The sequence below is a fragment of the Nocardioides nitrophenolicus genome (assembly GCF_016907515.1).
In the GTDB taxonomy this organism is placed as follows: Bacteria; Actinomycetota; Actinomycetes; order Propionibacteriales; family Nocardioidaceae; genus Nocardioides; species Nocardioides nitrophenolicus.
In genome coordinates this window covers 5570116-5679456 of sequence record NZ_JAFBBY010000001.1, presented here as the reverse complement: position 1 = coordinate 5679456, position 109341 = coordinate 5570116, and the positions used below count along the sequence as shown (strand labels likewise).

Here is a 109341-nt window from a genome sequence, read left to right as displayed (position 1 = left end):
TCACCCAGAGCCTGCCGCTGCACGCCGACGACCTCGCCGAGTTCCACGGCGACCGCAAGGCCACGGTGGGCGGCATGATCCGGGCGACGGTCGAGCGGATGTACTCCGAGACCGAGGAGAACCGCTTCCTCGAGGTGACCTACGCCAACGGCGACAAGGAGGTCCTGTACTTCAAGGACTTCAACTCCGGCGCGATGATCCAGAACATCGTCGACCGGGCGAAGAAGATGGCGATCAAGGACTTCCTCGACCACGACCAGAAGGGCCTGCGGGTGTCCCACCTGCTCCAGGCGTGCGTCGACGAGTTCAAGGAGAACGAGGACCTGCCCAACACGACCAACCCCGACGACTGGGCGCGGATCTCGGGCAAGAAGGGCGAGCGGATCGTGTTCATCCGCACCCTCATCACCGGCAAGCAGGGCACCGAGCCGGGCCGGTCCATCGACACCGTCAACGACACCGGCCAGTACCTCTAGACGGCGAGACCGGACGCGATCCGGTCGAGCAGCAGCGCCTCGGCGAGGCACGCCTTGCGGAACTCGCCGAGGTGCAGGCTCTCGTCGATCCCGTGCGCCCGGGTGTCCGGGTCCTCGACGGCGGTGACCAGCACCGTCGCGTCGGAGAAGGTCTCGGCGAGCAGGTGGATCAGCGGGATCGAGCCGCCGACACCGATCTCGACCGGCTCGGCGTCCCAGGCGTCGCGCAGGGCGCCGGTCATCACCGCGTGGGCTGCGCTGTCGTCGCCGAGGTCGACCGGGTGCGCGCTGGCGCGCAGGGTGGTCTCCACGACCGCGCCGTGCGGGACGTGCGCGCGCAGGTGCGCGGTGACGGCGTCCACCGCCGCCTCGGGTACGACGCCGGGAGGGATCCGCACCGAGAGCCGGGCGGTGGCGCGGGCCCGGAGCACGTGCGCGGCCTCGCCGACGGGCGGCAGGTCGGTGCCGATGAGGGTGATCGACGGCTGCCGCCACAGCCGGGAGGTGAGCGAGCCGCGACCGGGGAGGCGGCTGGTGGCGGGGACGCCGGCGTCGGCGCGGAGCACCTGCTCGTCGTACTCCACCGCGGGGGTGCGGGCCGGGCCGTCGAGACCCCGCACGGCGACCGCCCCGTCGGCGTCGTAGAGGGTGGCGAGGGCGCGGACCAGCGCGCCGGCGGCGTCCGGCACCGCGCCGCCCCAGGCGCCGGAGTGCAGGTCGTGGTCCAGGACGCCGACGGCGACCTCGAGGTCGAGGATCCCGCGCAGCGAGGTGGTGAGCGAGGGCGTGCCGACCGCCCAGTTCACCGAGTCGGCGACGACGACCACGTCGGCGGCGAGCGCCTCGCGGTGCTCGACCAGGAGCTTGGGCAGGCTCGGGGAGCCGATCTCCTCCTCGCCCTCGACCAGGATCCGGACGTTGCAGCCGAGGTCGGGACCGAGGACCGCGAGCGCGGCCAGGTGGACGCCGATGCCGGCCTTGTCGTCGGCGGAGCCCCGTCCGAAGAGCCGCTCGCCGCGCCGGGTCGCCGTGAAGGGTGGACTGGTCCACGCGTCGAGGTCGCCGGTGGGCTGGACGTCGTGGTGGGCGTAGAGCAGCACGGTCGGGCCGTCGACCGGTGCGGAGCGGCCGAGCACGGCCGGCTGGCCGCCGTCGACCGACACCACCGAGACGTCGACGCCGAGGTCGCTGAACGCCTCGGCGGTCTGCCGGGCGCTGCGCAGCACGTCGGCGCGGTGCGCCGGGTCCACGCTGATCGACGGTACGGCGACCAGCTCGTCCAGCCGCGCCAGCACGTCCGGCAGCAGCGCGTCGAGACGGGCCGCGAGCTCCGCGGTGCGGGCGCTCATCGGACCACCCGCGTCCAGCCGTAGCGGTCGGGGCTGCGGCCCTCCTGGATGCCGAGCAGGTCATCGCGCAGCGCCGTGGTCCACCGGCCCGGGCGGCCGTCGCCGACCTGGACCGAGCCGTCGGACCAGCACAGCTCGGCCACCGGAGTGACCACCGCGGCGGTGCCGCACGCGAACACCTCGGCGACCCGGCCGGAGCGGGCACCGGCCTGGACCTCGCTGAAGGCGACCTGGCGCTCCTCGACGCGGGCACCGAGGTCGCGGGCCAGGGTGAGGATCGAGTCGCGGGTGACGCCGGCCAGGATGGTGTCGCTGGTCGGCGGCGTGACCAGGGTGGTGCCGGAGGGCTCCTCGAGGACCACCACGACGTTCATCCCGCCGAGCTCCTCGAGGTGCCGGCCCTCGCGGGCGTCGAGGTAGAGCACCTGCTGGCAGCCGCGGTCGGCGGCCGCCTGCTGCATCAGCATCCCGCCGGCGTAGTTGCCGGCGCACTTCGCGGCGCCGGTGCCGCCGGGGAAGGCCCGCGGCTGGTGCTCCTCGACCCAGACCCGGATGCCGTCGTACCCGGAGGCGAAGTAGGAGCCGGCCGGGGAGCCGATCACGTGGAAGGCGTACTCCCGCGCGGGCCGGGTGCCGAGCGCCGCCTCGGTGGCGATCATGAACGGCCGCAGGTAGAGGCTGCGCCCCGAGCCCGCCGGTACGACGTCCGCACAGGCCGCGGTGAACAGCTCGAGGGCCGTCACGAAGTCGGCGACCGGGAGCTCGGGCATCGCCATCCGCCGGGCGGAGGCCTGCAGCCGGGCGGCGTTCACCTCCGGGCGGAACAGCCGGATCGCGTCGTCGTCCCCGCGGTAGGCCTTCATCCCCTCGAAGATGGCCTGGCCGTAGTGGAGCACCATCGCGGCCGGGGACAGCCGTAGGTCGGCCAGCGGCCCGACGCGGGCGGGGGACCAGCCGCCGTCGGCGGTCCACCGCAGGGTGACCATGTGGTCGGCCAGCGAGGCGCCGAAGGTGGTGCTCGGGTCGGCCGCGAGGGAGGTGTCGGTCATGGTGGCGACCCTAGGGACGCGGCACGGCCGGGGCAGTGGGCGAGCTGCACACCTGGTCGGCGCGCTTCGGGCGGCCCGCCCCCAGGGCCGCTGCGACGAGCGCGACGACCCGGTCGACGTCCGCGGGGTCGGTGTCCCAGGCCGTCATCAGCCGCAGCAGCCGCCGCTCTCCGGACGCCCGCCAGGTGGTGAGCGCGACGTCCTGGGTGAGCCGGTCGGCGACGGGGGCGGCGAGGTCGACGAAGACCGCGTTCGCCTCCGTCGGCACCGGGAGGCCGACGTCAGGGAGCGCGCCGAGCCCGGCGGCCAGGCGCGACGCCTGCCGGTTGGCGTGCTCGGCGTTGCGGTGCCACAGGTCGTCCTCGAGCAGCGCGAGCAGCTGCGCGGACACGAACCTGGTCTTGGCGGGCAGCTGTCCCACCGCCTTCTGCAGGAACTCGATGCCGGGCACGGTGCCGGGATCGAGCACGACCAGGCCGTCGCCGAGCAGGCCGCCGTTCTTGCTCGATCCCAGCGACACCACGTCGACGCCGACGGCGGTGGTCAGCTCGGCCCACGAGACGCCCAGCGTGGCGGCGGCATTGGCCAGCCGGGCGCCGTCGAGGTGCACCGCGAGCCCGAGGTCGTGCGCCTCGGCGCACAGCGCGCGCAGGTCGGCGACGTCGTAGCAGGTGCCGAGCTCGGTGCTCTGGGTGAGCGAGAGCACCGACACCTGGGCCCGGTGCCGGTTGCCCGGGGCGAGATGCGGAGCGAGCCCGCCGGGCCGGATCCGCCCCGCGGGTGAGGGCGCCAGCACCAGCTTGAGCCCGGCCCGCTCCGGCGCGGCCGTCTCGTCGGTGTGGACGTGCGCGTCCTCGGCGCACAGCACCGACTCCCAGCGCCGGGTCATCGCGGACAGGGCGAGCACGTTGGCCCCGGTGCCGTTGAAGACCGGGACGTACGACGCCGTCGGGCCGAACACCTGCCGCAGCCGGCGCTCGGCCTCCCGGGTCCACGGGTCGGCGCCGTACGACGGCGTCCGGCCCCGGTTGGCCTCGGCCACCGCCGCGAGCACCGCGGGATGGGCGGGGGCGGCGTGGTCGCTGGTGAAGTCAAGGGTCATCGGGCCTCTCCGAAGGTGTGGGACACCGCCGTGCCGAGCAGGCCGAGGTCGGTGCCGAGGGCGACGAGGTCGAGCGGCGGCAGCGTGGCCGCGTGCTCGGCGGACAGGGCGAACATCGCCAGCCGCCGCTCGTGGTCCCGGCTGAGCGCGGACAGGTCGGCGACGGCGGCCAGCAGCTCGGGTCCGTCGGGGCGCCAGCCGGCCGAGCGGGCCAGGTCGATCGGCCCGACGAAGACGCCGCTCACGCCGTCGACGCCGAGGATGTCCCCGGCCGCGGCGAGGCCGGCGGCGGTCTCGACCATCGGCAGCACCAGCGGGTCGGAGAAGCCGGGCAGCCCGGTCGAGCGGGCCCGGGGACGTCGGTAGCCGTCGCTGCGGACGCCGTCGGGGGCGAACCGGGTCGCCGCGACGATGGACGCCGCCTGACCCGCCCTCTCGACGGCCGGCACCACCACCCCGCGCGCGCCGAGGTCGAGGGCGCGACCGATCGCGGCGGCGGAGTGGTCGGCGGTGCGGACCAGCACCGGGGTGTCGTGCAGCTCGGCGCAGCGCAGCAGGTCGGGGAGGTCGGCGGCCGCGATCTCGCCGTGCTGGAGGTCGATCCCGAGCCACCGGGGCCGGGCGGCCTCGTCGGCGAGTACGGCGGCCAGCGCGGCGGGACCGAGGACGGTGAGCCAGAGCCCCGGCACGGGAACCGTGCCGGGGCTCTGCAGGGGGAGCTGACTCACGCGTTGCGGGCCTTGTCGGGCGGCACCATGTAGGTCGTGCGGCTCGGGAACAGCCCGAGGCGGACGCTGCTCTCCAGCCACGAGATCGCCGCGCCGGTCGGGTCGACGACAGGCACCCGGTGGCCGGCGGCGGCCAGCGCCTCGCGGATCCGGTCGACCACGCCGAGCATCCCGGTGCAGCCGAGCACGACGACGTCGGCCTCGCCGGACTCCACCAGGTCGACGGCCTGCTCGGAGAGGCGCTCGATCATCAGCTCGTGGTCGTCGAGGCCGAGGACCGGCAGGTCGATGACCCGGATCGCCGAGATCCGGTCCTCGACGCCGTAGCGGCGGGCGAGGGAGCGCAGCATCGGGAGCACGTTGGGGAGCACGGTGATGATCGCGATCCGCTCGCCGTGGGCCATCGCGGTGAAGATGGCCGGCTCGTAGCCGCCGACCACCGGTACGTCGATCACCTCGCGGGCCGCGTGCACGCCCGGGTCGCCGAAGCAGGTGATGAAGACGCCGTCGACGCCGTCGGCCTTCGCCTCGGCGATCCGGTCCAGGATGCCGGGCGCGGCGAGCGCCTCGTCGTACTCCGACTCGATGCTGGCGGTGCCGCGCAGCAGCGGGACCGCGTCGATCTTGGTGTCGGGCAGCGCCCAGGACGTGGCGTCGTCGAGGGCGGCCTGCAGGAAGGTGTCGCCGATCGCGGGCAGGATGACGCGGATGTGCATGAGGTGCTCCTCTGGTCGGGGAGCTCCGACGCTAGGTCCGGGGCCGCGCGGCCGGGCATGGGCGAGATGCACAGGCCCGGCGGGCCGGCTGGGCCGGTAGCCGCATCCGCCGGGGCCACCGGCGGGTCAGCGGGCTCAGGCCCGCACCGACCGGCAGGCGACCTGGAGGGCGAGCCGCTGGCTGGGGTCGTTGAGGTCGACACCGAGCCGGTCGCGGATCTGCTGGAGCCGGGTGGTGATCGTGTTGCGGTGCACCCCGGTGGCGGCGGCGGTCTCGACGACGGAGCCACCGCACTCCAGGTAGGCGCGCAGGGTCGCGAGCAGGCCCTGGGAGGCGGGATCCAGCAGCGGCGCGAGGGCGGTCTCCGCGAAGGAGCGGGTCACCTCCGACTCCTGCCAGGTGGCCAGCAGCCGCGCGACGCCGAGCTCGTCGGAGTGCTCGACCACCGGCCGGTAGTCGTGGCTGAGCGCGAGCAGCGCGGCGTTGCGGGCCTCGTCGAGGGTCTCGACCAGGCCGCCGGGACCGCGGTGCGGGCGGCCGATGCCGACCGCGATCCCGAGGTCGCGGGGCATCGCGGCGGCGGCGCGGCGGACCCGCTGCAGGACGGCGCGCGCGTCGGCCGTCGGGGGCTCGGCCTCCGCCGAGGACCAGGCCAGCCAGCGGTCGCCGTCGTCCTGGCAGGCGACCACGGCGATGCCCTGCGCGGCGAGCTCCGCGGCCCAGCGGGCGCGGGCCCGCTCGCGCTCGCTGTCGTCGAGGCCGGGGCTGGGCACGGCGTGCACGCCGACATGCCAGTGCTGCAGCTGCCAGCCGAGCGAGACGGCGCTCTCGACGACCCCGCGGCTGACCCCGTCGCGGTGCGCGACGATCTCGGCGAGCGTCTGCCGCTCGACCAGCGCGTCGTGCCGGCTCTGCGCCCGCTGGGTGGTGAGCCAGCTGCGGACGTGGGGCTCGGCGACGGCCAGCGCGCTCGCGACCTGGTTCATCCGGCCGTGGGAGGGCCGCGGCAGCCGGCAGGCCAGCCAGGCGGTGACCCGGGGACTGTCGGGGTCGTGCACCGGGTGGACCAGGCAGCCGTCGTCGCGCTGCGGGATGGCCCGGTCCAGGTGGATGTCGGGCGGCAGCTCCACCTCGGGACCGACCAGGCTGCGGCCGTCGGCGGTCAGCATCGACACCGGCACGCCCAGCTCGTCGGCGACGGCGCCCAGGATCTCGGGCGCGGTGTGGCGCCCGTGGATGCGCCGGACGACCCGGTTGACGACCCGGGCCTCGGCCAGCTCGGGAGCCCGGACCCGCACGGTCAGCTCCTGCAGCACCTGGACCGGCCGCCCGCGCGGCAGCCACACCAGGGGTACGGCGAGCCGGTCGGCCAGCCGGCTCGTGGCCAGCAGCGGCAGCTCGGTCTGGGCGACCACGAGCAGGCCCGCGACCCCGGAGTCGTGCGCCCGGCGGACGAGCGCGTCGAGCCGGTACGCCGGCGTGACCGCCTCGGGCCGGCACAGCAGCAGGCTGTCGGCCACCGCCTCGGGGTCGTCGGCGTCGTACCAGCCGACGTCGAGGACCAGTCGCTCCAGGCCGGCCGCGCCGGCCACGACCCGCGCGTCGCGCAGCTCCGGCTCGCCCAGCAGGTCGGCGACGCGCAGCGTCTCGCTCATCGTTCCTCCATCTCCACGAGGCCGAAGGCGCTCGGGCCGACCAGGTGGCGCGCGCTCGCGGGCCAGGTGTGCAGCGCGGGCAGGGAGCAGACGACGACCGCCTGCCCGACCCGGACCTCCTCGACCTGGAGCGGTCGCCGGCTGCGGTTGTCGAGGACGGCGACCACGTCGGGCGTGCTGGCGCCCGGGACGCCGTCGACGGTGGTGGCGAGGAACTCCTCCTGGTGGTCGACCCGCACCACGGCGCCGTCGCCGCCGTCGATGACGGTGAGCGTGCCGGGCGCGGTGCTGCTGCGGGGCACGATCTCCTCGACCCGCCCGACGCCGTGCAGCCGGGCGCCGAGGTCGCCGATCAGCACCGGCAGCGCCGCCGACCGGGCGGCCAGGAACCGGCGGCCCAGCTCGATGCAGGCGCTCACGCTGCCGCGCACGCCCATCCGGTCCAGGTCGCCCGCGGCGATCGGATAGCCCGCCACCGACGCCGCGCCGCCCATGCCGGCGGTGATGCCGGCGAGGATCGGCTCGACGGCGCGCGGCCCCATCAGCGGCACGACGACCACGTCGCCGGCCGGGCTCGCCACGGCCAGCGGCACCGGCGCGACGCCGTTGAGCGCGAGCGTGTTCTGGGTGAGCTTCGGGAAGGCACGCCCCATCAGGTCGCCGTCGACGAACGGCAGGCCGAGCTCGATGGCGCCGATCGCGCCGACCAGCGCGTTCAGGCCGCCGATCTCGAACGCGGCGGCCGCCCGGATCGGGCCCATCACCTGCTCGGCCACCGCGGCGGCCGCGCGGGCCAGGTCGACCGGGCTGAGCAGCCGCTCGGAGATCACGTCGGGGGAGCCGACCGCGCCGGTGTGGACCACGATCCCGTCGGGCGGGAGGTCGGCCGCCGGGACCAGGCGCAGCGAGCGCTCGGCGAGCAGGTGCCGCAGCAGGTGGGCACCGACCCGCACGTCGCCCCCGCCGCCCGCGCCGAGGATGGCCGCCCCGGCGGCGAAGGCGTCGACGTCCTCGCGCTCGATGCGCCGCTCAGCCACGGCGCACCTCCGGCAGCGGGTCCTGGAGGGCCAGCTCGCCGACCGCCTTCACCCGCACCCGGTAGGCCTCGCCCGGCAGGTAGTTGAGCGGCAGCCGGACCGTGTCGACGACCTGGACCGTGCTCGGCCGGGCGCCGGCGGCGATGGCCCGGTCCACCGCCTCCTGGGCGGCGGCGTCGACCGCGTCCCGCGCGCCGGCTCCGGTCGCGGTCACCACCCGGTCGACCTCGCCGCTCACCCGGGCGACGGCGGCGCCCACGGCGTTGGCGACCTCGTGGTGCTCGGGGCGGATCACCTCGGCGACGTCGGGCAGGTCGTCGGCGACGATCGCGCCCCCGCCGCCCACGACGACCGCGGTCACCGGATCCACCGAGAGCCGCATCCGGTCGACGGCGTCGCCGAGGGAGCGGCGTACCTGGGCCAGGACGGCGTCGACGAGGGAGCGCGGCACGCCGCGGGTGAGACCGCGCTCGCCGAGGTCGCTGCGGCCGGCGGCGACCGCGATGTCCGTCGCGGTCAGCACGTCGCCGCCGAAGACCAGCGCGTCCTGGCGCAGCCGGAGCCCGACGCTGCGCGGGCCGAGGGTGGGCCGGTCGGCGCTGCCGCCCACGACGCTGCCGCCCCCGAAGCTCAGCGAGATGACGTCGGGCATCCGGACATTGGTCGGCACCAGCGCGACGCTGACGTCGTCGGGCGCCTCGCGCGGGTAGCCCTGCTCCAGCACGCCGACGTCGACGGTGGTGCCGCCGACGTCGATGACGGTGCAGGAGGTCCGGCCGGCGAGGACGGCGGCGCCCCGCATCGAGTTCGCCGGACCCGAGGCGAGGGTGGTCACCGGGAAGCGGCGGGCGTACTCCACGCCCATCAGCGCGCCGTCGTTGCTGCTGAGGAAGATCGGCGCCGCGACGCCCGCCGCGCGGACCGCGCCGACCAGGCCGTCGGTCACGACCTCGGCCAGCTCCCGCAGTGCCGCGTTGAGCGCGGTCGCGTTCTCCCGCTCGAGCAGGCCGAGGGTGCCGATCTCGTGGGACAGGCTGACCGGCGCGTCGGGCAGCTCCTCGGCGAGCAGCTGGGCGGCCGCGAGCTCCAGGTCCGGTGCCACGGGCGAGAACACCGACGAGATCGCGTACGAGCGGGCGCCGGCGTGATGGGCCGCGTCCACGGCCGCCCGGAACTCGGCGGCGTCGAAGGGGGAGATCAGCCGGCCGTCGTACTCGTGACCGCCGTGGCACATGAATACATGGCCGCCGACCGAGGCGCGCAGCCGGTCCGGCCAGCCGGACAGCGGGGGCACGGCCGCCGCCGCGGGCAGCCCCAGCCGGATCACGGCGGTGGGCGCGAGGTGGGAGCCGTCGACGAGCGCGTTGAGGAAGTGGGTGGTGCCGATCATCACGGCGGCGACCTCGCGGGCCAGGCCGGGCCGGGCGGCGACGACGGCACCGACGGCCCGGGCGATGCCGCTGGTGACGTCGGCCGTGGACGCCTCCTTCGCGGTCGCGACCACGGTGTCGCCGGAGAGCAGCACCGCGTCGGTGTTGGTCCCACCGACGTCGATGCCGAGGCGCAGCACGCGGTCCACGCCGGCAGCCTAGTGACAGCGGCGGACCGCCTGCCAGGCGTCCTGCACAGTCACTGGCGCGGACCCTGGGCAGATCGCCCAGTGGTGTGACGCCGGTCGCGATCGGCTGCCGGCGCTGGTCCGGGCCGCGACCCGCGCGGATCGGGCGATGTGCTCAGTGCGGACCGGCGAGCAGTGCTCAATGCCTCCTGCGCCGAGGGCTCCCGTCGCACTTGACTGCCGCCACACCGACAGCCCCTCCACCGGGAGACATCATGAACCGTCCACTCCTCCTCGCCCTCGCCACCTCGGCGACGCTGGCCATCACGGCGTGCAGCAGCGGCACCACCGGCAGCGGCGGCTCCGGCCCCGCCGCCCCCGAGGTCAAGGCCGCGACCATCGACGCCTCGGGTCCGCTCGCCGGCAAGACCGTCACCTACATCGACGGCATGCCCGGCAACGCCCTCATGGAGGGCATCGCCCAGGGCCTGGCCACCGAGCTCAACGCCCAGGGCGCGAAGCTGGTCGACGTCTACCAGACCAACGCGCAGAACCAGCTCGACCTCGCGGTCGCCAACCAGCGCATCCAGGAGGCGATCGCCCAGGACGTCGACGCGATCGTCGCCTTCCCGCTCGACGTGAACTCGATCAGCCCCGGTGTCGCCGCGGCCGAGAAGGCCGGCATCCCGCTGTTCATCTTCCAGGATCTCGGTGGCCTGGACGTGACCGGCAAGCTCGCCTTCCCCGACGAGCAGCGCGGCCGGGACACCGGGGAGGCGCTCGCGAAGATCGTCGGCGGCGAGGGCGAGGCGACGGTGCTGTCCGGCATCCCGACCGACAACATCGAGAACGCCGTGGCCGGCGCGGTCGAGGGGCTCGAGGCCGGCGGCCTGAAGATCGTCGGCGACCCGGCCAACCAGCGCAACCTCAAGGACGACGCCCCGGGGGCCCAGCAGATCGCGCAGGGCATCTTCGCCCAGCACCCCGACCTCGACGCGCTGGTCGTCTACAACTCCGCCTCCGCGACCGGAGCGATCGCCGCGGCCCGCCAGGCCGGCGTGCTGGACCACGTCAAGATCGCCACGATGGCCGGCGAGGACGCCAACATCGAGCAGCTGCGGACCGGTGACCTGGCACTGTCGTACGACTTCGACGGCACCAACTACGGCAAGAAGATGGCCGAGCTGGTGGCCCGCTCGCTCGAGGGCGAGCAGCTCGACAACGAGGTGGTCGAGGCACCGCTCGGCACGATCTTCACGCAGGACAACGTGGCCGACTTCGTGCCGTGGCCCGAGCGCATCCAGTACGTCGAGCTCCCGCACACCTACTGAGGCACCGGCCGTGAACGCCCACCGTCTCGAGACGACACCCGCGCTGTCGGTCGTGTCCGTGTCCCGCCGGTTCGGTCCGACCCTCGCCCTAGACGAGGTCGAGCTGAGCTTCGCCCCGGGACGGGTCACCGCCGTGGTCGGCGCGAACGGGTCCGGCAAGAGCACGCTGCTGCGCATCCTCGCGGGGCTGCTGGCTCCCTCGGCCGGCCGGGTGCTCGCCTTCGGCTCGCACGAGGTCCGCTCGGTCCACTCCGCGCTCGACGCCGGGGTGGTCCTGGTTCCGCAGGAGCCGACCCTGGCCGGGCACCTCACCGTGTGGCAGAACGTCAGCCTGGTCAGTCCGGCGCGTCGCACCGGGTTCTTGCTTAACGACCGCAAGGCCCGGCGGTTCGCGGCCCGGCACGTCGCGGGACTGCTTCCCGCCGACGTGCTGGACCGGCCGACCGGCTCGCTGAACAAGTCCACGCGTCAGCTCGTGCAGCTCGCGGCGGCGATGGCCCGCGATCCCCAGGTGCTGCTGCTGGACGAGCCGACGGCGGTGCTCGACGAGGACGGCGTGGTCGCGCTGCACGCACTGGTGCGCTCCTTCCGGGAGCGCGGCGGCACCGTCCTGATCGTGTCGCACCGCCTCAAGGACGTGCTCGAGCTCGCCGACGACGTGGTCGCCCTGCGCAACGGCCGGGTCCAGCTCGACTGCGCGGTCACCCCGCAGACCGAGCGCGAGATCGTCGCGCTGCTGTCCGCCGAGTCGCGCGTGGACCGCGACCACCGCGCGCCGGCCGACGCCCCGGCGGTGCTCCGGGCCACCGGCCTGAAGGGCTGGCGGGGGCTGGACGTGCCCGAGCTGGTCGTCCGCGCCGGCGAGATCGTCGGCGTGGCCGGGCAGAGCGGCAGCGGCCGCTCGCGCCTGGCCGCCGCGCTCGCCGGGTCGCATCCGGCGCACGGCACGGTGACGGTCGCCGGGACGAGCGTGCGGACCGGGAGCATCCGGTCCGCACGCGCCGCGGGCATCGCCTACGTCCCCGAGGACCGGCACGCGGCCGCGATCATGGGCAACCAGAGCGTCGAGGCCAACCTGCTGCTCGGCCAGGGCGACAGCACGCTGCGCACCGGGCCGTTCCGGTCGCGGCGCGGCGAGCGCCGAGTGGGGCGGAGCCTGGTGGCGTCGTACGACATCCGGCCGCCGCTGCCCGACAAGCAGGCCGGGCTGCTCTCCGGCGGCAACCAGCAGAAGGTCGCGGTGGCCCGCGCCCTCGCCGGACGGCCCAGGGTCGTGATCGCCGACGAGCCCACCCAGGGCGTCGACGCGGCGGCCCGCAGCGCGATCCACGACGCCCTGGTCGCCAGCGCCGAGGAGGGCACCGCGGTGCTCGTGGTCTGCAGCGAGTTCGAGGAGCTGTTCGCGCTCGCCGACCGCATCGTCGTGCTCTACGACGGCCGGGTGGTGCTCGACCGGCACTGCTCGGCCACCACGCCCGACGAGGTGCTCGCGGCGTCGCTCGGCGCGACCGCGCCGGCCGCCGTGCCTCCGACCGATCCCACCGACAACCTGGAAGAGGTGCTCGCATGACCGCCGTGACCGCTCCCGTGGAGCCCTCCGGCTCGGGCAACCCGGTGCTCGACCGGGTCCGGGCGCTGCCGCCGACGCTGCGCCAGCAGACGCTGTTCGGCCTGATCCTGCTCGCGATGTTCCTCGGCTCGATGCCCTTCGTCGCCCAGATGCGGGACACCGAGTACCTGATGCTGCAGCTGGCGACCTACTCGGCCGTGCTGATCATGGCGCTCGGGCAGACCTTCGTCGTCCTGCAGGTCGGCTTCGACCTGTCGACCGGCGCGGTCCAGGGCTTCACCGGGGGCCTGGTCTACCTGCTGGTCGGCCATGTCTTCACCGACGGGCTGATGATCGTGGTCTGCCTGCTCGCGGCCACCGCGATCGGCGCCGTCGTCCACGGACTGCTGATCACCCGGGCCCGGATGAACTACTTCATCGTCACCCTGGCGACGTACACGATCCTGCCGAGCCTGCTTCGGGTGATCCTCGACGGCGCGAGCAAGCCGGTCCACAGCCCCGCGCTCGACACCCTCGCCAACGGCGAGGTGCTCGGCATCCGCACCCCGATCGTGGTCGCGGCGGTCGTGTTCGCGCTGCTGTGGGTGGTGCTCAACCGCACCGTCTTCGGCCGCAACGTGTACGCCGTGGGCAGCAACCGCGAGGCCGCCCGCCTCGCGGGTCTCCCGGTCACCGCGATCACCATGGCCTGCTACGGCATCTGCTCCCTGTGCGCGGGCGTCGCCGGCCTGCTGCTGCTCGGCAACCTCGGCGCGGCGGATCCCTCGGCCGGGCTCGGCAACGAGTTCTTCGCGCTGACCGCGGTGCTGCTCGGCGGCACCCGGTTCTCCGGCGGCCAGGGCAGCCTGTTCGGCACCCTGCTCGGGATCCTGTTCCTCGTCGTGCTCGCCAACATCCTGCTGCTCAGCGGGATGCCCCAGTTCTGGATCGGCGCCGTGCAGGGCGTCGTCCTCCTCGTGGCCGTCGGCATCGACCGCGCCCGCCGCGACTGACCTGCGCACCCCCGCGCCTCCACCCCTCTCGAGAGGAAGTTCCCCATGTCCCTGCGCATCGGAGTCGATGTCGGTGGCACGAACACCGACGCCGCCGTCCTCGACGGCTCCCGGGTCGTGGCCTCGACCAAGAGCCCGACCACCCCCGACGTCACGTCCGGCATCCTCGTCGCCCTCACCGAGGTGCTCCACGACGTCGACGCCGCGGACGTCTCGTCGGTCTTCATCGGCACGACCCACTTCATCAACGCCATCGCCCAGGCCCGCGGCCTCGAGCCGGTCGCCTTCGTGCGGCTGGCCACCCCGCCGCAGAGCATGTTCCCGCACAGCGGCTGGCCCGAGCACCTGCGCGCGGTCGTCGGCGAGCACATCTTCGTGTGCGCCGGCGGCTCCCAGTTCGACGGCCGGCTGCTCTCCGAGCTCGACGAGCCCGGACTGCGCGCCATCGCCGCGGAGATCCGCGCCGCGGGCCTGCGCCGGGTCGCGCTCAGCTCGGTGTTCTCCTCGGTCAACCCGGAGCCCGAGGACCGGGCCGCCGCGATCCTCGCCGAGGAGCTGCCGGACGCGACCATCACCAAGTCGGCCGACGTCGGCCGGGTCGGGCTCCTCGAGCGGGAGAACGCGACCATCCTCAACGCCGCGCTGCTCGGCCTCGCCGAGAACGTCGTGGACGGCCTCGAGAAGGTCGTCGCCGGGGTCGGCATCGCCGCGCCCGTGCTGCTCTCGCAGAACGACGGCACCGTGATGTCCCTCGACCGGGCCCGGGCCTACCCGATCTTCACCATCGCCTCGGGACCGACCAACTCGATGCGCGGCGCGGCGCTGCTGACCGGCCTGCAGGACGGCGTGGTCGTCGACGTGGGCGGTACGACGAGCGACATCGGCCTGCTGCAGAACGGCTTCCCTCGGGAGTCCACGGTCGCGATGAGCCTCGCCGGGGTCCGCAGCAACTTCCGGATCCCCGACGTCTTCTCGCTGGCCCTCGGCGGCGGCACCATCGTCGCCGACGGTGGCGCGGTCGTCGGTCCGGAGAGCGTGGGCTACCGGATCACCGAGGAGGCGCTGGTGTTCGGCGGATCCACGGTGACCTTCACCGACGTCGCGGTCGCGGCCGGCGCGCCCGAGGTGGGCGAGGCCGCCCGCGCCGCCGGGATCGACGCCGCCACGACCGAGCGCGCGCTGGGCGTCGTACGCGACCGGCTGGTGCACGCCGTGGAGCGGACCAAGCTCAGTGAGGACGCCGTACCGGTGATCGTGGTCGGCGGGGGTGCCCCGCTGCTCAAGGCGGTGCCCGGGCTCGAGGACCTGGTCATCCCCGACCAGGCCGGGGTGGCCAACGCCGTCGGCGCGGCGTTCGCCGAGGCCGGGGGAGAGGTGGACCGCACCTACTCGCTGGCCACCCGGACCCGGGCCGAGGTGCTGGCCGAGGCCGAGGAGGAGGCCTGCCGGCTCGCCGTCGAGGCCGGCGCGGACCCGGAGCTGGTCCGGGTCATCGACGTGGAGGACGTGCCGCTCACCCACCTGCCCGGTGGCGGCGCGGTCCACGTCCGGATCAAGGCAGTCGGGCCGTTCACGGCCACCAAGAGCGAGCTGGAAGGTGCACTGGCATGAAGCTGATCGACGAGCAGGCACTGCTCGACATGACCCTCGGATCGACGATCCTCGGCTCCGGCGGCGGCGGCGACCCCCACGTCGGGATGCTGCTGGCCCGCGACGCGATCCGCAAGCACGGCCCGGTGCCGCTGGTGGATCTCGAGGAGGTGCCGGACGACGCCAACATCGTGTTCATCGCCGGCATCGGCGCCCCCGGCGTGCTGATCGAGAAGCTGCCGCGCGCCGCGGAGTACGAGCGCGTGCTGCAGGAGCTGGAGCGGTTCACCGGCCAGAAGTACGACTACGTGTGCCCGGCCGAGGCCGGCGGCCTCAACGCCGTGACCCCCTTCGCCTGTGCCGGTCCGTCCGGCGTACCGGTCATCGACGCCGACGGCATGGGCCGGGCCTTCCCGAAGCTGGAGATGGTCACCCCGACCCTCTACGGCGGCAAGGCGACGCCCTTCGTGATGCTCGACGAGCACGGCAACACCATGTTCGCCGAGACCGCGACCAACGCCTGGGCCGAGGACTACGCCCGGGCCGGCGTCCTGGCGAGCGGTGCGAACGCCGCGATGGCGCTCTACCCGATGACCGGCGCCGAGGCGAAGCAGCGGCTGGTCCGCGGCGCGCTCACGACGGCCTCCGACATCGGCCGCGCCATCCGCGAGGCCCGCGAGCAGCACGTCAACCCGGTGCAGGCGGTGCTCGACCAGCAGGACGGCGTGCTGCTGTTCACCGGCAAGGTGCAGTCCGTGCAGCGCCAGAACAAGGACGGCTGGACCATCGGCGAGGCGACCATGGTGGGCCTGGACGCCTTCGAGGGCCAGGAGTTCGTCATGTACTTCCAGAACGAGAACCTGGCGGCCACCCGCAACGGCGAGTTCGTGGCGACCACCCCGGACCTGATCATGGCGATGGAGCTGGACTCCGGCGAGCCGATCCCGTCCGAGGTGATCCGCTACGGCTACCGGGTCGCGGTGATCGGCCTGCCGGCCGACGCGCACTGGCGCACCCCGGCCGGCGTCGAGATCAGCGGTCCCCGCCGGTTCGGCTACGACACCGACTTCCGGGCGGTCGAGGAGATCGCTGGATGACCAGCACCCTGCTGCGGGGTGGTCACGTCCTCGTCGGGGACGGAACCGCCCCGGTGCGGGCCGACGTACTCGTCGCCGAGGGCCGGGTCGCGGCGGTCGGGCTCGACCTGCCTGCCCCGGCGCCGGCCGGCGGGGTGGACGTCCTCGACGTCAGCGGTGCGGTCGTCGCGCCGGGCCTGGTCGACTGCCACGTCCACCTGGTGTTCGACGGGATGGACTCCCAGCGGCTCCAGGCCGAGCCGTTCTCACTGCAGTACTTCCAGGCCGCCCGGGCGATGGCCGCGACGCTCGCGGCCGGCGTCACGACGGTGCGCGACGCGGGTGGCGCCGACCTCGGGATGAAGGTCGCCCAGGAGCGCGGGCTGCTGCCCGGGCCGAGGCTGCGGACGGCGGTTTCGGTGCTGAGCCCGACCGGGGGCCACGCCGACGGGTGGACCGTCCACGGGGACGACGTCCGGCTCCTCGTCCCGCACCCGGGGCGTCCGGCCTGCGTCGTGGACGGGGTCGAGGGGATGCGGCTGCGGGTGCGCGAGCTGGCCCGGGCCGGGGCCGACGTGATCAAGGTGTGCGCCTCGGGTGGCGTGATGTCGACCCGCGACGACCCGCACCACCCGCAGTTCTCCGCCGACGAGCTGGCCGTCTGCGTCGCCGAGGCCGCGGACCACGGGCTCGGCGTGATGGCCCATGCGCACAGCGCGGAGGGGATCCACCGGGCGCTGCGCGCGGGCGTGCGCTCGATCGAGCACGGGGTGTACCTCGACGACGAGGGGATCGAGCTGCTCCTGGACCGCGGCGCCTGGCTGGTCCCGACCCTGCTCGCCCCGGTCGCCCTCGTCGAGTCGATCGACGCGGGCATGCGGGTCCCCCCGGAGGTCGAGGACAAGGCGCGCCGGATCGCGGACGGTCACCTCGCCGCCGTCGCCCGCGCCTACGATGCGGGGGTGCGGATCGCGTTGGGCACCGACAGCGGTGTGTTCGCCCACGGCCAGAACCACCGCGAGCTGGGCCTGCTCGCCGAGGCGGGGATGCGACCCGCGGAGGTGCTCGCGACCAGCCGGTCGGGCGCCGAGCTGCTCGGTCTCGACGACGTCGGCACCGTCACCGCCGGCGCCCGGGCCGATCTCGTCGTCCTCGACGGCGACTGGGCCGACCTGGGCCGCTTCGCCGAGAATCTCCGGCTGGTGCTGCAGGACGGGGTGGTCCGATGACGTACGACGTGGCGCGGCTGCGCTCGCTGGTCCCGGCCCTCGACGGCGGCACCGTCTTCCTCGACGGTCCCGGCGGCACCCAGACCCCGCGCCCGGTCGCCGACGCGATGCGGGCGGTCCTGCTCGCGCCGCTGTCGAACCGGGGCTCGGTGACCGCGTCCTCCCGCAACGCCGAGGCGGTCGTCCAGGGCTTCCGCACGGCCGTCGGCGACCTGCTCGGGGCCGACGACGACCACGCCGTGGTCGCCGGCCGCAGCGCCACCCAGCTCGCCTTCGACCTGGCCCGCACCATCGCCGCCGACTGGGCGCCCGGCGACGAGGTCGTCGTCTCCACCCTCGACCACGACTCCAACATCCGGCCCTGGGTGCTCGCCGCGGCGGCCGCCGGCGCCGTCGTCCGCCGGGTGGACCCGGACCCGGAGACCGCGGAGATCCCGGTCGAGCGGGTCGCCGCCCAGCTCTCGGAGCGGACCCGGCTGGTCGCCATCACCGGCGCCTCGAACCTGGTCGGCACCCGCCCCGACCTGCCGGCCGTCGCGGCGCTCGCGCGCTCCCACGGCGCCGAGGTCTGGGTCGACGGCGTGCACCTGGTCGCCCACGCCCCGGTCGACCTCGGGGCGCTCGACGTCGACTACCTGGTCTGCTCGCCGTACAAGTTCCTGGGACCGCACTGTGGTGTCCTCGTCGCTCGCCGCGCGGCCCTGGAGCGGCTGCGGCCGGCCAAGCTGGCGCCGTCGACCGACGCCGTGCCCGAGCGCTTCGAGCTCGGCACCCTGCCGTACGAGCTGCTCGCCGGCACCAGCGCGGCCATCGACGTGCTGGCGTCGCTGGTCGCGGAGCGGGCCGGCGAGGACCGCCGGGGCCGGCTGACCCGCGCGATGAGCGCGGTCGAGGCCCACGAGGACGGCCTCCGCGCCGTCCTGGAGCAGGGCCTGGCCGAGCTGTCGGGGGTGCGGGTCCTGTCCCGGGCGGCCCGGCGTACGCCGACCCTGCTGCTCACCGTCGAGGGCCGCGACCCGCAGGAGCTGGTCGCCGCGCTCGCGGACCACGACATCTGCGCCTCGGCCGGCACCTTCTACGCCGCCGAGGGCGCCCGGGCGCTGGGACTCCCCGCGGGCGGCGGGCTCCGGCTCGGCCTGGCGCCGTACACCGACCGCGGCGACGTCGACCGGACCCTGGCCGCGCTGCGCGGGGTTCTCGGGGGCTGACCCGCTGCGTGCCGCGCGTCGCCGGGCGCGGATTCCCACCGGCTTGTCATGATGGGGCCGACCACCCCCTCGACTCCCGAAGGAGCCATCCCATGAAGAAGCTCATCATCGTCGCCCTCGTCGCGCTCGGCGTCACCGCCGCCGTCAAGGTCGCGAAGAGCCGCTGACTCCCGCACGTGCCGGGCCTTCGGGCCCGGCACGTCGCGTCGGTCCTCGCGGATCAGTCCTCGCGGAGGAAGGCCGCCCGCAGGACGTGGAACAGGCCGTAGCAGCCGAGGCCGAGCGCCACGACGACCATCGCCGCCGGCCCGTAGGGCTCGTCGCGGAAGCGGACGATCGCCTGGTCCAGGCCCCCCGACTTCGACGGGTCGTGGGTGACGCCGCTCCACGCGAACATCCCGGCCAGCACCAGGAACGCCACGCCGCGGGTCGCGAAGCCGATCCGCGCGAGCGCCGTCACCACGCTGCCCAGCGTCCCGGCGCGTGCCTGCGGCTCGACGCCCCGGCGCCAGCGGTCCGACATGGCGTGGACGATGCTGAAGACGCCGACGCCGGCGATCCCGAGTCCGACCAGGACCACCATCGCCGGCCCGACCGGCAGCGCGAGCAGGCGCCCCGTGAGGCCACCGCCGCCAGAGCCGCCGCCTGAAGCACCACCGCCACTCGCGGTGCGCACCGCGAGCACGGCCAGCACGGCGAAGACGACGCCGCGACCCGCCGACACGGCTCGGGCCAGCCACCGCCGGGCACCCTCCTGGTCGCGGTGGCCGCCCACGGCCTGACACAGCTCCCACACCACGAGACCGGCCAGGCCCACCGCGACCAACCACAGCACGACCGCGCCCAGCGGCTGGTCCCGCAGCTGCTCCAGGGCACCCTGACCGGACGCCGAGCCGTCGGGGTGGCCGAGCGCCAGCTGTGCCGCCAGCCACCCCACGATCACGTAGACCACGCCGTACGCCGCCATCCCGGCCCGGGCCACCCCGGTGACCGCCGGGTGGTCGCGCGTCTCGCGCGCCGCTCGCTCCGTACCCTGCTCCACCTTCGTCACCGTGGACCACCCCCCTCCAGGTCCGCTACCCGAACCGGGCGTCGGCATCCCGCCGTTCCGTCGTACCGACGCCGTAGGCTGGACGCATGAGCGTGCGCCGCGTGATGGGCACCGAGGTGGAGTACGGCATCTCGGTCCAGGGTCAACCGACCGCCAACCCGATGGTGGCCTCCTCCCAGGTCGTCAACGCCTACGCCACGGCCACCGTGCGGGCCCGGCGCGCGCGCTGGGACTTCGAGGAGGAGTCGCCGCTGCGCGACGCCCGCGGCTTCGACATGTCGCGCCAGATCGCCGACCCGACCCAGCTCACCGACGAGGACCTCGGCCTCGCCAACGTGATCCTGACCAACGGCGCGCGGCTCTACGTCGACCACGCCCACCCGGAGTACTCCACCCCCGAGGTCGTCACCCCGCTCGACGTGGTCCGGTGGGACAAGGCGGGGGAGCAGGTGATGCTCGACGCCGCCCGGCGCGCCCAGCAGCTCCCCGGCAACCCGACGATCCTGCTCTACAAGAACAACACCGACAACAAGGGTGCCTCCTACGGCGCGCACGAGAACTACCTGATGCGCCGCTCCACCCCCTTCGCCGACATCGTCCGACACCTCACGCCCTTCTTCGTCAGCCGCCAGGTCTTTTGCGGCGCCGGCCGGGTCGGTCGCGGCCAGGACGGGCGCGACCACGGCTACCAGATCAGCCAGCGCGCCGACTTCTTCGAGGTCGAGGTCGGGCTCGAGACCACCCTCAAGCGGCCGATCATCAACACCCGCGACGAGCCCCACGCCGATCCCGAGAAGTACCGCCGGCTGCACGTCATCATCGGCGACGCGAACCTCTCCGAGATCGCGACCTACCTCAAGGTCGGCACCACCTCGCTCGTCCTCGCCATGATCGAGGACCGGTTCATCACTCGTGACCTCGCCGTCGACACGCCCGTCGCCGCGCTGCGCGCCGTGTCCCACGACCCCACGCTGCGCCAGACCGTGACCCTGGCCGACGGCCGGCGGCTGACCGGCGTCCAGCTGCAGCTGGAGTTCCTCGACCTCGCCAAGAAGTACGTCGAGGACCGCTTCGGCGCCGACGCGGATCCCCAGACGGTCGACGTACTGCACCGCTGGGAGGACGTCCTGGGTCGGCTCGAGTCCGACCCGATGTCGCTGGCCGACCAGCTCGACTGGGTCGCCAAGCTCAAGCTGATCGAGCAGTACCGCTCCCGCGACGGGCTGGCCTGGGACGACGCCAAGCTCCAGCTCATCGACTACCAGTACTCCGACATCCGGCCCGAGAAGGGCCTCTACCACCGCCTGGTCGGCGCGGGCCGCATCCAGCGGCTCCTCGGAGACGCCGAGGTCGAGTCGGCGATGACCAACCCGCCGGCCGAGACCCGCGCGTACTTCCGCGGCCGCTGCCTCGAGAAGTACGCCCCCGACATCGCCGCCGCGTCCTGGGACTCGGTGATCTTCGACCTCCCCGGCCGCGAGTCGCTGCAGCGGGTCCCGACCATCGACCCGCTGCGCGGCAGCAAGGCCCACGTCGGTGAGCTGATCGACCGGTGCGCGACCGCGGAGGAGTTGGTCCGCGCGCTCAGTCGGTGAGTGGCTAGGCTGGCGTCATGGCTCAGGAGCAGAAGCAGCCGCGCAGGTCCGACGAGGCGGAGGAGACGACCGAGGTCGCTCCCGAGTCCGACGTGGCCGAGCGCAAGGAGGCCCTCGACGACGACGTCGACGCGATCCTCGACGAGATCGACGACGTCCTCGAGACCAACGCCGAGGACTTCGTGAAGTCGTTCATCCAGAAGGGCGGCGAGTAGTCCCCGATGAGCGACGCGCGCATCCCGGGCGCTTTCCTGCGCCCGGGCACCTCCTCCTTCAGCGACTTCCTCGCCGAGAACGCCCCTGACCTGCTGCCGGCGCGCCGGTCGCTGCCCGCCGGTGCGACCGGCGCCGGCGACCTCGCGCCCCACGGCACGACCATCGTCGCGGTGACCTTCCCCGGCGGCCTGGTGATGGCCGGCGACCGCCGCGCCACCATGGGCAACGTGATCGCCCAGCGCGACATCCAGAAGGTCTTCCCGGCCGACGAGTACTCCGTGGTCGGCATCGCCGGCACCGCCGGGCTCGCCGTCGAGATGGTGCGTCTGTTCCAGGTCGAGCTCGAGCACTACGAGAAGATCGAAGGCTCGATCCTCTCCCTCGACGGCAAGGCCAACCGGCTCTCCGCGCTGATCCGCGCCAACCTCGGCATGGCCATGCAGGGCCTCGCCGTCGTCCCCATGTTCGCCGGCTTCGACCTCGACAGCGGCACCGGCCGGATCTTCGGCTACGACGTCACCGGCGGCCGCCACGAGGAGGCGTCCTTCTTCACCGTCGGCTCGGGCTCGCTGTTCGCCCGCGGCGCGCTGAAGAAGCTCTGGCGCGACGACCTGTCGTCCGACGACGCCGTCCGGGTCTGCCTGCAGGCGCTCTACGACGCCGCCGACGACGACTCCGCCACCGGCGGCCCCGACCTGACCCGCCGGATCTTCCCGATCGTGTGGGTCGTCACCGCCGACGGCGCGGTCGCCCTCGACGAGGCCACCATCGGCGCCCTCGCCGACCAGGTGGTGGGCGCCCGGATGGGCCGCCCCGACGGTCCACTGGCACCCCTGCCCGGCGCGGGGGAGGAGGCCTGAGATGAGCACCCCCTTCTACGTCTCGCCCGAGCAGCTGATGAAGGACCGGGCCGACTTCGCCCGCAAGGGCATCGCCCGCGGCCGGTCCCTCGCGGCGGTGCAGTACGCCGACGGCGTCCTGCTCGTCACCGAGAACCCCTCCCAGGCCCTCCACAAGGTCTCCGAGCTCTACGACCGCCTCGCCTTCGCCGCCGTCGGCCGCTACAACGAGTTCGAGAACCTCCGCATCGCCGGCGTCCGGCTCGCCGACATGCGCGGCTACGCGTACGACCGCCGCGACGTCACCGGCCGCGGCCTCGCCAACGCCTACGCCCAGACCCTCGGCACCATCTTCTCCTCCGGCGGCGAGAAGCCCTACGAGGTCGAGATCTTCGTCGCCGAGGTCGGCTCGCGCGCGGACGAGGACCAGATCTACCGCCTCACCTACGAGGGCCGGGTCGCCGACGAGCACGGCTTCGCCGTCATGGGCGGCGACAGCGAGACGGTCTCGACGTACCTGTCCGCCCACTACGCCGCCGGCGCCTCCCTGGCCTCGGCCCTCGCAGTCGCCGTGGCCGCACTCGGTCACACCGGCGACGGCGACCGGGTGATCCCCGTCGAGGACCTCGAGGTAGCGGTCCTCGACCGGACCCGGGTGCAGCCGCGGAAGTTCTCCCGCCTCCGCCCCGCCCGCGTCGCCGAGCTCCTCGGCCCCCGCGGCACCCCCGAGCACGCCGCGCCGCTGCCCGACGACGGGGTGCAGGCTGGCGGGGTGTCCGGAGGGTCGGGGTCGTCTGGGGGTGGCGAGTCGTCCGGGGGTGCCGGGTCGGACGATCCTGGCGACCCGACCGACCAGGTCTCCGGCGACGTACCGCCGCTGGAGAACCCCACTAGTGGTGAGCCGCCCTCTGGGGAGCCGCCTGTCGCGCCCCCGCTCTAGCGGTTGGCGGCTCGGGTTGTTGCGGTTTGGTCCCAAACCGCAACAATTCCGGCCCGCTGGCTGCGGTTTCTGCCCAATGGCGTCAGCTGGCAACCGGCCGTCAGAGCGGTATCCACAGGCCAGCAACTGCCGCTTGAGTGAGGCGTCCTCCTCACCGACGCTGTCGACATGCAGATGGGCGCAGACGGCGCGATCCGCGGCGAGGTACGCGCCGCGGGCCATCAGCGTGTCGCGCACGGCCTGTATCGCATCGAGACACCAGAGATCGGCGACTGGGAGAACCTCCTCCGCGACCTGGGCGCTCTCCTCCTCGTCCTGCCGCCCGGCGCCGTCTTCACCCACGTCACTGCGGCGCGGCTGCTCGGATGGAAGCTGCCCGCCCTGCCGGAGCAGGTTCCCCACTTCGCCGCCGTACGTGGCCAGTGTCGACCTCGGCGCCCCGGTCTCATCTGCTCGCGGTTGACCCATGACTCGACGCCATCGACGGCGCACGGACTTCCTGTCGACGCGCCCGCCGAGATTCTGCTCAGAGCAGCCCGTGACCTTGGCGATCTCGACCTCACGATCATGGTCGACTCGGCCGCCCGTCTCGGCCACATCGACGACGACGCCATCCAGGAGATCCTCGAGACAAAGCGACCTGGCACTCGTCGCCTGAGCCGGGTCTGGGAGGTGCATGATCGTCGCGCCGAATCCGCCGGAGAGACGATCCTGCGGCTGTTCCACGATGTGCTGGAGATCCCCACGGCCTCACAGATCGACGTACACGACGATCACGGACGCTGGGTCTGTCGGGCGGATCTGCAGGTACTGGGCACGCTCGACCTGCACGAGTACGACGGCGCGGTCCACCGCGAGTCGGCCGTTCACAAGCGCGACCTACGCCGTGAGCGCGCGATCGCCAGTACTCGCTACAGGCGCCGCGGGTTCACGCTCGACGACCTGCTCAACCACGCCGCGACGGTGATGCACGAGCTCGACCGCGCACTCAACCGTCCTCATCAGGCGGAACGTCTGCGAAGGTGGCGAGCGCTCATTGACGACTCGTTCTACTCGGCGAAGGGACGCGACCGGGTGATGAACCGGTGGTACCGCTCGACCGACCCCGTCGTTTGGGCACGATCTGCATGACACCGGCCTGAATTCGTGCGGTTTGGGACCAAACCGCAGAGCCGTGCAGTTACTCCAGCGCCCGAGTCGCCGGCCCCTCGAGAACAGCCCCGTCAGACCCGAACCGGGACCCGTGCAGCGGGCAGTCCCACGACTCCTCGGCGCCATTCCACACCAGCACCCCACCGAGGTGCGGGCACAACGGCGCCTTGTCGGCCCGGAGCACCCGACGGGCGTGCCCGCACGCCATCCGCCAGCCCACTTCGGCGTTGACGACGGCGGCCCGACCCGCGGCGAGCACCTCCCGGGGCGCCCAGGTCCGCAACGCCCGCCCCCACGCTGGCTCGCTGCCGCCGAGGAGGGACGCGGCGAGGAGCAGCGCCGCGGCGGGGGCGGTGCTGAGGCCCCACTTGTCGAGGCCGGTAACGACCTGGATCCGGTGGTCGCCCGGGACGACGGGCCCGACGTACGGCAGCCCGTCGACCGGTGACTGGTCCTGCGCCGACCAGACGTGCCGCACCTGCGCTCCGGGGAAGGTGGTGGCGGCCCACCCGAGCAGCCGGTCCAGCCGCTCGGTCGCCGACCCGCGTCCGGTGACGTGGCCGGAGCCGCCGATCATCAGCAGCTCCTCGCCGACCCCGGCCCGCACCGAGCGGAGGGAGCGGGTCTGGAGGTCGGCGGAGAGGTGCATGCCGCGGGGCGTCCAGTCGGCGGCGAGGGTGGCGGCGTACGAACGCTGCGGCTGCAGCCGTGCGAAGAAGGCCCCGCGCAGCAGGGTGGGCTGGTTGGTCGCCACGACGGCCGTGCCCGCGGTGACCTCCCCGGCATCGGTACGCACCACGACACCGTCCCCTCTGTGCTCGACCCCGACCATCCGGGTGTCCTCGTGGACCACCACGCCTTCGGCGAGCGCGGCGTCGCGTACGGCGTCGAGCAGCTGCAGCGGGTCGAGCTGGTACTGCCCGTCGAGGCGCACCGCTCCGAGCACGCGGAACGGCAGCTCGCTCGACCGCTTCCACCGCACCCCGAGCCCGGTGGTGCGCGCGGCCGCCAGCTCGCCCTCGGCGCGCAGGAGCCCGACCCGGGTCGTCGCGTACGTCGTCGCGTGCCGCGTCTCCACGGCGACGTCGTGCTCGTGACAGAACCGGCGCAGCCAGGCCTGGCCCTCGCGGCCCGCCTCGACGTAGGCCCGGGCCACGGACGGCGGATTGCGCCGCAGCACCCGGCTCAGCTTGGTGCCCTGCAGCAGGCTGACCTTGCCGGTGGTGTGCCCCGACGTGCCGGCGCCGATCCGCCGTGCCTCCAGTACCACCACCGACCGCCCGCCCCGCGCCAGGAGCAGCGCGACGAGGAGTCCGCACAGCCCGCCGCCCACCACCACGACGTCGTACGACGCCCGCCCGGCCAACGGCGGGAAGGGCTCAAGACGGGGCCGGTCGAACCACACCGGGGCGCTGGCGGAGGGGCGGGGAGCGAACTCGTTCGGCGCGTCCATGCGAGTCCGGTACCCGATGTGCACCACCGCAGTAATGTGCGTACATGGACCGTCGGATCTTCGGGATCGAGAACGAGTACGGCGTCACGTGCACGTTTCGCGGACAGCGACGGCTCAGCCCCGACGAGGTCGCGCGCTACCTGTTCCGCAAGGTGGTGAGCTGGGGACGCTCCAGCAACGTCTTCCTCCGCAACGGCGCCCGGCTCTACCTCGACGTCGGCAGCCACCCGGAGTACGCCACGCCCGAGTGCGACGACGTGACCGAGCTCGTCACCCACGACAAGGCGGGGGAGCGGGTCCTCGAGGGCCTGCTGCTGGACGCCGAGCAGCGCCTCCACGACGAGGGGATCGCCGGTGAGATCTACCTGTTCAAGAACAACACCGACTCGGCCGGCAACTCCTACGGCTGCCACGAGAACTACCTGGTGTCCCGCGCCGGCGAGTTCTCCCGGCTCGCCGACGTACTGATCCCGTTCCTGGTGACCCGGCAGATCATCGTCGGGGCCGGCAAGGTCACCCAGACCCCGCGCGGCACGAGCTACTCCGTGAGCCAGCGCGCCGAGCACATCTGGGAGGGCGTGAGCAGCGCCACCACCCGGAGCCGGCCGATCATCAACACCCGCGACGAGCCGCACGCCGACGCCGAGAAGTACCGCCGGCTGCACGTCATCGTCGGCGACTCGAACATGAGCGAGACGACGACGATGCTCAAGGTCGCGAGCTGCGACCTGGTGCTGCGGATGATCGAGGAGGACGTGGTGATGCGCGACCTCACGATGGAGAACCCGATCCGCGCGATCCGCGAGATCTCCCACGACGTCACCGGCCGCCGCAAGATCCGCCTCGCCAACGGCCGGGAGGCCAGCGCGCTGGACATCCAGGGGGAGTACCTCGCCAAGGCCCGCGACTTCGTGGACCGGCGCGGCATCTCCACGCCGATCATCGAGCGGGCCCTCGACCTGTGGGAGCGCGGGCTGAAGGCCGTGGAGTCCGACGACCTCAGCCTGGTCGACCGCGAGATCGACTGGGTGATCAAGTGGAAGCTGATCGACCGCTACCGCGCCAAGCACGGCATCCCGCTCAGCCACCCGCGCGTGGCCCAGCTCGACCTGGCGTACCACGACATCCACCGCGGCCGTGGCCTCTACTACCTGCTCGAGAAGCGCGGGGCCGTCGCCCGGGTGAGCAGCGACCTGAAGATCTTCGAGGCCAAGTCCGTGCCGCCACAGAACACCCGGGCCCGGCTCCGGGGGGAGTTCATCCGCCGGGCGCAGGAGCGGCGGCGCGACTTCACCGTCGACTGGGTGCACCTCAAGCTCAACGACCAGGCTCAGCGCACGGTGCTGTGCAAGGACCCGTTCCGGGCGTACGACGAGCGGGTGCAGCGCCTGATCGACGGCATGTGACACAAGCCTTCGGGCACTCGGTAGGGTTTGCGCGTGCTGATGCGCCTGCGACGTCCCTCGATGCTCCTCCTGACGACCCTGCTCCCGGCGAGCCTCGCGCTCGCGGCGTGCGGCGGGTCGGACTCCGACCAGGCCAAGGGCCTCGACGCCGTCACGGTCAGTGGTCCCGTCGGCGAGTCCCCGAAGCTGGACTGGAAGTCGGTGATGACGGCGAAGAAGCCGGTCACGAAGGTGCTCACCGAGGGTGACGGCGCGACGCTGAAGAAGGGCGACGTCGTCCGGGTCGAGTTCACCCTCGCCGACGGCTGGACCCACAAGGTTCCCTTCGACAGCTACGCCGCCGAGTCGCTCAGCACCCTGGTCAAGGTCGGCACCGAGAAGGAGCCGCAGACCCTCACCGACCTGCTCTCCCTCGGCTTCGCCGACCAGATCGAGGCCGGCCAGAAGGTCGGCAGCCGGATCGCGGTCACCGTCGGCAGCGACGTGGCGTTCGGTGGCTACCTCGGCAGCCAGGCCGCGAGCCTGCTCGCGGGACTCGACATCGGCAACGAGGACGGTCTGCTCTTCGTCGCGGACATCGCCCAGATCGCCGGCCCCGAAGGCACCGAGGAGTCCGCTCCGGCCTGGGCGCCGACGATCGTCGAGGACGCCGGGCTGCCCGCCGGCCTCGACTTCAAGGGCGTGCCGAAGCCGAGCGGCGACCTCGAGGTCGCCACCCTGACCAAGGGCACCGGCCCCGTCGTCGCCAAGGGCCAGACCATCCTGGTCAACTACCTCGGCCAGCTTCCGGGCGCCGACAAGCCGTTCGACGAGAACTACTCGAAGGGCACCGGTCTCGAGGCCGTCGTCGGCGGCAAGTCCGCGAGCGTCGTCAAGGGCTGGTCGAAAGCGCTGGTCGGCCTTCCGGTCGGCAGCCGGGTGATGATCGAGATCCCGCCGAAGCTGGGCTACGGCGACAAGGCCCAGGGCGAGGACATCCCGGCGAACTCGACGCTCTACTTCGTCGTCGACATCCTCGACGCCGCCGACACGCCGCCGACCCCGGAACCGGAGCCCAGTGCCGACGCGGCTCCGACCGACGGGGCGGCCCCGACCGATGGCGCGACCGACCCGAGCGCCGAGCCGAGCACGGATGCCAGCACCGAAGAGTGAGCGTCTCCTCAACCTGCTGATCATGCTCCTGGTGCAGCGACGGCCGATCGCCAAGGAGCGGATCCGCGAGCTGCTGTACCCGGACTCGCGCCCGGACGCCTTCGAGAAGATGTTCGAGCGCGACAAGGAGGAGCTGCGCAGCCTCGGCGTACCCATCGAGGTCGCGACGATCGACCCGCTCTTCGAGGACGAGGTCGGGTACCGGATCCCGCCCGAGGCGTTCGCCCTGCCCGACGTCGAGTTGACGCCGGAGGAGGCCGCCGTGGTCGGCATCGCCTCCCGGGTGTGGCAGCACGCCACCATGGCCCAGGCGACCACCGACGCCGTCCGCAAGCTCACCGCGGCCGGCATCGACGTCGACCTCGACGCGCTCCAGATCGCCCGGCCACTCCTCACCGCGGAAGAGCCGGCGTTCGAGAAGTGCTGGATCGCGGTATGCGAGCGCACCGCGATCGAGTTCGTCTACAAGCGCCCCGACGCCGACGCACCGATGCGCCGCCGGGTGCAGCCGTGGGGCGTGGTGCGCTACTCGGGACGGTGGTACCTGGTGGGCTACGACGCCGACCGGGCCGCGGAGCGGGTCTTCCGGCTCTCGCGGGTCCAGGGCGAGGTCGAGCTGGTCGGCCTGCCGGGGGCCTACGACGTACCGCCGGAGACCGACGTCCGTGAGATCGCCCGGCGGATGGCCCCGCCGATCCCGACCACGACGGCGGTGCTGCTCGTCCGCGAGGGTGCCGGGCTCGGACTGCGCCGCGTGGCCGAGCGGGTGGACGTCGGCGTCGACGGCCCCGACGACCGCACGGGGTGGGACCGGGTCGTCCTGGTCCGCCCGCGCCAGGGGCTGGCCGACGAGGTGCTGTCGCACGGGCCGGATGTGGTGCTGGTCGAGCCGGTCGAGGTCCGGGAGCAGGTCGTCGCGCGGCTCACGGAGGTGGTCTCGTGAGCGGGCTGGGCGTTGCGGTTTGGTCCCAAACCGCAACGACACGCCGAGGAATGTTGCGGTTTGGGACCAAACCGCAACGTCAGGGGGCCCTTCGGTGAGGCGAACACCGGCGCCAGGCGCCCGCGACCAGGTGGCCCGCCTGCTCACCCTGGTCCCGTTCCTCCACCACCGCGACGGCGTCCGCCTCGAGGAGGCGGCCCAGCTCCTCGGTACGACGCCCAAGCAGGTCGTGCAGGACCTCCGGGTGCTGTTCATGTGCGGTCTGCCGGGCGGCATGCCGGACGACCTGATCGACGTCGACCTCGATGCGATCGTCACCGAGGAGGGCAGCCCGGTCAGCGAGGGCGTGATCCGGGTGGAGAACGCCGACTACCTGGCCAGGCCGCTGCGGCTGAGCGCGACGGAGGCGTCGGCGATGATCGTGGCGCTGCGGATGCTCCGCGACACCGCGGCCGCGGGAGCCCATCCTGAGCTCGTCGATCGCGTGCTGGCGAAGCTGGAGGCGGCGGCCGGTGCGCCGCACGTCGAGATCACCCCGTCGCCGCGCGACGCCCAGCAGGTCGTGGCCGCCCAGCTCACCGCGCTGGTCGACGAGGCGGTCGCGACCGGACGCCAGCTGCGGCTGCTGTACTTCGTGCCGTCCCGCGACGAGGAGTCGGAGCGGGTGGTGGACCCGTACGGCGTGGTCTCGCACGGCGTGTTCTCCTATCTCGACGCCCACTGCCATCGCGCCGGGGGAGACCGGCTGTTCCGGCTGGACCGGATCACGAAGGCGGAGCTGCTGCCGACGGAGCGCAGTACGCCGGTCCGGGCGCCCCGGGACCTGAGTGACGGGCTGTTCACCGACGACGCGGTCCCCGACGCGACGGTCGTCACGCTGCACCTGGAGCCGGCGGCCCGGTGGGCGACGGACTACTACCCGATGCGCGACATCCGGGTCCACGAGGACGGCTCGGCCGACGTCGACCTGGTGGTGGTGGACCGTCGGTGGTTGACCCGGCTGCTGCTGCGGCTGGCGCCGCACGCGAGCGTGGTCAGTCCTCAGGAGTTCACCGAGACTTTCACCGCTCGCGCACAGGAGACCCTCAGCCTGTATCGCTGAGGGCGGCGTAGGATGGTGGACGACAGCACAACCCGACGATCGAGAGTTGGTCCCCGCCGATGTTTCCCCTGATCGGAATGCCCCAGGGCGCCGAGTGGCTCGTCATCCTGGCGATCGTGGTGCTCGTCTTCGGCGCCGCCAAGCTCCCCGACCTCGCCCGCGGCACGGGCCAGGCGCTGCGGATCTTCAAGGCCGAGACGAAGGGTCTGCGCGACGACGAGGACGACAAGAAGAAGCCCACGACGTCGACCGGTGAGCTGCCCGCCGCCGACGACATCGCCGAGGGCGAGATCGTCGACGAGCGTCGCGAGAACAACGCCTGACCTTGGCGTTCACGGGTCTTCTCAAGCTCTTCATCGGAAAGCCCGTCCATCCCGTCGGTGACGACGGGCGGATGGCGCTGTCCGACCACCTGCGCGAGCTGCGCGCACGCATCCTCAAGGCCGGCTTCGCCGTCCTCGCGGCCTTCATCGTCGGACTGTTCTTCTTCGACCCGCTCTTCGACCTGGTCTGGGAGCCCTACCGCTCGGCCCAGGACAGCCTGCCGGAGGGCACCAGCCTCGGCACTAGCTCGGGTCCGGCCGCCGGCTTCCTGCTCCACCTCAAGCTGTGTGGGCTCGCCGGGCTGATCGCGGCGAGCCCGGTGTGGCTCTACCAGATCTGGGCGTTCATCGTCCCCGGCCTGCACCCCAGCGAGAAGCGCTGGACCGGCATCTTCGCCATCATCGCGGGCCCGCTGTTCCTCGTCGGCGTGCTCCTGGGCTACGTCACCCTGCCGAAGGGCCTGGAGATCCTGATCGGGCTCAACCCGGACGGGCTCACCAACCTGGTCGACTTCGACGACTACCTCACCTTCTTCAGCCGCACCCTGCTCGGCTTCGGCATCGCCTTCGAGATCCCGGTCTTCGTGGTGCTGCTCAACATGGCCGGCATCCTCAAGGGCAAGACCCTCGGCGCCCACCGGCCGTGGATGATCGTCGGCACCTTCATCTTCGCCGCCGTCATGACGCCGTCGGGCGACCCGTTCACGATGACCTTCATGGCCGCGCCGATGGTCGTGCTCTTCCTCGTCTCCGAGGTGATCGCGCGCCTCAACGACCGCCGCCGAGCCGGCAGGGCGATCAATGCGGGGCTCTCGCCCGACGAGGCCAGCCCCCTCGATCTGTAGCCTTCACCCCGTGCCCCGCGCGATCATCCTGACCAACCCCACCTCGGGGAAGGGGCGGGGCGCCCGCATGCGCGACGAGGCGCTGCCCCGGTTCCACGGCGCCGGGTGGCGTACGACGGCCCTCACCGGACGCGACGCCGACGAGGCGCTCGACCTGGCCCGGGTCGCGGCGGCCGAGGAGCCGGACGCGCTGGTGGTCTGCGGGGGCGACGGGATGGTCAACCTCGGGATCCAGGCGGTCGCCGGCACCGACGTGCCGCTCGGCATCCTCCCGGCCGGCACCGGCAACGACTTCGCCCGCTACTTCGACCTGCCGCGCGGCGACGGCGCCGCGGCCGCCGTCCGGATCCTGCACGGCACCCGGCGTACGGTCGACCTGGCCCGGATCGGCGAGCGCTACTTCGGCGGCGTGCTCGCCGCGGGCTTCGACGCGGTCGTCAACGAGCGGGCCAACCGGATGCGCTGGCCGAAGGGGCAGCTGCGCTACAACCTCGCGACGCTCGCCGAGCTGCGCACCTTTCGGCCGTTGCGCTACCTGCTCGACCTCGACGGCGCCGAGCGCCAGGTGGAGGCGATGCTGGTCGCCGTCGGCAACGGCCCGTCCTTCGGCGGCGGGCTCCGGATCACCCACGGTGCCGAGCTCGACGACGGCCTGCTCGACGTCGTCCTGATCAAGCCGCTCAGCCGGGTCGAGCTGCTGCGGACCTTCCCCAAGCTCTTCGACGGGAGTCACGTGACCCATCCGCAGTACGAGCGTCACCGGGTGCGCCGGGTGACCGTCGCCAGCGCCGGCATCGTCGGGTACGCCGACGGCGAGCGGTTCGGCCCGCTGCCGTTGACCGTCGAGTGCGTGCCCGGGTCGCTGCAGGTGATCGCATGAGCGACCACGACCACGACCTCAGCCCGGCGCAGCGCTACGCGTCGTACCGCAAGCACAAGGAGCACCCCGTCTTCCGCGACTTCGCGGCCGGCTTCGCGTTCGACCTGGACGACTTCCAGGTCGAGGGCTGCAAGGCGGTCGAGGACGGCGACGGGGTGCTGGTCGCGGCCCCGACCGGCGCGGGCAAGACCGTGGTGGGGGAGTTCGCGGTCCACCTCGCGCTGGAGACCGAGCGCAAGTGCTTCTACACGACGCCGATCAAGGCGCTGTCGAACCAGAAGTACCACGACCTGGTCGAGCGGTACGGTGCCGACAGGGTCGGCCTGCTGACCGGCGACACCACGATCAACGGCGAGGCGCCGGTGGTCGTGATGACGACCGAGGTGCTGCGCAACATGCTCTACGCGCGCTCCCGGACCCTGGTCGGCCTCGGCTTCGTGGTGATGGACGAGGTGCACTACCTCGCGGACCGCTCCCGCGGCGCGGTCTGGGAGGAGGTGATCATCCACCTGCCCGAGTCGGTGTCGGTGATCTCGCTCTCGGCGACGGTGTCGAACGCCGAGGAGTTCGGCGAGTGGCTGGAGACGGTGCGCGGCTCGACCCGCACCATCGTCGCCGAGCGCCGCCCGGTGCCCCTGTTCCAGCACGTCATGGTCGGTCGACGGCTGCTCGACCTGTTCGCCTCGACCGACGTGGACGCGGCGGCCGGCTTCGTCCGCGAGGGCGCGCCGGTCAACGACGAGCTGATGAAGCTGGCCCGCGACGACTGGGCGTCGAGCCGGCTCAAGGGCCACCGGCAGCCCCGCGGCTCCCGGCAGGGCGGCCCCGGCAGCCGCAATGTCGGCAACGGCCGCCGGATCTGGATCCCCGGGCGCCTCGACGTGGTGGAACGGCTGCGCCGCGACAACCTGCTCCCGGCGATCGACTTCATCTTCAGCCGCGCCGGCTGTGACGCCGCGGTCCAGCAGTGCCTCGACGCCAACCTCCGGCTCACCTCGCCCGAGGAGCGCGACGAGGTGATCGCGTACGTCGAGAGCACGCTCGGCGCGCTGCCGTCCGCCGACCTCCACGTGCTCGGGTACCACGACTTCCTCGACGCCGCGTCGCGCGGCGTCGCCGCCCACCACGCCGGGATGCTGCCGGCGTTCAAGGAGTGCGTCGAGGAGCTGTACCTGCGCGGGCTGATCAAGATCGTCTTCGCGACCGAGACCCTCGCGCTCGGCATCAACATGCCGGCACGCACCGTCGTGCTGGAGAAGCTGAGCAAGTGGAACGGCGAGACCCACGCCGACATCACGCCGGGCGAGTACACCCAGCTGACCGGTCGGGCCGGGCGGCGGGGCCTCGACGTCGAGGGGCACGCGGTGGTCCTCTGGCAGCCGGGGATGAACCCGCGCGAGCTCGCCGGTCTCGCCTCGACCCGGACCTACCCCCTGCGCTCGAGCTTCCGGCCGTCGTACAACATGGCGGTCAACCTCGTGCACTCCTTCGGCCGGCACCAGGCACGCGAGCTGCTCGAGCAGTCCTTCGCGCAGTTCCAGGCCGACCGGGCGGTCGTCGGGCTCGCCCGCCAGCTGCGCAAGGCCGAGGACGCGCTCGCCGGGTACGCCGAGGCGGCGCAGTGCCACCTCGGCGACTTCATGGAGTACGCCGGCCTGCGCCGGCGGATCTCCGAGCTGGAGAAGGAGTCGAGCAAGGTACGCCGGCAGGACCGCCGCGACGAGGCGCTCGCCTCGCTCGAACGACTTCAGCCGGGCGACGTGATCGTCGTACCCGTGGGGAAGTTCGCCGGGCCTGCCGTCGTGGTCGACCCCGGTCTGTCCGAGCACGGCCACCGCCCGCTCGTCATCACCGCCGAGCGGCAGGGCCGCCGGCTGGCGATGATGGACTTCCCGACCCCGGTCGAGCCGGTCGCCCGGATCAAGCTGCCGAAGCGGGTCGACGCCCGCAACCCGCACCAGCGCAAGGACATCGCCCAGCAGGTCCGCGAGGCCGTCCGCGCGCTGCCGCTGTCGGTCACCCGGCCCAAGGCCGAGCGCGGCCCCGTCGACGAGGGCGTGGCGCGGGAGATCCAGGCGCTGCGGGCCCAGGTCCGCGAGCACCCCTGCCACGGCTGCGCGGAGCGCGAGGACCACGCCCGCTGGGCCGAACGGCACGCCAAGCTGCAGAAGGACTCCGAGCTCCTCGCCGCGCGGATCGAGCGTCGTACCAACACCGTCGCGCGCACCTTCGACCGGGTCTGCGAGGTCCTCGAGGCGCTCGACTACCTGCGTGAGGACGAGGTCACCGAGCGCGGGCGCGGCCTGATGCGCATCTACTCCGAGCTCGACCTCGTCGCCGCCGAGTCGCTGAGGACGGGTCTGTGGGACGACCTGTCCGCGCCGCAGCTCGGCGCGGTGCTGTCGGCCCTGGTCTACGAGGCACGGCGGCCCGAGGACGGCCCGGCCAACGTCCCCGGCGGCGCCATCCAGGTCACCATCGACGCGATGACCCGCCTGTGGGGCGATCTCGAGCGGCTCGAGCGCGAACACCGGCTCGACTTCCTGCGCAAGCCGGACGCCGGGTTCGCCTGGACCGCCTGGCGCTGGGCCGAGGGGCAGGAGCTCGACGAGATCATCACCCGCAACGACCAGACCGCCGGCGACTTCGTGCGCCAGATGAAGCAGCTCATCGACTTCGCCGGCCAGATCGCCGACGCGGCCGCCGGTACGCCGGTCCGAGACACGGCGCGGCAGCTGGTCAAGCTGCTGCGGAGGGGGATCGTGGCGACCGGGTGACCTGGGGCGTTGCCGGCGTGGCGTGGTTCGTCCGGTCCTCCTCGTTGCGGTTTGGTCCCAAACCGCAACTTTTCGGCGCTCTGAGGTGTGGTCTCTGCCCAAACGTGGACTGGTCTGACCACCCGGTTGGGCAGGAGCAGTCGCCCGGGCCGCCGACCCGTCTGCCTGGGCTGCTGGCGACTGGCGCAGCTGACGGGCCCGGTTCGTCAGTTGCGGTTTGGTCCCAAACCGCAGTTCACGAGCCCTCACGCATGCGGTTTGGTCCCAAACCGCAACAATTCAGCCCCTCAACCTGCAGTCTCTGCCCAATCCCGAAACCGACCGAACCCACCCACCACGTCCACCACCGCCCCCTCGACCTCCCGCAGCCTCCCGGCGTACTCCTCCCCCCGGGGCGACAGGGCCACCACCACCCGCCGCTTGTCCGCGGGGTCGATCCGGCGGATCAGCAGGCCGCGCTCGACCAGCTTGTCGACATGCCGGGCGAGACTCGCGGCGGGTACGACGGCCGCCGTGGCGACCGAGGTCATTCCCAGCCCCGGCTGGTGGGCGAGGACGGCGAGGATCCGCCAGTGTTCCAGCGTCAGGTCGTGCTCGTCGAGGATCGGCTGGAGCTCGGCGCGGAGGGCCGCCTCGACCCGGCGTACCTGGACGGCGAGGCTCGACGGGTGGGTCATCGTGGCCTCCTCGGGACGGACGACGGTCCGGGCCCTATCCTAGGTGGCGCACCCCACGTCCCGGTTGATCCGTCGCCAGCAGCGTCGCCGGTCGCAGCAGCCGAAGGCCGCACGGAGGTCCCGTGCCCGTTTCGCGCAGCGACGACGTCCTGTCCGTCGCCTTCGTCGTCCCGCTCCAGGGTCCGACGGGGCTCTACGGCCCCTCCTGCCTTGCCTGTGGCGAGCTCGCGGTCGAGCAGCTGAACGCCGGCACCGGCGTCGCCGGGCGGCGGGTCGAGCTGGTGGTGGTCGACGCCGGCCGGGAGCCTGTGGCGGTGGCCGAGGAGGTCGGTGCGCTGGTCGACTCCGGCCGGGTGCAGGCGATCGCGGGGTGGCACATCTCCGCGGTGCGCCAGGCTATCGCCCGGCGGGTCGGCGGCCGGGTGGTCTATGCGTTCGCCGCGATGCACGAGGGGGGCGATGAGACGCCGGGGCTGTTCCTGATCGGGGAGCGGCCGATCAACCAGCTGCTGCCTGCGGCGCACTGGATGCGTGAGCAGCTCGGCGTCGGGCGCTGGGCGATCGTCGGGAACGACTATGTCTTCCCGCGGGTCACCGGCGCCACGGCCCGGCTCGCCCTGGAGAGTACGCCGTCGCGGATCGTCAGCGAGACCTACCTGCCGCTCGGCACGAGCGACTTCAGCGGCGTGGTCGAGGCGCTGGCGCGGGAGCCGGTCGACGGCGTCATCATGCTGCTGATGGGCCAGGACGCGGTCCACTTCAACCGGCAGTTCGGACGCGCCGGGCTGGCCGGAGCGCTGCCGCGGCTGAGCCCGGCGGTCGAGGAGAACACCCTGCTCGCCGGGGGAGCGGAGGCCAACCGGGGACTGTACGCCGCCGCGGCCTACTTCGACCGGCTCGCCACCGCGGAGGGCTCGGCCCTGGCGCGCGACTACTACGCGCGCTGGGGCCGCTGGGCGCCGGCGCTGAACGCGGTCGGGGAGTCCTGCTACGAGGCGATCCTGTTCCTGGCGCGGGTCGGTGAGGTCGCGGGCGCGCTCACCGTCGAGGCCGCGCGGTCGCTGCCCCGTGGGCACTTCTACGAGAGTCCGCGTGGGCTGGTGCGCCTCGACGGCAACCTCCTCGACCAGGACGTGTACGTCGCCGCGGCCGACGGGCTGGAGTTCCGGGTCGAGGAGCAGATCGCGCGGGTCCACTAGCGGGTCCACTAGCCGGCCTCGGACCCGATCGACTCACGCACGGCGCGCCAGGTCGGGCCCAGGTCGCTCTCGTGCGCCTGGACGCCGAGCCGGCGCCACAGGGTGCCGCCGCCCTCCAGGTCGAAGCGGTCCGGTCCGGCCGGGGCGCTCGGCGGCGCTCCGACGAGCAGGACGGAGCTCATCACCCGGTGCCCACCGAGCAGCGCAGGAGCGGTGAGCGCGTCGAAGGTGAGGTCCTCCACGAGCACCGGCCCGGCGCCGGTGACCACCTCGGTGGCCTGGTGCACCCGCCCCGGCTCCTCGCCGTGCCTGCCGAGGACCAGTGACTCCCGCAGTGCGAGCACGGCGCCGTCGCGCAGCCGCACCCGCAGGCTGCGGGCGACCGCCGCGCCCGCGGCGACGACGAACGGCTCGCCGGCCCAGGTCAGCACCGCCCCGCGGCCCAGCGCGATCCGCACGTCCCACGCGGCCCGTCCGCCGCGCATGTCGAACGCGACGGTGCCGCCCGGCTCGATCACGTCGAGGCGGGCGCCGGCGTCGACGGCGAGATCGACCTCGACCCGGTCGCCGGCGAGCAGCAGCGCGCCCTCGGGTACGAGCGACACCCGCGCGGACGTGGCGTCGTGGTGCACCAGGAGCGGTCGCAGCGAGGACGCGGTCGGGTCGGAGAGGGTGACGGTGCTGCGCACCCGGCACCGTCCGGTGTCGGTGCGACTGACCCGCACTCGCGTGCGGGCGGTGCGCTCAGTGCTCGTGAGCATGCACGTGACGCGCCATCGGGCCCGGATCGACGGGGACCAGTACGCCGGACGCGTGCCCCGCGCGGACGTCGTCCACCCAGGCGACGAGGGCGTCGATGCTGGCCCGGTCGGTGCGGGACAGTCCGATCACCGGCCGGTCGCCACGGGCCGCCGTCGCGTCGGCGAGCATCCGCGGCAGGTCGACCCCGACGTACGGCGCCAGGTCGGTCTTGTTCACCACCAGCAGGTCGGCCCGCTCGATCCCGGGCCCACCCTTGCGGGCGACGTCGCCGCCGCCGGCCACGTCGAGGACGAAGACCTGGGCATCGACGAGGGCGGGGGAGAAGGTCGCGGTGAGGTTGTCGCCGCCGGACTCGAGCAGCACCAGGTCCAGTCCCGGGTACTCCTCCTCCAGCTCCTCCACCGCGGTCAGGTTGGCGCTGATGTCGTCGCGGATCGCGGTGTGGGGGCAGGCGCCGGTCTCGACCGCGCGGATCCGGTCGGGATCGAGGACGCCGGCCGAGCGGAGGAAGCGGGCGTCCTCGTCGGTGTAGATGTCGTTGGTGACGACGGCGAGCTGCAGCCGGCCGGCCAGCTCACGACACAGCAGCGCGATGAGGGAGCTCTTGCCGGTCCCGACCGGTCCGCAGACGCCGAGCCGGAGTGGTCGATGGGGATGGGTGTGCTCAGGCACGGAACAACCTCCTGGTGCTGGCGGCGTGGACCTGTGCCCACGTCTCGATCTGGGGTGCGGAGCAGGCGGGGATGTCGGAGGGCAGCTCGGCCCAGGACACGGCGGTCTCGAGGTCGGCGATGCCGGGGAGCGCCTCGGCGACCCAGCCGGCCACGGTGACCGGGTCGAGCGGCAGCAGCTTGAGGGCGGCGGCGCACACCGTCTGGACGTCGTCGTAGGCAACCAGCCGGGCCAGCGAGCCGGGGCCCAGGCCGAGCCCGGCGGCGAGCGCGCCGAGGACGCAGGCCCGGCTCGGTCGTGGCACCTCGTCCAGCGGCCGCGCCACGTCGGGCCAGGTACGCCGGGCCAGGCGCAGCAGCGCGTGGCCCTGCACCCGCGACGCCTCACGCAGCGCCGGCGAGACCGTGCGCGCCGCCCAGGCCCGCTCGACCGGGACCAGCGACCCGCGGCGTACGACGCTCGCCCGGGCGACGACGGCGGTCCCGGCCTCGACCCGGGTGCTGCTGAGCAGCCGGGTGCGCAGGTAGCTCGGCACGTCGGCGGCGCCGAGCCCTTGGCCGAGCGCTCCCTCGAGCGTGCCGGACTGCGTGTGCCCACCGACGGGCAGCCGCGCGTCTGCGAGCAGCAGCAGGATCAGGTCGGGATGGGTCATGGCCGAGAGCGCCTAGAACATCGAGTAGAGCCGGCCGAGGGGCAGCTCGGTGGCGGGCGCGGGAACCACCCGTTCGCCGTCGACGTCGATCTCGAAGGTCTCGGGGTCGATGTCGATGCGGGGCAGCGCGGCGTTGTTGACCATGTCCGCCTTGGTCAGCTCGCGGGTGGGGCGGACCCCGACCAGGCGGCGTCGGAGGCCGAGCCGGTCGGCCAGCCCGTCCTCCAACGCCGCCGGGGCGACGAAGGTGACCGCGTGCGCGCTCCCGTCGTCGACCAGCGTCGGCCGCAGCACCACCGGCTGGGGTGTCGGGATGGAGGCGTTCGGGTCACCGAGCGCGCCCCACACGAGCGTGCCCGACTTCATCACCACCTCCGGCCGGATCCCGAAGAACCGTGGGTCCCAGAGCACCAGGTCCGCGAGCTTGCCCGGCTCCACGGACCCGACCTCGTGGTCGATGCCGTGCGCGATGGCCGGGTTGATCGTGTACTTGGCGACATAGCGCCGGGCGCGCAGGTTGTCGGCGGGGCCGCCGCCGAGGTCGGCGTGCGCGCCGAAGCGCTGCTTCATCACGTGGGCCACCTGCCAGGTGCGGCACACGACCTCGCCGATCCGGCCCATCGCCTGGGCGTCGGAGGAGGTGATCGACAGCGCGCCGAGGTCGTGCAGCAGGTCCTCGGCGGCGATCGTCGTGGCGCGGATCCGGGACTCGGCGAAGGCGAGGTCCTCGGGCACCTGCGGGTTGAGGTGGTGGCAGACCATCAGCATGTCGAGGTGCTCGGCCACCGTGTTGACCGTGTGGGGCAGCGTCGGGTTGGTCGAGCCGGGGATCACGTGGGGGAGGGTGGCCACCTTGAGGATGTCGGGTGCGTGCCCGCCGCCGGCGCCCTCGGCGTGGAAGGCGTGGATGCCGCGGCCCGCGATCGCGCCGATGGTCGACTCGACGTACCCGGCCTCGTTGAGGCTGTCGGAGTGCAGCGCGACCTGGAGGCCGAACTCGTCGGCGGCCCGCAGCGCCGCGTCGATGGCGGCCGGGGTCGAGCCCCAGTCCTCGTGCACCTTGTACCCGGCCGCGCCGGCCAGGGCCTGCTCGGCGAGCCCCGGCGCGCTCACCGTGTTGCCCTTCCCGAACAGCAGCACGTTGAGGGGCACGGGGTCGAGCGCCCGGTGCACCTGGGTGAGATGCCAGGCGCCCGGTGTCACGGTGGTGGCCTTGGAGCCCGCGGAGGGACCGGTGCCGCCACCACCGATGGTGGTGATGCCGGTCGCGAGCGCCTCGTGCAGCTGGGAGCGCGACAGCAGGTGCACGTGCACGTCGATCGCCCCGGCCGTCAGGATCCGGCCCTCCGCGGAGACCACGTCGGTGCCCGGCCCGATCACCAGGTCGGGATGCACGCCGTCCGCGATGTCGGGGTTCCCGGCCCGGCCGAGGGCGACGATCCGGCCTCCGCGGATCCCGACGTCGGCGCGCACCACGCCCCAGTGGTCGAGCACCAGCGCACCGGTGATCACCGTGTCCAGGGCGCCCTCGGCGGAGGTCCGGGTGGACTGCGCCATCGACTCCCGGATCGACTTGCCGCCCCCGAACACGGCCTCGTCGCCACCGGCGACGAGGTCCCGCTCGACCTCGAGCCACAGGTCGGTGTCGCCGAGCCGGACCTGGTCGCCCGTCGTCGGGCCGTAGAGCGCGGCGTACTCCGCGCGGCTGATCTCAACCATCGAGCCGACCCCCGTCGGCCTTGACCTGGATGCCGGGTACGACGCGGGCGCCGCGGAGGGCGACCAGCGCGACCTGCTGCGAGGTGCCCGGCTCGAAGCGCCGTGAGGTGCCGGCGGGGATGTCCAGCCGGAAGCCGTGCGCGGCCTCCCGGTCGAAGGCGAGGGCGCTGTTGGCGTCGACCAGGTGCAAGTGGGAGCCGACCTGGACCGGCCGGTCGCCGGTGTTGGTCACCACCAGGACCAGCCGCTCGTCGGGCCGCCGGTCGCCGTTCAGCACGATGGTCCCCGGCGCCGCCCGTACGGCGCCCGGTCCCTCGGTCACGATGCCCACTGCTGGCTCCTCATGCGATCGGGTGGTGCAGGGTGACGAGCTTGCGCCCGTCCTGGAAGGTGGCCTCGACCTGGACGTCGACGATCATCTCGGCGACCCCGGGCAGCACCTGGCTGCGGTCGAGGACCTCGCGGCCGCGCTCCATCAGCTCGGCGACGAGGGCGCCGGCGCGGGCCTCCTCGAGCACCCAGCACGACAGCAGCGCCACCGCCTCGGGGTAGTTGAGCAGGACGCCGCGGGCGAGCCGGTCGCGGGCGACCATGCCCGCGACGCTGAGCAGCAGCTTCTCGGTGTCGGACGGTGTCAGGTGCACGTCACACCGCCATCGCCGCGCGGACGGCGTCCAGCGCGCCCGGACCGCCGGTGCCCGAGGAGGTGACTCGCCCGGACTCCAGCACGTAGTAGGCGCCGGTGCTGCGCAGCGCGAAGCCGACGTGCTGCTCGACCAGCAGCACCGACAGGTCGCCCCGCTCGGTGAGCGCGGTGATCACCGACTCGATCTCGGCGACCACATTGGGCTGGATGCCCTCGGTCGGCTCGTCGAGGATGAGCAGCCGCGGGCGGGTCAGCAGGGTGCGGGCGATGGCGAGCTGCTGGCGCTGGCCGCCGGACAGCAGCCCGGCGCGCCGCCCGAGCAGCTCGCGCAGGGCGGGGAAGGTGTCCAGCACGCCGTCGACCGCGGACCGGTCGGTGGTGACCAGGTGGAGGTTCTCCAGCGTGGTCATCTGGGGGAACGACAGCTGGCCCTGGGGCACGTAGCCGAGTCCCCGGGCGACCCGCTTGCTGGGCCGCAGCCGGGTGACGTCCTCGCCGTCGAGGAGGACCTGGCCCGCCATCACCGGCAGCAGCCCGACCGCGACCCGGAGCAGGGTCGTCTTGCCGGCGCCGTTGTGGCCCATGATCGCCACGGCTCCGCCGGCCGGCACCTCGATCGACACGTCCTCCAGCACCCGGGTCCGGCCGTACCCGGCGGTGACTCCGCGCAGCTCAAGCATGGTCCGCCTCCTCGACGGTGCGGCCCAGGTAGACCTCCTGGACGCGGGGATCGGCCTGGATCTCGGCGACGCTGCCCTCGGCCAGCACCTTGCCGCCGTGCATGACGGTCACGACGTCGGCGTAGCTGCGCACGAAGTCCATGTCGTGCTCGATCACGACGATGGTCCGCTCGGCGCCGATCCGGCGCAGCAGCGCACCGGTCTCGTCGCGCTCCTCCGCGCTCATCCCGGCGACCGGCTCGTCGAGCAGCATCACCCGGGCGTCCTGGACCAGCAGCATCCCGATCTCCAGCCACTGCTTCTGGCCGTGCGCGAGCACCCCCGCCGGGCGGTCCCGGAAGTGGCTCAGCCCGATCGTCTCCAGCGCCTCCTCGACGTACGACGGCGTGCCGCGCCGGGCGAGCAGCATCCGCCAGGGGGAGCGGTGCACGCCGCCGGCGATGTCGAGGTTCTGCAGCACCGTGAGGTTCTCGAACACCGTCGCCGTCTGGAAGGTCCGGCCGATCCCGGCCCGGACGATGCGGTGCGAGCGCAGGGCCAGCAGGTCGTGGTGGCGGTAGCGCGCCAGCCCGGTGGCCGGCACCAGGCCGGTGACCGCGTCGACGAGCGTGGTCTTGCCGGCGCCGTTGGGACCGATCAGGAAGTGCAGCTGTCCCTGCAGCAGGGTCAGGTCGACCCCGTCGATGGCCCGGAAGCCGTCGAACTCCACGCTCAGCCCGCGGATCTCGAGATAGTCGTCGTTCACGCCGTGCCCTCCTTGCGCAGCCGGCTGGTGACCTGCGACCACACGCTGCCGAGCCCCGAGGGGAAGAACAGGATGACCACGATGAACAGCAGGCCGAGGAAGTAGGTCCACTGGTCGGGGAAGGACTCCGAGAGGTAGGTGCGCCCGTAGCCGACTGCGAGCGCGCCGAGCGCCGGACCGAGCAGCAGCGCCCGGCCGCCGAGCGCGACGCCGGCGATGAGCAGGATCGAGGCGGTGGCGTCCACGTCGGAGGGGGAGATGATCCCGGTGATAGGCGCGAACAGCGCCCCACCGATGCTGGCCATCACCGCGGCGAGGACGAAGGCCACCAGCTTGATGTTCGCCGGGTCGTGGCCGAGGAAGCGGACCCGCTCCTCGCCGTCGCGGACGGCGACCAGCAGCTCCCCGAAGCGGCTGCGGTAGAGCTGCCACACCACGACCAGGCAGGCGATCAGCACGATCGCCGCGATCGAGTAGATCATCTTCTTGTTGACCGGGTCGTAGAGGTTGTAGCCGAAGAACTGGGTGAACTGGTTGAGCCCGTTGAACCCGCCGGTCTGCTTGATGGTCGCGATGAGCAAGGTCGCGAAGGCGACCGCCAGCGCCTGGGTGAGGATGGCGAAGTAGGCGCCCTTCACCCGCCGCTTGAAGATGGCGTAGCCGAGGATCGCCGCGGCGACCGCGGGCACGGCCACGATGGCGAACAGCGTGAACGCGCCGCTGCGGAAGGGCTCCCACCAGCCCGGCATGGTCGCGTCGCCGTACAGGACCATGAAGTCGGGGATGGCGTCCGGGCCGCCGCTCGCCATCGCCGCCTCGAGCTTGAGGTGCATCGCCATCGCGTAGCCGCCGAGCCCGAAGAAGACGCCCTGGCCCATGACGAGCATGCCGCCGCGTCCCCAGGCCAGGCCGATGCCGACGCCGGCGATCGCCCAGCAGACGTACTTGCCGAGGTTGTTGAGCCGGAACGGGCTGAGCACGGCCGGGGCGACGACCAGCAGCACGACCGCCAGCACGGCGATGGCCAGCAGCGGGCCCCAGCTGCGTGCGTGCTTGAGCAGGACGGTCATGCGAGCCCCCTGGTGCGCACGGTGAACAGGCCCTGCGGGCGGGCCTGCAGGAAGATCACGACGAGTGCGAAGGTGAGCACCTGCGCCATGCTCGAGCTGAGCCAGTCGGTGAGGAAGGCGGTGACGATGCCGACCGCGAAGGCCGCGATCACGGTGCCGCGCAGCTGGCCGAGGCCGCCCGCGACGACGACGAGGAACGCCGAGATGATGTACGTCGTCCCGAGGTTCGGGTTGGTCCCGGAGATCAGTGCGACCGCGACCCCGCCGATGCCGGCCAGTCCCGAGCCGACGAAGAAGGTGACCCGGTCTACCGCCCGGGTGGAGACGCCCATCGTCTCCGCCAGATCCCGGTTCTGGACCGTGGCCCGGATCCGGCGGCCGTAGGCGGTGTACTTGAGCAGCGCGCCCAGCCCGGCGAGGGCGAGCAGCGCCAGCAGGATGGTGAACATCTGCCGGTACGGCCAGTGGTAGCCGAAGACGTCGACATTGCCCTCCAGCCAGCCGGGCGTGCGCACCGGGTCGCCCTGGGCCCCGAAGACGTCCTTGGCGAGCTGCTGGAGGAGCAGGCTGACGCCCACGGTGACCAACAGCGTGTCCAGCGGCCTCCGATACATCCAGGAGATGATCGCGACCTCGAGCAGCAGCCCGAGCAGGCCGGCGACCACGAACGCGACGGGCAGCGCCACCAGGATGGACAGGTCGGCGTTCGTGACGACCTGCTGGGTGAGGTACGCGGTGTACGCGCCGGCCATGAGGAACTCGCCGTGCGCCATGTTGATCACGCCCATCTGGCCGAAGGTGAGGGCCAGGCCGAGGGCGGCGATGAGGAGCAGCGCGCCGGTCGCCGTACCGGCGAGCAGCGGGGTGGTGAAGGCGTCCAAGAGGGATCTCCTGACTGCCCGGGGCGCCGCGTCGCGGACGCGGCACCCCGGGGGATGAGCGGATCGGTCGGGGCCGGCTCAGCTCACTCCTTGCTCGGGTCCCACCAGTCGTAGCCCTTGAGGAAGGGGTCGGGCTCGATCGGGGCGTCGGAGGACCAGACCACGTCGAACTGGTTGTCGGCGTTGATCTGGCCGATCAGCGCCGTCTTCGCGATGTGGTGGTTCTCGCCGTCGATGGTGACCGTGCCCTCGGGCGCGTTGAAGCTGACCCCGTCGGCGGCGGCGTTGATCTTCGCGACGTCGAAGGAGTCGGCCTTCTCGACCAGCGCCTTGTAGAGGTACAGCGAGGTGTACGCCGCCTCCATCGGGTCCGAGGTCGGCCGGTCGGCGCCGTACTTGTCCTGGAATGCCTTGATGAACGCGGCGTTCGTGGGGCTGTCGACCGACTCGAAGTAGTTCCAGGCGGCGAACTGCCCGGTGACGTCCTTGCCCATCGCCGGCGCCTCCTCCTCGGCGATCGACACCGAGATGATGGGAGTGGTCTTCGCGGTCAGGCCCTGCTCGTAGTAGGCCTTGATGAAGCCGACGTTGGACGAGCCGTTGATGGTGTTGAACACGAAGTCCGGCTTGGCGGCGACGATCTTGGCGACCTGGGTGGTCCAGTCGTCGTCGTCGAGCGGCACGTACTCCTCGCCGACGATCTCGATGCCGAGCTCCGCGGCGTACTGCTTGATGATCTTGTTGGCGGTGCGCGGGAAGACGTAGTCGGAGCCCGCGAGGAAGAGCGTCTTGACGCCCTTGGACTTCAAGAAGTCCATCGCCGGGATGATCTGCTGGTTGGTGGTCGCGCCGGTGTAGTAGATGTTCTTAGACGCCTCGAGGCCCTCGTACTGCACGGGGTAGAACAGCAGTCCGTCGTCGGCCTCGACCACGGGCAGCATCGCCTTGCGCGAGGCCGAGGTCCAGCCGCCGAAGACCGCGGCGACGCAGTCGCCGGTGAGCAGCTTCTCGATCTTCTCGGCGAAGACGGCGGGGTCGCTGGCCCCGTCCTCGACGACCGGCTCGATCTTCTTGCCGAGGATGCCGCCGGAGACGTTGATCTCCTCCGCGGCCAGCCCGAGCGAGTCGCGGACGGTCTGCTCGCTGATCGCCATGGCGCCCGAGGTGGAGTTGAGGAACCCGAGCTTGATGGTGTCGCCGGAGGTGTCGACGCAGCTCTCGGCGGCGCTCGACTCCCCGGACTTCGAGCCGCCGCAGGCGCTGAGGCCCAGGGCTGCGGTGAGAGCGAGGACGGTGCCCGTGACAAGGCGGGCGCGGGTGGGGAACACGATGGGAGAACCCTCTCGGTCATCGGCCTGCGGCTCGGGCCGCAGGCTCGGGGCCAGGGGGCACGGCATCGGGCCCCGGTGGCGATGAACCTAGGAAGGGCGCATTTCGGGGTACTACCAAATGGAATGAAATCCGTGTTACGTCGCGTCTCCTAGCGCCAGTGCAGGGCCGGCGACTCGGCGATCGCCGTGAGCGTCTCGAGCGGCGTCGCGAACGCGGCGTCGGGGGCGAGCGATCCCGGCGCGATCACCGACCTCACCACGACGTCGCCGTCCCGGGCGTCCCGTACGTCGCACGCCAGGACGGCGGGCGCCGCGGACGAGCAGAGGGTCCGGGAGCTGCCGTCGCCGTCGGCCATGCCCACGAAGACCTTGACCGACCGCGTCGCCTCGTCGCCGTAGAGGAGGTAGGCGGACCCAGCCCTCGCGACGTCGACCTCGCGGAGGTCCGCGTCGAGCGCCACGAACCGGGGAGTGCCCTGACCGGTGAGGCCCGCTCGCTCCGCGACCTGGGAGATGACCTCGGGGATCTCGGCGCGGTCGGCGGTCAGCAGCGTGGGGTTCGGCTCCGTCCCCCACGCTCCCGCGTTGCGCGCCCTGCCGTCGGATCCGCCGGCGCCGGCCTGCACGGCCACCGCGACCAGCCCCACGAACGCGACGGCGGCGGTCATGCCGAGCACCGAGGCTCGGAACCTTTGGGCCGCTGCCTGCGCGACGCTGCACACGTTCGACCGTGCGACGCTGAGGCCGTCAGGTCGACCAAGCCGGCATGAGGTCTTCGCGAATCGGCAGTCAGACCGCCGACCTCCGCCGACTCAGGCGTCCAGACCGGCCAGCACCCCGGTCAGCCGCTCCACCGGCGACGACAGCGACCACCGCTCCACGAGCTCGGCCAGCCGCTCGGGGTCGGCCGGGGTGCGGGGGAGGGCGAGGTTCTCGCGCGGGAGATCGATGTCGCGGGCGACCGCGACGACCTGCGGGGCCACCGCGAGATAGTCGGCGGCCTCGCGGATCTTGGCCCGCGGTCCGGGGCCGAGGTCGCTGGCCGGGTCCTCGACGGCGGCGATGATGCCGGCGAGGTCGTCGTACTTCTGCAGCATCGAGGCGGCCGTCTTCTCGCCGACTCCCTTGACGCCGGGCAGCCCGTCGGAGGCGTCGCCGCGCAGGGTGGCGAAGTCGGCGTACTGGTCGGCGCGCACGCCGTACTTGTCGAGCACCCAGGCCTCGTCGACCCGCTCGTGGCGCCCGACGCCCTTGCCGACGTACAGGATCCGGACGCCGGCGGCGTCGTCGACGAGCTGGAAGAGGTCGCGGTCGCCGGTCACCACGTCGACCGGCATCCCGGCGCCGGTGGCCAGGGTGCCGATGACGTCGTCGGCCTCGTAGCCGGGGGCGCCGATCACGGGGATGCCGAACGCGGCGAGCACCTCGCGGATGACCGGGACCTGCAGCTCCAGCGGGTCGGGCACCTCCTCGACGTCCGGGGCGCCGGTGACCTCCTCGACCACCCGGTGCGCCTTGTACGTCGGGATCAGGTCCACCCGCCACTGCGGTCGCCAGTCGTCGTCCCAGCAGCAGACCAGGTGGGTGGGCCGGTACTGGTCGCTCAGCTGGGCGATGTAGCCCAGCAGGCCACGCACCGCGTTCACGTTGGTGCCGTCCGGCGCGAGCAGCTCGGGGGAGCCGAAGTAGGCCCGGAAGTACAGGCTGGCCGTATCGAGGAGTAGAAGGCGCTCAGTCATCACCGCGCAGCCTATTAGGGTGAGCCCGTGAGTCAGAGCAGCAATCCAGCGGTCGAGGCGACGGACCGGCAGATCCTGGAGCTCCTGGCCAAGGACGGACGGATGTCCTACACCGACCTCGGGCGGGCCACGGGACTGTCCACCTCGGCGGTGCACCAGCGGGTCAAGCGGCTCGAGCAGCGTGGCCTGATCCTCGGCTACGGCGCGACGGTCAACTACGCCGAGATCGGCGTCCCGCTGACCTCCTTCATCGCGATCCGGCCGATCGACCCCTCCCAGCCCGACGACTGCCCCGAGCGGCTCGTCGACATCCCCGAGATCGAGTCCTGCTGGTCGGTCGCGGGGGAGGAGTCCTACCTCCTCAAGGTCCGCACGACCAGCCCGGTCGAGCTGGAGCTGCTGCTCGGCCGGATCCGCGCGGCGGCCAATGTGTCGACTCGCACCACCATCGTGCTCTCGACCTACTACGAGAACCGGCCCGTCGGTCACTGAGCCGGCTGTCGGCGTGTCGCGTCGCGACACGCCGTGGAAGCGCGGATTTGTCGACGGAACTTGGCCGTCCAGCGGGCCGCGCTGACCTGCGGGAACGCGTATCACCGCAGGTCAGACGACGGTTGACAGGAAGGGTGAGCGTCACCAGAGTACGGAGACGTTCGCTCGTGCAGGTCGTGGCCGGCGGACCGGCGTCCGAGTGGCCGTATGTCGGCGGAGTAGCACCAGCTCCGCACGGGGACGGTTCGCGGAGGTCGGTTCGCTCCTCGAGAGCGAGCCGGAAGGACCCGGGTCTCCCTAGACAACGTCGCGTGCGTCGGCAGCCAGTCGGGAGCCGGGACGGTCCGAAGGTGGCCCGGGTCCTTCCGCCGCCTGCAGAGAGCCGTAGGCTCTCGCCGTGGAGCGGCGTCCCCTCATTCCCGCGGTCGGTCTGGGCGTCGTCGGTGGCGTGCTGCTGACCGCCTCCTACGAACCCGTGGCGCTGCCGTGGCTGCTGCCGCTCGGGGTGGCCTGCTACGCCCTCGCGACCCGGGGCCACGGCGTACGCCGGGCCGGGCTGGTCGGTCTGGTGTTCGGGGTGGTCTTCTACTTCAGCCACATCGTGTGGATGAAGGACTCCGTCGGCCCCGACGCCTGGGTGGCGCTGTCGACGGTGGAGGCGCTGTTCTACGGCCTGCTCGGGCTCGCCGTACCGCTGTTGCGCCGGCTCCCGGCCTGGCCACTGTGGCTGGCGGCCGCGTGGACCACGATGGAGACGGTGCGCAGCGGCTGGCCGTTCAGCGGCATGCCGTGGGGCCGGATCGCCTTCGCGGCGATCGACACCCCGGCCGCCCCCGCGGTCGCGTACGTCGGCATGACCGGCCTGTCCTTCCTGCTCGCCCTCTCCGGGTTCTGCCTGGCCCGCTTCGCCGAGGCCGTCCTGGCCCGCGAGCGGCGCCGGGGCTCGGCCGCGGCGGCGGTGGGCGTGCTGGCGGTGCTGGTGACGCCCGCGGTGCTGCCGTACGACGTCCCCGAGACCGGGTCCACCACGGTCGCCGTCGTCCAGGGCGACGTCCCCGGTCCCGGCAACGACATCTTGTGGGACCACCTCGGCGTGACCCGCAACCACGTCGACGCGACCGTGCGCCTGGCCGCCGACGTGGACGCCGGCCGGGTGCCGCGACCCGACTTCGTGCTGTGGCCCGAGAACTCCACCGCGGTCGACCCCTTCGAGCCGGGCGAGGTCAACACCGGGATCCGCGAGGCCGTCGCGGCCGTCCAGGTGCCGGTGATGGTGGGCGCGATCGTCGACGGCGGCCCGAAGTACGTGCTCAACCAGGGCATCGTCTGGGACCCGCGGACCGGTCCGGGCGACCGCTACACCAAGCACCACCCGGTTCCCTACGGCGAGTACATCCCGTTCCGCGACATCTGGAACCCGACCTTCGGCCAGCTCGCCCTGATCACCCGCGACATGAAGAGCGGCACCCGCACCGAGCCGCTCCGGGTCGCCGGCGTCCGGGTCAGCGACGCGATCTGCTTCGACGTGGCCTACGACGACGTGATGCCCCCGCAGGTGCGCGCGGGCGCCGAGCTACTGACCGTCCAGACCAGCAACGCCAGCTTCATCTTCACCCATCAGATCGAGCAGCAGTTCGCGATCACCCGGCTCCGGGCGATCGAGGCCGGCCGGTGGCTCACGGTCGCGTCGACGAACGGCCAGAGCGGCGTGATCGCTCCCGACGGCAGCGTGGTGGCCTCGGCGAAGCCGCGGACGACCAGCGTGCTGGTCGAGCGGGTCGGGCTGAGCACCGCGCTCACCCCGGCGATGCGGCTGGGTGCCTGGCCGGCCCGGATGTTCACCCTGCTGACGCTCGCTGCTCTCGTGGCTGGTGCCGTGACGTACCGTCGAAGGAGACAGTTCGACGGTCCCGCGCAGGAGACTCCCGCCGCGGAGCCGACTGAGCTCTCCCCGACCCCGAGTGAGGCACCCGTTGTCTGAGCAGCACTCCACCCTGGGCCGCACCGTGATGGTCGTGCCGACCTACAACGAGGCCGCGAACCTGGCGTGGATCATCGACCGCGTCCGCACCGCCCAGCCCCACGTCGACGTCCTCGTCGTCGACGACGGCTCGCCCGACGGCACGGGTGCGATCGCCGACGGCATCGCGCGGGCCGATGCCCAGGTCCACGTCCTGCACCGCACCAGCAAGGGCGGCCTCGGCGCGGCGTACCTCGCCGGCTTCGCGTGGGCTCTCGACGCGGGCTACGACGTGATCGGCGAGATGGACGCCGACGGCTCCCACCAGCCCGAGCAGCTCCAGCGGCTGCTGACCGCACTGCGGGACGCCGACCTGGTGATCGGCTCCCGGTGGATCCCGGGCGGCTCGGTGGTCAACTGGCCCTGGCAGCGCGAGCTGCTCTCGCGCGGCGGCAACCTGTACGTCCGGATGCTCCTCGGCATCCAGGTGCGCGACGCCACCGCCGGCTTCCGGCTGTTCCGGCGCTCGACGCTTGAGCGGATCCGGCTCGAGGAGGTGCGCTCGACCGGCTACGTCTTCCAGACCGACCTGGTCACCCGCACCCTGCGGGCCGGACTGACCGTGCGGGAGGTGCCGATCGAGTTCGTCGAGCGGGTCCGTGGCGAGTCCAAGATGAGCGGCCAGGTCGCGTTGGAGTCGCTCAAGCGGATCACCTGGTGGGGCCTGCGTCAGCGCTGGACGAGCGTCCGCGGCCCCGCCGCTGCGACGAGGGAGCTGCACCGCAGCACCCGATGAGAGGAAGCAGACGATGAGCACGAGGACCGCACGCAGCCGGAGGGCGGCGCTGCTGCTGTTCGTCGTCTTCGTGGTGATGCCGATCCTCGAGATCGTCGTGCTGATCAAGGTCGGCCAGGTGATCGGCCCGTGGTGGACGATCCTGCTGCTCGTCGTCGACAGCATCCTCGGCGCCTGGCTGATGAAGCGCGAGGGCCGACGGGCCTGGCTCGCGCTGCGCGAGCGGATCGAGACCGGCCGGATGCCGCACCGTGAGCTCGCGGACGGTGCGCTGGTCATGCTCGGCGGAGCGTTCCTGCTCAGCCCCGGCTTCATCTCCGACGTCCTCGGCCTGCTGCTGATCCTGCCGGTCACCTGGCCGCTGTTCCGCGGCCTGCTGGTGGCCTACGCCGGACGCCAGGTCGTCCGGCGCGCAAATGTCACTCGCCCCGGACCGACGGTGGTCCGGGGCGAGGTGATCGACGAGCAGTGATCCGGCGGATCAGGCCTTCGCCGGCTTCTTCTTGCGGGCGTTGGCACGGTGCAGGTGCGCCGGGCCGATCTCGCCGCCGCGGAGCAGCTCCAGACGCTCGGTGAGGATCTCCTCCAGCTCCTTCTCGGAGCGGCGCTCCAGCAGCATGTCCCAGTGGGTGCGCTGGGGCTTCTCGGCCTTGACCTCACGCTCGATGCCGGCGGTCGACTCGGCCTCCAGACCGCAGCGCGGGCACTCCCAGACCGCGGGCACCTCGGCCTCGATGGACATGGTGATCTCGAACTCGTGTCCCTGGGGACACTTGTAGCCGACCTGCTGTCGTGCTGCGAACTCGATACCCCGCTCGTCCTCGAAGGACTGGCCCCCCAGTCGGGCACCGCGCAGTGTGCGCTCAGCCATCAGACTTCACCTCCCATGTTTCGTCTATCCACTCAACGCTACCCAGGCCGAAAAGGTTCCAACCCGGATCCGCCCAGGACGGGACCCCGGTCCAGACCAGTCGGGACCCCGCCGCCCCGGATCCGCGCTCAGACCACGGCTGGCCGGGCGTTGCCGGCCTCGCGGATGCCCCGCTCCGTGTCGACCCGGAGCAGCAGCAGCCCGCCGATGACGAAGAACGCGATGAGGGCGAAGATCGCGGGCCGGTAGGAGTCGGTGAGCTGGTAGACCAGCCCGAACGTGAGCGTGCCGAACCAGGACGTGCCGCGGTCCATGGCGTGGTAGAGGCTGAAGTACTCCGCCTCCTTGCCGCGCGGGATGAACAGCGAGAAGTACGACCGCGCGAGCGCCTGGGTGCCGCCCAGCACGATGCCGATCGCCACGCCGAGCAGCAGGAAGGACACCATCTGCTTCTCGGGGACGACGAGCGCCACCGTGACGATCGCCATCCAGCCGACCAGGCCCGCGAGGATGACCTTCTTGGCGCCGTGGCGCCCGGCGACGCGGGCGAACAGCAGGGCGCCGCCGATGCCGACGAGCTGGACCAGCAGGTAGGTGCCGAGGACGAAGCCGTCGCCGAAGCCGAGCTCCTTGGTGCCGAAGGTCGACGCCGAGTTGATGACGGTCTGGATGCCGTCGTTGAAGAACAGGTACGCCGCCAGGAAGGTGAGCGCGACGGGGTAGTTGCGCAGGTCCTTCAGCGTGGCCCAGAGCTGCCCGAACGACCGGGCCAGGGCGCCGCCCTCGACCTCCTCCACGGCGACCGGCTCGTGGCGCCGGATGCCGCGCCACGGGATGACCATGAAGGCCGCCCACCACACGGCCGCGGAGAGCAGCGAGAGCCGGACGGCCATCTCCTTGTCGAGGCCGATCGCGTCGTGGAAGCTGACCATCAGGAAGTTGACGGCGAGCAGCAGCCCGCCCCCGGCGTACCCGTAGGCCCAGCCGGTCGACGACACGCGGTCGCGCTCGCTCTCGGTCGAGATCACCGGCAGGATCGAGTCGCTGACCACGATCGCGGCGCCTCCGGCGAGGTTGGCCACGATGAAGGCGATGCTGCCGTAGAGCCAGTTCTCGCCGCTCATGAAGAACAGCCCGCCGGCCGCGGCCGCGCCGAGCCACGAGAACGCCACCAGGAGGTCGGGCTTGCGCGCGATCCGGTCGGCGTAGGCGCCGATCACCGGGTAGAAGAAGACGCTGAGCACCGTCGAGAGCGTGATGACGTACGACGGCAGGGCCCCCGGCGCGATGGAGAGCCCCAGCACGTGCAGCCGGCCGTGCTCACCGACGGCATTCTCCGCCACCGAGATCAGGTAGGGCGCGAAGAGCACGCCCGCGACCGTGGTCTGGAACGCCGAGGCGGCCCAGTCGGTGAAGTACCAGGCGCGCTGCTCGCGCGCCCGGTTGAGCGGCCCCAGGTCCGCGATGCTCATGTCGTCCCTCCCTGCGCGGACCACCATTGGCCGCGTCCCTGGAGGACATCCTTGAGCAGATCAGTGCGGTCCGTGAAGAGCCCGTCGACGCCACGGTCGAGCAGCGTGGTCATCTCGGCCGGGTCGTCGATGGTCCACACGTGCACCTGGTGGCCCGCGGCGTGGGCCCGGCGGACGAACCCGGCGGTGGTCACGGTGAGCCCGCGCTGCCGGTGGGGGACCTGGAAGGCGGCGAAGCCGTCGCCCGCCAGCAGCCGGGCCAGCCGGGCGCTGGGGGAGAGCCGGAACACCACGATCTGCCACGGGTCGGCGGCGGTCGGGACCCGGCCGTCGGTGAGTGCCCGGAACCGGCGGATCCGGGACCGCGAGAAGGACGCGACGAGCAGCCGGTCCCACAGCTCGCGCTCGCGGACCAGGGTGGCGAGCGCGTCGACCGCGCCGTCGGCCTTGAGGTCGATGTTGAAGCGGGCGCTCGGGAAGGCGTCGAGCAGCTCGACCAGGGTCGGGACCTGCTCGCGCCCGCCGATCCTGGCCCGGCGTACCTCGGCCAGGGTGAGCTCGCGGACGGCGCCGCGCTGGTCGGTGACCCGGTCCAGCACCTCGTCGTGGAAGGCGAGCAGCACGCCGTCCGCGGTGAGGTGGACGTCGGTCTCGAGGTAGTCGTAGCCCAGCTCGGCGGCGTGCCGGAACGCCGCGAGGGTGTTCTCCAGGCCCTCGATCTCGGGGTGGTAGGCGCCACCGCGATGGGCGAAGGCCAGCACCTTGCCCTGCGGGAGGTAGCCCATCAGATGTCGCGGAAGGTCTCGATGTCCGCGCCGAGCGAGCTGAGCCGCTCGGCGAGGTCCTCGTAGCCGCGGTGGATGACGTAGGTGCTGCGCAGCACGGAGGTGCCCTTGCTGGCCAGCATGGCGAGCAGGACGACGACCGCCGGCCGCAATGCCGGCGGGCAGACCAGCTCGGTGCCGGTCCACGACGTCGGGCCGTCGATCTGCACCCGGTGCGGATCGAGGAGGGTCACCCGTCCGCCGAGCTTGCTGAGCTCGGTGAGGTAGATCGCCCGGTTGTCGTAGACCCAGTCGTGGAGGTAGGTGGTGCCGTCGGCCACCGCCGCGATCACCGCGAAGAACGGCAGGTTGTCGATGTTGAGGCCGGGGAAGGGCATCGGGTGGATCTTGTCGCGGGGAGCGACCAGGTCCGAGGGGTGGGTGGTGATGTCGACCAGGCGGGTGCGGCCGTTGGCCGCGAGGTACTCCTCGGACAGGTCGTAGCGGAAGCCCATCTCCTCGAGCACCGCGAGCTCGATCTCGAGGAACTCGATCGGCGCGCGCCGCACGGTGATCTCGGAGCGGGTCACGATCGCGGCGGCGAGCAGCGACATGGCCTCGATCGGGTCCTCGCTGGGGGAGTAGTCGACGTCGACGTCGATCGACTCCCGCCCGGTGACGGTGAGGGTGGTGGTGCCGATGCCCTCGACCTCGACGCCGAGCGCCTGGAGGTAGAAGCACAGGTCCTGGACCATGTAGTTCGACGAGGCGTTGCGGATGACGGTGGTGCCGGGGTGGAGGGCGGCGGCCATGAGGGCGTTCTCGGTCACCGTGTCGCCGCGCTCGGTGAGCACGATCGGGCGCCCGGGGACGATGGCCCGGTTGAGCTGGGCGTGGTACCAGCCGTCGGTCGCCTTCACCTCGAGGCCGAAGGGCCGCAGCGCCGACATGTGCGGCTCGACGGTGCGGGTGCCGAGGTTGCAGCCGCCGGCGTAGGGCAGCTCGAAGGTGTCGGTGCGGTGGAGCAGCGGGCCGAGGAACATGATGACCGAGCGGGTCCGCCGCGCGGCCTCCTCGTCGATCCGGGTCAGGTCGAGGTCCTTGGGCGGAATGATCTCGAGGTCGTTGTCGGCGTTGATCCACCGGGTCTGCACGCCGATGCTGTCGAGCACCTCGAGCAGCCGGTTGACCTCCTCGATCCGCGCGACCTTGCGCAGCGTCGTCCGACCTCGGTTGAGCAGGGACGCGCACAGCAGTGCGACGCCGGCGTTCTTCGAGGTCTTGACGTCGATGCTGCCCGACAGCGTGGTCGGGCCCTTGACCCGCAGGTGGGTCGGGCCGGCGCCCAGCGCCACGATCTCGGAGTCGAGGGCGGCGCCGATCCGGGCCAGCATCTCCAGGGAGAGGTTCTGGTGCCCCTTCTCGATGCGGTTGATCGCGCTCTGGCTCGTGGCGAGCCGCTCGGCGAGCTGGGCCTGGGTGAGGCCCCGGTGCTTGCGGGCGTCGCGGATCAGGTTGCCGATCCGGCCCTTGTAGTCCTCGTGGGACGGGTCCAAGCTCATGCGACGACGGTAACTCACATATGAGATAACGCAAGACGCCACGGCGATCTGAAAGGATCCTCACATGCGTGCGACCACCATCCACGGTACCCGTGACATCCGCGTCGACGAGGTTCCCGACCCCACTCTGCGCCAGCCCACGGACGCGATCGTGCGGATCACGGCGGGCTGCATCTGCGGCTCGGACCTGTGGCCCTACCGCGGCGAGAACCCGATCCGCCCGGGCGCCACGATCGGCCACGAGTGCATCGGCGTCGTGGAGGAGGTCGGCGCCGAGGTGCGCGACGTCCGGGTCGGCGACTTCGTGGTCGTGCCCTTCTGTCACTGCGACAACACCTGTGCCCACTGCCGCAACGGCGCCCAGTCGGTCTGCACCAACCTGGGGTTCACCGCCAGCGGCCAGGCCGAGTACGCCCGGGTCAACCAGGCCGACGGCAGCCTGGTCCGCACGGGCGGCGTCCCCGACGCCGACCTGGTGCCCTCGCTCCTCGCGCTGTCCGACGTGATGCCCACGGGCTGGCACGCCGCCGTGTCCGCCGGTGTGCGGCCCGGCCACACCGTCGTCGTGGTCGGTGACGGCGCGGTCGGGCTCTCGGGCGTCCTGGCCGCCTCGGTCATGGGCGCCGAGCGGATCATCGCGATGTCGCGCCACGAGCCGCGCCAGGCCGTGGCCCGGTCGTTCGGCGCCACCCACGTCGTCGCGGCCCGCGGCGAGGAGGCCGTCGCGGAGGTGCTCGAGCTGACCGACGGGGTCGGTGTCGACGCGGCCCTGGAGTGCGTCGGCACCGACGCCGCGATGACCACCGCGATCGAGGTGACCCGCCCCGGTGGCGGCGTCGGCTTCGTCGGGGCGCCCCACGGCGTCGAGCTCTCCGCGCGCCGGCTCTTCGACAAGAACGTCGGGGTCCGCGGCGGGATGGCGCCGGTGCGCCGCTATCTGCCCGAGCTGCTGCCCATGGTCCTCGACCGCCGGATCGACCCGGGCCAGGTGTTCGACCTGACCCTGCCGCTCGCGGAGTCGCCCGACGGCTACCGCGCGATGGACGAGCGGCGCGCGATCAAGGTGCTGCTGCAGCCGTGACCCGCCTGGCTCCCGCCGCCTACCTCCACCACCTGCGGGTCGAGTCGGCGCGCTTCGCCGAGGTGCTGGGAAGCTGCCCGCCCGATGCGCGGGTGCCGTCGTGCCCCGACTGGGACGTCGCCGACCTTGCTTGGCATCTCACCGAGGTCCAGCACTTCTGGACCCATGTGATCCGCCATCGGCCCGCGCCGCCGGAGGCGTACGTCGAGCCCGAGCGCCCGGCGACCTACGCCGAGATCCTGGCGACCTTCCGCGCCACCCACGACGCCTTCGCGGCGGTCCTGGGGGCGGCCGATCCCGCGGAGCCCGCGTGGTCGTGGTCGGTGCCCGGCGACCAGCGGGTCGGCTTCACCTACCGGCGACAGGCCCACGAGGCGCTGATCCACCGCCTCGACGCCGAGCTCGCCGCCGGCGCCATCACCGGGCTGCCCGCGGACCTGGCGGCCGACGGGATCGACGAGGCCCTCGGCGTGATGTACGGCGGGCTGCCGCCCTGGGGCCGCTTCGACCCGCGCCCTCAGTACGCCGAGTTCCGGGCCACGGACACGGCGACCTCGGTCTGGGTGCAGCTCGGCACCTTCTCCGGAACGACGCCCGAGGGCGTCGAGCGCAGCGACGAGCCGGACCAGCACGTCGTCGCCGCTCCCGGGGTTCCGGCCGACCTGGTGGTCACCGGGACCGCGGCGGACCTCGACGCCTGGCTGTGGCACCGCGTCAGCGACGAGCGGGTCACGATCACCGGCGCCGACGACGTGCGCGCCCACGTGGGCGCGGTCCTGGGTCAGGCGATCGACTGACCCCGGTGCTCGCGGGCCTCGGCGGCCTGGGCCCTGCGCCCGGACCGGCCGGCGACCAGGACCACGCCGAAGAGCGCAGCGACGGCGAGGACGAACAGCAGCACGAGCGCCAGCAGGACGACGATGGCGAGGAGACTCATGCCATCCACCCTCGCATGACCTGCGTCACATCGTCAGAGTGAGATGAGTCACACGGCGCGGCGCCCGATTGCGACTCGGGGAGGACGACATCCTGGCCGGTCGGCGGCGAGGATCGCCGCCATGGGCGACCTCGACGGCAAGACCTTCCTCGTGACCGGGGCCAACACCGGGATCGGCAAGGAGACGGTGCGGGGCCTGGCCGCGCGTGGTGCGCGGGTGGTGATCGCGGGTCGCTCGGAGGAGCGGACCCGGGCCGCGATCCGCGAGCTGACGGCCGCCACCGGCAACCACGACCTGGACTTCCTGCCGCTCGACCTCGGCGACCTGGAGTCGGTGCGCGCCGCGGCGCGGACCTTCCTCGCGTCGGGGGAGCGGCTCGACGTCCTGGTCAACAACGCGGGCCTGGCCGGCAAGCGGGGAATGACCGAGAGCGGCTTCGAGCTGGCCTTCGGCACCAACCACGTGGGCCCGTTCCTGCTCACCGAGCTGCTCCGCGACCGGATCGTCGAGACCGGGCCCGGCCGGATCGTCAACGTCGCGAGCGCCGGCCACTACCGGGCCCGCGGCATCGACTGGGAGGCCGTGCGCCGGCCGTCGGTCACCCGTACCGCGTTCGACGAGTACTGCGTCTCGAAGCTGGCCAACGTGCTGCACGCCCGCGAGCTCGGCCGGCGGCTGGCGGGGACCGGCGTGACGACGTACTCGCTGCATCCGGGGGCGATCGCGTCCGACGTGTGGCGCGAGGTGCCGTTCGGGCTGCGGCAGGCGATGAAGCTGTTCATGAAGTCGCCCGAGCAGGGCGCGCGGACCTCGCTGTACTGCGGCACCTCGCCCGAGGTCGCCGACGCCACCGGCCGCTACTACGACGCCGAGCGTGAGAAGACGCCGTCGAAGGTCGTCACCGACGAGCTGGCCGGCGAGCTCTGGGCGCGCAGCGAGGAGTGGGTCGGGCCGGCCTGACCGGGCTCACACCAGGACCCCGGGGTTGAGGATTCCGGCCGGGTCGAGCGCTGCCTTGGCCGCCCGCAGCGCCGCGGCGAAGGGCTCGGGCCGCTGCGCGTCGTACCAGGGGCGATGGTCGCGTCCGACCGCGTGGTGATGGGTGATGGTGCCGCCGTGGTCGGCGATCGCGGTCGAGACGGCGACCTTGATCTCGTCCCACTGGGCCACGGTGCTGCCCCAGCGGCCGCCGGCGTAGATGCCGTAGTACGGCGCCGGGCCGTCGGGATAGACGTGGGTGAACCGGCAGGTCACGACGCCCTGACCGTCACAGACCTCGTCGATCGCACGCTGGGCGGCGCCGGTGACCGCGGCGTGGAAGGCCGGGAACGCGTCCCAGGTGCACGCCGTCTCGAAGGTCTCGACGACCATCGAGCGCCGCGCGAGGGCGTCGCGCTGGTAGGGCATCCGGAGGAACGCCGAGCGCCAGGCCTGCGCCGCGTCGTCCCGACCGGGGGCATCGGTGCGGTCGCGGGTCGCCAGGACCTCGCCGCCGTGGTCGCCCACCAGCTCCAGGGCGCGCTCCAGCCAGGCGTCGACCGGGTGGTCGGCCGACTCGAACGCGAGGATGAGCAGGCCACCGCCGACGCTCGTGCCGGCGTTGATGAGGGCCTCGGCCGGGTCGAGCAGGCGACAGTTGGCGGGATGCAGCCCGGACTGGGCCACGGCCCGGGTCGCGGCCACCGCGGCGTCGTAGGCGCGGAAGCCGACGGTGGCGGTGCGCTGCCACCGCGGGCGCCGCTGGAGCCGCATCCAGGCCTCGGTGATGACGCCGAGAGTGCCCTCGGAGCCGAGGAACATCCGGTCCGGCGAGGGCCCGGCGCCGGACCCGGGCAGGCGTCGGGACTCGCCGGTGCCGGCGGGAGAGACCACCCGGAGCGACTCGGTGAGGTCGTCGATGTGGGTGGCGAGGGTGGCGAAGTGGCCCCCGGCGCGGGTGGCGAGCCAGCCGCCGAGGGTGGAGAACTCGAAGGACTGCGGGAAGTGCCGCAGGGTCAGGCCGTGGGGGCGCAGCTGGTCCTCGAGCGCCGGGCCGTGGACGCCGGACTGGACCCGCGCGGCGCGGCTGACCTCGTCGACCTCCAGCACCCGGTCCAGGGCGGTCAGGTCGAGGCTGACCGCGGGTGCGTCGAAGCGCGGCTCGACCCCGCCGACGACCGAGCTGCCGCCGCCGTAGGGCACCACGGGGGTAGCGGTCGACGTACACCAGTCGAGGACGTCGACCACGTCCCGCTCGTCGCGCGGCCGGACCACGAGGTCGGGCACGTGGGCGAGGTCGCCGTGGAGGTTGCGGACGACGTCGCGGAACGCCTTGCCGCGGGCGTGCCCGAGCCGGTCGACGACGTCGACCGAGCAGAGCGGGGCGAGGGAGGCGGGCGGCCGCAGCCGGGGCCGGGGGACGTCGAGACCGCGTGGGTCCGGCGGTGCGTGGTCGGTGAGGTCCTGGTGCGGGAGCAGCGCCGAGACCCGGTCGGTCAGCGTCGCGACCTCCGCCGCGCTCAGCTGGGCCGTCTCGGTGCCCCAGCCCCACCAGGACCGGTCACTGCGCTGGCTCATCGGGAGCTCCTGTCGTCGGGGTCGAGGTGGGGTCGATCGGTTCTCCCGTCGTACCGGACGATCTGGTCGCAAATCGGTCGAGACCACGACGATTTCGTCCGGTACGACGGCTCTGGTTGGCGCGAGGACTCTCAGGCGGTCGCGAGGATCAGGGCCACCGGCAGGCCGACGGCGAGGGCGAGCACGGAGACCAGGATCAGCACGAGGGCGAGCAAGCCGGGGGAGCGCTGCTTCTCGAAGCCGATCGCCCCGCGGAGGAAGGTCAGCGCCGGTGCGGCGTAGTAGACGTCGACGACCTGCCCCGGGCCCACCTGGAACTGCTGGTCCGCCTGCCCGTAGGTCCACATCCACTGGGCGTGGCCGGAGACGGTGTGCACCCCGGGCGGCATCGGGTAGACGTTCTCGCCGTAGCGCGCCGGCACCGGCCAGCCGTTGATCTTCACGCTCGGCGTGATCATGCTCAGCATCCGGTTGCCCTGCAGGTGCAGGCGGAGGTGGCCGGGCGGCGGGGGTGGCGGCTGGCTCATGCCCCCGACCCTAGGGTGCGCCGAGCAGCTCGGTGAGTGCGGTCCAGGCAGCGCTGCCGAGCCTGCGGTCGGCCTGCTCGCTGCCGCCGCGCCGCATCCGCCGACCCGCCGTGACGACCTGCTCGCCGGGCAGCACCGCCCGATGACCGGCGTCGGGATCGGCCACGAGTGCGGTCGGTCGGCCGTGGCGGGCTCGGCGCAGCACGATCTCCTCGGCCTGCTCCCGCGCCGGCCACACCTGGTCGTCGTCCCCCGCGACGAGCACGACCTCCGCGATCCGCTCGACCGGGAGGGTCGCGGCCGCCACCTCGTCGGGAGCGGCGGCCCGGGAGCGCGCATAGAGGTCCCGGTACGCCGGCGGGTCCGTCGTCGGCTCCCAGGGCACGAAGCGCACGAACGGCACCGGGGCGCCGTCGAGCGTCCAGTGGGAGGTCTGCCGGCCCTCCTCGGTCACCCCGGCCCACACGACGTCACTGGGCGCGAACGCAGCCACGCCGTCGATCGGGGCGTCGGTGAGGGAGGCCGTCGCGAGCGCCGCCTCGGCACCGAAGGACACCCCCACGAGTACCACCCGGTCGCACTCCCCGGCGAGCGCCACGGCCCGCGCCGCGAAGGTCTCCAGCGGGATCTCCCAGGGGCCGTCGTGCTGCCCGGGACCGCCGAACCAGCGGATCGACTCCGCGAGGACGCCCTGATCGGCCAGCAGCCGAGCGCGCTGGTCGTCGACCCGGCCGCTGGAGCCGCCGAGCACCAGGGCGCCCACCCCGCGCTGCTCGTCCGGCTCCCAGCGGACGCCGACGGGGCTGGACAGCTCGATCCGGCGGGCCATGACTGCGACCCTACTCACACCCGGCATTAATGGCAGATCCTGCCACTTCGGCGTACGGTGGAGCCATGGCCCGACGCCCACCGGACGAGGAGACCCTGCTCGGGGTCGCCCGGGCCTGCGCCGACGTCTTCGTCGCCGCCGGCGACTCCAGCCCCACCGTCGCCACCCTGGTGGCCGCGGCCGGGCTGTCGGAGCGCACCTTCCACCGCTGGTTCCCGACCAAGCCCGACTGCCTGCGCCCCCTCTTCGACGACGGAAACCGCGCCTACGCCGCGGCGCTGGCGACACAACCCGCCGACCTGCCGCTGGGGGAGGCGCTGTGCCGGGCCTTCGTCGCGACCTTCGCGGACGGCTCCGACGACTCCTCGCGGGCGCTGATGCGCACGGTCTTCGGCGACCTCGCCCTGCGCCGGGTCTGGCTGGAGGCGAGCTACGCCACCACCCCGGCCCTCCGCCCCGGCGTCGCCACCCGCCTCGGCACGACCCAGGACGCCGTCGCGACCACCGTCGGCTGCGGCCAGGCGATCGTGCTGGCCATTGCCGCCCTCACCCACATGGTCGAGGACGGGCTCACCGCCCCCGAGGCGGCCGCCGCGGTCGGCGCGGCGCTCTTCGCCGACGTACCTCACCACTGAGAGAAGGCAGAAACCATGGACCTGCAGGACAAGGTCGTCCTCGTCACCGGCGGCGCGCGAGGACTCGGCGCCGCGTTCGCGCGCGGCATCGTCGCGGAGGGTGGGCGCGTCGTGATCGGCGACCTGCTCGACGACGACGGCGCCGCGGTCGCCCAGGAGCTCGGCGCGGCCGCGCGCTACGTCCACCTCGACGTCACCGACGAGGACTCCTGGGCCGCCGCGGTCGCCGCCACCCTCGACACCTTCGGCAGGATCGACGGCCTCGTCAACAACGCCGGCATCTCGGCCACCGGCCAGCCGACCGCCGACGAGAGCACCGAGACCTTCCGCCGGATCATCGAGATCAACCTGGTCGCCGTCCACACCGGCCTGCGCACCGTCGTCCCGGCGATGCGCACCGCCGGGGGCGGCTCGATCGTCAACATCTCCTCGGCCGCCGGACTGATGGGCATGGCCCTCACCAGCGGGTACGGCGCCGCCAAGTGGGGCGTGCGCGGGCTCACCAAGCTCGCGGCCGTCGAGCTGGGCCGCGACCGGATCCGGGTGAACTCCGTGCACCCCGGCATGGTGCTCACCCCGATGACGGCGCCGACCGGGATCGTCGCCGACGAGGGCGGCTTCCCCAACAACCCGTTCCGCCGCGTCGGGCGCCCCGAGGAGCTGGTCGGCGCGGTGCTCTACCTGCTGAGCGACGCGGCGTCGTACACCACCGGCGCGGAGCTCGCCGTCGACGGAGGCTGGACCGCGGGACCGTCGGTGGAGTACATCATGGGTGCGTGAGCACCCTCGATCCCGAACGGTTGCGCACCCTCACGCTGCTGCGTCGGGTGCGCGACCGGATCGACCGCGAGTACGCCCGGCCGCTCGACGTCGAGGCGCTGGCCCGCGACGTGCACATGTCGGCAGGGCACCTCAGCCGGGAGTTCAAGAAGGCGTACGGCGAGCCGCCCTACTCCTACCTGATGACCCGCCGGATCGAGCGCGCGATGGCCCTGCTGCGCCGCGGCGACCTCAGTGTCACCGACATCTGCTTCGAGGTCGGCTTCTCCTCGCTCGGCACCTTCAGCACCCGGTTCACCGAGCTGGTCGGCGTACCGCCGAGCGCCTATCGCGACGACGCCCCGTCGCCCGAGGACGGGCTCGCCGAGCCGCCGTCGTGCGTCACCAAGAAGGTGACCCGGCCCGTGCGGCGGGGCGGTGCACAGACCAGTCCGGACGTCCCCGCGGCCGGTCCCGCATCGGTCAGGAATCGAGAAGCACCCCACTTCGAGACGCCACTAGCGTGAGCGACATGGACATCAGCATTCAGCACAGCTTCCTGCCCCAGACCGACCCCGAGGCCTCGCTGGCCTTCTACCGCGACGTGCTCGGCTTCGAGGTCCTCAACGACGTCGGCTACGGCGAGATGCGCTGGATCACCGTGGCACCCAAGGGCTCCACCGGCCCCTCGATCGTGCTCGCGCCGCCCGCCGCCGACCCCGGCATCACCGACGACGAGAAGCGCGTCGTCGCCGAGATGATGGCCAAGGGCACCTACGCCACGATCGTTCTCCGCACCGACGACCTCGACGCGACCTTCGAGCAGATCCAGGCCACCGGCGCCGAGGTCATCCAGGAGCCGATCGACCAGCCGTATGGCGTGCGCGACTGCGCCTTCCGCGACCCGGCCGGCAACCACGTCCGCATCAACCAGGCCGGCTGAAGTCCCGCGTGGCCGCCCTCGACCCGCCCCCGGCACGCGACCGGGCGACCCGGCAGGCCGACACCCGCGCCCTGCTCGCGACACCCGCGATCGACGTCTGGGTCGCGACCGCGTCGGCCGCCGGCGTCCCCCACCTGGTGCCGGTGTCCCTGGCCTGGGTGGGCGAGCGGGTCGTCGTCGCGGTCGACGGCGGCTCGGTCACGGCGCGCAACCTGCTCGCCTCCGGGCGCGCCCGGCTCGGGCTCGGTCCGACCCGTGACGTCGCCATGATCGACGCGGTCCTGGAGCGCTCGGTCGGCGTCGATGACGACCCCGCCCTCGGGGCGGCGTACGCCGCCCAGGCCGACTGGGATCCCCGCGGCCTGGCCGGCTACGTCTTCCTCGTGCTGCGTCCCGAGCGGGTGCAGGCCTGGCGCGAGTCGAACGAGACCGTGGGCCGCACGATTCTGCGGGCGGGGAGGTGGCTCGAGCCCTAGGCTCTCGGGCGTGATCGAGCTCAAGGGCCTCAACGGCGAGTCGCTGGTCTTCGACGGCGCCACCCTCGCCAAGTTCCGCCACAACGGTCTCGACGAGGCCGCCCGCAATCCGGTCTCGACCTACCGGGAGGTGCAGGTCAAGCACAAGCCCGGCAAGCGCGGCAAGGAGGGCCGGTACGACGTGCTGGTCGCCATGTCGTCCTTCCTGTCGCTCTCGATCGCCGAGGACGCGAAGCCGCTCCTCGACGAGCTGGTCGCTGCCCTGGAGGCCGGCCAGTAGGCCCGACTCAGGTCACGAGCACCAGACGCTGGGTGGCCCGGGTCATCGCGACGTAGCGGTCCACGGCACCCTCGATGCCGGTGCCGAACTGGTCCGGATCGACCAGCACGACCAGGTCGAACTCCAGCCCCTTCGCATGCTCGGGGCTCAGCGAGCGGACCCGCGGGGTGTCGGCGCGATCGGGGTCGCCGATGACGCAGGCGACGCCCTCGGCGTGGGTCCGCTCCCAGTCGGCGAGGATCGCGTCCAGGTCGGCGCGGCCGGCCTGCTGGACCGGTACGCCGGTGCTGCGGACCGAGGTCGGCACGTTGGCGTCGGGAAGCACCGCGCGGATCACCGGCTCCGCGGCCGCCATCACCTCGGTCGGGGTGCGGTAGTTGATGGTCAGGCGGGCGAGCTCGATGTCGTGCAGTCCCGCGCGCCCCAGCCGCTCGGACCACGACTCGGCGAAGCCGTGCCGGGCCTGGGCCCGGTCGCCCACGACGGTGAAGCTGCGCGACGGGCAGCGGCGCAGCAGCATCTGCCATTCCGCGTCACTGAGCTCCTGGGCCTCGTCGACGACCACGTGGGCGAACGGGCCGGCGTACCGGTCCGGGGTGGGCCGCTCCTCGGTCGCGAGCGCGCCGCGCAGGTCCGCGCCGCGCAGCATCGACATGATCATCATGTCCGAGTCGTCGGTCGCGATCAGGTGGTCGACCACGCGGTCCATCTCCTCCCGCTCCCGCGCCGCGGTCGCCTCCTGCCGCCTCCGCTCGCGCGCCGTGTCGGGATCGCCGAGCCGGGCTCGGGCGGCGTCGAGGAGCGGCAGGTCGGCGGTGGTCCAGGCCTGAGGGCCGTTCCGGCGCAGCGCCCGCACCTCCTCGGGGGACAGCCAGGGCGCGCAGTGCCGCAGGTACGCCGGCACCTCCCACAGGTCGCCCACGAGATCGGTCGCCTCGAGCATCGGCCAGGCCCGGGTGAGCGCCGTGGTGAGCTCGCGGTTGCGGCGCAGCGACGCGCGGAGCTGCTCCTCTGTCGCGTCGACCTCGTCGTGCTTGTCGACGAGGATGTCGAGCAACGCCTCCCAGACCTGGTCGCGGGCCTCGTTGTGGGGCGTGCCCGGATCCGGCGCGGCGAACGCCTCGGCCCAGTCGGTCGCGCTCAGCCACACCTCCGACCACGCGGACTCGACGACCATGCCCTCGGTCGGCGGCTCCTCGAAGAGCCGGACGGCGGGCTCGACGGCGCCGACCAGGGCGGCGTCGGCCTTCAGCCGGGCCACCTCGGGATCGCGCTCCTCGACCGCGGTCCGGCCCTCGGTGACGAGGTCGCGCAGGGTGCACGTGCGCACCCCCTCCTCGCCGAGGCTGGGCAGCACGTCGGCGACATAGGCGAGATACGGCTCGTGGGGACCGACGAAGAGCACGCCGCCGCGGCCGTCACCGAGGCGGGGGTCGGCGTACAGGAGATAGGCGGCGCGGTGCAGTGCGACCACCGTCTTGCCGGTCCCGGGGCCGCCGTCGACGACCAGCGTCCCGCGCGAGCCGGCTCGGATGATCGCGTCCTGGTCGGCCTGGATGGTGGCCAGCACGTCCCGCATCCGCTCCGAGCGGCTGCTGCCCAGGCTGGCGACGAAGGCCGACTGGTCGTCGAGCGCGGCGCCGCCGGCCGCGAGCGCCTCGGCGCCGAAGACCTCGTCCCAGTAGTCGCTCACGCGCCCGGCCGTCCAGCGGTAGCGGCGTCGGCTGACCAGGCCCATCGGCTCGGCGTGCGTGGCGCCGAAGAAGGGCTCGGCGGCCGGGGAGCGCCAGTCGACGAGCAGTCGCCGGCCGTCCGCGTCGGTGAGTCCGAACCGGCCCACGTAGACGGTCTCGCCGGTCGTCGTCACCATCCGGCCCAGACACAGGTCGAGCCGGTAGCGGCGCAGGGCGCGCAGCCGCGCGCTGAGCCGATGCACCTCGAGGTCGCGGTCCATCGCCTCCTGGCCGGTGCCACCCGGCTGCCGGCGTACGTCGGCGAGGCGGTCCTCGAGCTCCGCGACCGTGTGCTCGAGGCTGGTCTCGATGGCGGCGAAGCGGGTCCGGTCGGGCCCGATCAACGCGGGGTCGGCTTTCGCGGGGTGATCGTGCAGGTCGAACGCGTCGGTCAAATCCTCAGCTCCCATGGGCGTTTCGTGTGTCCTCCGCTCGGCGGAGACCGGGATTCTGCCCGCTCCAGGGGGCCTTGCCACAAGCCCCCCTGTGCGCTATACGTTGAAGACGGCAAGGGGTTGTGTCGGAGGTCTCCGATAGACCTGGACCATGAGCCGACACCTCCAGATCACCTTCGACTGTCACGATCCGCGCGCCCTCTCGACGTTCTGGCGCGACGCCCTCGACTACGTCATCCCAGGCCCGCCCGGGGTGCCGCTCGGCGAGGGCGACGACCCCTGGGCGGCCTGGGAGGCGTTCCTCGAGCGGATCGGCGTCCCGGAGTCCGAGCGCAACGCCCGCTCGGCGATCGAGGATCCCGACGGCGTGGGGCCGCGGGTGTTCTTCCAGCGGGTCCCGGAGGACAAGGTCGCCAAGAACCGGGTCCACCTCGACGTGCGGGCCGCGCCGGGCCTGGCGGGGGAGGAGCGGATGGCGGCGCTCGAGGCGGAGTGCGAGCGCCTGGTCGCTCTGGGGGCGCGGCGCGTCGAGCGCCATGAGCCGGCGCCGCCGATGGCCGGGGGACACATCGTGATGGCGGACCCGGAGGGCAACGAGTTCTGCCTGGACTAGAAAGGAGTCGATAGCGTCGTCGCATGGAGCGACGACTGGCGGTGGTGACCGGTGGCAGCCGCGGGATCGGTGCGGCCACGGCCCGGATGCTGGCCGGGTCGGGATGGAGCGTGCTGCTGACCTACCGCTCCGAGCGGGCCGCGGCGCAGGCGGTGGTCGCGAACTGCCTTGCGGCCGGCGCGTGGGCCGAGGCGGTCGAGCTCGACGTGAGCGACGAGGGTGCGGTCGAGCGGGTGTTCCGCGCGCTGCCCTCGGAGGCGGGGCCGCTGCGCGGGCTGGTCAACAACGCCGGGATCGTGGCGCCGACCTCCCGGGTGGTGGACCTGTCCGCGGAGCGGGTGCGCCGGGTGCTCGAGGTCAACGTCCTGGGCGCGCTGCTGTGCGCCCGGGAGGCGGTGCGGCTGATGGCGCCCCCGGCCGGATCCGGCGGCGCGATCGTCAACGTCTCCTCGCGGGCCGCGGTGCTCGGCTCGCCGGGGGAGTACGTCGACTATGCCGCCTCCAAGGCCGCCGTCGACACGCTGACCCGTGGGCTGGCGGTCGAGACCGCTGACCAGGGGATCCGGGTCAACAGCGTGCGGCTGGGGCTGATCGACACCGAGATCCATGCCCGCAACGGCGAGCCCGGCCGGCTGGCGCGAGTGGCCCCGTCGGTGCCGATGGGACGCCCCGGCACGCCCACCGAGGCGGCGGCCGCGGTGTGCTGGCTGCTGGACGAGTCGTCGTCGTACACGACCGGCGCGGTGCTGGACGTGTCCGGCGGGCGCTGAGCCTGTCGGGTTCGTTCAAGCGGGGTGTCGGTCGCCGGCCCTACGGTCGGACCCATGAGAGCCGCCGCGACCTTCACCGTGTCCGACTGGACGCCCCTCGACCTCCCGACGTCCGTGGGCGGTGGCGACGTACCACGGACCGCGGCGCCGGCCGACGCTGCCGCGATGGTGAAGACCTTCGCCGGCGATCTGGCCGGCCGCTCGGTCACCTGGTTCGTCGGCGGCCTCAACGCCGACACCGGAGCCGGCACCTATGTCGCCGTCGAAGCGTTCGAGGGCACCCTCGGCGATCGGTCGGGGAGCTTCGGGTTCGTGCACGCCGCCTCGACCCACGGCGACGACCGGTTCGACGAGCACTTCACCGTGGTGCCCGACAGCGGCACCGGCGCGCTGACCGGGATCAGCGGCCGGGGCTCGCTCACCGTCGACGCCGACGGCACCCACCGGGTCGAGCTCGACTACACGCTGCCCGACCAGGGTCGGCCAGGGAGCGTGGTCAGCCCACCGGCGCGACGCTGACCTTGGTGCCGACCACCTGGCCCGCGGCGTCGAGGAAGGTCAGCGTCACCTGCGGTACGCCGACCGCCTCGGGCAGCGCCGCGCCGTAGCCGTGCGAGTCGGCTCGCACGGGCAGCGTCCGGTCCACCCCGGGCGCCTGCACGCGCACCTGGGTCGCGGTGGGCCACGGCGAGATGCCGTAGACGAGCGGCTCGCTGTCGGTGAAGTAGCCACCCAGCTGGTCCGGCGCGGTCACCTCCTGCGGCGGCACGTCGTCGCCGACCCAGATGACGCCGTCGCAGCCGTACTCGAGCTCCTGCTTGGTCGGCGTACCGGTGCCGTCCCAGACGCCGTCGCTCATGGCGTAGCAGACCTTGCCCGTGGAGGAGGTCGCCACCCAGAACGCGAAGACGCCATGGTCGGTGTCGAACTTCGCGACCAGCGCCGGTTCGTCGAGGCGCCCGAGCCCGTTCCCGGTGGTGTTCGGCTGGCGGGCGAAGTCGTGGATCACGCTCGACACCACCTCGGTGGGGCCGCCGATGGCGACAGCGGTCGCGGCGCCGATGATCGGCAGGGCCAGGCCGAGGCCGATGGCGGTGCGTCGCCGGGTGCGCCGACGTCGTACCGCCGCGGGATGGGGGAGTGCCCGGTCCTCTCGGAGGATCCGAGCCAGCGTCGCCTCGGACCAGTCGGGGTCGAGGGGCGGGGGAGTCGGGGCGAGGGCGGTGATGCGGGCGGGGCCGAGGTCGGTGGTCATCGGAGTCCCCCTTCGGTGAGAGGTCGGTGGGGAGTGGCGGCGTAGGACTGCGCCGGTGGGTCGAGCGCGCTCAGTGCCGCGCGGGCGCGGTGCGCCCGGACCCGGAAGGTCCCGGGCCGGATCCCGAGGACCTCGGCCGCCGCATCGGGGGAGAGCCCGTCCCAGGCGACCAGCAGCAGCGCCTCCCGCTGGCTGTCCGGCAGCGACGCGAGCGCCTCCAGCGCCGCCATCCGGTCGGTCGCCAGCATCGCCGCGTCGCCCTCGGGCCGGGCCGCTCCGTCGAGCAGCGCCAGCCGGTCCGCGAGCGCCGTACGTCGGCGTGCGGAGCGCCGGCTGTTGCCGATCACCTTCCGGGCGGTCGCGATCAGCCACCCGATCGGCGGCTCCGGTACGTCGGCCCAGCGCCGCCAGGCCTGGGCGAAGGTCTCGGCGACGACGTCCTGGACGTCGTCGGCGGCCACGTGACGGCGTACGTAGGCGGCCACGCGTGGGCCGTCACGGCGCCACGCCTCGCTGAACTCGACGTCCTCGGGAGTGCTCATGTCCTTGTAGTGTCCGGCTCGTCGCTGGTGTTACCGCAAACCCGCGCGCCGCGCGCCGGGCGACCAGGTTCGTGCCAGCATCCTTTCCGTGCGCAACGAGCAGCGGATCCCCACCCGAACACCCGAGTCCCGCGCGTTCGCCGAGCGTGTGGCCGTCGTGATGGACCTGACCGCCCGCCTCAACGCCCTGCCGTTCCCCGACCTCGACGGGCGCCGCGCCCTGCTCACCCAGATCCTCGGCCCCGACATCCCCGCCGACCTGACCATCCTGCCGCCGTTCCACTGCGACGACGGCCGCATGCAGCCGTGACCAGGTCCAGAGCACGAGGCAGCTGTACCCCGCGATCGTCCTCCAGCTCGTCGTAACGGTAGGGCCAGCACGACAGCAGCTCCGAGCGGACGGACACCGCCCCGGCCGCATCGAGCTGCGCGATCGCTATCTCGATGCGGTGCTCGTCCTCCCAGCGCGGTGCGATCTCCCAACGGTAGATCACCACGGCATCGCGACCGTGCCGACGGACGAGTCGTTCGCGAACCTCGAGTCGCGAACCCCTGGCCCGCACGCGTTCCCACGTGCGGGAGGTCAGCACCAGACGCCCGCCGCGGCACAGGAGTAGCGCCATCGACTCCAGAGCGGCCGCTCTGCCCTGCGCGCCCACGGCATGGTGCAGAGAGTTGCCGACGCAGAAGACCATGTCGAAGGCCTCGCTCTCGCCATGGTGGCGCAGCTCCTCCCAGCTGGCCCGCACCGTGCGGACAGTCGTCCCGTGCTTCTCGGACAACGCCGCGGTCCGGCGAACCATCCCTTCGCTGGCGTCCGTTGCTACCACCTCGATGCCACGCGCGGCGAGGCCGACCGCCAACTGTCCGGTACCGCACGAGCAGTCCAGGACCCGGGGGTTCGGCGGCAGCAGACTGAGGACGTCGTCGAACGCCGCGGCGAACTCGGCCGGATCCAGCTTCGCGTCCGCGATGAGCCATTCGTACACCTCGGACAGCACGTCATAGCTGGTCATCTCCGCTACCTCCGTCACGTGGCAGACGCACGCTGGATGCCAGTACATCAACGGAGCGAGCCGGATCGCCAACCATTTCGCGTGGCCCGACTGGCCACCGGCACCGGCCGGAAGTCGCGCCCGGGCAGCGCGAACACGCCGGCCGCGGCCGCGGCGTAGCAGAGGCCGGCGACGAGCAGGCAGGACGCCGTGAGGCCGGACAGGAACGAGTCTCGGGCGATCTCGAGCAGGGCGGGATCAGCGGCGGCGACCCCGAACGCGAAGGGCACCGAGTCGGCGGCCTCGGTTGCCTTGCCCGTGGCGACGAAGGCGCTGTCGAGCAGCCGGGAGCCGAAGATCGACAAGAAGGTCGAGCCCACGACGGCGACGCCGAGGGTCGAGCCGAGCTCGCGGGTCGCGTCGTTGACGGCCGAGCCGATGCCGGCCCGCGAGGGCGGCAGCACGAGCATGATCGACTCGGTCGCTGGGGTTGAGATCAGCCCCATGCCCAGGCCCATCAGCACCATCTGCGGCACGATCGTCGACCAGTACGGCGTGGCGACGTCGACGCTGCCGGCGATCCACGCCATCGCCGTACCGAACGAGATCAACCCGGTGACGACGACCGAGCGCGTGCCCAGACGCGGGGCGAGCAGCCCGCCGACGATCGAGGCGACCGCGATCGACAGGGCGACCGGGAGGATGCGGGCTCCGGTGGACAGCGGCCCGAACCCGCGCACCACCTGGAAGTACTGCGTGATCAGGAAGATGAATCCGGCCAAGGCGAAGAAGGTGACGGTGACCGCGCCGCTCGCCGCGCTGAACCTCCGGTCCGCGAACAGCCGTACGTCGAGCATCGGGTGGGCCGCGGACCGCTCGGCCGCGACGAAGGCGACCGCCAGCGCGACCGCGATAGCGAAACCGGTCAGGCTCGCGGAGCCGGCCCAGCCGCGCGCGGGGGCCTCGATCACCGTGTAGACGAGGACCCCGAGCAGCGCGGTGGAGAGGGCCAGGCCGCGCAGGTCCAGCGCCGGGACCGAGTCGCCGCGGGACTCCGGCACCAGCCAGAACCCGAGCGCCGCGGCCACCAGGGCGAGGGGGACCAGCGCCCAGAACACGCTGCCCCAGTAGAAGTGCTCGAGCAGCAGCCCGCCGGTGACGGGTCCGGAGGCGACGCCGACGCCGACGACCGCGCCCCACCCGCCCAGCGCGGCCGCACGCTGGCGTCGGTCGGGGAAGCTGTTGGAGATGATCGAGAGCGTCGTGGGGAAGATCAGCGCCGCGAAGACGCCCATCCCGAAGCGGGCCGCGATCAGCGCGCCGGTGCTGTCGACCAGTGCGCCGGCCGCGCTCGTGATCGCGAACCCGAGCAGCCCGACGAGGAGTGCTGGTCGTCGTCCGTAGCGGTCCGAGAGGCTGCCCGCGGCGAGCACCAACGCCGCGAACGACAGGTTGTAGCCGTCGACCACCCACTGCAGGCCCCGGGTGCTCGCGCCGAGCTCGCCGGCGATGCTGGGCAGCGCGACGTTGACGATGGTGACGTCGAGGTTGATCGCGAGGACGGCGGCATAGACCGCTACCAGGATGCCGGCCCGGCGACTCACGCGACGTCCGCGGGATGCCAGGAACGGATCGCGGCCGCGAACTCCTCCGGCGCGTCCGACCCGACGTACAGGCCGGCGTCCTCGACGATCGCGGTCTCGTGGTCGGGGAAGGTGGCCTCCAGGCGCGCGCGCTCCTTGGTGCGGAACACCTTGTCCGCGCCGCCCCACACGATGAGCGTGGGGAGGGGGGAGAGGACGGTGAGGCCGGACTCGAGCTCCTGGAAGAAGGAGCGACTCGCGGTGATCCGGCGGGGGAGCACGGCGGCGGCCTGCCGCCGGCGGGAGCTGTCCTGCGCACGTCGGTAGTGGTCGAGCTCGGCGGGCGTCGGCCTGCGCCGGCGGTGCCCGGCGGGGACGAAGGCGTTGACGACCAGGTTCGACTGTCGGGCGAGCGCGCGGAGGGGTGCGGAGCCGCCGATCCGCGAGAAGAGCTCGAAGTAGGGGTCGCCGTTGGTCGGCCAGGCCCAGGTGTTGGCGAGCACCAGCCGGTCGAAGGTGCCGGGACGACGCCGACCGGCCGCGAGGCCGATGGGACCGCCCCAGTCCTGGCCGACCAGGGTCGCGCCGACGATGCCGAGGGCGTCGGCGAAGGCCGTCACCACCTCGGCGTGCTCCTCCGGCAGGTATCGGTACCCGGCCTTCGCGGTCGACAGGCCGAAGCCGGGGTAGTCGAGGGCGATGCACCGGAAGTCGGTCCGCAGCTCACGGATCACGTCGCGCCAGAGGAAGGACCAGGTCGGGTTGCCGTGCAGCATCACCAGGATGGGCCCTGAGCCCTCGTCGACGTAGTGGACCCGATGGCCGTCCACGTCCACGAAGCGGCTCTCGAACGGGAACAGCGTGTCGTCGACCCATGCGGGCCGGACTCCTGCGGGCATGGCCGGGTTCCTCTCGGTCAGATATTCTTGAGATTCTCAATCGCGCTTTAGAAAGTCAAGCAAAATCCATGAGCCGAAGCTATGGCCACTACTGCGGCCTCGCCCGCGCCCTGGACGTCGTCGGCGACCGCTGGAACCTGCTCGTCGTCCGGCAGCTCCTGATGGGCCCGGCCCGCTATCGCGAGCTGCTCGACGGGCTCCCGGGCGTGGCCACCAACCTGCTCTCGGACCGGCTCCGCGATCTCGAGGCGGCCGGCGTCGTCGAACGCCGGCCCGCCGAGACGGGCAGTGCCGTCGTCTACGCCCTGACGCCCTGGGGGGGCGAGCTGCGTGGCCCGATCCAGGGGCTCATCCGCTGGTCGACCCCGCTCATGGTGAGCGGCCCGGGCGACGACCCGTTCCATCCCGAGTGGCTGGCGGTCGCGCTTCCGGCGCTGCTCGACGTCGTACGGCCACCGGGGGAGTCCCCGACGGTCGGCCTGGCGGTCGACGACCAGGTGTTCCAGGTGCGCGCGACCGAGTCGGGCCTCGAGGTGGCCCGGCATGACGGGCGCCCGCTCGACGCCGTGCTGCGAGCCGACCCGATGGTCGTCCTCGGCCTGGCCGCGGGCGTGCTGGGTCTCGACGACGTCCGCGAGTCGGTCGCGCTGGAGGGCGACGAAGGGGCGGTGCGGGCCATCTTCGCCCGCTGAGGCTCCGCCAGCTGCTCGGACGTGGCTACGGCTCGGTCGAGTCGTCGCGCGGCGCACGACCCCTCGCGCCGAGGTGTGCCACCAGGTCGATCACCTCGCGGCGACTCGCCGCCTCGTCCGGGTGCAGCAGGAGCCCTTCGATCACGAACACGCCGATCCGCGTCGAGGCGCGCAGTGCATCCTCGGGTATGCCGGTGCGGCGGAAGCCATCGGCCAGCATCCGCTCGGCGAGCTCGTGGAAGCCGGTGTGCCAGGCGTCGACGACAGGGGAGATGGCGGTGCGCGCGTGGACCACGGTGACCAGGCGGGCGTATTGCTCGAGGCGCTCGACCGCCCAGAGCAGCTGATCCTCCCAGGGTTCAGCGGTGCGCTGCCCGGCGTCGGCGAGTGCCTCGGCCAGCACATGGTCGAGGACGGCGACCAGGAGGGCGTCCTTGTCCTTGAAGTACCAGTAGATCGTGTTCGCCGCGACGCCGGCCGCCGCGGCGATGGCCGTCATCGGCGTCTCGTCGTAGCCCGCCCGGGTAAAGAGCTCCGTGGCCGCCGTGACGATCTCGCCACGCTTCTCCTCGCGCTCGCGAGGCCGGCGGTTCCGAGGCATGCGTCACCTTATCTTGACCGACATTCAAGAGCCGCCCTACGGTCTCTTGAACGTCGATCAAGAAACGTCGTCCGCAGCCCGCAGCCCGCAGCCCGGAGGTGCATCGTGACCAGCACGCCAGCCCCGTTCACCTGGTCCGAGGAGACCTTCCTCTCCGACGGCGTCGCCTGCGCAGCGCGGGTCTACCGGCCCAGGTCCGTCCCGGAGGCGGGCGCGCCGGCGGTGGTGATGGGCCACGGGTTCGGCGCGGTCCGGGCCCTGCGGCTCTATGCCTACGCCGAGCAGTTCGCCGCGGCCGGCTACCTGGCGGTCGTCTTCGACTACCGCGGCTTCGGCGAGAGCGACGGGACCCCGCGCCAGCTCCTCGACATCGGGATGCAGCACCAGGACTGGCGCGCCGCGCTCGCCTTCGCGCGCGGACTGCCGGAGGCGGACAGCCGGCGCATCGTGGCGTGGGGGACGTCCTTCGGCGGCGGCCATGTCATCAGCCTCGCCGGCCAGGGGGAGTCGTTGGCGGCGATCATCGCGCAGGTGCCCCACGTCAGCGGGCCCGCCGCGGTCCGGGCGACCGGCGTACGCGCGAGCCTGCGGGTCCTCCCGCTCGGCCTCCGCGACCAGCTGCGCGCACTCCGAGGACGAGCGCCCGTCTACCTGGAGTGCGCCGCCGCACCCGGTCAGGCCGGGGCGATGACCACTCCCGATGCCCTGCCCGGCATGGACCGGCTCATGGCCGAGTCGGGCATCACCCGCGACAGCTACCCGACGCACGTCGCGGCGCGGATCGCGCTCAAGATCGGTCTGTACTCACCGAAGCGCAGGGCCGCCGCCGTCACCTGCCCCGCACTGGTCCAGATCGCCGACAGCGACACGGTCACTCCCCGCAGGGTCGCCGAGGCGACGGCGGCCCGGATGGCGCACGCCACGGTGAAGGTCTACTCCTGCGGCCACTTCGATCCGTACGTCGAGCCACTCTTCGGCCAGGTCGTCGCCGACCAGATCGCCTTCCTGCGGGAGCACGTGTGAGGGGTCACGCCAGGTCGGTGGTCACCCGGAAGACCGGCCATCCGATCTCGGTGCGCCACGCGGTGCTGTCATCGGTGTCCCGGGGGCCGACCAGGTAGCGCTCCCGAACCGGCCCGGCGACGGTCAACGCGTTGTCGACGACCCAGGAGCCGAGCTGACCGTAGGTCACGTCGACGCCGTCGTGCTCGCCCTCGTGCGTAGTCACGGCGAGCTCGACGGCGGGCAGCCGGACCGGGCGGACCCGTCCACGCGTGGGCGGCTCCGGGGCGGGTCGATAGAGCAGCAGCCGTCCGCGTCCGCTCTCGAAGAGCTCGTTGTCGTAGAGGCCGCCGGCCGGTCCCGCGTCGGCCGCCGGCCCGAGAGCGGCGTCCAGCTCGGCCATCGCCCCGGCGAACCACGCATCGACGTCGCCGGCGCTCACCTCGTCCTCGACCGCGGCAACCGTGACCGCGGGCTCCGCGCGCAGCTCGACCCGCAGCGGCGCCGGCTCCGGCGCCAGCAGCCTGCGCAACGAGCTGACCGCCACGCGGGTGCGCACCAACTCGGACTCCAGACGCTCGAGGTGCTCGGCGGCCAGTGCCGCCCGCTCGCCGGGATCGGTGGAGCGCAGGATGCGCCGGACGTCGGCGAGGGGGACGTTCAGCTCGCGCAGCCTCTGGATCACCTGCGCCGTCGGGATCTGGTCACCCGAGTAGTAGCGGTAGCCGCTGGACGCGTCGACCAGCTCCGGCTCGAGCAGTCCTGCCTCGTGATAGCGGCGCAGGGTACGGATGCTGAGGTGGGTCAGCCGCGAGAACTCACCGATCGCCAACATGGATGCAGTGTGGACTCTCTCCCTGGGGGAGACTCCAATCCTTGACTCTCGCCGCGCCCGAGTCGCGACGCTCGACCACATGGACACCCACACCCACATCGAGCAGCTGCCCGCCACGATCCGCGCCTACCTCGACGCCCAGGAGGCCCGCGACGCCGACGCCGCCCTGTCCCTGCTGACGCCCACGGCCTTGATCTCCGACGTCGGAGAGTCGTTCAGCGGCGAGGAGTCGCTCCGGCGCTTCGTCACCGAGGCCGGGGCCGAGTTCAACTACACGACCCGGCTCACCGGCGTACGTCGCGACGGGGAGACCTGGGTGGTCGGCCACCACCTCGAGGGCGACTTTCCGGGCGGGACCGCGGACCTGGACTACCGGTTCCTGCTCGACGGCGAACGGATCGAGCGACTCGACATCGTCGTGGGCTGAGCATGCGCTGTGCTGGTTATGTCAGGTGGAGCCGAGTGGGCCGATTCGCCGAGGAATCAGGACGACCTACCGAAGGCGGCCTCTGGGGAGGAAGCGAGCCACGGCGTCCTCGTAGGGGAGACCAAGTCGAGTGAACCTTCGAATCGCAGAACCTCTGCGACGACGATCGTGGTCGCCAAGACAGGACGGCGCTTCTGCGACAACGACTGTTGTCGTCGGCCGGTCCGACGTCGACCGGGTTTGGCACTGCGCGTCCCAGCCACAGGCGCATCCACTGCGACCGGGCCCAGATCAGTCCGTGGGGAAAGCGCCGATAAGTGACATTATGTCATTCCGTAGTCTGCGTATGGGACACGGATCGCACTCCCTACCGGGGAGCCGGACCTCCGCTTGGCGATCAGCCAGTTGCGCCGATGCTCTCTGCCATCACGGCTTTCGCTCCAGTCCGACCGCCGCGACGCCAGCTTCCGTCAGGTACAGGCACAAGCCGCCACTCGCCGGCCTCGTCCACACCTCGTCGTCGGCAACGGATGGGATCGCTGCGTCACCCAGGAGTTCGCCATCTTGGTTGAGTACGTACGTGCCGACCAGGCCGTCAGCGGCCAGGCGACCAAATACCTCCCGGGCGTCCTCAAGCGTCAAAGGTGGGAAGTCCCGTTCCCGGCCGTACTGTGTGATCACGTAGCTCTCGGGCAACAAATCGCAAACGTAGCCCTCCTCCATGGCGTTGATGAGGGCTTTCGCTCGGCCAGCGGGCGTTCGCGCCCGTGCTGGACGTCTTCACCGCGCACCTCATCCACCGTTGCCGCCAAACCACCGCCGTCGTATTGAGCGAGGGGCCGGGGTCAGGTGCGCCAGCCCGAACTCAAGAGCAAGAGCCTTCGTCTCCCCTCCGTCGAAGTCGATCCAGACGCTTGGCACGTCCTTGTAGGTCCCAACCCTGCCGACCGTCCCGTCACCGAAGGTCGAGTGCCGAACCCGAACGCCCGCGGCGAGCCACTCGGGCACCTTCACGTTGAGGTCAGGCTGCCATTCCTGCATGCGACCAAGCATGGCATCGCTCAACATCGGGCGCTCTGGGCTCCAGGCCAATCAGTCGAGATGCCGACGCCACCACCACCGGCCACCAGTCGCCGCGAGCGGGTCGGACGTAGTGGCTTGCATGAACCGATCATCCATCGGAGCGACCAACCGGCGAAGGCGCTCTCCTCTGCGGCCACCGCGAACGATCAGTGCCTCAAGTTGGTCCCGGGCCTCGCGCCCCTCGTCGCCGTCACATTGCGGACAGCCAGTGAGGTGAGAGGCAACGCCAGCCTCGGCCCGCTTCACGAGGTGCTCCCATGAGCTGAGATACGACTGCGCCCATTCGCCGTTCGCAGTCCTGGACGTGCGGGGCCGCAACGGCATTCCGCGAGATTCAGATCGAGTCATCTGTAGCGCCGTGACGTGGCGCGTTCCGGTGAGGTTTCGCCTCAGCGTACGCGATCGACGACCCGACGGCTGTGCCCTGAGTGTGTGACCGAGCCTGCGGCCTCGCAGCACGTCAGATCGGCTCAACAGGTGCGAAGTTGATACGCAGCGCGTCCAGTCGTGAAGGTCGAGCGACCCCTCTCGCGACAGAGTGGCGCTCTCCCCGGCGTCACCTGACTCCCCCGATGCCTGACCGGGGTTGTCGCAGTCCGTGTCCTATCGACACCGCAGACGGCATGGTCGTGGTCCGGAGCCAGCGGCGGCTGGATTGTCAGCAGCCTCGTGATGGCGGTTCCACCACCAACGCAGTCCGAAAGAAGGTCTGCCACGAGATCGGCCACACTGCCGGCATGGCCCACTATGGGAACGGCGATCCGTACTACACGTCCCCCGACCCGCCATCACCTGCATGATCTCGGGCTACCAGGCGGGCGGCGAAGCGTGGACACGCACCTACGGCGCCCATCACCTCGCCCACGTACGGAGCTGGTGGTGAGAGAGCCATGACGATGACTGCGAACGCACGTCGGACCACGTGCAGGCCCGACGACCCAGTGGGCTTCTCGTCGCGCTGCTGGCTGCGGCACTGCTCGCCGGGTGCGCCACGGACGACGCGACCAACGACTCCGGTAGGTCCTCGCCGTCGGGTCGAGCCTCCCACGTCGACCTCTCGGTCCTCACCGCCGCCGGCACGGTCGACGCCGAGATGTTCCGATCACCTCGGGCCCTCCTGACGGTTCCTGGCATCGAGGTCGCCGTCGCCGGGACTATCGACGGGGTAGAGGAAGGCCCGACGGTGCTCGAGTCCGAGTCGGGACTCGGGTACCCGGACATCCGGGAGCGGTTCGCTCTCGTGCGGGTGAAGGTCGTCCACACCTTTCGTCGACCGCCGAGCACCCGTGATGACGAGTACGTCTATGTCGCGCTCAGCCGAGGCATCGAAGAAGTCGACGAGAATGGCCAGTCCACCCGCGAAGCGGGCGCCCCGACGACCATCACCGATCTCGCGGCCTTCGCCAAGGCGCTGCCCACCACGACGCGGGTAGTCGTGATGGGCGAACGCTGGGCCGTCCACCCCGGACCCCAGGTCGCGGTCGAACCAGCACCCGGCATCGCTCAGGACGCGATGGTGGTGAGGGGCACCCTTCCTCGAGCGATCTCGTTCGAGACCGAGCCCGGGGGCGAGATGAGCAGCTGGAAGGGCTACGACTTCAAGAACCTGACCGCAGAAGCCGAGGCCGCAACGAAGGGCTGAGGGCACTCACCCGCACTCACCGCGCATTGTGGAGCCGGCCGGTCCGAGCCAGGCCCCCTCGCGACCGCGGACGACGGCCGCGCAGCAGGAGGCGTAGCGGATCCGCACCTTGCTCATCAGCTCACTGCCCCACCCGTCCGTCGACGCACTCCCGGAGCAGGTCCGCGTGACCACAGTGCCGCGCGTACTCCTCGATCCGATGCACCATCAGGTCCCGTACGACGACCTGCGAGCGTCCGAGCGCCGCGGACGGGTCCGCGCCGGTGTCGAGGAAGGCTGTCAGGATGGCGTCGGTGGCCTCCTGCTCGCGGGCGAGGTCGGCCCAGGCCGCGTCGACGACGGCGGCCTCCCCCACGGCGCCGTCGAAGTCGCCGTCGGGCTCGCCGTAGAGGCCGGGCAGCTCGGGGCCGGTGGTGATCCAGTTGCGCCAGTCGCGCTCGACCTCGGCGAGATGGCGGACCAGGCCGAGGAGCGACATCGTCGACGGGGGTACGGAGCGCCGGGCGAGCTGCCCGGGGTCGAGGCCGTCGCACTTGAGGCGCAGGGTGAGCCGGTAGTCGTGGAGGTACTCCTCGAGGGTGGCGCGCTCCCCTGCGGCCGGGGGTCCCTCGCGCTCGCGGGGGTCCTCGGCGGCGTCGAGCCACATGTCGGGGTGGACGGTGGCGGCGGTCCAGCGCTCGGGGGTGGTCATGGCCGGATCCAGCCGCGGCGCAGTCCTTCGTCGACGAGGAGCGAGGTGACGGCGCCGAGCGTGGTCGAGGCGGCGACGACCCCGGCCTCGCGGGCGCGGACGGTGGCCTCGGAGGCGCCGGGCATCCCCCAGGTGCCGCCGCCGTTGAGCCAGTTGAGCAGCATCGGCTCGAGCCGGTCCATCGCCTTGCCGAAGCGCGCCTCCGGCGTGACGCCGGCCTCGAACTCGTCCCAGAGCGCCCGCATCGACGCGGCCTGGTCCGGTGGCAGCAGCCCGAACAGCCGCTCGGCGGCGGCGATCTCGCGCTCCTGCTGGTCGTCGGCCGCACCCGGGACGAACACCGGGCTGTCGCCCGCGTAGATCTCGACCAGGTCGTGGACGACGACGAGCCGGATCGTGTGACCGACGTCGATCGGCTCCTCGGCGTACTCCGCGAGCAGGACGACCATCAGGGCGAGATGCCAGGAGTGCTCGGCGTCGTTCTCGCGGCGGTCCGCGGCCGCCAGCGGCGAGGCGCGCAGGATCGTCTTCAGCTTGTCGGCCTCGGCGAGGAAGCGCAGCTGTGCCGCCAGACGATCGGGTACGCCGGCCGGGAGCGGCTGGCGGTCGATCAGGAGTGCGTCGTCGTCCATGTCCTCACCCTGTCACGGTCACCGGGGGCCGCACCTCCCGGCCGCCGAGGTCAGACCCGGGGCAGCGCCTGCTCCACCAGGGCCGCGGCCCAGCCCTCCGGATCGTCGGTCGGCGGCATCACCGCCGCGAGCGAGACGCCGAGGCCGGCGTACTCCTCCATCTCACGGGCGAACCGGTCGGGTTCGGCGACCGGATCGCCGAACCACAAGATGGTCTTGCGGATCTCGTCGTAGTCCCGGTCGACGTCGTCGCAGTGGCGGCGGAGCACGTCGAGCTTGGCGGCCACCCCGGCCGGGCCCTCCCCCGTGAACAGATTGCAGGCGTCGGCGTACTCCGCGACCAGCCGCAGCGTGCGGCGCTCCCCCGACCCGCCGACGAGGACCGGCACCCGGCCGTGGACCGGTCGGGGGACGCAGATCGTCTCCGCCAGCCGGTAGTGCTCGCCCTCGAAGGGACCGTCGTCGTCGCTCCACATCTGCGCGCAGATCCGCAGCGTCTCCTCCAGCCGGTCGAACCGCTCCCCCACGGGTGGGTACGGCACGCCCAGCCCGGCATGCTCCCGCTCGTACCAGGCGGCGCCGATCCCGAGCCACGCGCGGCCCCCGGACAGGACGTCCAGCGTCGTCACGATCTTGGCCAGGAGGCCGGGGTGCCGGTACGTCACGCCGGTGACCATCAGGCCCAGGCGGATCCGCTCGGTGCGGCCCGCGAGGTAGCCGAGCGTGGTGTAGCCCTCCAGCATCGGCTCGCCCGGCCCGCCGGACATCTCCATCTGGAAGTAGTGGTCCATCACGGTGAACAGGGAGATGCCGCCCTCGTCGGCGATCCGGACGGTGCCGGCGAGTCGGTCGGCCAGCCGGCGGTCCCACTCGGGGTGGCTGAAGCTCGCGTAGTGGATGCCCAGGTCCATGCCGTCAACGTACGCCCTGGACGCACCCCGGTGTGCTCAGGTCGGCTGCGTACGATGCGCCCCATGCGCTCTCGCCTGCTCGCCGGAGTTCCGGCCCTGCTGCTGCTCGCCTCCCTCTCCGCCTGCGGCGACGACACCGCCAGCGACCCGGAGAAGGCCGACTCGCCGTCCACCCCGACCGCGGCCGAGACCACCACCGCCGGCACGCCGGACGCCGCCGGGCAGTGCGACTGGGTCGAGGAGGGCGACCCCGCCCGTCCGGTCGACCTCCCGCCCACCACGCCGGAGTACACCAGCGACGTCAAGGCCGTGTTCACCACGTCGATCGGCGAGCTCACCGTCACCCTCGACGCCGCGAAGGCGCCGTGCACCGTCGAGTCGTTCGTCTCGCTGGTCAAGCAGGGCTACTACGACAACACCTCGTGCCACCGCCAGGGCAACGACCCGGGCTTCGAGTTCCTGCAGTGCGGCGATCCGTTCTTCGACCCGAAGGCGACCGACGCCGACCCCAAGACCGGAACGGGCGGCCCCGGCTACACCATCCCCGACGAGGTCGACGGCACCGAGACCTACCCGGCCGGCACCCTCGCCATGGCCAACACCGGCCAGCCGCACAGCGGCGGCGGCCAGTTCTTCATCGTGTTCGGCGACTCGCAGTTCCCGCCGAACTACACGGTCTGGGGTCACCTCGACGCCGCCTCGATCGCCACGCTGAAGAAGGCGACCGCCAGCGGCAACGACGGCTACTGGGCGCAGAGCGGCGGTGGCCGCCCGAACACGCCGGTCACCTTCGAGAGCATCAAGATCGGCTGAGCGCCACCGAGCGCTCCCACAGCGCCTGCGCCAGCGCGGTGTCGTCGGCCTTCCGCGACATCCGCGCCGGCGCGGGCCAGCCCCACAGCTCGGTGCGCCCGTGGGGGCCGATGTAGGTCCCGCCCGGCACGTCCATCGTCGCCGCGTAGACCGTGCACAGCGCCCCGCGCCAGGCCGGCATCCCGACGAGCTTCTGCCCGTAGTAGCCGATCGCGGTGATCACGGGATGGCCCGAGCCGCCGGTGATCTTGGTCGCCGAGGCGCCCGGGTGGGCGGCGACAGCGCGCAGCGGCGAGCCCTCCGCTCGAAGCCGGCGGTCCAGCTCGCGCATGAAGAGCAGGTCGGCCAGCTTGGAGTCGCCGTACGCCTGGAAGGGACGGTAGGGCCGCCGCTCCCAGCCGAGGTCGTCGAGGTCGATCGCGCCGGAGCGGTGCTCGCGGGAGCTGACCACGACCACGCGGTCGGTGAGCAGCGGCAGCAGCAGGCGGGTCAGCAGGAAGTGCCCGAGATAGTTGGTGGCGAAGTGCAGCTCGACGCCCTCCGGCGTGACCGAGTGCGGTACGCCGAGCACGCCGGCGTTGTTGACCAGCACGTCGACCGGCCGCCCGTCGGCCTCCAGCTCCTTAGCGAAGGCCCGGACCGACTCCAGTGAGCTCACGTCGACCTGGCGCACCTCGACCCGCCCCTTGTCGTATCCCGGCACGGTCCGCGCGGCCGCCTCGGCCTTCTCGGCGCTGCGGCACGCCATCACGATCTCGGCACCGCGTGAGCCGAGGATCCGCGCGGTCTCGAGGCCGAGGCCGCCGTTGGAGCCGGTGATGACGAACCGCCGGCCCGGCTGGGGCGGCACCTGGGTCCACGGACGCATGGCCCGAACCCTCCCACATCGGACGGCCTGCCGGGACGGGTTCTAGGCTGGCCGGATGAGCCTGACCCGCGCCGAAGCCGAGCACCGCGCGAGCGTGCTCTCCGTGACGTCGTACGACGTCGAGCTGGACCTGTCGTCGAGCGAGGAGACCTTCCGGTCGCTGACCACGATCCGGTTCCGCAGCGAGCGCGCGCAGACCTTCGTCGACGTCAAGCCGCGGGCCCTGCACGCCGTTCGGCTCGACGGACGGCCGCTCGACGTCGAGGGGCTCGGGGACGCCCGGCTCGGCCTCGACCTCGCCGCCGGCGAGCACGAGCTCGTGGTCGAGGCCACCATGGGCTTCCGCAACGACGGGGAGGGCCTGCACCGGTCCGTCGACCCGGTCGACGGGAATGCCTACGTCTACGGGATGTCCTTCATGGACGCCGCCCCCTCGGTGTTCGCCTGCTTCGACCAGCCGGACCTCAAGGCGCCCTACTCCCTGCGGGTCACCGCGCCCGCGGACTGGCTGGTCGTCGGCAACGCCCCGGCCGTCGAGGTGGGCGGCGACGGTGCGGCGAAGCAGTGGGCGCTGGGGCCGACGCAGCCGTTGGCGACGTACTTCGTCACCGTCGTCGCCGGGCCCTACCACCTGATCCGCGACGAGCACGACGGCATCCCGCTCGGCCTGAGCTCGCGCCAGAGCCTCGCCGCGACCCTGGACCGCGAGGCCGAGGAGCTGCTGACCCTGACCCGGCAGTCCTTCGACGAGCTGCACCGGCTCTTCGGCATCCGCTACCCCTTCGGCGACTACCACCAGGCGTTCGTGCCGGAGTTCAACGCCGGGGCCATGGAGAACCCCGGCTGCATCACGCTGCGCGACCCGCTGCTGTTCGAGGGCGCGAGCACCCGGGCCGACCGCAGCTTCCGGGCCAACATCATCGCCCACGAGATGGCGCACCAGTGGTTCGGCAACATCGTGACACCGCAGTGGTGGGACGACCTGTGGCTCAACGAGTCCTTCGCCGAGTACATGGGACTGCGCGTCATCACCGACGCCACGGAGTACGCCGACGGACCGCTCCACGACTCCTACGCCCGGCGTACGTGGGGCATCACCGCCGACCAGCGCCCCACGACGCACCCGGTCGCCGGCAACGCCGCGCCCGACGCGCTGTCGGCGCTCCAGAACTTCGACGGCATCTCCTATGCCCGCGGCTCCAACGTGCTGCGCCAGCTCGCCCGCCGACTCGGCGACGAGGCGTTCCTCGGCGGCGTGCGGGAGCACTTCGAGCTGCACCGGTTCGGCAACGCGACCATGCACGACCTGTTCGCGAGCTGGGAGCGGGCCGCCGGCGGTGCCAGCCTCGACGGCTTCGTCAAGGACTGGCTGCTCACCCCGGGTGCCGACCGGCTCGACCTGGACCGCTCGGCCGGGGTGGTCCGTCGTACGTCGCCGGCGGCGTACCCGGCCGACCGTCGCCACGACCTGGTCGTGGCCATCCACGGACCCGACGGCTGGACCCAGCGTCCCTTCGTCGTCGACGGGCCGGCCACGCCGCTCGACGCCGGCGACGCGCCGGTGCTGCTCGACGCCGTCGAGTCCACCTGGGCGGTCTGCCCGCCCGACGCCGTGACGATGGCGGCGCTGCCCGCCCTCGCGCCCGCGATGGTCGACCCGCAGCTGCGTGCGACCATGTGGAACAGCGTCCGACTGGGGATGTTCGAGGGCGCGATCACCCCCGCCCAGGTGGCCGAGCTGCTCGCCACCGCGCCGCCCGTCGAGGACACGTCCGACGGCGCGCGCAACCTGCTGCCCTGGGTGCTCGAGACGGTGCTGCCGCTCGCTCCGGCCGGGACGACGCAGCGCTACCACGCCGCCGTGCGCCGAGCCGCCGGCGCCGCGGCCCCCGGCTCCGAGCTGCAGCTCTCGGCCTTCCGCGCGACGGTGCTGTCGGCCGAGGACGCGGGCGAGCTGGAGCGCTGGGCCGCGGGCGAGGACCTGCCCGAGGGGATCGTCGCCGACAGCGACCTGCGCTGGAAGGCGCGGCGCCGGCTGGCCGAGATCGGTGCCACCGACCGGGCGGCGCTCGACGCCGCGCTGGCCGCGGAGCGCAGCGGCGCGGCGACGGTCCACCACGCGCGAGCGGTCTCCTCGCTGCCGACCGCCGAGGCCAAGGAGTTCGCCTGGGCCCGGGCCACCGGCGAGGTCTCGGTGCCCAACTACGAGGTCAAGGCCGCCGGCCACGGACTGTGGCAGGCAGGTCAGCTCGACATCACGGCTCCGTTCGCCACCGCCTACTTCGAGCAGCTCGCCACGATCATCGGCGCCCACCAGGGCTGGGTGCAGGGCGACGTCGTCGAGGCGTACTTCCCGATCACGCACCTCGACGACGCCACCGAGGGAGCGGCCGTCGCCGCACTGGAGCAGGACCTCCCGGGCGCCGTACGCCGCCGGCTGACCGACCGGCTCGACGAGCTGCGCCGCCGGCGGGCCGTGAGGTGACCGGTGTGAAGGCGCGACGCCCCGGACCGACGACCCGGCTGCGGGTCGAGGAGCACCGCGGCGACGACGTACGACGCCACGAGGACCGGCTGCTCACCGAGGAGCCGCTGGAGATCCGGCTGGCCTGGCCGGGGGCGCCCGCGCGCCGGGTGTGGACGACGCTGCGCACGCCCGGCAGCGACTTCGAGCTCGCGGCCGGATGGGTCTACCACGAGGGACTCGGCCGACCCGCGGGCGTCGCCTACTGCACCGACGTCGAGCTGCGGCCCGAGCAGGAGTTCAACGTCGTCACGCTCACCCTCGACTCCGTTCCGGACCGGGTGCCGAGCCAGCTCGACGCGCTCAGCGCCGGGTCCGCCGCCTGTGGTGTCTGCGGCACCGACGAGGTCGACGAGGTGCTCGCCCGCCGGCCGTCGCTGCCGTGGTCGGGCCCCCTCCCCTCCCCCGAGCTGGTCCGCCGGCTGCCCGACCTGATGCGGCCGCACCAGCAGCTCTTCGAGCGCACGGGCAGCGCGCACGCGGCGGGGCTGTTCACCGTCGACGGCGTCCTGGTCGCCGTACGCGAGGACGTGGGCCGGCACAACGCCGTCGACAAGGTGGTCGGCGCGCGGATCCTCGCCGGCGAGCCGTCGGCGGAGGCGGTGCTGGTCGTCAGCGGCCGGGCCGGGTTCGAGCTGGTCCAGAAGGCGATCGCCAGCGGCATCGGTGCCCTCGTCGCCGTCGGCGCCCCCACCGGGCTCTCCGTCCGCCTCGCCGAGGCCGGCGGGCTCGCGCTCTACGGCTGGACCAAGGGCGAGCGAACCGTCCGCTACGCCTGAGCTCCGCCTCGGCCCGCTGCCTCGGCGATCAGCTCGGCCAGCTCGGCGGGGCGGACCAGGAACGGCGAGTGGCCCGTCGCGAGGCGGCGCACCGTCCCCGCCGACGCGGACATGGCCTCCTGAGCGACGGGCGGGATCGCCGCGTCGACCTCGCCGACGACGTACGTCGACGGATGCTCCGTCCAGCCGGCCCCGGTCAGCCGGCCCTGGAACGAGGCGAGGGACTGCGGCGAGAGGCGCGCGACCGCGGCGTTCCGGGTCGGCTCGTCGACGTCCTCGAAGAAGACCGCGACCGGGTCGGTGACGCCGACCGTGCCGGCGTTCTCGTCGACGATCCACCAGGGCGGCGCGGTGCCGCCGACGGCGTCGAGGAGCGAGAGGCCCGCGGGCAGCAGGAACGCGGTGACGTAGACGAGGTGGTCGACCGTCGCCGCTCCGGCGGACGCCTCGGAGATCGCCATGCCACCGTACGAGTGACCGACGAGCACGACCTGGTCACCGACCGCTGCGACGGCCGCGCGGACCGCTTCCGCATCGTCGGCGAGGGTGCCTCCCGAGCCGGAGCTCGGCAGGTCGACGGTGTGGACGGTGAGCCCGTGCTGCTCGAGGTGCGGGATCACGGGCTCCCAGCACCAGGCTCCGTGCCAGGCACCGTGGACGAGGACGACATGATCGGTCATGCCCCGACGCTAGGAGGGACGTGACCTGAGCCACAAGATTGGCCTTTCGCTCAGCGGAAGGAGCGGCGCGGCGGCGTGCCCCTCCCCCTTTCCGTCGGACCCTCCTGTTTGACTGACTCCATGGCCATCCTCCTCGCTCTCCTCCTCGGTCTCCTGCTCGGCTCGGGAGTCGGCTGGATGGTGCGCCAGGCCACTCTCCCGGCCGCTCCGGGCGAGGCTCCGGAGGTGGTCGCGGCGCGTCACGAGACCGCCCTCGCCGAGCTGCGCCACGAGATCGAGCGAGTCCGGCTCCAGGGCGAGTCGGCCACCGCCGAGGCCCGCGCCGAGGAGGCCGCCGCCCGCGCCGCGGTCCAGGCCGAGCTGACCGGCGCCCTGGCCACCGTCGACGAGCTCCGCGACGCCGTCGACGACGCCCGCGCCCGCTACCGCACCCTCGTCGAGCAGCAGCGCCAGGCCCAGCAGGAGCGCGAGCGCGGCGAGGCCGGCCAGACCCAGGTCCTCAAGACGCTCACCCCGGTGGTCGAGCACCTCCGCTCGATGCAGCTCAAGGTCGACGAGCTCGAGAAGGCCCGGGTGCGCCAGCACACCGAGCTCGCCACCCAGATCAAGCACACCCAGCGCTCGGTCGAGGACTCGCGCAAGGCCGCCGACACCCTCGCCTCGGTGCTCAAGAACAACGCCGTCCGCGGCGCCTGGGGTGAGACCCAGCTGCGCACCCTCGTCGAGACCGCCGGCCTGCTCAACCGGGTCGACTTCGAGCTGCAGCACTCCGTCGAGGCCGACTCGGGCGCTCGTCGCCCCGACATGGTGATCAACCTGCCCGGCGGCAAGCAGATGGCCATCGACGCCAAGGTCCCCTACAACGCGTTCATGGACGCCCAGCGCGAGGGCCTCGACCCCGAGGTGCGCCAGCGCCTCCTCGAGGACCACGCCCGCAAGGTCCGCGGCCACGTCGACACCCTCGCCCAGAAGGGCTACTGGACCGGCCTCGCGATCAGCCCCGAGTTCACCGTCGCCTTCATCCCCAACGAGCAGCTGCTCAACGCCGCCCTCGAGGTCGACCCCTCGCTGATGGAGCACGCCTTCAAGCAGGGCATCGTCCTGGCCACCCCCACCAACCTGTGGGGCATGCTCAAGACCGTCGCCTTCACCTGGAAGCAGGAGGCGCTCACCGAGGACGCCCAGGTCCTCTTCGAGCTCGGCCAGGTCCTCTACCGCCGCATCCTCAAGCTCTCCGAGCACGTCGACAAGCTCGGCCGCTCGATCCAGCGCAGCGTCAAGGACTTCAACACCTTCACCGGCTCCCTCGAGCGCTCCGTCCTCCCCGCCGCCCGCAAGCTCAACGCCGCCGACCCCATCGCCACCATCCCCGCCCCGAGCGAGATCGAGGAGACACCCAAGGCGCTGACCTCCAGCGAGTTCGCCGCCCTCGCCGATCTCGACCGCGACGAGCTCACCTTCGACTTCGACCTCGCCGTCGACGCCGAGGTCGTGGACGACGCTCAGGCGGGGTGACCCGGCCGGACTGCCTGGTCCGCAGCCGGGGCGAGCTCGAGGTCTACGGCCAGTGGCGCCGTGACGTCCCGGGAGCGGTTTCAGGTGGACCGGTGCGGGTGGGATTGGGCAGAAACCGCTAGTTCTGAGGCCGAGATGTTGCGGTTTGGGACCAAACCGCAACGCTCAGCGCGGCGCCGAGCCGGGCTCCGACGTACAGCTCCACGGTTGTCCGGTCCGCCGCTCGTCGGAGTGCAGGTGTCGGTCGCCGGGCCGCCGACAGCCTCCAACGCCGACGGAATTGGGCAACAACCGCAGCCAACCGGCCCGAATTCGTGCGGTTTGGGTCCAAACCGCAATGCGGTCACGGCCCAGCCGGGTGGGTGCACCGGTCCGGTCGTCGAGCACTCGACCGCCGGCACGACCGGACTGGTCGCCGGACTCGCTGGCCGGACTCGGCAGCCCGGCTCGGTGGCCGCAGCGGAGCGACCACTCGCAGCTCGCGCCGCCCGCCCGGCCGGCGGCGCGACGACCATCCAGGTCACCGATAGCGCGCCGGGTTTGGGCAGAAACCGCACGTGAACGGCCCGAAATGTTGCGGTTTGGGACCAAACCGCAACAGCTGACCGCCCCTCAGACCGCGCCCAGCGGCTCCACCCCACCCGACAGGTCGACCGTACGCCGGGCATTGGCCAGCGAGGTCACGCTGGCACTCCCGAGCACACCAGACGCATCGAACACCTCGGCGGTGCCGACCGCGATGCCGTCGGCGGCGACGTGGTGGGTGGCGCGGAGCCCGAGCCGGGTGCTGTCGGGGAGCCGGCACAGGGCGAGGTCGATGTCGGTGTTGATGTGCTCGACGCCGCGGGTGCCCCAGTTGGTGACCATGCTGGTGGCGTCGGCGATGGAGGCGACGGCCTGGAACGGGGTGCACTCCTCGCCGGCGACGATGGGGACGGCGGTCTGCCAGGTCTGGTGGCGGCCGGCGTTCTGGTGGTCGCCGAAGTCGTCGGACCAGGGGGCGGCGCTGGCGAACCAGGGGACGTGGTGCTCCCCGGGCTCGGGGAGCCGGTCGGCGGGTGGCGGGGTGGGGCGGTCGCCCGGAGGGGTCCAGACGTCGCCGGCGACGTCCGCGGAGGGGGCGAGGAAGGTGGTGCCGGCGCGGGCGACGACCTCGCCGTCCTGCTCGACGACGGCGTCGAGGAGGACGAGGCGGGGTCCTTCGCGGACGATGCGGGCCGAGGCGGTGGTGGTGCTCATCCGGGCGGGACGGAACAGGTCGACGTGGTAGCGGGCGGGGACCAGTCCGGTCCGGCCGGCGGCGGCCAGCGTCTGCTCGAGGGCGCGGGCGAGGAGGCCACTGACCGCGACGCCGTGCATCTGGTCCTCGCGCCACAGGCTCTGGGCGAGCGGCAGGGGGTCGAGGCCGGCGGTGGACTGCTGGAACCAGGCGAACTGGAACGTGTTCTCGTTCACGGGAGCATCATGCCCCCTCCGGTCACGCGGCCGGAGCAGGACCCCCCGGGATGGGGGCATCGGGGTCGTACGGCGTGCGGGTCCAGATGAAGGTCGCGCACTCCAGATGACCAACCGTGCCGTCCGCACGCCGGGCCACCCGCAGCGTCTCGCCGCGGTGGTAGCCGTCGATGCCGAGGAAGCCGTCGCCGGTCGGCGTGAAGCGTTCCTCGAGCTCACCGGAGCGCAGGTCGCGCACCAGTAGCTCGCCGCCGGTCCACTCCAGGCCGAGGCCGGTGTTCCCCCAGAACCAGACCCCGAGCAGGTCCGCGACGACCGCCGGCACCGGCCGCGGCGAGGGCCGCCACGGCGCCACCGCCCCCGACGCAGGACCGGGCGAGGCGGCCAGGAACAGCTCCGGCACCCGCTCCGCGCCGAGTCCGGTGGTGGCGTCGGCCAGTGCGACCACGGCATCGCGGGTGGTGCGGTCGACGAACAGCGAGGCGACGAAGCCGGGCATCGAGCCGGTGTGGCCGACGAGGGTGCGACCACCGGTGGAGAGCAGCCGCAGCCCGAGACCGTACGCCGACGCCGCACCGACGGGGGTGGCCATCTCGTCGAGGGTCGAGGCGGAGAGCACCCCGGGGTGTCCGGTGGCGAGGAAGTCGGCCCAGCGCAGCAGGTCGCCGACGGTGCTCCACAGCTGCCCGGCGGGAGCCATCGCACCGGTGTCGGTGTGCGGTTCGGCCCAGAGCGTGTGGGCGAAGTGGTCGACGCTGCGGCCGGGTGCGTGGTCGGCCGGCGGGTCGTAGGCCGTCGCGGTCATGCCGAGAGGCTCGAGCAGCCGGGACCGGACCACCGACCACCAGGACTCGCCACGCAGCCGCGCTACGGCCTCGCCGAGGAGCGCGAAGCCGAGGTTGGAGTAGTGGTAGTAGTCCCCCGCCGCGGCCACCCGCCCGCTGCCGTCGTTGGCGGCGAGCAGCTCCGCGACGGAGCCACCGTCGACGCGCTCCCACCAGGGACCGGCGGGCTCGCTCTGCAGTCCCGCGGTGTGGGCGAGCAGGTCGCGCACGGTCGCCGAGGCGTAGCCACCCGCCGGCACGAACCGCCCGATCGGGTCGTCGAGGGACAGCAGGCCCTCGTCGCGCAGCTGGAGCACCAGCACCGCGGTGAGGGTCTTGGTGATCGACCCGATCCGGTACGACGACGCGCTGGTCACCTCCCGGTCGGGCAGCACGCTCACGCAGCCCTGCCAGACCGGCGTGCCGCCGCGGGCAACCGCGGCCGAGACGGACGGGAGCCGGCCCGCGGCCTGCAGTGCGGCCAGCGCGTCGTCGTAGGAGGTCACTCGGCGTAGGCCTCCGTCGGCGGGCAGGCGCAGACCAGGTTGCGGTCGCCGTAGGCCTGGTCGATCCGGGCCACCGGCGGCCAGTACTTGTCGGGCGAGATGCCGGCCGGGAAGACGGCGACCTCCCGGGAGTACGCGCGGTCCCACTCGCCGACCAGCGCCCGGGCGGTGTGGGGGGCGTGGTGCAGCGGGGAGGCATCGACGTCCCACTCCCCGGCGGCGACCCGGTCGATCTCGCCCTTGATCGCGATCATCGCGTCGCAGAACCGGTCCAGCTCGGCCAGGTCCTCGGACTCGGTCGGCTCCACCATGAGCGTGCCGGCGACGGGGAAGGACATGGTCGGGGCGTGGAAGCCGTAGTCGATCAGCCGCTTGGCGACGTCGTCGACGCTCACGCCGGTCTCGGCGGTGATCGGGCGCAGGTCGAGGATGCACTCGTGGGCGACCAGCCCGGAATCCCCGCGGTAGAGCACCGGGAAGTGCTCACCGAGGCGTGCGGCGACGTAGTTGGCCGAGAGCACCGCGACGGCGGTGGCGCGGGTCAGGCCCTCGCCGCCCATCATCCGGATGTAGGCCCACGAGATCGGCAGGATGCCGGCGGAGCCGAAGGGCGCCGCGCTGATCGCGCCGGTGCCCTCGCGGCGGGTGGCGTCGGGGTGCAGCGGGTGGGTGGGCAGGTACGGCGCCAGGTGGGCGCGCACCGCGACCGGACCCACGCCGGGACCGCCGCCACCGTGGGGGATGCAGAAGGTCTTGTGCAGGTTGAGGTGGGACACGTCGCCGCCGAACCTGCCCGGCGCGGCGTAGCCGAGCAGGGCGTTGAAGTTCGCGCCGTCGATGTAGACCTGGCCGCCGTGCTCGTGGACCAGGTCGCAGAGCTCGGTGATGGTCTCCTCGTAGACACCGTGGGTGGAGGGGTAGGTGACCATGATCGCGGCGAGCGTGTCGGTGTACTGCTCGCACTTGGCGCGCAGGTCGACCAGGTCGACGGTGCCGTCGTCGTTGGCCTTGACCACGACCACCTTCATGCCGGCCATCACCGCGGAGGCCGGGTTGGTGCCGTGGGCCGAGGACGGGATCAGGCAGACGTCGCGCTGTCCCTGGCCGTTGGCGCGGTGGTAGTTGCGGATCGCGAGCATGCCGGCGTACTCGCCCTGCGCGCCGGCGTTGGGCTGGATCGAGACCCGGTCGTAGCCGGTGACCTCGGCCAGCCAGCCCTCGAGCTGGTCGATCAGCCGGCGGTAGCCGTCGGCGTCGGCGGCGGGCACGAAGGGGTGCAGGTGGGCGAAGCCGGCGAGCGAGATCGGCTCCATCTCGGTGGTCGCGTTCAGCTTCATGGTGCACGAGCCGAGCGGGATCATGCCGCGATCGAGGGCGTAGTCGCGGTTGGAGAGGCGCGCCAGGTAGCGCAGCATCGAGGTCTCGTTGTGGTGGGTGTTGAACACCGGGTGGGTGAGGAACTCGGTGGTGCGCTCGAGGTCCTCGGGCAGTCCGGCGTCGCCCTCGGCCGACACCTCGGTGACGCCGAAGGCACCGAGGACGGCGCTCAGGGTCGTCTCCCCCGCGGTCTCGCCGAAGGCGACGCCGACGGTGTCGGCGTCGACCAGGCGCAGGTGGATCTCGGCCTCGCGGGCGGCCGCGACGACCGCCTCGGCCCGGCCGGGCACCCGGACGGTGAGGGTGTCGAAGAAGCTCTCGTTGACGACCTCGACCCCCGCGGCCACGAGGGACGCCGCGGCGCGGCGGGCCAAGCCGTGGATGTCGCCGGCGATGGCGCGCAGCCCGTCGGGACCGTGGTAGACGGCGTACATCCCCGCGGTGACCGCGAGCAGCACCTGCGCGGTGCAGATGTTGGAGGTCGCCTTGTCGCGGCGGATGTGCTGCTCGCGGGTCTGCAGGGCGAGGCGGTAGGCCAGGTGGCCCTCGGCGTCGACCGACACGCCGACCAGGCGGCCCGGCAGCTGCCGCTCGAGTCCCTCGCGCACGGCCATGAAGCCGGCGTGCGGGCCGCCGTAGAACAGCGGCACGCCGAAGCGCTGGGCCGAGCCGACGACGACGTCGGCGCCGAGCGCGCCCGGCGCCTCGAGTAGGGTCAGCGCGAGCAGGTCGGCGGCGACGACGGCCAGGCCACCCTGCTCGTGGACGGCGTCGATGATCGGCTCGAGGTCGGGGACCCGGCCGGAGGCGCCCGGGTACTGCACCAGCACGCCGGACACCGGTCCCTCGGGCAGGCCGGCGCCGAGGTCGGCGACCACGATCTCGATGCCGAGCCCCTCGCAGCGGGTGGCGACCACGTCGATGGTCTGCGGCAGTGCGTCGGCGTCGACCACGAACGGCCCGGTGGCCTTGCGGTTGGCGCGGTGGGCCAGGGCCACGGCCTCGGCCGCGGCGGTGCCCTCGTCGAGCAGCGACGAGCCGGCCGTGTGCAGGCCGGCCAGGTCGGAGACCATGGTCTGGAAGTTGATCAGCGCCTCGAGCCGGCCCTGCGAGATCTCCGGCTGGTAGGGCGTGTAGGCGGTGTACCAGCTCGGGTCCTCGAGCACGTTGCGCCGGATCACGGCGGGCGTCACCGTGGCGTGGTAGCCCAGCCCGATCATCGACTCGCCGGGGACGTTGGCGCCCGCGAGCGCACGCAGCTCCGCGGCGGCCGTCTCCTCGTCGACGCCGGCCGGCAGCCCGAGCGGCTCGGAGGAGCGGATGGACTTCGGTACGGCGGCGTCCATCAGGGCGTCGAGAGATGCGTGACCGAGACGGTCGAGCATGGTCTCGACCTGGGCGTCGTCGGGTCCGATGTGACGAGTGACGAAGGGGGCGCTCATGAGCAGGCGTGCTCCTCGGGTCGGGTCGAATGCGTTCGAGCCCTCCCCCTCTGTCGGCGCGCCAGTGCGCCTTCAGAGTTGCCTGCTCCACACGGTCCTGGCGCCTGAGAGGTTCCGGGGAGGGATTGCCCCTTCGGCGCAGACACGGGGTCTGACTCTCCCGTGCGGCATCAACAGCGACTGACAGGCTACCCCACGTTGCGGGCGGCGCGGCGCGCGGCGAGCTCGTCGCCGGCGACCGGAGCCGACGGCTCCGACACGTTGGCGTGCTCGCTCGGGAGCTCGGCGAGGGTGCCCTCGATCTCGCGCCAGACGCCGCCGATGGCGATGCCGAACACGCCCTGGCCACCCTGCAGCAGGTCGATCACCTCGTCATTGCTGGTGCACTCGTAGACCGAGGCGCCGTCGCTCATCAAGGTGACCTGGGTGAGGTCGTCGGTGCCCCGCTCCCGCAGGTGGCTGACGGCGGTGCGGATGTTCTGCAGCGAGATGCCGGCGTCGAGCAGCCGCTTGATGATCTTGAGGATCAGGATGTCGCGGAAGCTGTAGAGCCGCTGGGACCCGGAGCCCTTCGCGCCGCGCACGCTCGGCTCGATCAGGCCCGTGCGGGCCCAGTAGTCGAGCTGGCGGTAGGTGATGCCGGCGGCGTTGCACGCGGTCGGGCCGCGGTAGCCGAGGTCGCTGGGCAGCGGGGACACGTCATCGGTGAAGAGCAGGCCCTGCTCCTCGGCGGCAGCAGTCGCCGCGGTCACGTCCTGACCGACCTTCTCGGGCTGCTGCTCGTTCACGGATCCTCCAGGTCGCGGTGCGGATGCAGGGGGGATTGCACTGCTGTCGTTTCGACTCCCTCACGGTACGGCCGGGGCATCGGGCCGGTCAAAGACGTGACCGGGCGTGTCGCCGAAAACCCTCACCCTGAGCCTGAGGTTCACCCCTCGGCGCCGAAGTCCTCCGGCGAGACGTGGTCGAGGAACTCGCGGAACGCCTCGACCTCGTCCTCCTCCTCGGCGGGCGCGGCCAGCCCGGCCTCGGCGAGCACGTCCTCGGCGCAGTAGATCGTGGTCCCCGTGCGCAGCGCGAGGGCGATCGAGTCGGACGGGCGCGCGCTGACCTCGACGCCCGAGGCGAAGACCAGGGTGGCGTAGAAGACGCCCTCGCGGACGTCGGTGATCCGCACCTCGCTCAGCTCGTTGCCGGTGGCGGCGAGCACGTCCTTCATCAGGTCGTGGGTCAGCGGCCGGGGCGGGACGACGCCCTGCTGGGCGAAGGCGATCGCGGTGGCCTCGACCGCCCCGATCCAGATCGGCAGGTAGCGCTCGCCGGACACCTCCCGCAGCAGCACGATCGGCTGGTTGGAGGGCATCTCCACCCGGACACCCATCACGTCGACCTCGCGCATGCGTCCAGCCTACTGCGTCGGGTCGAGCCGCCCCGGAGGGCTCAGAGCCGGCGCAGCCCGGCCTTGACCAGGGTGGCGTGCAGCCGCACGGACAGGGCGGCGATCTCGCTGACCGCCTCCTCCGCGCGGGCGCTGGCCCCCGCGTCGCGGCCCTTGCGGGGCGTGACGACCTGCTCGATCAGCCCGACCTCGCGGTCGGCCGCGGCGCGGAAGGCGCGCAGGTGGCGCGGCTCGATGCCGTAGTCGGCCAGCTCGCGCGCGGTCTGGGCGATCACCAGGGCGTCGGTGTCGTAGTGGCCGGTCGGCGAGGGGCTGATCAGCGCGAACGACTCGAGCTGGCCGAGGAGCTCCTCGTCGATCTCGGCCACCTTGATCAGCTCCTTGCGCGAGAGTCGCAACCGGTCGGTGCGGCGGAAGGACTCGGGCGCGGGTAGCCCGTCGGCGCCGAGCGCGACGGTGGGCACGGTCGGCACGACCGGCTCCGGCTCCGGCGGCGCCAGGCCGCGGTCGATGGCGTCGAGGTGCTCGCCGATCACCTTGAGCGGCAGGTAGTGGTCGCGCTGCATCCGCAGGATGTAGCGCAGCCGCTCGATGTCGGCCTCCGAGAACTTGCGGTAGCCCGCGGGGGTGCGCTCCGGCTTGACCAGGCCCTCGGCCTCGAGGAACCGGATCTTGGGGATGCTGATGTCCTCGAAGTCGGCCCGCAGCCGGTCGAGCACCTGCCCGATGTTGAGCCGTGGCTCCCGCTCGCCCCGAGCGACGGCAGCAGTCATCCCGCAGCCGTCCCTCAGGCGCTCTCGTGACCCGCGAAGAAGACCAGGCGGTACTTGCCGACCTGGACCTCGTCACTGTCCTTGAGCTGGACCTTCTCGATCCGGTCGCGGTTGACGTAGGTGCCGTTGAGGCTGCCGGCGTCCTCGACGGTGAAGTTGTCGCCGTCACGGCGGAACACGGCGTGCCGACGCGAGACCGTGACGTCGTCGAGGAAGATCCCGCTCTCGGGGTGGCGGCCGGCGCTGACCTCGTCGGCGTCGAGCAGGAACCGGCTGCCGGAGCCCGGCCCCTTCTGGACGACGAGCAGCGCATGGCCGACCGGGAGCGCGTCGACGGCCGCGGCGTCGACCGGGCTCAGGGCGCGGTCGGACGTCTCGACGCCGGCGTTCGCGCCGGCTCCGCCGCCGAACTGGATGGTGGCGGTCGCGTCGCTCACGGGCGCCGGCTCGGGGGCGACCAGGCGGTTCCCGCACTGCGAGCAGAAGCGGGCGTCATCGGGGTTCTGCCGACCACAGGCGGTGCAGAACGGCATCAGTTGCTCCTCACGGTGGGTCTGTTACGAACCTACCGGATCAGTTGTCGAGCTGGGCCTCATATGCGGCGGCGTCGAGCAGCCCGTCGAGATCGGCGGCGTCGGCCGGCACCACCTCGAAGAGCCAGCCGGCGCCGTAGGGGTCGTTGTTGACCAGCTCGGGCGTGGCGTCGAGAGCCTCGTTGACGGCGACCACCTCGCCGGAGACGGGGGCGTACACGTCGCTGACCGACTTCGTCGACTCGAGCTCGCCGCACGAGTCGCCGGCGGTGACCGTCGCGCCCACCTCGGGCAGGGAGACGTAGACGATGTCGCCGAGGGCGTCCTGGGCGTAGTCGGTGATCCCGACCCGCACCGAGCCGGCCGACTCGCCGGGCTGCCGCAGCCACTCGTGCTCGACGGTGTACTTCAGGTCCGCGGGGTTCGTCATGGCCCGAAGGCTACTGCCCGGGGAGATCGCGCGGGTAGGTGACACCTGCTCCGCGCGCGACGACACACCCGTGCGCGCGACTTCCTAGTCGGGAACGGCGAACGAAGGCTGCTCGCGGCGCACCACGGACTCGATGTCGACCGTGCGCAGCTGCTGGACGGCCACCACGGCGCCGTCCTCCTCGAGCTGCTTCTTCGGGCCGAGGGCGAAGGTCATCGCGTTGGCGAGCGCCCCGGGCTCGCCGATCGCCACGATGACGTACGGCGCCTCGATCCGCTCCCCGTCGACGAGGAAGCCGCCGTCGGACTCCGCGAACGAGGTCTGCGCGACCACCCGGACCGTGCCGTTGATCTCGATCGACTCGGCGCCGACCGTGCGCAGCTCCTGGATGGTGTCGAGCAGCGAGCCGAGCCGGACCCGGCCGTCCTCCTCCTCGATGGTGACCCGCAGGCCCGGGCCGGTCACGGGCACCAGGCCGGCCAGGATGTTGAGGTCGTCGACCTCGGCCTCGGCCTGGTCGATCGCGGTCTGCCGCTTGGACGAGTCGTCCCGCAGCCCGCTGGCCACCTCGTCCAGGCGGTCGATCTCGGTCTCGGTGCGCTGGCGGGTGCCGGCCAGGCCGTTGAGCAGGTCGATCAGCTCCTGCTCGCGCAGGCCGGCGTAGGTGTCGTCGGTGCCGGCTGTGCGGACCTGGGTGACGGCGCCGAAGCCGAGCAGGGCGAGGAGCGCCGCGGCCACCAGCTGCCGGCGCGAGGGGCGCAGCAGCGCGACCTTGAGCCGGTCGACCGGGCCCTGCTCGGGACCGGGAGCGACCGCGCCGGGCTCGGCGTCCTGCTCAGGCATGGAAGATGTGCCTGCGGATGGCGGCGACGTTGGTGAAGATCCGGATGCCGAGGACCACGATGACGCCGGTGGAGAGCTGTCCCCCGACGCCGAGCCGGTCGCCGAGGTAGACGATCCCGGCCGCGATCACGACATTGCTGAGGAAGGAGACGACGAAGACCTTGTCGTCGAAGATGCCGTCGAGGTAGGCACGCAGCGCCCCGAACACCGCGTCGAGAGCCGCCACCACCGCGATCGGCAGGTAGGGCTCGATCGTGCGGGGCACGTCGGGCTGGAAGACGAAGCCGAGGACGACGCCCACGACGAGTCCGAGAACCGCGATCACGGCGCGTCACCTCCTTGTTGCCCCTGGGGCTTCTTCTTCTTCTGCTCGGCCGACCGTAGCCGTGCGAGCGCGCCGGGCGCGGCAGGCAGGTGCAGGTCGTCCACATTGTCCATCTTCTGCTCGAAGCCGTACTGCTGGGCCAGGCTCAAGAAGCGCAGCCCGGCCTGGCTCTCGGCGAACTTCGAGGCGAGGGTCTTGCGGTCGCCGATGGCGAGCACCGTGAACGGCGGGGCCACGCCCATCCCGTTGACCTCGATCGCCTCGCCGACGTTGGTGATCCCGCCGTGGGAGTTGAGCCGCTGGCCGTTGATCGAGATCGCCTCGGCGCCCGCGGCCCACAGCCCGTCGACGAGGAGGGCGAGGTCGGAGTCGCGCAGCTGCTCGTTGGGACCGGCGTACGGCGGGTTGTCGAGCGTCACGCGGACCCCGGGACCGGTGACCGGCCCGAAGCCGGTGAGGCCGCCGAGCGCGATGCGGCGGCTCTGCAGGTCGCTGACCCGCCGGCCGAGGGTGCGCAGCGTGTCCTCGGCCGCGGCGTTGGCCGCCCGCAGCTGGGCCAGCTCGTCCTGGAGGCGGCGGACATTGGCTCGCCGCGCCTCGATCCGCTCGATCAGGCTGGCCCGGCTCGCGTCGTCGACGTCGGCGTTCTGGGAGGTCTGCACGCCGGCGACCGTGACGAGCATCGCGAACACGCCGACCACGACGACGACGCCGACCCGGTAGCCGCGGCGGACGCCTGTCTCCGCGCGCGCGGGACCGGCCTTGGACGCCGCGACCTGGTAGTCGCGGTCGAGCGCCTCCTGCGTGATCAGCGTCAGCAGGGGCGTGCGCGCCCGGTCGAGCGACTCAGGCATGGCTCGGTCGCTCGGTCGTCGCGAGCAGCCGGCGCACCTGCCAGGCATAGAGGACGCCGGCCCACCAGTACAGGCCGATCCCCCACAGCGCGAACGCCCAGCCGAAGACCTGCGCCAGGGTCGCGACCCGGCCCTCGCCGTCGCCGAGCAGGAGCAGCGGGAACGCGTAGAGGAGGTTGAAGGTGGCGGCCTTGCCGAGGAAGTGGACCGGCAGCGCGCTGTAGCCGCGGGTGCGCAGCAGGGGCACCAGGCCCCACAGCAGCAGGTCGCGCAGCGGCAGCGAGAGGGCCACCCACCAGGGGATGATGTCGCGCATCGCCAGCCCGACGACGACGGCGAGGATGTAGAGCCGGTCGGCGATCGGGTCGAGCAGCTTGCCGAGCTCGGAGGTCTGGTCCAGCCGACGGGCCAGCCAGCCGTCGAGGAAGTCGGTGACGCCCGAGGCCATCAGCACGACGAGCGCGAGCACGTCGGCCTCCGGACCCAGGACCAGCCACAGGAACAGCGGCACACCGAGCAGCCGGAGGAAGCTGATCAGGTTCGGCAGCGTCCACACGGTCACGATGATGACTCCTCGGAGTGCGCCGCATCGCGGATCTCGCCGACCAGCTCCTCGATCACGTCCTCGAGGGCGGCCACGCCGAGCGTCGTACCGTCGGGGTCGACCACCCGCGCCATGTGGGCGCCGCGACGTTGGAGCACCTCCAGCGCGTCGTGGAGCAGGGTGTCGCCGGTGACGGTCGCGAACGGCCGGATCCAGCGGTCGGCGACGGGGCGCTCTCGACGCTCCTCGTCGGGCTCGAGCACGTCCTTGATGTGGAGGTAGCCGAGCAGGTCGAGCTCCTCCCCCGCGGCGCGGACCGGGAACCGGCTGAAGCCGGTGGCCGCGCACAGGGCCTCGACGTCCGCACCCGTGGACCCGCGGACGACGGTGGCCAGCGAACCGGGCGGCATGGTGACCTCGGCGACGGTCTTCTCGGTGAAGCCGAGCGCGCCGGAGAGCCGGTCGTACTCGTCCTCGGCCAGCAGGCCCTCGCCGTGGGACTCCTCGACCAGCGCGGCGACCTCCTCGCGGGTGAAGGTGCTGCCGATCTCGTCCTTGGGCTCGATCCGGAGCAGCCGCAGGATGCCGTTGGCGATCGCGTTGACCGAGGCGATGATCGGGCGGAGCACGGTGACGATGCCGAGCATCGGCGGGCCGAGGATCAGCGCCGCCCGGTCGGGGCCGGCGATGGCGATGTTCTTGGGGACCATCTCTCCCAGCACGACGTGGAGGAAGACCACGATCGTCATCGCGATCACGAACGCGACCGGGTGCAGCCACTCGTCGGGCACGTGCAGCTCGTGGAACACCGGCTCGATGAGATGGGCCAGGGCCGGCTCGCCGACGGCACCGAGGCCGAGCGAGCAGATGGTGATGCCGAGCTGGGCGCCGGCCATCATCTCCGAGACCCGCTCCATCGCGGTGAGCGTGATCCGGGCCATCCGCGACCCGGCCTGGGCGCGCGGCTCGATCTGGCTGCGCCGGGCCGAGATGAGCGCGAACTCCGCACCCACGAAGAAGGCGTTGGCGGCCAGCAGGAAGACGGCCAGCAGGACTCCGGCGAGGTCACCCATCGGTCGGGGTCACCTCCTCGACGCGCAGGGAGAGCCGGTCGATGCGCAGGCCGTCCATGTGGTCGACGGTGAGCACGGCGTGGCGCAGCGGCTCGTCGTCGTCCTCCCCGCTCGACGGGAGCGGTACGACGGCCGCGTCGCCCGGCTGCGGGATCCGCCCGAGCACCTTGAGCACCAGCCCGGCGACGGTGTCGTAGTCCTCGCTCTCGGGGAGCTCGATCTCGGTGAGGTCCTCGACCTCGTCGGGCCGCAGCAGGCCGGAGAGCGACCAGGTGCCGTCGCGGCGCAGCCGGCCGCGGCTGCCGAGCCGGTCGTGCTCGTCGGCGATGTCGCCGACGATCTCCTCGATGACGTCCTCCAGGGTGACGATGCCGGCGTGGTCGCCGTACTCGTCGAGGACGATGGCCATCTGGAAGCCGTCGGCCCGCAGCAGCGCGAGCAGCGGGTCGAGGCGCAGCGAGTCGGGCACCAGGATCGGCTTGGCCATCAGGTGCTTGACCTTGGTGGTCGCCCGCTCGTGGAGCGGCAGCGCGACGGCGTTCTTGACGTGGACGGTGCCGACCACGGCGTCGGTGTCGTCGAGGACGGGGAACCGGGAGTTGCCCGACTCGCGGGCCAGGGCGATCACCGCGCTCGCCCGGTCGTTGGCGTCGAGCGAGCGGGTCCGCACCCGCGGGGTCATGATCTCGCCGGCGGTGCGGGTGCCGAACTCGACCGAGCGCTCCATCAGCTCCGCGGTGTCGGCGTCGAGGGTGCCCTCGTCGGCGGAGTGCTGGATGAGGGAGGCCAGCTCGGTGGAGCTGCGCGCGGACCGGAGCTCCTCCTGCGGCTCGACGCCGAGGCGGCGCACGATGGCGTTGGCGCTGCCGTTGAGCACCCTGATCGGGCCGCGGCACACCGCGGTGAAGGCGCGCATCGGGCGCTGGGTGAGCCGTGCGGTGGTGAGCGGCAGCGCGATGGCGACGTTCTTGGGCACCAGCTCGCCGATCAGCATGGTCAGCAGGGTGCTCAGGGTGAGTCCGAGCGCCACGCCGACCGGGCGGACCGCACTCTCCGCGACGCCCGCGGACTCCAGCGGGCCGCGCAGCAGCTCGGCTATCGCGGGTTCGGCGAGGAAGCCGATGGCCAGGTTGGTGATGGTGATGCCGACCTGGGCTCCGGAGAGCTGGGTCGACAGGGATCGCAGCGCCTTCTGCAGCCCGATGGCCGACACGTCGCCCTCGGCGGCCGCCCGGTCGACCTGGCCGCGGTCGACGGTGACGAAGGCGAACTCGGCCGCGACGAACAGGCCGCACGCGAGCACGAGGAGGATGGCGAGTCCCAGCAGTAGCCAGGCGGTCATCGGGTTCTGCGGCTCCTGCCCACGGTTCGGTACCAGTCGATCAGCTCTGGGTCGTCCACACTACCGGGATCGTAGGAGCCGCCGAGGTCCTGACCCGCCAGCACCTTCTTCACCGGCACCTCCAGCTTCTTGCCGGTGCGGGTGTGCGGGACGCCCGGCGCGGCGAGCACGACGTCCGGCACGTGCCGCGGCGAGGCCTGGGTGCGCACCGCCTCCCGGATCCGCGCGGCCAGGGCCTCGTCGAGCACGACGCCGTCGGCGAGCACGACGAACAGTGGCATCCAGTAGCCGCCGTCCGGCTCCTCCAGGCCGATCACCAGCGCCTCGCGCACCTCGGGCAGGGCCTCGACGGGCTCGTAGATGTCGGCGCTGCCCATCCGGACGCCGTTGCGGTTGAGGGTGGCGTCGGAGCGGCCGTGGATGACGACCGAGCCGTGGTCGGTGATGGTGATCCAGTCGCCGTGGCGCCACACCCCGGGATAGACGTCGAAGTAGGCCTCGCGGTAGCGGCTGCCGTCGGGGTCGGCCCAGAAGTACAGCGGCATCGAGGGAATCGGCCGGGTCACGACCAGCTCGCCGACCTCGCCGCGCACCGGCTGCCCCGCCTCGTCGTAGGCGTCCAGGGCTACGCCGAGACAGGGCCGGGACAGCTCGCCGGGCCACACCGGAAGGGTCGGGGCCGGACCGACGAAGGCGCTGACCACGTCGGTGCCGCCGCTGATCGACCCGATCCGCACCTCGGGGCCGAGCTCGGCCTGCAGTGCCTCCTGGCTGGTCGCCGGGAAGGCGGACCCGGACACGCCGACCTGGCGCAGGGCCGTCAGGTCGTGCCCGCGCGGCCCGACCCGGTCCTTCTGGCAGGCGGCGATGTAGCCGGGGCTCATCCCGGCCACGCTGACCCGGTGCCGCGCGGCGAGGGCCCACAGGCCGTCGGTCGCGGGGTACGTCGGGCTGCCGTCGTAGGTGACCACGCCGGCGCCGGTGAGCAGGGCGCCGACCACGAAGTTCCACATCATCCACGAGGGCGTGGTGAACCAGAGCAGGCGCTCGCCGGGCCCGAGGTCGAAGTGGTACGCCGCCACCTTGGCCTGCTCGAGCAGCGCACCGCCATGGCCGTGGACGATTCCCTTCGGCCGGCCGGTCGTGCCCGAGGAGAACAGCACCCACAGCGGGTGGTCGAAGGCAACCGACACCGGCTCGAAGGCGACGTCGGCGCCCAGCGCCTCCTCCCAGGCCGGCGTGCCGACCTCGAGGACCGCGCGCAGCGTGGGCAGCGCGGCCCGCAGCTCGGCGACGACGTCACCGCGGTCGTGGACCCGCTGGCCGTGGACGTAGGACGACGCGTGGACCAGGACGACCGGGTCGAGCTGCTCGAAGCGGGAGCGCGCGGCCGAGCCGGCGTAGTCCATGCCGCACACCGACCAGACCGCGCCCAGGCTGGCGGTGGCGAGGAAGGCCACGATCGTGTCGGGGGTGTTGGGCAGGAAGCCGACCACCCGGTCGCCCTCCCCGACGCCGAGCCCGCGCAGGGTCGCGGCCAGGCTCGCCGTGCGCCGGCGCAGCTCGCCCCAGGTGAGCTCGACCGTCGCGGCCGGGTCCTCGCTCGCGCCGACGACCGCGACCTCGTCGTCCGGGCGCCCGCCGAGCACCGCCGCCGGGTAGCTGACCCGCGCCTCGGGGAACCAGACCGCACCGGGCATCCGCTCCTCGGCGAGGACCGGTCCGGGCAGGTCGAAGCCGAGGTGGCGGGCCACCGCGGACCAGAAGCCGTCGAGGTCGCGGACCGACCAGGCCCACAGGTCGTCGTAGTCGCCGTCGATGCCGACGAAGCGCGCAAGCTCCTCGATCCGGCTCATGAGGTCAGCGTAGGCGCGTCGTCGCGCACCCGGGACCAGCCGCCGTCGGCGTCGAGGCGACGGATCAGCCGGGCCGGGACCCCGCCCACCACGGCGTGGTCGGGCACCTCGCCGCGGACCACCGAGCCCGCCGCGACGACGACGTTGCGGCCGATCGTCGTACCGGGAAGGATCATCGCGCCGTGGCCGACCCAGGTGCCGGAGCCGATCGAGATCGGCTGGTGCGCGCCGAACTGGAGGCCGACGGGGACCGTCGGGTCCGCGTAGCCGTGGCTGGCGTCGGAGACGAACACGTCCTGCCCGAACCAGACGTCGTCGCCGATCTCGATCGACTCGTGGGCCGTGATCGTGATCCGCGCACCCAGCACGCACCGCTCGCCGATCACCAGGCCACGCTCCGGCAGCACCTCCTGGGTGGGCCCGTAGCCCACCGAGAGCGTGGCGTACTTGCCGATCAGGGTGTCGCGGCCGACGTGGATCGCGCGCGCGTTGACGACGTCGGACAGCGGGAAGGCCAGGCACGCTCCCGGCCCGAAGCTCCCGAAGTCGTCGGCCAGCGCGGTGCCGGGCGCCACGTCGCCGACGTGCTCGGCCCAGCGCCAGGCGGCATGCACGGAGCGGTTGAGGAGGCGGCGGAGCGGGCGCCGGAGATCGAGCACCGGCAGAGGTTACCGAAAAGCAACATTCGGCGGCCCCGGCGAGTTCGTCCACCCACCGTTCGTGGCCGTATCATCTGGCGGTGCAGAAGCCTCACGTCATCGCCTACTTCGCCGACGACCCGACCCGGGTCTACCAGCTCCTCCAGTGGATCCCGGTGCTGGAACGGCTCGATGACACCCATCCCGTGGGCATCCTGACTCGCGATCAGCGCACCCGCGAGGTCGTCGAGGAGCGCACCTCGCTGCCGGTGCACTTCGCGCCGGGCTTCGCCGACCTCGCGGCGACGTACGACGGGCTGGACGCCAAGGTCGTCCTCTACTGCAACAACTCGATGCTCAACTTCAACTCGCTGCTCGACGGCCGGATGCTGCACGTGCACATCAACCACGGCGAGAGCGACAAGCAGTCGATGGTGTCCAACAACGCGAAGGCCTACGACCGGGTGTTCGTGGCCGGCGAGGCGGCCGTCCAGCGGCACCGCGCGGCGCTGATGGAGCTCGACGAGCACCGCCTGGTGCGGATCGGGCGTCCCCAGCTCGACCTGCGCCCCGCTCCCCTGCTGCCGGCGAGCGAGCGGCGCACGGTCCTCTACGCGCCCACCTGGGAGGGCGACGCCGACTACAACGACTACACCTCGGTCGACGTGTTCGGCGTGCAGATCGTGCGCTCGGTCCTGGCGGTCCCGAACGTGCGGCTGGTCTACAAGCCGCACCCGAAGGTCACCACCAGCCTGACTCCCGCGATCCGGGAGGCGCACCAGGCGATCCTGGAGCTGGTCGAGCGGGCCGCCGAGCGCGAGCCCGAGGCCGGGCACGCCGCGATCTGGCAGGGCGACATCCTCGCGGTCTTCCCGGGCTGCGACGCGATGGTCACCGACGTCTCCTCGGTCGGCCTGGACTGGCTCTACCTCCAGACCGACAAGCCGATCCTGATCACCGACCGGCACCACGACGCCGAGCGACTGCGCCAGGAGGTCCCGGTCAGCCGGTGTGCCGACGTCATCGACACCGACGACCTGCCCGGCCTGACCGAGCTCCTCGCCGACCGCCTCGACCACGACGAGCACCGCATCGCCCGGGCCGCGATGAGGCACCACTACTTCGACGACAACGGGGTCGGCGACAGCACGGTGCGCTTCGTGGAGGCGGTCACCGAGCTGGTCGAGCTGCGCGACCGGCTGCGGGGCGAGCTGGCGACGGGTGTCGAGGGAACTGTCGGGGCTGCCTGACAGGCTGGGCCCCATGCCCGACACCCCCGACGTCTACGCCGCCGAGGACCTGTACGCCGGCTGGCTCGACGAGGCGTCCCGTGCCCCTGGCCGGCCGCTGCGGATCCAGGTCGGGTCGGCGGTGCAGTCCTTCGAGCCCGAGACCGAGCCGCGGTTCACCGACCCGGCCCACGTCCAGGAGTTCGTCGACCGGGTGCTGGCCCACCTGGTCGCGACCGGCAGCGCCTACGACGACGGCGCGGGCCGCGACCTGGCCTCGGTGCCGGTCCTGGTCCGGGCCCGGCGGGGCCACACCCGCGCCCACTACGAGTACGACGAGCTCCCGGCCCGCGGGGTGATCGCGATCCCGCCGCGCGAGGTCGGCGGCGCCTGGTCGCTGCGCGCGGCGGTGGTGCTCCACGAGCTCGCCCACCACCTGGCCGGCCCGGTCGGCCACGGACCGGAGTTCCGCACGACCCAGCTCCGGCTGCTCGAGGACGTCGGCATGCCCGTGCTGGCCGACCTGCTCCACACCGCCTACCGGCTCCACGGACTCGACACCGGCGTCGACGGCGAGGACCGCACCCTGCTGCGGATCGGCCGGCTGCTGCGGCAGGCGGAGCGCACGTCCAACGCCGCCGAGCGCGAGGCCTTCTTCGCCAAGGCCCAGTCCCTCGCCACCCGCCACCAGATCGCGCTGGCCGTCGCCCGGGCCACGGCCGGGGCCGAGGAGAGGCGCGAGGAGCCCACCTGGGAGACGGTGCTCATCGGCGAGACCGGCAAGCGCTCCCTGGCCCGCTACGTCCGGCTGATCCTGGAGATCGCGCGCGCCAACGACGTCCGGGTGGCGATCTACACCAGCAACACCCGGGTCACGCTCTACGGCTTCCCCTCCGACATCGCGGTCGTCCAGGCGCTCTACGCCACGCTGGTGACCCAGATGGTCGCCGACGGCGACGCCCACCTGCGCTCGGGCGCCCACAAGGCCGACCAGCGCGAGGTCTGGAACGCCCGCCGCCGGCGGTGGGAGCTCAAGCCGGTGCACGGCTCGACCGCCCGGGCGGCGTTCTACGAGGCCTGGGCCGACCACGTCGGCGAGCGGCTCGCCGGGGCCCGCGCGGCGGCCCGCGCCGCCGCGGTGGCCGCCGACGCCCCGGTGGTCGACGGGCCGACGTCGACGGAGCTCGCGATCCGGGCCCGGGAGGTCGAGGTGGTCGACTACTTCGGCCGGATGCAGCGCGACCACGGCATCCGCGGCACCTGGAAGGGCGCGGCGCACGCCGGGCACGCCGCGCCCGGCTCCCGCGACGCCGGCACCCGCGCCGCCGCGCGGGCGAGCCTCGGCACCGAGCGGGCGATCAGCCGGGGGTGAGCCCGAGCGGCGGGACGACATATCTCGCCACCAGCTCCCGCTCGGCGTCGGCGTCCCGCCCCGGCATCGCCACGAGCGCCAGCACCGACCGGACGATCCACTCCCCGTCGCGGTCGCCCGCGCCGACGATCCCCGTGAGCGAGCGGGCGATCGCGGCGCTGCCCTGTGGGCCGCCGAGCACGTCGTCGAGACTGCCGCGGTCCCGGAGCCACGCGGTCAGCACCCGGTCCGCGCGGATCGCCGCGGCAGCCGTGACGACGGCCTCCGTCGCCCGGTCGGCGCCGTCGAGACCCGCGGTCGCCTCCTCGACCCGGGCGACCACGGCCGCCCCGCCCGCGGCGAGCAGTGCGTCGACCAGCGCGGCCCGGCTGCCGACGAGGCGGTAGAAGGTCGCCCGGGAGCAGCCGGCGCGCCGGGCGACGGCGTCGGCGGTGGTGCGTTCGATGCCGCGCTCGAGGAAGAGCTCGCGGGCGGCGCGGTGGATGCGTCCTACGGCGCTCGCGCGGCGGCCGTCGGCGAGCAGCCAGTCGGTGGTCGGCATGGCGCGAGCGTCTCGCACCGAGACAGGTCCTGACCAGGCTCCCGCCTGGAATGAGACACCCGTCCGGACCGGTCCGGAGCACCTGTCCGGTTCCGTTGACGGCGGGTCCCGGTGGCTCGACCCTGATCCCATGTTCGACGTCTTCGACCCGGCCCTGGTCGCCGACCCGTACCCCGCGCTGGCCCGGCTGCGGTCCCGCGCACCCGTGCACCGGGTCGCGGGGACCGACGTCCACCTGGTGTCGTCGTGGGCGCTGGTCCAGGAGGTGCTGGCGGCGCCGGAGACCTACTCGTCGCACCTGCGCTCGGTCCTGCTCCGTCGGCCGGACGGGAGCACCACCACCCTGCCGATGGACGGCGGCGGCGCGGTGGAGCAGGTGCTGGCGACCGCGGACGCCCCGAGCCACCAGGTGCACCGCTCGGCGGTGCTCGGCACCATCGGCCGCCGGAT

General features: G+C 72.6%; 114 protein-coding genes and 1 riboswitch (2 of these 115 cut by a window edge). Of the genes, 50 read left to right on the top strand and 64 right to left on the bottom strand.

What is annotated here, in order from left to right; translation table 11 throughout:
- On the top strand, positions 1-476 hold the final stretch of the coding sequence (gene arc / locus JOD66_RS27275; RefSeq protein WP_205126029.1) for a proteasome ATPase. The gene continues 1288 nt to the left of window position 1, outside the view; the window shows 476 of its 1764 coding nt (coding positions 1289-1764); the start codon falls outside the window, past its left edge; its stop codon occupies positions 474-476.
- Here the strand turns inward: arc and JOD66_RS27270 are convergent.
- From JOD66_RS27270 to JOD66_RS27235, 8 genes are all read right to left on the bottom strand, one after another.
- Positions 473-1825, bottom strand: coding sequence for a M20/M25/M40 family metallo-hydrolase (locus JOD66_RS27270; protein WP_205126028.1), 1353 nt, complete (start codon positions 1823-1825; stop codon positions 473-475). The two genes, arc and JOD66_RS27270, sit on opposite strands and share 4 nt — an antisense overlap.
- The gene (locus JOD66_RS27265; protein ID WP_205126027.1) at positions 1822-2874 is read right to left on the bottom strand and encodes a branched-chain amino acid aminotransferase; all 1053 of its coding nucleotides are present in this window, start codon (positions 2872-2874) and stop codon (positions 1822-1824) included. Before JOD66_RS27265 ends, JOD66_RS27270 begins: the two co-directional genes overlap by 4 nt.
- Positions 2875-2884: 10 nt before the next feature.
- Complete coding sequence (locus tag JOD66_RS27260) at positions 2885-3976, bottom strand: threonine aldolase family protein (protein WP_205126026.1); 1092 nt, start codon at positions 3974-3976, stop codon at positions 2885-2887.
- Positions 3973-4704 carry an HpcH/HpaI aldolase family protein gene (locus JOD66_RS27255; protein WP_205126025.1) on the bottom strand — a complete coding sequence of 244 codons (732 nt, stop codon included), beginning with the start codon at positions 4702-4704 and terminating at the stop codon, positions 3973-3975. Before JOD66_RS27255 ends, JOD66_RS27260 begins: the two co-directional genes overlap by 4 nt.
- Entirely contained in the window at positions 4701-5420 is a 720-nt protein-coding gene (locus JOD66_RS27250) for an aspartate/glutamate racemase family protein (RefSeq protein ID WP_205126024.1), read from the bottom strand. The genes JOD66_RS27255 and JOD66_RS27250 overlap by 4 nt, the downstream gene beginning before the upstream one ends.
- A 135-nt stretch (positions 5421-5555) precedes the next feature.
- Complete coding sequence (locus tag JOD66_RS27245) at positions 5556-7076, bottom strand: helix-turn-helix domain-containing protein (protein ID WP_205126023.1); 1521 nt, start codon at positions 7074-7076, stop codon at positions 5556-5558.
- Entirely contained in the window at positions 7073-8113 is a 1041-nt protein-coding gene (locus JOD66_RS27240; RefSeq protein ID WP_205126022.1) for an S-methyl thiohydantoin desulfurase family protein, read from the bottom strand. Before JOD66_RS27240 ends, JOD66_RS27245 begins: the two co-directional genes overlap by 4 nt.
- Positions 8106-9692, bottom strand: coding sequence for a hydantoinase/oxoprolinase N-terminal domain-containing protein (locus JOD66_RS27235; RefSeq protein ID WP_307823751.1), 1587 nt, complete (start codon positions 9690-9692; stop codon positions 8106-8108). The genes JOD66_RS27240 and JOD66_RS27235 overlap by 8 nt, the downstream gene beginning before the upstream one ends.
- Positions 9693-9946: 254 nt before the next feature.
- Between JOD66_RS27235 and JOD66_RS27230 the strand changes: the two genes are divergently transcribed.
- Genes JOD66_RS27230 through JOD66_RS27200 form a run of 7 tightly spaced genes read left to right on the top strand, consistent with a single transcriptional unit; the run spans position 9947 to position 18667 of the window.
- The gene (locus tag JOD66_RS27230) at positions 9947-11002 is read left to right on the top strand and encodes a sugar ABC transporter substrate-binding protein (protein ID WP_205126021.1); all 1056 of its coding nucleotides are present in this window, start codon (positions 9947-9949) and stop codon (positions 11000-11002) included.
- Positions 11003-11012: 10 nt separating this feature from the next.
- Positions 11013-12572, top strand: a complete 1560-nt coding sequence (locus tag JOD66_RS27225; RefSeq protein ID WP_205126020.1) for a sugar ABC transporter ATP-binding protein — start codon at positions 11013-11015, stop codon at positions 12570-12572.
- On the top strand, positions 12569-13564 hold the full coding sequence (locus JOD66_RS27220) for an ABC transporter permease (RefSeq protein ID WP_205126019.1): 996 nt from the start codon (positions 12569-12571) through the stop codon (positions 13562-13564). The genes JOD66_RS27225 and JOD66_RS27220 overlap by 4 nt, the downstream gene beginning before the upstream one ends.
- 45 nt (positions 13565-13609) lie before the next feature.
- A complete protein-coding gene (locus tag JOD66_RS27215) occupies positions 13610-15175 on the top strand; it encodes a hydantoinase/oxoprolinase N-terminal domain-containing protein (RefSeq protein WP_205126018.1) in 1566 nt (521 codons plus the stop codon).
- Positions 15172-16251, top strand: coding sequence for an S-methyl thiohydantoin desulfurase family protein (locus tag JOD66_RS27210; protein ID WP_205126017.1), 1080 nt, complete (start codon positions 15172-15174; stop codon positions 16249-16251). Before JOD66_RS27215 ends, JOD66_RS27210 begins: the two co-directional genes overlap by 4 nt.
- Complete coding sequence (locus JOD66_RS27205; RefSeq protein ID WP_205126016.1) at positions 16248-17459, top strand: metal-dependent hydrolase family protein; 1212 nt, start codon at positions 16248-16250, stop codon at positions 17457-17459. Before JOD66_RS27210 ends, JOD66_RS27205 begins: the two co-directional genes overlap by 4 nt.
- The gene (locus tag JOD66_RS27200; protein ID WP_205126015.1) at positions 17456-18667 is read left to right on the top strand and encodes a cysteine desulfurase-like protein; all 1212 of its coding nucleotides are present in this window, start codon (positions 17456-17458) and stop codon (positions 18665-18667) included. Before JOD66_RS27205 ends, JOD66_RS27200 begins: the two co-directional genes overlap by 4 nt.
- A gap of 220 nt (positions 18668-18887) precedes the next feature.
- On the opposite strand, the gene JOD66_RS27195 is transcribed toward JOD66_RS27200, so the two are convergent.
- Positions 18888-19709, bottom strand: coding sequence for a DUF1206 domain-containing protein (locus JOD66_RS27195; RefSeq protein ID WP_205126014.1), 822 nt, complete (start codon positions 19707-19709; stop codon positions 18888-18890).
- A 95-nt stretch (positions 19710-19804) separates the two neighbouring features.
- On the opposite strand from JOD66_RS27195, the gene dop reads away from it, so the two are divergent.
- The 5 genes from dop (at position 19805) to JOD66_RS27170 (ending at position 24439) form a co-directional block, all read left to right on the top strand.
- Entirely contained in the window at positions 19805-21313 is a 1509-nt protein-coding gene (gene dop, locus JOD66_RS27190; RefSeq protein ID WP_239545465.1) for a depupylase/deamidase Dop, read from the top strand.
- Between the two features lie 17 nt (positions 21314-21330).
- Positions 21331-21528, top strand: a complete 198-nt coding sequence (locus tag JOD66_RS27185; protein WP_205126013.1) for a ubiquitin-like protein Pup — start codon at positions 21331-21333, stop codon at positions 21526-21528.
- 6 nt (positions 21529-21534) lie between these two features.
- Complete coding sequence (prcB, locus tag JOD66_RS27180) at positions 21535-22389, top strand: proteasome subunit beta (RefSeq protein ID WP_205126012.1); 855 nt, start codon at positions 21535-21537, stop codon at positions 22387-22389.
- A 1-nt stretch (position 22390) separates the two neighbouring features.
- On the top strand, positions 22391-23308 hold the full coding sequence (prcA, locus tag JOD66_RS27175) for a proteasome subunit alpha (protein ID WP_205126011.1): 918 nt from the start codon (positions 22391-22393) through the stop codon (positions 23306-23308).
- 168 nt (positions 23309-23476) lie between these two features.
- Positions 23477-24439, top strand: a complete 963-nt coding sequence (locus JOD66_RS27170; RefSeq protein WP_205126010.1) for a hypothetical protein — start codon at positions 23477-23479, stop codon at positions 24437-24439.
- A 49-nt stretch (positions 24440-24488) separates the two neighbouring features.
- Here JOD66_RS27170 and JOD66_RS27165 read toward each other — a convergent pair whose 3' ends face one another.
- Entirely contained in the window at positions 24489-25913 is a 1425-nt protein-coding gene (locus JOD66_RS27165; RefSeq protein WP_205126009.1) for an FAD-dependent oxidoreductase, read from the bottom strand.
- Positions 25914-25957: 44 nt separating this feature from the next.
- Here JOD66_RS27165 and pafA point away from each other — a divergent pair, with 44 nt between their 5' ends.
- From pafA to JOD66_RS27125, 8 genes are all read left to right on the top strand, one after another.
- On the top strand, positions 25958-27319 hold the full coding sequence (gene pafA / locus JOD66_RS27160) for a Pup--protein ligase (RefSeq protein ID WP_205126008.1): 1362 nt from the start codon (positions 25958-25960) through the stop codon (positions 27317-27319).
- A gap of 39 nt (positions 27320-27358) precedes the next feature.
- Entirely contained in the window at positions 27359-28471 is a 1113-nt protein-coding gene (locus tag JOD66_RS27155) for an FKBP-type peptidyl-prolyl cis-trans isomerase (RefSeq protein ID WP_239547216.1), read from the top strand.
- Positions 28452-29414, top strand: a complete 963-nt coding sequence (locus JOD66_RS27150) for a helix-turn-helix transcriptional regulator (protein WP_205126006.1) — start codon at positions 28452-28454, stop codon at positions 29412-29414. The genes JOD66_RS27155 and JOD66_RS27150 overlap by 20 nt, the downstream gene beginning before the upstream one ends.
- A 94-nt stretch (positions 29415-29508) precedes the next feature.
- On the top strand, positions 29509-30516 hold the full coding sequence (locus JOD66_RS27145) for a helix-turn-helix transcriptional regulator (protein ID WP_307823749.1): 1008 nt from the start codon (positions 29509-29511) through the stop codon (positions 30514-30516).
- 77 nt (positions 30517-30593) lie between these two features.
- Positions 30594-30839, top strand: a complete 246-nt coding sequence (tatA, locus tag JOD66_RS29305) for a twin-arginine translocase TatA/TatE family subunit (RefSeq protein WP_307823748.1) — start codon at positions 30594-30596, stop codon at positions 30837-30839.
- A gap of 71 nt (positions 30840-30910) precedes the next feature.
- Positions 30911-31684 carry a twin-arginine translocase subunit TatC gene (gene tatC / locus JOD66_RS27135; RefSeq protein WP_239545463.1) on the top strand — a complete coding sequence of 258 codons (774 nt, stop codon included), beginning with the start codon at positions 30911-30913 and terminating at the stop codon, positions 31682-31684.
- 10 nt (positions 31685-31694) lie between these two features.
- Entirely contained in the window at positions 31695-32564 is an 870-nt protein-coding gene (locus tag JOD66_RS27130) for a diacylglycerol kinase (RefSeq protein ID WP_307823747.1), read from the top strand.
- Positions 32561-35341 (top strand): DEAD/DEAH box helicase, encoded by a 2781-nt coding sequence (locus tag JOD66_RS27125; protein ID WP_205126002.1) that lies wholly within the window; start codon positions 32561-32563, stop codon positions 35339-35341. The genes JOD66_RS27130 and JOD66_RS27125 overlap by 4 nt, the downstream gene beginning before the upstream one ends.
- Before the next feature lie 287 nt (positions 35342-35628).
- On the opposite strand, the gene JOD66_RS27120 is transcribed toward JOD66_RS27125, so the two are convergent.
- Complete coding sequence (locus JOD66_RS27120; protein WP_205126001.1) at positions 35629-36018, bottom strand: MarR family winged helix-turn-helix transcriptional regulator; 390 nt, start codon at positions 36016-36018, stop codon at positions 35629-35631.
- 122 nt (positions 36019-36140) lie between these two features.
- Between JOD66_RS27120 and JOD66_RS27115 the strand changes: the two genes are divergently transcribed.
- Positions 36141-37217 (top strand): substrate-binding domain-containing protein, encoded by a 1077-nt coding sequence (locus JOD66_RS27115; protein WP_205126000.1) that lies wholly within the window; start codon positions 36141-36143, stop codon positions 37215-37217.
- 8 nt (positions 37218-37225) lie between these two features.
- On the opposite strand, the gene JOD66_RS27110 is transcribed toward JOD66_RS27115, so the two are convergent.
- The 13 genes from JOD66_RS27110 to JOD66_RS27050 form a co-directional block, all read right to left on the bottom strand.
- Entirely contained in the window at positions 37226-37978 is a 753-nt protein-coding gene (locus JOD66_RS27110; protein WP_205125999.1) for an urease accessory protein UreD, read from the bottom strand.
- Entirely contained in the window at positions 37962-38651 is a 690-nt protein-coding gene (ureG, locus tag JOD66_RS27105; RefSeq protein ID WP_205125998.1) for an urease accessory protein UreG, read from the bottom strand. The genes JOD66_RS27110 and ureG overlap by 17 nt, the downstream gene beginning before the upstream one ends.
- Positions 38644-39303 carry an urease accessory protein UreF gene (locus JOD66_RS27100; protein ID WP_205125997.1) on the bottom strand — a complete coding sequence of 220 codons (660 nt, stop codon included), beginning with the start codon at positions 39301-39303 and terminating at the stop codon, positions 38644-38646. The genes ureG and JOD66_RS27100 overlap by 8 nt, the downstream gene beginning before the upstream one ends.
- A gap of 12 nt (positions 39304-39315) precedes the next feature.
- A complete protein-coding gene (locus JOD66_RS27095; protein WP_205125996.1) occupies positions 39316-41022 on the bottom strand; it encodes an urease subunit alpha in 1707 nt (568 codons plus the stop codon).
- Positions 41015-41353, bottom strand: coding sequence for an urease subunit beta (ureB, locus tag JOD66_RS28825; protein WP_443678812.1), 339 nt, complete (start codon positions 41351-41353; stop codon positions 41015-41017). The genes JOD66_RS27095 and ureB overlap by 8 nt, the downstream gene beginning before the upstream one ends.
- Before the next feature lie 10 nt (positions 41354-41363).
- On the bottom strand, positions 41364-41666 hold the full coding sequence (locus tag JOD66_RS27085; RefSeq protein WP_205125995.1) for an urease subunit gamma: 303 nt from the start codon (positions 41664-41666) through the stop codon (positions 41364-41366).
- A 1-nt stretch (position 41667) separates the two neighbouring features.
- Entirely contained in the window at positions 41668-42348 is a 681-nt protein-coding gene (locus JOD66_RS27080) for an ATP-binding cassette domain-containing protein (protein WP_205125994.1), read from the bottom strand.
- Positions 42341-43093: an urea ABC transporter ATP-binding protein UrtD gene (urtD, locus tag JOD66_RS27075; protein ID WP_205125993.1), complete on the bottom strand. Its 753-nt coding sequence runs from the start codon at positions 43091-43093 to the stop codon at positions 42341-42343. Before urtD ends, JOD66_RS27080 begins: the two co-directional genes overlap by 8 nt.
- Positions 43090-44163, bottom strand: a complete 1074-nt coding sequence (gene urtC, locus JOD66_RS27070) for an urea ABC transporter permease subunit UrtC (protein ID WP_205125992.1) — start codon at positions 44161-44163, stop codon at positions 43090-43092. The genes urtD and urtC overlap by 4 nt, the downstream gene beginning before the upstream one ends.
- Positions 44160-45044, bottom strand: coding sequence for an urea ABC transporter permease subunit UrtB (gene urtB / locus JOD66_RS27065; RefSeq protein ID WP_205125991.1), 885 nt, complete (start codon positions 45042-45044; stop codon positions 44160-44162). Before urtB ends, urtC begins: the two co-directional genes overlap by 4 nt.
- A gap of 83 nt (positions 45045-45127) precedes the next feature.
- Positions 45128-46372 carry an urea ABC transporter substrate-binding protein gene (gene urtA, locus JOD66_RS27060; RefSeq protein WP_307823744.1) on the bottom strand — a complete coding sequence of 415 codons (1245 nt, stop codon included), beginning with the start codon at positions 46370-46372 and terminating at the stop codon, positions 45128-45130.
- 152 nt (positions 46373-46524) lie between these two features.
- Entirely contained in the window at positions 46525-47043 is a 519-nt protein-coding gene (locus JOD66_RS27055; protein WP_205125989.1) for a hypothetical protein, read from the bottom strand.
- A 144-nt stretch (positions 47044-47187) separates the two neighbouring features.
- Positions 47188-48114 carry a 5'-3' exonuclease gene (locus JOD66_RS27050; protein ID WP_205125988.1) on the bottom strand — a complete coding sequence of 309 codons (927 nt, stop codon included), beginning with the start codon at positions 48112-48114 and terminating at the stop codon, positions 47188-47190.
- Positions 48115-48141: 27 nt separating this feature from the next.
- Between JOD66_RS27050 and JOD66_RS27045 the strand changes: the two genes are divergently transcribed.
- From JOD66_RS27045 to JOD66_RS27030, 4 genes are all read left to right on the top strand, one after another.
- Positions 48142-48606 (top strand): AsnC family transcriptional regulator, encoded by a 465-nt coding sequence (locus JOD66_RS27045; RefSeq protein WP_273517457.1) that lies wholly within the window; start codon positions 48142-48144, stop codon positions 48604-48606.
- Between the two features lie 397 nt (positions 48607-49003).
- A complete protein-coding gene (gene lnt, locus JOD66_RS27040; RefSeq protein WP_205125987.1) occupies positions 49004-50587 on the top strand; it encodes an apolipoprotein N-acyltransferase in 1584 nt (527 codons plus the stop codon).
- A gap of 28 nt (positions 50588-50615) precedes the next feature.
- Complete coding sequence (locus JOD66_RS27035) at positions 50616-51362, top strand: polyprenol monophosphomannose synthase (protein ID WP_205126586.1); 747 nt, start codon at positions 50616-50618, stop codon at positions 51360-51362.
- Between the two features lie 13 nt (positions 51363-51375).
- Positions 51376-51834, top strand: coding sequence for an FxsA family protein (locus JOD66_RS27030; RefSeq protein ID WP_205125986.1), 459 nt, complete (start codon positions 51376-51378; stop codon positions 51832-51834).
- Between the two features lie 9 nt (positions 51835-51843).
- On the opposite strand, the gene JOD66_RS27025 is transcribed toward JOD66_RS27030, so the two are convergent.
- From JOD66_RS27025 to JOD66_RS27010, 4 genes are all read right to left on the bottom strand, one after another.
- A complete protein-coding gene (locus JOD66_RS27025; protein WP_141007454.1) occupies positions 51844-52233 on the bottom strand; it encodes an RNA polymerase-binding protein RbpA in 390 nt (129 codons plus the stop codon).
- Positions 52234-52361: 128 nt separating this feature from the next.
- Positions 52362-53705: an MFS transporter gene (locus JOD66_RS27020; RefSeq protein WP_205125985.1), complete on the bottom strand. Its 1344-nt coding sequence runs from the start codon at positions 53703-53705 to the stop codon at positions 52362-52364.
- Positions 53702-54490: a glycerophosphodiester phosphodiesterase family protein gene (locus tag JOD66_RS27015; protein WP_204839857.1), complete on the bottom strand. Its 789-nt coding sequence runs from the start codon at positions 54488-54490 to the stop codon at positions 53702-53704. The genes JOD66_RS27020 and JOD66_RS27015 overlap by 4 nt, the downstream gene beginning before the upstream one ends.
- On the bottom strand, positions 54490-56031 hold the full coding sequence (locus JOD66_RS27010) for a UDP-N-acetylglucosamine 1-carboxyvinyltransferase (RefSeq protein ID WP_204839856.1): 1542 nt from the start codon (positions 56029-56031) through the stop codon (positions 54490-54492). The genes JOD66_RS27015 and JOD66_RS27010 overlap by 1 nt, the downstream gene beginning before the upstream one ends.
- A 64-nt stretch (positions 56032-56095) precedes the next feature.
- Here JOD66_RS27010 and JOD66_RS27005 point away from each other — a divergent pair, with 64 nt between their 5' ends.
- A complete protein-coding gene (locus JOD66_RS27005; RefSeq protein ID WP_204839855.1) occupies positions 56096-57112 on the top strand; it encodes a zinc-dependent alcohol dehydrogenase family protein in 1017 nt (338 codons plus the stop codon).
- Positions 57109-57909: a maleylpyruvate isomerase family mycothiol-dependent enzyme gene (locus JOD66_RS27000; protein WP_204839854.1), complete on the top strand. Its 801-nt coding sequence runs from the start codon at positions 57109-57111 to the stop codon at positions 57907-57909. Before JOD66_RS27005 ends, JOD66_RS27000 begins: the two co-directional genes overlap by 4 nt.
- Here the strand turns inward: JOD66_RS27000 and JOD66_RS26995 are convergent.
- On the bottom strand, positions 57894-58049 hold the full coding sequence (locus tag JOD66_RS26995; protein WP_204839853.1) for a hypothetical protein: 156 nt from the start codon (positions 58047-58049) through the stop codon (positions 57894-57896). The genes JOD66_RS27000 and JOD66_RS26995 overlap by 16 nt on opposite strands.
- A 121-nt stretch (positions 58050-58170) precedes the next feature.
- On the opposite strand from JOD66_RS26995, the gene JOD66_RS26990 reads away from it, so the two are divergent.
- A complete protein-coding gene (locus tag JOD66_RS26990; RefSeq protein ID WP_204839852.1) occupies positions 58171-59010 on the top strand; it encodes an SDR family oxidoreductase in 840 nt (279 codons plus the stop codon).
- Positions 59011-59016: 6 nt separating this feature from the next.
- On the opposite strand, the gene JOD66_RS26985 is transcribed toward JOD66_RS26990, so the two are convergent.
- The 3 genes from JOD66_RS26985 to JOD66_RS26975 all read right to left on the bottom strand — a co-directional run bounded on the left by JOD66_RS26985 (position 59017) and on the right by JOD66_RS26975 (position 61962).
- Positions 59017-60606 carry an FAD-binding oxidoreductase gene (locus tag JOD66_RS26985; RefSeq protein ID WP_204839851.1) on the bottom strand — a complete coding sequence of 530 codons (1590 nt, stop codon included), beginning with the start codon at positions 60604-60606 and terminating at the stop codon, positions 59017-59019.
- 131 nt (positions 60607-60737) lie between these two features.
- Positions 60738-61133, bottom strand: a complete 396-nt coding sequence (locus tag JOD66_RS26980) for a hypothetical protein (RefSeq protein WP_204839850.1) — start codon at positions 61131-61133, stop codon at positions 60738-60740.
- Positions 61134-61143: 10 nt separating this feature from the next.
- Positions 61144-61962 (bottom strand): alpha/beta hydrolase family protein, encoded by an 819-nt coding sequence (locus JOD66_RS26975; protein ID WP_204839849.1) that lies wholly within the window; start codon positions 61960-61962, stop codon positions 61144-61146.
- A gap of 65 nt (positions 61963-62027) precedes the next feature.
- On the opposite strand from JOD66_RS26975, the gene JOD66_RS26970 reads away from it, so the two are divergent.
- From JOD66_RS26970 to JOD66_RS26945, 6 genes are read left to right on the top strand one after another with little or no spacing between them, the layout of a single operon-like run.
- On the top strand, positions 62028-62597 hold the full coding sequence (locus JOD66_RS26970; protein WP_204839848.1) for a TetR/AcrR family transcriptional regulator: 570 nt from the start codon (positions 62028-62030) through the stop codon (positions 62595-62597).
- A 15-nt stretch (positions 62598-62612) separates the two neighbouring features.
- Entirely contained in the window at positions 62613-63377 is a 765-nt protein-coding gene (locus JOD66_RS26965; RefSeq protein ID WP_204839847.1) for a glucose 1-dehydrogenase, read from the top strand.
- Complete coding sequence (locus JOD66_RS26960) at positions 63374-63883, top strand: helix-turn-helix transcriptional regulator (RefSeq protein WP_307823741.1); 510 nt, start codon at positions 63374-63376, stop codon at positions 63881-63883. The genes JOD66_RS26965 and JOD66_RS26960 overlap by 4 nt, the downstream gene beginning before the upstream one ends.
- A gap of 5 nt (positions 63884-63888) precedes the next feature.
- On the top strand, positions 63889-64299 hold the full coding sequence (locus tag JOD66_RS26955) for a VOC family protein (RefSeq protein WP_204839846.1): 411 nt from the start codon (positions 63889-63891) through the stop codon (positions 64297-64299).
- 8 nt (positions 64300-64307) lie between these two features.
- Complete coding sequence (locus JOD66_RS26950; protein ID WP_204839845.1) at positions 64308-64775, top strand: pyridoxamine 5'-phosphate oxidase family protein; 468 nt, start codon at positions 64308-64310, stop codon at positions 64773-64775.
- Between the two features lie 10 nt (positions 64776-64785).
- A complete protein-coding gene (locus tag JOD66_RS26945) occupies positions 64786-65055 on the top strand; it encodes a hypothetical protein (protein WP_204839844.1) in 270 nt (89 codons plus the stop codon).
- Positions 65056-65062: 7 nt separating this feature from the next.
- Here the strand turns inward: JOD66_RS26945 and helR are convergent, their stop codons facing one another.
- Positions 65063-67198 (bottom strand): RNA polymerase recycling motor ATPase HelR, encoded by a 2136-nt coding sequence (helR, locus tag JOD66_RS26940; protein WP_204839843.1) that lies wholly within the window; start codon positions 67196-67198, stop codon positions 65063-65065.
- Between the two features lie 136 nt (positions 67199-67334).
- Here helR and JOD66_RS26935 point away from each other — a divergent pair, with 136 nt between their 5' ends.
- Genes JOD66_RS26935 through JOD66_RS26925 form a run of 3 tightly spaced genes read left to right on the top strand, consistent with a single transcriptional unit; the run spans position 67335 to position 69085 of the window.
- The gene (locus JOD66_RS26935; RefSeq protein ID WP_204839842.1) at positions 67335-67796 is read left to right on the top strand and encodes a VOC family protein; all 462 of its coding nucleotides are present in this window, start codon (positions 67335-67337) and stop codon (positions 67794-67796) included.
- Positions 67797-67819: 23 nt separating this feature from the next.
- On the top strand, positions 67820-68566 hold the full coding sequence (locus JOD66_RS26930; RefSeq protein WP_204839841.1) for an SDR family oxidoreductase: 747 nt from the start codon (positions 67820-67822) through the stop codon (positions 68564-68566).
- Positions 68567-68620: 54 nt separating this feature from the next.
- The gene (locus JOD66_RS26925) at positions 68621-69085 is read left to right on the top strand and encodes a DUF3224 domain-containing protein (RefSeq protein WP_204839840.1); all 465 of its coding nucleotides are present in this window, start codon (positions 68621-68623) and stop codon (positions 69083-69085) included.
- Here the strand turns inward: JOD66_RS26925 and JOD66_RS26920 are convergent.
- Both JOD66_RS26920 and JOD66_RS26915 read right to left on the bottom strand, forming a co-directional pair.
- Positions 69063-69821, bottom strand: a complete 759-nt coding sequence (locus JOD66_RS26920) for a hypothetical protein (RefSeq protein WP_204839839.1) — start codon at positions 69819-69821, stop codon at positions 69063-69065. The genes JOD66_RS26925 and JOD66_RS26920 overlap by 23 nt on opposite strands.
- Positions 69818-70363, bottom strand: coding sequence for a sigma-70 family RNA polymerase sigma factor (locus JOD66_RS26915; RefSeq protein ID WP_204839838.1), 546 nt, complete (start codon positions 70361-70363; stop codon positions 69818-69820). Before JOD66_RS26915 ends, JOD66_RS26920 begins: the two co-directional genes overlap by 4 nt.
- Before the next feature lie 88 nt (positions 70364-70451).
- On the opposite strand from JOD66_RS26915, the gene JOD66_RS26910 reads away from it, so the two are divergent.
- Positions 70452-70673, top strand: coding sequence for an LbetaH domain-containing protein (locus JOD66_RS26910; protein WP_204839837.1), 222 nt, complete (start codon positions 70452-70454; stop codon positions 70671-70673).
- On the opposite strand, the gene JOD66_RS26905 is transcribed toward JOD66_RS26910, so the two are convergent.
- From JOD66_RS26905 to JOD66_RS26895, 3 genes are read right to left on the bottom strand one after another with little or no spacing between them, the layout of a single operon-like run.
- A complete protein-coding gene (locus JOD66_RS26905; protein ID WP_204839836.1) occupies positions 70588-71379 on the bottom strand; it encodes a class I SAM-dependent methyltransferase in 792 nt (263 codons plus the stop codon). The genes JOD66_RS26910 and JOD66_RS26905 overlap by 86 nt on opposite strands.
- Before the next feature lie 47 nt (positions 71380-71426).
- Positions 71427-72962 (bottom strand): MFS transporter, encoded by a 1536-nt coding sequence (locus tag JOD66_RS26900; RefSeq protein WP_204839835.1) that lies wholly within the window; start codon positions 72960-72962, stop codon positions 71427-71429.
- Complete coding sequence (locus JOD66_RS26895) at positions 72959-73840, bottom strand: alpha/beta fold hydrolase (protein WP_204839834.1); 882 nt, start codon at positions 73838-73840, stop codon at positions 72959-72961. Before JOD66_RS26895 ends, JOD66_RS26900 begins: the two co-directional genes overlap by 4 nt.
- Positions 73841-73908: 68 nt before the next feature.
- On the opposite strand from JOD66_RS26895, the gene JOD66_RS26890 reads away from it, so the two are divergent.
- Positions 73909-74532: a winged helix-turn-helix transcriptional regulator gene (locus tag JOD66_RS26890; RefSeq protein ID WP_204839833.1), complete on the top strand. Its 624-nt coding sequence runs from the start codon at positions 73909-73911 to the stop codon at positions 74530-74532.
- Positions 74533-74557: 25 nt separating this feature from the next.
- Here JOD66_RS26890 and JOD66_RS26885 read toward each other — a convergent pair whose 3' ends face one another.
- A complete protein-coding gene (locus JOD66_RS26885; protein WP_204839832.1) occupies positions 74558-75133 on the bottom strand; it encodes a TetR/AcrR family transcriptional regulator in 576 nt (191 codons plus the stop codon).
- Positions 75134-75238: 105 nt separating this feature from the next.
- Here JOD66_RS26885 and JOD66_RS26880 point away from each other — a divergent pair, with 105 nt between their 5' ends.
- On the top strand, positions 75239-76156 hold the full coding sequence (locus JOD66_RS26880) for an alpha/beta hydrolase (protein WP_204839831.1): 918 nt from the start codon (positions 75239-75241) through the stop codon (positions 76154-76156).
- Between the two features lie 4 nt (positions 76157-76160).
- Here the strand turns inward: JOD66_RS26880 and JOD66_RS26875 are convergent, their stop codons facing one another.
- Complete coding sequence (locus JOD66_RS26875) at positions 76161-76970, bottom strand: MerR family transcriptional regulator (RefSeq protein ID WP_204839830.1); 810 nt, start codon at positions 76968-76970, stop codon at positions 76161-76163.
- 79 nt (positions 76971-77049) lie between these two features.
- On the opposite strand from JOD66_RS26875, the gene JOD66_RS26870 reads away from it, so the two are divergent.
- Positions 77050-77397 carry a nuclear transport factor 2 family protein gene (locus JOD66_RS26870; protein ID WP_204839829.1) on the top strand — a complete coding sequence of 116 codons (348 nt, stop codon included), beginning with the start codon at positions 77050-77052 and terminating at the stop codon, positions 77395-77397.
- A gap of 426 nt (positions 77398-77823) precedes the next feature.
- On the opposite strand, the gene JOD66_RS26865 is transcribed toward JOD66_RS26870, so the two are convergent.
- Positions 77824-78120: a hypothetical protein gene (locus JOD66_RS26865; protein WP_204839828.1), complete on the bottom strand. Its 297-nt coding sequence runs from the start codon at positions 78118-78120 to the stop codon at positions 77824-77826.
- 69 nt (positions 78121-78189) lie between these two features.
- Positions 78190-78438 (bottom strand): hypothetical protein, encoded by a 249-nt coding sequence (locus tag JOD66_RS26860; protein ID WP_204839827.1) that lies wholly within the window; start codon positions 78436-78438, stop codon positions 78190-78192.
- 1225 nt (positions 78439-79663) lie between these two features.
- On the opposite strand from JOD66_RS26860, the gene JOD66_RS26855 reads away from it, so the two are divergent.
- Positions 79664-80122, top strand: coding sequence for a hypothetical protein (locus tag JOD66_RS26855; RefSeq protein ID WP_204839826.1), 459 nt, complete (start codon positions 79664-79666; stop codon positions 80120-80122).
- A gap of 121 nt (positions 80123-80243) precedes the next feature.
- On the opposite strand, the gene JOD66_RS26850 is transcribed toward JOD66_RS26855, so the two are convergent.
- From JOD66_RS26850 to JOD66_RS26840, 3 genes are read right to left on the bottom strand one after another with little or no spacing between them, the layout of a single operon-like run.
- Positions 80244-80813: a mycothiol transferase gene (locus tag JOD66_RS26850; RefSeq protein ID WP_204839825.1), complete on the bottom strand. Its 570-nt coding sequence runs from the start codon at positions 80811-80813 to the stop codon at positions 80244-80246.
- Positions 80810-81445, bottom strand: coding sequence for an HD domain-containing protein (locus tag JOD66_RS26845; RefSeq protein WP_204839824.1), 636 nt, complete (start codon positions 81443-81445; stop codon positions 80810-80812). Before JOD66_RS26845 ends, JOD66_RS26850 begins: the two co-directional genes overlap by 4 nt.
- 50 nt (positions 81446-81495) lie before the next feature.
- The gene (locus JOD66_RS26840) at positions 81496-82356 is read right to left on the bottom strand and encodes an LLM class F420-dependent oxidoreductase (protein WP_204839823.1); all 861 of its coding nucleotides are present in this window, start codon (positions 82354-82356) and stop codon (positions 81496-81498) included.
- A gap of 63 nt (positions 82357-82419) precedes the next feature.
- On the opposite strand from JOD66_RS26840, the gene JOD66_RS26835 reads away from it, so the two are divergent.
- A complete protein-coding gene (locus JOD66_RS26835) occupies positions 82420-83169 on the top strand; it encodes a peptidylprolyl isomerase (RefSeq protein WP_204839822.1) in 750 nt (249 codons plus the stop codon).
- Here JOD66_RS26835 and JOD66_RS26830 read toward each other — a convergent pair.
- Entirely contained in the window at positions 83156-84037 is an 882-nt protein-coding gene (locus JOD66_RS26830) for an oxidoreductase (RefSeq protein ID WP_204839821.1), read from the bottom strand. The genes JOD66_RS26835 and JOD66_RS26830 overlap by 14 nt on opposite strands.
- A gap of 55 nt (positions 84038-84092) precedes the next feature.
- Between JOD66_RS26830 and pepN the strand changes: the two genes are divergently transcribed.
- Both pepN and JOD66_RS26820 read left to right on the top strand, forming a co-directional pair.
- Positions 84093-86522 (top strand): aminopeptidase N, encoded by a 2430-nt coding sequence (gene pepN / locus JOD66_RS26825; protein WP_204839820.1) that lies wholly within the window; start codon positions 84093-84095, stop codon positions 86520-86522.
- Between the two features lie 5 nt (positions 86523-86527).
- Positions 86528-87340: a formate dehydrogenase accessory sulfurtransferase FdhD gene (locus tag JOD66_RS26820; RefSeq protein ID WP_204839819.1), complete on the top strand. Its 813-nt coding sequence runs from the start codon at positions 86528-86530 to the stop codon at positions 87338-87340.
- Here JOD66_RS26820 and JOD66_RS26815 read toward each other — a convergent pair.
- Positions 87331-88020: an alpha/beta fold hydrolase gene (locus tag JOD66_RS26815; RefSeq protein ID WP_204839818.1), complete on the bottom strand. Its 690-nt coding sequence runs from the start codon at positions 88018-88020 to the stop codon at positions 87331-87333. The genes JOD66_RS26820 and JOD66_RS26815 overlap by 10 nt on opposite strands.
- Positions 88021-88140: 120 nt before the next feature.
- Between JOD66_RS26815 and JOD66_RS26810 the strand changes: the two genes are divergently transcribed.
- Complete coding sequence (locus JOD66_RS26810) at positions 88141-89535, top strand: DNA recombination protein RmuC (RefSeq protein ID WP_204839817.1); 1395 nt, start codon at positions 88141-88143, stop codon at positions 89533-89535.
- A gap of 612 nt (positions 89536-90147) precedes the next feature.
- Here JOD66_RS26810 and JOD66_RS26805 read toward each other — a convergent pair.
- From JOD66_RS26805 to JOD66_RS26730, 16 genes are all read right to left on the bottom strand, one after another.
- A complete protein-coding gene (locus JOD66_RS26805) occupies positions 90148-90990 on the bottom strand; it encodes an acyl-CoA thioesterase domain-containing protein (protein ID WP_307823739.1) in 843 nt (280 codons plus the stop codon).
- Positions 90991-91012: 22 nt separating this feature from the next.
- Positions 91013-92320, bottom strand: coding sequence for a serine hydrolase domain-containing protein (locus JOD66_RS26800; RefSeq protein WP_204839815.1), 1308 nt, complete (start codon positions 92318-92320; stop codon positions 91013-91015).
- A complete protein-coding gene (gcvP, locus tag JOD66_RS26795) occupies positions 92317-95139 on the bottom strand; it encodes an aminomethyl-transferring glycine dehydrogenase (RefSeq protein WP_204839814.1) in 2823 nt (940 codons plus the stop codon). Before gcvP ends, JOD66_RS26800 begins: the two co-directional genes overlap by 4 nt.
- Positions 95140-95221: 82 nt before the next feature.
- A riboswitch (glycine riboswitch) is annotated at positions 95222-95312 on the bottom strand.
- A 15-nt stretch (positions 95313-95327) separates the two neighbouring features.
- Positions 95328-95927: a MerR family transcriptional regulator gene (locus tag JOD66_RS26790; RefSeq protein WP_307823738.1), complete on the bottom strand. Its 600-nt coding sequence runs from the start codon at positions 95925-95927 to the stop codon at positions 95328-95330.
- 140 nt (positions 95928-96067) lie between these two features.
- Positions 96068-96538, bottom strand: a complete 471-nt coding sequence (locus JOD66_RS26785) for a bifunctional nuclease family protein (protein ID WP_204839813.1) — start codon at positions 96536-96538, stop codon at positions 96068-96070.
- A gap of 41 nt (positions 96539-96579) precedes the next feature.
- On the bottom strand, positions 96580-97311 hold the full coding sequence (gene ftsR / locus JOD66_RS26780; RefSeq protein ID WP_204839812.1) for a transcriptional regulator FtsR: 732 nt from the start codon (positions 97309-97311) through the stop codon (positions 96580-96582).
- A 14-nt stretch (positions 97312-97325) separates the two neighbouring features.
- Positions 97326-97844: an FHA domain-containing protein gene (locus JOD66_RS26775; RefSeq protein ID WP_204839811.1), complete on the bottom strand. Its 519-nt coding sequence runs from the start codon at positions 97842-97844 to the stop codon at positions 97326-97328.
- 40 nt (positions 97845-97884) lie between these two features.
- Positions 97885-98274, bottom strand: coding sequence for a glycine cleavage system protein GcvH (gene gcvH, locus JOD66_RS26770; RefSeq protein WP_204839810.1), 390 nt, complete (start codon positions 98272-98274; stop codon positions 97885-97887).
- An 84-nt stretch (positions 98275-98358) separates the two neighbouring features.
- Complete coding sequence (locus JOD66_RS26765; RefSeq protein WP_204839809.1) at positions 98359-99117, bottom strand: DUF881 domain-containing protein; 759 nt, start codon at positions 99115-99117, stop codon at positions 98359-98361.
- Positions 99110-99442 carry a small basic family protein gene (locus JOD66_RS26760; protein WP_204839808.1) on the bottom strand — a complete coding sequence of 111 codons (333 nt, stop codon included), beginning with the start codon at positions 99440-99442 and terminating at the stop codon, positions 99110-99112. The genes JOD66_RS26765 and JOD66_RS26760 overlap by 8 nt, the downstream gene beginning before the upstream one ends.
- On the bottom strand, positions 99439-100296 hold the full coding sequence (locus JOD66_RS26755) for a DUF881 domain-containing protein (RefSeq protein ID WP_204839807.1): 858 nt from the start codon (positions 100294-100296) through the stop codon (positions 99439-99441). The genes JOD66_RS26760 and JOD66_RS26755 overlap by 4 nt, the downstream gene beginning before the upstream one ends.
- A complete protein-coding gene (gene clsA / locus JOD66_RS26750; protein WP_307823737.1) occupies positions 100289-100858 on the bottom strand; it encodes a cardiolipin synthase ClsA in 570 nt (189 codons plus the stop codon). The genes JOD66_RS26755 and clsA overlap by 8 nt, the downstream gene beginning before the upstream one ends.
- Positions 100855-101913: a hemolysin family protein gene (locus tag JOD66_RS26745; RefSeq protein ID WP_204839806.1), complete on the bottom strand. Its 1059-nt coding sequence runs from the start codon at positions 101911-101913 to the stop codon at positions 100855-100857. Before JOD66_RS26745 ends, clsA begins: the two co-directional genes overlap by 4 nt.
- Positions 101906-103255: a hemolysin family protein gene (locus JOD66_RS26740; RefSeq protein WP_204839805.1), complete on the bottom strand. Its 1350-nt coding sequence runs from the start codon at positions 103253-103255 to the stop codon at positions 101906-101908. Before JOD66_RS26740 ends, JOD66_RS26745 begins: the two co-directional genes overlap by 8 nt.
- On the bottom strand, positions 103252-105111 hold the full coding sequence (locus JOD66_RS26735) for an acetoacetate--CoA ligase (protein WP_204839804.1): 1860 nt from the start codon (positions 105109-105111) through the stop codon (positions 103252-103254). Before JOD66_RS26735 ends, JOD66_RS26740 begins: the two co-directional genes overlap by 4 nt.
- Complete coding sequence (locus tag JOD66_RS26730; protein WP_307823736.1) at positions 105108-105770, bottom strand: acyltransferase; 663 nt, start codon at positions 105768-105770, stop codon at positions 105108-105110. The genes JOD66_RS26735 and JOD66_RS26730 overlap by 4 nt, the downstream gene beginning before the upstream one ends.
- Positions 105771-105850: 80 nt before the next feature.
- Between JOD66_RS26730 and JOD66_RS28820 the strand changes: the two genes are divergently transcribed.
- Positions 105851-106999, top strand: coding sequence for a CDP-glycerol glycerophosphotransferase family protein (locus tag JOD66_RS28820; RefSeq protein WP_204839803.1), 1149 nt, complete (start codon positions 105851-105853; stop codon positions 106997-106999).
- Positions 107000-107012: 13 nt separating this feature from the next.
- Positions 107013-108350 carry a DUF7168 domain-containing protein gene (locus JOD66_RS26720; RefSeq protein WP_204839802.1) on the top strand — a complete coding sequence of 446 codons (1338 nt, stop codon included), beginning with the start codon at positions 107013-107015 and terminating at the stop codon, positions 108348-108350.
- Here the strand turns inward: JOD66_RS26720 and JOD66_RS26715 are convergent.
- On the bottom strand, positions 108337-108891 hold the full coding sequence (locus JOD66_RS26715; RefSeq protein WP_204839801.1) for a TetR/AcrR family transcriptional regulator: 555 nt from the start codon (positions 108889-108891) through the stop codon (positions 108337-108339). The genes JOD66_RS26720 and JOD66_RS26715 overlap by 14 nt on opposite strands.
- Before the next feature lie 130 nt (positions 108892-109021).
- Here JOD66_RS26715 and JOD66_RS26710 point away from each other — a divergent pair, with 130 nt between their 5' ends.
- Positions 109022-109341, top strand: partial view of a cytochrome P450 gene (locus JOD66_RS26710; RefSeq protein ID WP_204839800.1) — the 5' end (the start) only. It continues 889 nt past the right edge of the window; the window shows 320 of its 1209 coding nt (coding positions 1-320); the start codon lies at positions 109022-109024; its stop codon lies beyond the right edge, outside the window.

What these genes read in the sequence shown, in the direction of transcription:
- JOD66_RS26925 (WP_204839840.1), top strand. Translation starts at nt 68,621, where the DNA reads ATGAGAGCCGCCGCGACCTTCACCGTGTCCGACTGGACGCCCCTCGAC.
- JOD66_RS26990 (WP_204839852.1), top strand. Translation starts at nt 58,171, where the DNA reads ATGGGCGACCTCGACGGCAAGACCTTCCTCGTGACCGGGGCCAACACC.
- JOD66_RS26865 (WP_204839828.1), bottom strand. Translation starts at nt 78,120, where the DNA reads ATGGAGGAGGGCTACGTTTGCGATTTGTTGCCCGAGAGCTACGTGATC.
- JOD66_RS26740 (WP_204839805.1), bottom strand. Translation starts at nt 103,255, where the DNA reads ATGACCGCCTGGCTACTGCTGGGACTCGCCATCCTCCTCGTGCTCGCG.
- JOD66_RS26975 (WP_204839849.1), bottom strand. Translation starts at nt 61,962, where the DNA reads ATGGCCCGCCGGATCGAGCTGTCCAGCCCCGTCGGCGTCCGCTGGGAG.
- JOD66_RS27150 (WP_205126006.1), top strand. Translation starts at nt 28,452, where the DNA reads ATGCCAGCACCGAAGAGTGAGCGTCTCCTCAACCTGCTGATCATGCTC.
- JOD66_RS26995 (WP_204839853.1), bottom strand. Translation starts at nt 58,049, where the DNA reads ATGAGTCTCCTCGCCATCGTCGTCCTGCTGGCGCTCGTGCTGCTGTTC.
- pepN (WP_204839820.1), top strand. Translation starts at nt 84,093, where the DNA reads ATGAGCCTGACCCGCGCCGAAGCCGAGCACCGCGCGAGCGTGCTCTCC.
- JOD66_RS26765 (WP_204839809.1), bottom strand. Translation starts at nt 99,117, where the DNA reads ATGCCTGAGCAGGACGCCGAGCCCGGCGCGGTCGCTCCCGGTCCCGAG.
- JOD66_RS27205 (WP_205126016.1), top strand. Translation starts at nt 16,248, where the DNA reads ATGACCAGCACCCTGCTGCGGGGTGGTCACGTCCTCGTCGGGGACGGA.
- JOD66_RS26885 (WP_204839832.1), bottom strand. Translation starts at nt 75,133, where the DNA reads ATGCCTCGGAACCGCCGGCCTCGCGAGCGCGAGGAGAAGCGTGGCGAG.
- JOD66_RS27250 (WP_205126024.1), bottom strand. Translation starts at nt 5,420, where the DNA reads ATGCACATCCGCGTCATCCTGCCCGCGATCGGCGACACCTTCCTGCAG.
- JOD66_RS27260 (WP_205126026.1), bottom strand. Translation starts at nt 3,976, where the DNA reads ATGACCCTTGACTTCACCAGCGACCACGCCGCCCCCGCCCATCCCGCG.
- JOD66_RS26905 (WP_204839836.1), bottom strand. Translation starts at nt 71,379, where the DNA reads ATGACCAGCTATGACGTGCTGTCCGAGGTGTACGAATGGCTCATCGCG.
- tatC (WP_239545463.1), top strand. Translation starts at nt 30,911, where the DNA reads ATGGCGCTGTCCGACCACCTGCGCGAGCTGCGCGCACGCATCCTCAAG.
- JOD66_RS27210 (WP_205126017.1), top strand. Translation starts at nt 15,172, where the DNA reads ATGAAGCTGATCGACGAGCAGGCACTGCTCGACATGACCCTCGGATCG.
- JOD66_RS26775 (WP_204839811.1), bottom strand. Translation starts at nt 97,844, where the DNA reads ATGCCGTTCTGCACCGCCTGTGGTCGGCAGAACCCCGATGACGCCCGC.
- JOD66_RS27110 (WP_205125999.1), bottom strand. Translation starts at nt 37,978, where the DNA reads ATGCTCACGAGCACTGAGCGCACCGCCCGCACGCGAGTGCGGGTCAGT.
- JOD66_RS27015 (WP_204839857.1), bottom strand. Translation starts at nt 54,490, where the DNA reads ATGGGCTACCTCCCGCAGGGCAAGGTGCTGGCCTTCGCCCATCGCGGT.
- JOD66_RS26895 (WP_204839834.1), bottom strand. Translation starts at nt 73,840, where the DNA reads ATGCCCGCAGGAGTCCGGCCCGCATGGGTCGACGACACGCTGTTCCCG.
- JOD66_RS26930 (WP_204839841.1), top strand. Translation starts at nt 67,820, where the DNA reads ATGGAGCGACGACTGGCGGTGGTGACCGGTGGCAGCCGCGGGATCGGT.
- JOD66_RS26870 (WP_204839829.1), top strand. Translation starts at nt 77,050, where the DNA reads ATGGACACCCACACCCACATCGAGCAGCTGCCCGCCACGATCCGCGCC.
- JOD66_RS27030 (WP_205125986.1), top strand. Translation starts at nt 51,376, where the DNA reads ATGAGCACGAGGACCGCACGCAGCCGGAGGGCGGCGCTGCTGCTGTTC.
- JOD66_RS26850 (WP_204839825.1), bottom strand. Translation starts at nt 80,813, where the DNA reads ATGACCACCCCCGAGCGCTGGACCGCCGCCACCGTCCACCCCGACATG.
- JOD66_RS27095 (WP_205125996.1), bottom strand. Translation starts at nt 41,022, where the DNA reads ATGGTTGAGATCAGCCGCGCGGAGTACGCCGCGCTCTACGGCCCGACG.
- prcA (WP_205126011.1), top strand. Translation starts at nt 22,391, where the DNA reads ATGAGCACCCCCTTCTACGTCTCGCCCGAGCAGCTGATGAAGGACCGG.
- JOD66_RS27125 (WP_205126002.1), top strand. Translation starts at nt 32,561, where the DNA reads ATGAGCGACCACGACCACGACCTCAGCCCGGCGCAGCGCTACGCGTCG.
- JOD66_RS26860 (WP_204839827.1), bottom strand. Translation starts at nt 78,438, where the DNA reads ATGCAGGAATGGCAGCCTGACCTCAACGTGAAGGTGCCCGAGTGGCTC.
- helR (WP_204839843.1), bottom strand. Translation starts at nt 67,198, where the DNA reads ATGGGAGCTGAGGATTTGACCGACGCGTTCGACCTGCACGATCACCCC.
- JOD66_RS27035 (WP_205126586.1), top strand. Translation starts at nt 50,616, where the DNA reads ATGGTCGTGCCGACCTACAACGAGGCCGCGAACCTGGCGTGGATCATC.
- JOD66_RS26915 (WP_204839838.1), bottom strand. Translation starts at nt 70,363, where the DNA reads ATGAGCACTCCCGAGGACGTCGAGTTCAGCGAGGCGTGGCGCCGTGAC.
- JOD66_RS26890 (WP_204839833.1), top strand. Translation starts at nt 73,909, where the DNA reads ATGAGCCGAAGCTATGGCCACTACTGCGGCCTCGCCCGCGCCCTGGAC.
- urtC (WP_205125992.1), bottom strand. Translation starts at nt 44,163, where the DNA reads ATGACCGTCCTGCTCAAGCACGCACGCAGCTGGGGCCCGCTGCTGGCC.
- JOD66_RS27155 (WP_239547216.1), top strand. Translation starts at nt 27,359, where the DNA reads ATGCGCCTGCGACGTCCCTCGATGCTCCTCCTGACGACCCTGCTCCCG.
- JOD66_RS26935 (WP_204839842.1), top strand. Translation starts at nt 67,335, where the DNA reads ATGAGCCGACACCTCCAGATCACCTTCGACTGTCACGATCCGCGCGCC.
- JOD66_RS26875 (WP_204839830.1), bottom strand. Translation starts at nt 76,970, where the DNA reads ATGTTGGCGATCGGTGAGTTCTCGCGGCTGACCCACCTCAGCATCCGT.
- JOD66_RS26985 (WP_204839851.1), bottom strand. Translation starts at nt 60,606, where the DNA reads ATGAGCCAGCGCAGTGACCGGTCCTGGTGGGGCTGGGGCACCGAGACG.
- prcB (WP_205126012.1), top strand. Translation starts at nt 21,535, where the DNA reads ATGAGCGACGCGCGCATCCCGGGCGCTTTCCTGCGCCCGGGCACCTCC.
- JOD66_RS26970 (WP_204839848.1), top strand. Translation starts at nt 62,028, where the DNA reads ATGGCCCGACGCCCACCGGACGAGGAGACCCTGCTCGGGGTCGCCCGG.
- JOD66_RS27170 (WP_205126010.1), top strand. Translation starts at nt 23,477, where the DNA reads ATGCAGATGGGCGCAGACGGCGCGATCCGCGGCGAGGTACGCGCCGCG.
- JOD66_RS26785 (WP_204839813.1), bottom strand. Translation starts at nt 96,538, where the DNA reads ATGCGCGAGGTCGACGTGATGGGTGTCCGGGTGGAGATGCCCTCCAAC.
- JOD66_RS26755 (WP_204839807.1), bottom strand. Translation starts at nt 100,296, where the DNA reads ATGCCTGAGTCGCTCGACCGGGCGCGCACGCCCCTGCTGACGCTGATC.
- JOD66_RS26815 (WP_204839818.1), bottom strand. Translation starts at nt 88,020, where the DNA reads ATGACCGATCATGTCGTCCTCGTCCACGGTGCCTGGCACGGAGCCTGG.
- JOD66_RS27120 (WP_205126001.1), bottom strand. Translation starts at nt 36,018, where the DNA reads ATGACCCACCCGTCGAGCCTCGCCGTCCAGGTACGCCGGGTCGAGGCG.
- JOD66_RS27100 (WP_205125997.1), bottom strand. Translation starts at nt 39,303, where the DNA reads ATGACCCATCCCGACCTGATCCTGCTGCTGCTCGCAGACGCGCGGCTG.
- JOD66_RS27010 (WP_204839856.1), bottom strand. Translation starts at nt 56,031, where the DNA reads ATGAGCTTGGACCCGTCCCACGAGGACTACAAGGGCCGGATCGGCAAC.
- JOD66_RS27050 (WP_205125988.1), bottom strand. Translation starts at nt 48,114, where the DNA reads ATGACTGAGCGCCTTCTACTCCTCGATACGGCCAGCCTGTACTTCCGG.
- JOD66_RS26980 (WP_204839850.1), bottom strand. Translation starts at nt 61,133, where the DNA reads ATGAGCCAGCCGCCACCCCCGCCGCCCGGCCACCTCCGCCTGCACCTG.
- JOD66_RS27265 (WP_205126027.1), bottom strand. Translation starts at nt 2,874, where the DNA reads ATGACCGACACCTCCCTCGCGGCCGACCCGAGCACCACCTTCGGCGCC.
- JOD66_RS27230 (WP_205126021.1), top strand. Translation starts at nt 9,947, where the DNA reads ATGAACCGTCCACTCCTCCTCGCCCTCGCCACCTCGGCGACGCTGGCC.
- pafA (WP_205126008.1), top strand. Translation starts at nt 25,958, where the DNA reads ATGGACCGTCGGATCTTCGGGATCGAGAACGAGTACGGCGTCACGTGC.
- JOD66_RS27025 (WP_141007454.1), bottom strand. Translation starts at nt 52,233, where the DNA reads ATGGCTGAGCGCACACTGCGCGGTGCCCGACTGGGGGGCCAGTCCTTC.
- JOD66_RS27220 (WP_205126019.1), top strand. Translation starts at nt 12,569, where the DNA reads ATGACCGCCGTGACCGCTCCCGTGGAGCCCTCCGGCTCGGGCAACCCG.
- JOD66_RS26845 (WP_204839824.1), bottom strand. Translation starts at nt 81,445, where the DNA reads ATGGACGACGACGCACTCCTGATCGACCGCCAGCCGCTCCCGGCCGGC.
- JOD66_RS27200 (WP_205126015.1), top strand. Translation starts at nt 17,456, where the DNA reads ATGACGTACGACGTGGCGCGGCTGCGCTCGCTGGTCCCGGCCCTCGAC.
- JOD66_RS27185 (WP_205126013.1), top strand. Translation starts at nt 21,331, where the DNA reads ATGGCTCAGGAGCAGAAGCAGCCGCGCAGGTCCGACGAGGCGGAGGAG.
- JOD66_RS26745 (WP_204839806.1), bottom strand. Translation starts at nt 101,913, where the DNA reads ATGGGTGACCTCGCCGGAGTCCTGCTGGCCGTCTTCCTGCTGGCCGCC.
- JOD66_RS26965 (WP_204839847.1), top strand. Translation starts at nt 62,613, where the DNA reads ATGGACCTGCAGGACAAGGTCGTCCTCGTCACCGGCGGCGCGCGAGGA.
- JOD66_RS27080 (WP_205125994.1), bottom strand. Translation starts at nt 42,348, where the DNA reads ATGCTTGAGCTGCGCGGAGTCACCGCCGGGTACGGCCGGACCCGGGTG.
- JOD66_RS26840 (WP_204839823.1), bottom strand. Translation starts at nt 82,356, where the DNA reads ATGGACCTGGGCATCCACTACGCGAGCTTCAGCCACCCCGAGTGGGAC.
- tatA (WP_307823748.1), top strand. Translation starts at nt 30,594, where the DNA reads ATGCCCCAGGGCGCCGAGTGGCTCGTCATCCTGGCGATCGTGGTGCTC.
- JOD66_RS27165 (WP_205126009.1), bottom strand. Translation starts at nt 25,913, where the DNA reads ATGGACGCGCCGAACGAGTTCGCTCCCCGCCCCTCCGCCAGCGCCCCG.
- JOD66_RS27005 (WP_204839855.1), top strand. Translation starts at nt 56,096, where the DNA reads ATGCGTGCGACCACCATCCACGGTACCCGTGACATCCGCGTCGACGAG.
- JOD66_RS27270 (WP_205126028.1), bottom strand. Translation starts at nt 1,825, where the DNA reads ATGAGCGCCCGCACCGCGGAGCTCGCGGCCCGTCTCGACGCGCTGCTG.
- gcvH (WP_204839810.1), bottom strand. Translation starts at nt 98,274, where the DNA reads ATGACGAACCCCGCGGACCTGAAGTACACCGTCGAGCACGAGTGGCTG.
- JOD66_RS26920 (WP_204839839.1), bottom strand. Translation starts at nt 69,821, where the DNA reads ATGACCACCGACCTCGGCCCCGCCCGCATCACCGCCCTCGCCCCGACT.
- dop (WP_239545465.1), top strand. Translation starts at nt 19,805, where the DNA reads ATGAGCGTGCGCCGCGTGATGGGCACCGAGGTGGAGTACGGCATCTCG.
- JOD66_RS27245 (WP_205126023.1), bottom strand. Translation starts at nt 7,076, where the DNA reads ATGAGCGAGACGCTGCGCGTCGCCGACCTGCTGGGCGAGCCGGAGCTG.
- JOD66_RS26835 (WP_204839822.1), top strand. Translation starts at nt 82,420, where the DNA reads ATGCGCTCTCGCCTGCTCGCCGGAGTTCCGGCCCTGCTGCTGCTCGCC.
- JOD66_RS26735 (WP_204839804.1), bottom strand. Translation starts at nt 105,111, where the DNA reads ATGAGCCGGATCGAGGAGCTTGCGCGCTTCGTCGGCATCGACGGCGAC.
- JOD66_RS27215 (WP_205126018.1), top strand. Translation starts at nt 13,610, where the DNA reads ATGTCCCTGCGCATCGGAGTCGATGTCGGTGGCACGAACACCGACGCC.
- gcvP (WP_204839814.1), bottom strand. Translation starts at nt 95,139, where the DNA reads ATGAGCGCCCCCTTCGTCACTCGTCACATCGGACCCGACGACGCCCAG.
- JOD66_RS27055 (WP_205125989.1), bottom strand. Translation starts at nt 47,043, where the DNA reads ATGACCGCCGCCGTCGCGTTCGTGGGGCTGGTCGCGGTGGCCGTGCAG.
- JOD66_RS26830 (WP_204839821.1), bottom strand. Translation starts at nt 84,037, where the DNA reads ATGCGTCCGTGGACCCAGGTGCCGCCCCAGCCGGGCCGGCGGTTCGTC.
- JOD66_RS27020 (WP_205125985.1), bottom strand. Translation starts at nt 53,705, where the DNA reads ATGAGCATCGCGGACCTGGGGCCGCTCAACCGGGCGCGCGAGCAGCGC.
- ftsR (WP_204839812.1), bottom strand. Translation starts at nt 97,311, where the DNA reads ATGACTGCTGCCGTCGCTCGGGGCGAGCGGGAGCCACGGCTCAACATC.
- JOD66_RS26715 (WP_204839801.1), bottom strand. Translation starts at nt 108,891, where the DNA reads ATGCCGACCACCGACTGGCTGCTCGCCGACGGCCGCCGCGCGAGCGCC.
- JOD66_RS26955 (WP_204839846.1), top strand. Translation starts at nt 63,889, where the DNA reads ATGGACATCAGCATTCAGCACAGCTTCCTGCCCCAGACCGACCCCGAG.
- JOD66_RS26720 (WP_204839802.1), top strand. Translation starts at nt 107,013, where the DNA reads ATGCCCGACACCCCCGACGTCTACGCCGCCGAGGACCTGTACGCCGGC.
- JOD66_RS26810 (WP_204839817.1), top strand. Translation starts at nt 88,141, where the DNA reads ATGGCCATCCTCCTCGCTCTCCTCCTCGGTCTCCTGCTCGGCTCGGGA.